Raw genomic sequence first — 97,682 nt, forward strand, 5'->3', positions numbered from 1 at the left:
TGTACACCGACAAAACACCACCGTGCGCCTGCGCCACCCAGCGGACGATCGACAGCCCCAGACCGGACGAGCCGCCCGTGCTGCTGAACCGGTCGAACGCGTCCGCGGCAGTCGACGGGTCGATGCCGGGACCGTGGTCGGCCACGGTGACCGTGCCGCCGTAGACCGTGATGTGCACGATCGCTTCCGCGCCCGGCTGCCTGCCGTAGCGGACGGCGTTGTCCAGCAGGTTGCCGACCGCGCGGCGGATCAGGGTCGGGTCGGCGTTCACCTTCGTCGGGGCCGCGGTCACGGTCACCTGCGCGCCGCCGGTGTGCGCGCTCTCGGCGATGTCGGTGACCAGCTGATCGAGCCACACCGGTTGCAGGTTCAGCTGTTCGACGCCCGCCGCGAGCCGGGCCCGGACCAGCAGGCTGTCGATGATGCTGCCCATGTCGGACGCCAATTGCACGGTCCTCGGCAACAGCGCGGCGCGCTGATCCGGGTTCGCCTGGGCGGTTTCGGCCAGCGCGCGCAACGCGGCGACCGGGCTGCGCAGGTCGTGCGCGGTCTCGGCGAGCAGCACTTCCTGTTCCTGCAACGCCGACGCGGCGGGCCGGATCGACCGGCCGGAGAGCAGGTGCCCGGCGAAGCCGAGCACCGCGATCAGCAGCACGCAGCCGCCGACCACCAGCAGCACGAACCGCGTGTGCGCCGACTGCGTGTCGCTGAGGTCGGCGACCGCGACGACGGCCCCGAGGTACTTCCCGGACGGGTTCAGCAACGGCTGCGCGCGCACCAGCACCGACCGGCCGTCGGTGCTGGTCTGGTAGCCCGCGACGGGGCCGCCGGTGCCGATCGCGTCGGCGGCGAGCCCGTTGAGCACGCCGGTGTCCATCGGCACGCAGGTGCGGCCGGACAGGTGCGGCCGGAAGGCCTGGGCGCCGCCGGGCAGGATCGCGAACTGGGGACAGGCGGAGTTCAGCTCGTCGCTGTTGACGAGCGCGAAGCTGACCACGCCGCCGTCGTAGCCGACCTGCCTGCTGACCGCCGACGTGACGCGGTCGAGGCTCGCGGTGACCTCGGCGGTCCCGCGGTCGGCGTCCTCGTTGACGACGATCCAGGCGAGCACGATCAGCCCGATCGCGTTCACCGTGGTGAACAGCGCGGTCAGGACCCAGCGCAGCCGGCGCAACCGGTCGGCGGCGGAGCCGTTCACCGGGCGCCGAACCGGTAGCCGAGACCGCGCACGGCGTGGACCAGTTCCGGTTCCCGCAGCTTGCGCCGCAGCCGCTTCACCACCGCGTCGACCGGATTGGACTTGTCGCCCATCTCCTCCGGGGCGGCGGCCCAGCAGTGTTCGAGCAGTTCCGCCCGGCTCACCGCCTGTCCGGACCGGACGAGCAGGTACTCGAGCACGGCGAACTCCTTGTTCGACAGGGTGAGCAGCACGTCGGCCCTGCGGACCTCGCGCCGCGCGCAGTCCATCACGAGGTCGTCGTGGCGCAGCACCGAGGGCCGGTCCGACCCGCTGCGCCGGCACAGGTTCAGCACCCGCTGGGTCAGTTCGGCCATCGCGAACGGCTTGACCAGGTAGTCGTCCGCGCCGTGCTCGAACCCGGCCACGCGGTCGGCGGGCGAGTCGCGCGCGGTGAGGAACAGCACGGGCGTGTGCCAGCCCCGGCGGCGGAGCGCGTCGACGTAGCCGAGGGAATCGCCGTCGGGCAGCATCCGGTCGAACACCGCGCAGTCGTAGGAGTGCGAGCCGAGCGCTCTTCCGGCGGCGGCGAGGTCTCCGCAGACGTGCACGCCGAGTCCGGCCGCGCCCAGCTGCGCGGCGACCGCGACCCGCATGTTCTCGTCGTCTTCGACGACCATCACCGTTGTCATCCAAACCTCAGGTGTCCCGATGGAAAGTTAGCGCATGCAGTTTCAACTACTCGGTCCGCTCGAGGCGCGCACGTCGAGCGGCACCCGCATCGAGCTGAGGGCGACGAAGCCGGGCGCGCTGCTGGCCGTGTTGCTCCTGCACGCTAACGCCTGGGTCCGGGTCGATCAGCTGATCGCCGGAATCTGGCATGAACAGGCCGTGCCCGCCTCCGCGCTGCGCAATCTGCGCAGCTACGTGTGGCAGTTGCGCCAGGGCGTGGGGGAGCGGCTGGAAAGCCGGCCGGGCGGCTACCGGATCAAGGTGCTGCCGGGCGAGCTGGACACCGAGCTGGTCGAGACGCTGGCCGAAGCCGGCCGTGCGGCGCTGGCCGAGTCGGCGTACGAGACCGCGGCCGAGCGGCTGTCCGCCGCGCTGGGGCACTGGCGGGGAGAGCCGTTCGAAGGTCTCGAGTTCGACGGCGCGCGGGCGGCCGCGGCGAAATGGGAGGAACGGCGCGCCGAGCTCCGGTGCCTGCTCGCCGAGGCGTACCTCGCGTCGGACCGCGCGACGGACGCGATCACGCTGCTGCGCGAGGTCGCCGACCGCGATCCGCTCCGCGAAAGCGCGTGGGCGCGGCTCGTGCTGGCCCTGCAGCAAGCCGGTCGTCCGGCCGAGGCGCTGGCCGTGTTCGAGCACGCGCGGAAGCTGCTGGCCCGCGAACTCGGCTGGGAGCCGGGACCGGAACTCGTTGCCGCGCAGCGCAAGGTGCTGCGGGAACGGCAGCCGGGCACCGGCGCGAAGCTCAGCTTGGTCGCGGGCGGCGGGTCCGCGCCGCGGCCGGCCGGGATCGACGGGCTGCTGGCAACGGCCGCGAGCGAGGTGCTGATCATGTGCGCCACCGTCGGGCCGGGGCCGGCCGAGGTGGTGCGCCGGCTGGGCCAGGCGACGTTGCGGCCCGGCGTGCGCTATCGCTTGCTGTGCCCCGATTCTGCGAGGCTGTCCGGCGCGCTCGGCGGCCTGGCGCTCGCCGGCGCGGACGTGCGGACCGCGGCCGACGTGCCGATGGACGCGCTGGTCGTCGACCGTTCGGCCGCGGTGCTGCCGGACGACCGGGCCGGGCAGGGAAGCGCGGCCGCGGCGGTGTTCCGGCTGCCCGGTGTCGTCGCGGCGACGGCCGGGCTGTTCGACCGGATCTGGCCCGAGGCCGTGCCGCTGATCCCGGCCGGCCTGGCCGACCGGGACGACGCGGTCGGGCTCACCCGCCGCGAGCGCGATCTGCTGACCCTGCTGTGTTCGGGCAGCACCGACGAATCCGCCGCGGCCCGGCTGGACATCTCCGTGCGCACGGTCCGGCGGATGGTCGCCGACATCATGAACCGGCTCGGCGCGCGCAGCCGGTTCCAGGCCGGGGCGAAGGCGGCCGGCCGGGGCTGGCTGATGGCCGAGGCTGGCTGATGACGACGCCGAACGCACGACGGCTGCTGGTCGCCGACCGGCCCGGCGCGTACCCGACGATCGGCGACGCGCTCTCCGCCGCCCCGGACCACGCCGTGATCACCGTCGCCGAGGGCCGGTACCGCGAAGTGCTCGCCCTGTCCGGCCTGCATGTGACGCTCACCGCGGAGGCCGGGGCGCAGGTGATCGTCGACGGTGCCGGAGCGGATCATCCGGTGCTGCACGCGGTGGGCGGATCCCTGACGCTGCAAGGGATCGAGCTGCACGCCGGCGAGTCGGCCGCGTTGTCCGCGGAGAACGTCGAGCTGGTCGTGCGCCGCTGCCTGATGACCGGCGGGCGCGGGCCCGCGGTGCGGATCGAGGGGACGGCGGCGTTCGAACTGACGGGCTGCTCGCTCAAGGCCGTCGAACAGGGCGTGGTGATCGAAGGCAGCCCGGGACGGCTGGTGGACACCGTCATCGAGGAGGTGACTGGTGACGGCGTCGTGATCGGCATGGGGGCCGCGCCGGTCTTGCGCGGCTGCACCGTGACCGATTGCGGACTGCGCGGGGTGTACGTCTACCAATACAGCCGCCCGGTATTGGAGAACTGCGGGATTTCGCGCACCGGCTCGGACGGGATCGCCGTGGCCCAGCACAGCTCGCCGGTCCTCCGTCAGTGCACCGTCCGGGATTCGCGCGGCTTCGGCATCGCGTTCGCGGCCGGATGCGGCGGCGGCATCGAGGAGTGCCGGGCGGAAAACACCGCGGAACCGGGTATTTCCCTGGCAGCGGGCGCGAACCCGGTCGTGGTCGAGGCCACCGGACCGGCCGGCTCCGGCGGCGGGGCCCCGGACGAACTGCTGATCGAACTCGACACGATGGTCGGCCTTCCCCGCGTCAAGGCCGAAGTGCGCTCGCTGGTGGACGAACTGCAGGTCAACGAATGGCGGCGGAACGCGGGACTGCCGGTCGGCGGCGCGAGCCACCACCTGATCTTCGCCGGCGCGCCCGGCACCGGGAAAACCACCGTGGCCCGGCTGTACGGGCGGCTGCTGCAGGCACTGGGGGTGCTGCCGCACGGACAGTTCCGGGAGGTGTCGCGGCGCGATCTGGTCGGCCAGTACATCGGCCACACCGCGGAGAAGACGGCGCTGATCTTCGAGGAGGCCAAGGGCGGGGTGCTGTTCATCGATGAGGCCTACACGCTGTCGCGGGCGGGCTCGGCGGGCGGCGACTTCGGGCAGGAGGCGATCGACACCCTGGTGAAGATGATGGAGGACCACCGGGACGAGGTGGCCGTGATCGTGGCCGGGTACACGAAGGAGATGGCCGGGTTCCTGTCGGCCAACCCCGGGCTCGCGTCGCGGTTCGGCAAGACGATCGAGTTCGAGAACTACACCCCCGACGAGCTGCTCGGCATCATCGGCCGGATGGTCTCCGGCCAGGACTACGAACTCGACGCGGCCGCGGAACCGGTGCTCGTCGACCACTTCGCGCGGATTTCCGGCGACGAGAACTTCGGCAACGCCCGCGACGCGCGGCGGTTGTTCGAGGGCGTGCGGAAGTCGCAGTCGCAGCGGTTGCGGCTGCTCGGCCGGGTGCCGACGCTGGAGGAGCTGCGGAGCTTGAGCATCGCCGACATCGAGGCGGCGGTGGCCCGCTAACCTGGGCTTCGTGCGGGTGCTGGTGGTCGAAGACGATGACAACGTGCGGTTGGCGCTCGACGTTTCGCTGCGCGCCGCCGGATTCGCCGTGGACGCGGTGGCCGACCTGCCGGTCGCCGACGAAGCGCTCTTCGTCAACGCCTACGACTGCGTGGTCTTCGACCGGATGCTGCCCGCCGGCGACTCCCTCCGCTACGTGCAGCACCGGCGCCGGTCCGGCTGGCTGGTGCCGGTGCTGTTCCTGACCGCGCGCGACAGCACCGCCGACCGGGTCGAAGGCCTGAGCCAAGGCGGCGACTATCTCGTTAAACCGTTCGAGATGGCCGAGCTGGTCGCGCGCGTGCGCAGTCTGTGCCGGCTGAGCCCGGCGCCGCGGGCCCGCCCGGCCGTCCTGCGCCTCGGCGACGTGGAACTCGACGCGGGCACGCGCGAGGTGCGCCGCGCGGGCGTGCTGCTCACCTTGGCCCCGAAGGAATTCCTGGTCCTCGAACGCCTGATGGCCGCGGCCGGGGCTCCGGTGCCGCGCAAGGAGCTGATCGAGCACGCGTGGGACCGGATGGCCGATCCGGACTCGAACGTCCTGGAGGTCGTGGTCCGTCAGCTTCGGCGCAAACTGCGGGAACAGACCCTGATCGAGACGGTCCGCGGCGTCGGCTACCGGTTCGCGGGGTAGCGATACCCGTGCCCCGGGGCGCGGTCATCCGGCCGCGCCTCCGACGGCAGGCGTGACGATTCTGCGACACAACCGGATGGTTCAGTCCTCCGCACAGTCAGCCTGAACCCCGTACGCCCGCCAGCTCCGCCTCGATCAAGTCAGCCGCCCGCCCGGTCCCGCCCTCCGCCCTCAGCCCCCGGCGAACCTCCGCCAGCCGCGCCGCGACCTCCGGCGAGCCGACCAGCTCCAGCAGGCTCTCCCGCAACACGCCCGCGGTCACGCGGTCAGGATCGATCCGGCGGCCGACCCCCAGCCGCACCAGCGCGTCGGAGTTGTCCGGCTGGTCGGTGTGCGGGTCCTGCGGGACCGCGATCATCGGCACGCCATGGAACAACCCCTCCATACACCCGCCCATCCCGCCGTGGGTGACGAACGCGGCGGCCTTCTCCAGCACCGCCAGCTGCGGCACCCAGTCCCGCACCTCGACCGTCCCGGGCACCTCGCCGAGCGCCGCCGGATCGACGTGTTTGCCGATCTGGAGCACCACGTGCCACCCCGGCAGGTCGCCGAACGCCGCGACGCACTCGCGGTAGAAGTCCGGTTTGCCGGTGAACGTCGACCCCAGCGACACGAGCAGCACCCGTTCCGCCCCGGCGGGCGCTTGCCACGCCGGGGCCGCCGTGCGGGAGCCGAAGCAGGGGCCGACGAAGGTGGTCCGCCGGGAGTCCACCCGGTCGGGGTTCGGCTGCAGCAGCCGGGGGATCAGCGCCAGCTCCCGCGCCGGGCGGCCGAGGTATCCGGACGGGATCCCGTTGTCGCGCAGCCATTCTTCCCACCGCCCGTAGTGGACGGAGAAGCGCGGATCACGCCGTCGTCGCTCGAATTCGCGCAGGAGTTCGTCGGCGCCGCGGTCCGGGACGGAGTTCGGCGAGAACATCACGTGCGGCACCCGCCACTGTTCGGCCAGCACTCGCACCGCGCCGACGCCCTGGTCGTACAGGACCAGATCCGGCCGGTCGTGCTCGAACGCCGCCCGCAGCTGCGGGGTCATCGCGATCGCGTCGTCGAGGAACAGGTCCCGGTGCGCTATCTCGTCGGACGGCCATTCCGTCCGGCCGTCCAAATAGGACAGAAGGGTCGACCGGTACGGCACGAAGTCCGCGCCAACGGCCGTGATCACGTCGGCGAATGCGAGATCGTTGGCGTAGCTCACCCGATGCCCGCGGGCGACGAGTTCCCGGATCACCTCCAGGCTCGGGAGAACGTGGCCGTACGACGGCAGATTCACCATGCAGAGATGCGTCATGACCACCCCAGCCGGGACAGCGGCGCGTCGGGCGCGTCGACGGCCGCGGCGAGCAGCGCCCGCAGCTTGTCGAGCAGTCCGGCGGCGGTGGCACGGTCGAACAGGTCGCTGGAGTAGTGCAGATAGGCGTCCAGTTCGTTCGTCCGGGCCTGCTGGAACTCCAGGTACAGGTCGTGGTCGTGGGAATCGGTGCCGATGGCGACCGGACGCTCGTCGCCCCGGTCCGCGCCGGCCGGCAGGTCCTGAAGGGCTAGCTGGATCTGGAACAACGGGTGCCGGTCCGGGGTCCGCGCGCCCAGTTCCGCCACTAGCCGGTCGAACGGAACGTCCTGGTTGGCGTACGCGGTCAGGTCCGCCTCGCGCACCCGCGCCACCAAATCCCGGAACGACGGGTCGCCGGAGGTGTCCGTGCGCAGCACCAGGCAGTCGGCGAAACACCCGACGAGATCGTCCAGTTCAGGGCGCGGACGTCCGGCGACCGGGGTGCCCAGCGGCAGGTCAGTGGCACCGCTGAGGCCGGTGAGGAGCGCGGCCAGACCGGCGTGCAGCACCATGAACAGGCTCGCCCCGCACTCCCGGGCCACCGCGGTCAGGCCCTCGCGCAGCCCGGCGTCGAACCGGCCGAGCACGGTCCCTCCTCGGCCGGTCCGGATCGATGGCCGGGGCCGGTCGGCGGGCAGCGGGATTTCCGAGGGCAGCCCGGCGAGCGTGGATCGCCAATGGGCGAGTTGCTCGTCGGCGCGCAGCTCACGTTGCCACACCGCGTAATCCGCATAACGGACCTGAAGCGGCGACCACGTGGGCGGCGCCCCGGCGCGCCGAGCGGAGTAGGCCTGGCGGAAGTCGCGGGACAGTACGTCCAGCGACCAGCCGTCCGCGGCGACATGCGGCAGGACTAGCAGCAGAAGCGGCTTCGCGCCAGTGACCAGATAAGCGTGCAGCGGCGGCTCGCGCGTGAGGTCGAACGGTTCGGCCGCCGCCTCGGAGAGCACCCGATCCAAGTCACCGGTCGCAGTCAGTCGTCGCACGTGTGGCGGAGCAGCGATCAGGATGCGTTGGTACGGCTGGCCTTCGTGCACGTCGTAGACCGTCCGCAGCGATTCGTGCCGCGCGACGAGATCGGTCAGCGCGGCGGTCAGCGCGGGCTCGTCCAGCTCCGGCAGCCGCAGGGCGAGCGGAAGCACCGTCGTGGCTGTCGGCCCGTGCAGCTGGTCTCGTGCCCAGAACCGGAACTGACTGTGCGACAACGGGATCCGCTCCGGAAGCGGCCGACGCTCCAGCGGTGCCGCCACGACAGGCCGAGCGTGCTCCACCCGGGCGGCGAGCCCGGCCGCGGTCGGGTGATCGAACAGCTCGCGCACGGCCAGTTCGACCCCGAGCAGGTCCCGGATCCGGGAGACCGCCCGCATCGCCAGCAGTGAGTGTCCGCCCAGCGCGAGGAAATCCTCGTCGACGCCGACCGACGGCCGGTCGAGCGTGTCGGCGAAGACCTCGCACAGCATCCGCTCGTGCGGAGTGCGCGGAGGCCGACTCGCCAACACGGGGGTCTGCTGGGGCACCCTCGGTCTAGGCAACGCCGAACGGTCGATTTTCCCATTGGCAGTACGGGGAATCTGCGCCATCGCCAGCAGCGCGGACGGCACGAGGTGGACCGGCAGCCGCGCCTCGAGCCCGGCCCGCACCGCGGCGGGATCGACCGCGGCGCCGGGCGCGGGAACGAGATAGCCGAGCAGCCGCCCGTCGTCCGGCACGACCACGGCCTGCCCGACGTCCGGGTGAGCGGTCAAGGCAGCCTCGACCTCGCCCAGCTCGATGCGGATCCCGTTGACCTTGACCTGGTCGTCGACCCGCCCTTCGTAGTGCAGAAGACCGTCCGCGTCCCAGCGGCCGAGGTCGCCGGTGCGGTACATCCGCGTGCCGGGCGGGCCGAACGGGCAGGCGGTGAACCGCTCCGCGGTCAGTCCCGGCCGCACCAGGTAGCCCCGGGTGAGACCGGGTCCGGCGACGTAGATCTCGCCGACCGTCCCAGAGGCCACCGGAGCGAGCCGCGAGTCCAGCACGAACACGTCGGTGTCCCGGATCGGGCGGCCGATCGGCGCCACGGCGCGGCCGGAACCGGGAGAGCAGGGCCACAACGTCACGGTGTCGGCGGCCTCGGCCGGGCCGTAGGTGTTCACCATCCGGCGGCCGCGTGCCCACGTCTCGATCAGAGTGCCCGGACAGGCTTCGCCTCCGACCACTAGGGTGCGCACCCGGGGCAGGCTCTCCGCCGGAACGGTCGCCAGCACCGCCGGAGCGAGCTGCACGTGCGTGACCTCGTGTTCAGTGATCCACTCGGCCAGCGAGGGCCCTTCCAGAATGACGTCCGGGCCCGGCAGCACCAAGTGCGCGCCGGACAGCAATGCCGTGCACAGTTCGGAAATCGCCGCGTCGAAGCTCGGTGACGACAGCTGGGAGACGGTTGAGCCCGCGTCGACAGCGAACCCGTCGATCTGTGCGGCAGCCATGCTCACGACGGCCGCGTGCGGGACGGACACCGCCTTCGGGGTCCCGGTCGAACCCGAGGTGTAGAGCACGAACGCGGGGTTGAGCGGCCGGACCTCGGTCTGCGGAGCCGTTTCCGGTTGCCCGGCAAGGGCGGTCCGGGGATCGGCGAGGTTGAGGTGCGGCGTGTCCAGCTCCTCGTGGGCCAGGGTCAGCACCGGCCGGGAGTCTGCGAGCATGAACCGGATCCGCTCGGCCGGGTAACCGGTGTCCACCGGCAGCACCGCAGCTCCGGACTTGAGCACCGCGAGGATCGCCAGCGCGTGGTCGGCTCCGCGCGGCACCGCGACGGCGACGATGCGCTCCGGGCCCGCGCCGTGGGCGATCAGCAGGTGCGCGAGCCGGTTCGCGGCCGCGTCGAACTCCGCGTAGGTGTAGGAAATCCGCGCATCGGAGACCGCGGGCCGGTCCGGGTGGCGCGCGGCGATCTGGCTGAACCACTCCGCGAGGGTCGGCGTGGGCCGCAGGATCCGGTCGGGTTCGGCCGCGACTGTCAGCAGGACCTGGCGGAAGCGCGCGGCCAGTTCGGTCGCCGTCGCCGGGTTGATGACGTCCGGCCGGTAAGCCAGCCGGATGCCGAGCTCCGCGCCGGGGCGGACGGTCAGGTCGAGCGGGTAGTGCGTCGACTCCCGCCCGCTGACCCCGGTGAAGAGAGCGTCGCCGCCGAGGAGTTCCTTGGCCCCAGCGTAGTTCTCCACGACGGTCGCGGTGTCGAACAGCTCTCCGTGCCCGGCAAGCCGCTGGATCTCCGCGAGGTCGAGGTACTGGTGCTCGAAGAGCTCCGCCTGTTCCCGCTGGAGCCGCCGCAAGAACTCGGCGAGCGGTTCGTCGGCGGCCAGCCGGACGCGCACTGGGAGCGTGTTGATCAACAGGCCGATCAGCTCGCTCGCCGCGGGCAGGTCCGGCGGACGCCCGGACACGGTGGTGCCGAACACGACGTCCGCGCGACCGGTGTGCTCGCTGAGCAGAATCGCCCAGGCAGCTTGGACGGCCGTGTTGAGCGTGACGCCGAGTTGCCGCAGCTGCGCCGACAACCTGGCGTAGTCCTCAGTGGACAGTGCGGTTGTGATCTCGACCGGATCAGCGGCCGCGCGCCGGGCGGCGATCAGCGTCGGACCGGCGAGGCCGTCCAGGGAAGATCGCCACGCCTGAGCTGCCGCCTCGCGGTCGCGTTCGCCGAGCCAGTCGAAGTAGTCGCGCAGCTCCACCACCGACGCTCGACGGTTCCCGGCGTACTCGCGGCGAATCTCGTCCAGCAGCAGCGGAATCGACCATCCGTCCAGCAGGACGTGGTGATAGGAGAGCACCAGCCGGTTCTGTCCGCCGGGCAGCCGCACCAGCAGCGCCCGCAGCAACGGCGGCTTGGTCAGGTCGAACGGCCGGGCCGCCTCCGCCTCGGCGAGTGCTTCCACCGCGCCATCGCTACGCAGATCGGTCCACTCCGGTTCGGTCAGCGCCGGAATCACGGCGACCGGCTCGCCGGAACTGACCGTCGGGAACGCCGCGCGCAGGTGCGGATGCCGCTCCAGCACCGAGACCAGCGCCGCCCGCAGCCGCGAAGCGTCCGCCTCGCCGGTGAGATCGAGGCTGAGCTGCATGCGATAGAGATCGGTGCCGGCACCGTCCAGGTTGGCGTGGAAGACGAAGCCGCGTTGCAAGGGCGTGAGCGGGAGGACGTCGGCGAAGCGCGGGTATTCCGCCGCGATTCTGTCCACATCGGACTGACGGAGCGGCGTCAGCGGGAAGTCCGACGGAGTGTGCCCGCCAGCTCCGGGAGTCCGGCCGTGGTCGGCCAGCGCGGTCACCGCCCGGGTCCAGCTCTCCGCGAGCTCGCGGACGTCCTCTTCGGACAGCAGAGCCGGGGCGCAGGTCCAGGTGGCGCCGAGGACGGGGCCGTCCGGGCCTTCGGTCACATGGGCGTCGACCAGCAGGGGATGACCCAGCGGCTGCCGGTTGCCGGAACCGCCGGTGACCACCTCCGCGCTCAGCGCGCCGTAGTCGGTCACCGGAGCCCAGTCGGACTCGGCGGCCGGGGTGAACCGGCCCAGGTAGTTGAACGCGATCTGGGCCGCCGGGGCGGCGGCGAGCGTGGCCGCGGTGTCCGGGTTGAGGTACCGCAGCAGTCCGTAGCCGAGGCCCTGACCCGGGGCGGCGCGAACCTGCTCCTTGACTCGTCGCAGGCACGCGCCCGCGTCGGCGCCGCCGGACCAGAGGTCGTCCCACCGGAGCGGGCCGGGGTCGAGGCGCACCGGACGCATGCTGGTGAACCAGCCGACGGTGCGGGTCAGGTCGATCGCCTCGTCGAGGTCCGCGCGGCCGTGTCCCTCGACGTCGACCCGGAATGCGTTGCGCGGTAAGCCGTTGCACTCCCGCCAGTCGGCGACCGCGACCGCGAGCGCGGTGAGCAGGACGTCCTCCGCCGAGGCGTGGAAGGCCGCGCACACCGGACCGAGCACGGCGCGAGTGATGTCCACCGGCAGCGAGACGGTGTGATGAGCCGCCGTGCCGAAGGTGTCTCGTTCGCCGTCCAGGCTACCCGTGGTGATCGCGGGGCCGGTGTTCGTCACGACCGAGTTCCAGTACGGCAGTTCGGTCAGCCGCCGCGCGGACCGGGCTTCCTCGTGCAGCCGGGTGGCCCAAGCGCGGAAGGACGTCGGTACGGGCGGCAACGGCGTGCCGGGGGCTTCGCAGGCGGCGGCGAGATCCGACAGCAGGATCGGCCAGGACACGATGTCGACGGCCAGATGGTGCACGACGAGCAGCAGGCTGCCTCGACGGGCGGGTCCGGCTTCGAACCAGACCGCGCGGACGATCGCACCCTGCTCCGGCGCGAGTGCTGCGCCCGCTGCGGCGGCCTCCGTCCGGACGAGCGCGTCGGTGTCCGGGCCGGTGGCGTCGACCCGGCGAAGGCAACTCCCCGCGCTCGGCCGGATGTCGATCGCCCCTCGCGTCCATCGCATCCGCAGCATGTCGTGCCGGGCGAGCACCTGCTCCAACGCACCCGCCAGCCGATCCTCGGTCAGCCCGGCGGGGGTGTGCACGAACGCGGACTGACTGAACCGGCTGATGTCGCCGCCGGTCTCGGACAGCCAGTGCATCACCGGGGTCAGCGGCACCTTTCCGTCGCCAAGCTCGACGTCGGCCCGGACCCGCGCCACCGCGGCGAGCCCGGCCGGACTGCCGTGCCGGAACACCTCGCGCAGCGTCAATCCGAGACCGGCGGCTTGCGCCCGGGCCACCAGCCGGATCGCGGAAATGCTGTCCCCGCCCAGATCGAGGAACCCGTCGTCCGCGCCGACATCGGTCGTGCCGAGCACCGAGCCGAAGATCCGGCACAGCGTCGCCTCCCGCGCGTTGGCGGGGCGACGAGATTCGCGGCGGGCCGGGCGGGGGAGCGCGGCGCGGTCGATCTTGCCGTTGGCCAGCCGGGGCAGCTCCTCGAGCCCGACGATCGCACCGGGCACCACGGAGCGCGGCAGCACCTGGACGAGGTGCTCCCGAACGTCCGCTGCGCCGAGTTCCGGGACCACGTAAGCGATCAGGCGCTTCTCGACGGTGACCACCACGGCCTGCTCGACGTCGGGATGCGCTAGAAGGGCCGCTTCGATCTCGCCCGGTTCCACCCGTACGCCGTTGATCTTCAGCTGTCCGTCGGTGCGGCCGTCGTAGTGCAGCGTGCCGTCGGAATCCCAGTGCGCGAGGTCGCCGGTCCGGTACATGCGCGCGCCCGGCGGACCGTACGGACAAGCCGTGAAGCGTTCAGCGGTCAGCGCGGGACGGCCGCGGTAACCGCGGGCGAGGCAGTCTCCGGCCAGGTACAGCTCGCCGGTGATCCCCGGCGGGAGCGGGCGCAGCGCCGAGTCCAGCACCAGGACGCGCACTCCCGGCATCGGCCGGCCGATCGCGGCGACGGCCGTGCCCGAGCCGGGCTCGCAGTCCCACAGGGTGGCCCAGATCGTCGCCTCGGTCGGCCCGTAGGCGTTGACCACCGTGCGGCCCTCGCCCCACCGCTGCGCCAGTTCGCCGGGACACGCCTCGCCGCCGACGATCACGGTGGTCAGCCCGCTGGCCGATTCGGCCGGGATCGTGCCGAGCACCGTCGGCACCAGTTGCGCGTGGCTGACTTCGGCCTCGCGCAGCCAATCGCCGAGCCCGGCCCCGGCGCGCGGCACGCTGGGATCCGGGATCACCACGGTCGCGCCCGCGGCCAGCGGCGCGAACAGTTCAGCCACCGAAATGTCGAACGCCGCCGACGTGGTGTGCGCCATCCGGGCGTCCTCGTCGAGCCGGTAGCCGGTCACGAAGGCAGCGACGGCGTTCGCGACCGCGGCACGCGTGGTGACGACTGCCTTCGGCGCGCCGGTCGAACCCGACGTGTAGAAGAGGAACGCCGGATTTTGGGGCATCGCGCGCTCAACCGGTCGCGTGTCGGGCTGGTCGATCGTGCTCGGCAGGACGAGGTGCGGGCCGGGCACGCCGTCGAGGGCCGCCGCGGTTCCGAGAGTCAGCAGCGGGCGGGCGTCTTCCACCATGAACCGGCGGCGCCGCAGGGGATGGTTCAGGTCGAGCGGCAGCACGGCCGCGCCCGCGCGAGTGATCGCGAGCAGCGCGGTCAGATACGAAGCGGACGGCGGGATCGCCACCGCCACTGTCCTTTCCGGACCCGCGCCGTGCTCGATCAGCAAGTGCGCCAACCGGTTCGCCGCCGCGTCGAGTTCGCGATAGGTGAGCTGTCCCCGCGCGTCGCGTACTGCGATCCGGTCCGGATCGGCCATCAAGATCGGATCGAACGGCGGCGCTCCCGCAGCGGCACCGAGTCCGGTGGCGAGCAATGCCCGGGTGCGGTCGTCGGTCAAGAGCCGCAGCGCCCCGGCCGGTCGCGAAGGCTGATCAGCGATCGCCGTCAGCAGGCTGAGGAAGCTCTCGGCGACCTCAGTCGCGGTGTCCGCGCTGAGCACGTCCGGCCGGAAGGCGAGTTCGACGGTCAGCTCGCGGCCGGGAATCACGTAGAGGTAGAGCGAGTAATGCGTCGATTCCCGCCTGCCGAACCCGGTGACCGCGAGCTCGCCAGCACCGCCGAGTCCGCCCATGTCCGGATAGGACTCGACCACGGTCGCGGTGTCGAACAGCACCCCGTGCCCGGCCGCGCGCTGGATGTCGGCGAGGCCGAGGTACTGGTGCTCCAGCAGATCCGCCTGCTGGTCCTGGACCTGTCGCGGCAGCCCGGCCAGCGGCTCGCGCGGCGAACACCGCACCCGGACCGGGATCGTGTTGATCAGCAGCCCGACCATCCGGTCCGCGCGCTCCAGCTCCGCCGGACGCCCGGCGACCGTCGTGCCGAACACCACGTCCGCCTTGCCGGTGAGCCTGCCGAGCAGGACCGCCCACGCGGACTGCACGGCGGCGTTGAGCGTCAGGTCCAGCCCGCGCAGCCGCTCCCGGAGTTCGTCGAAGGCCTCCGCCCCCAGCCGGGCGCTGACCAGTTCGGGCCGGACCGTGCGCGAGCGCAGCCGTTCCGGGGCGAGCAGGGTCGGGCCGTCGAGATCCCGCAACGCCTGGGCCCACGCTTTGGCCGCGACCGCGTGGTCCTGCTCCGCCAGCCAGCGCAGGTAATCGCGGTGGTCGGCGGCGGGCGGCAGCTCCGCGCCTGCGGCCAGCGCGAGCAGTTCGCGGATCACGATGGGCGTCGACCAGCCGTCCAACAGCACGTGGTGCAGGGTCAGCAGCAGCCTCGATCGGCCTTCACCGAGCTTCAACAGCGCGGCCCGCAACAACGGTGGACGGGCAAGGTCGAGCGGAGCCTGCAGCTCTTCCGCGGAGATCCGCGCGGCCTCGTGTTCTGACCAGGAAACGTCGGCCGCGCGCCAATGCGGCGGACGGTGCTCCGGGATCACCTGCACCAGGCGGCCGTCGCGGGTGGCCGGGAACGCCGCGCCGAGGTTCGGGTAGCGGCGGACCAGCGCGTCGACCGCCGCGCGCAGGCGGTCCGGATCGAGGTCGCCGTCCACGTCGAGCGCCAGCTGCACCCGGTAGTTCTCGTCGCTGTCGTAACTGCCGTGGAACACCAGACCTTGTTGCAGGGGCGTCAGCGGCACGACGTCGACCAGGTCCGGGTAATCGCGGAGCAGGTCGTCGACCTCGGCCTGGTTCAGCTGCGCCAGCGGGAAGTCGGCGGGTGTGCGGCGGTCGCCGGCCAGCCGCGCGAGCCGCGCCGGGGTGCGGCGCAGGAACAGCTCGTGCGGCGTGAAGCGGACCCCCTTCGCCTGGGCCCGGCTGACCAGGGTGATCGCCAGCAGGCTGTCCCCGCCGAGCGCGAAGAAGCTGTCGTCGACACCGACCTCGGCGAGACCGAGCACCTCGGCGAACACCTGGCAGAGAAGTTGCTCCGTGGCGGTCGTCGCGCGCGTGGTGGTCGTGGCCGACCGGGCTGGGGCCGGTAGCGCGGCGAGGTCGGTCTTGCCGTTGCGGGTGGCCGGGATCTCGTCCAGGACCACCAGGTCCGCCGGGACGAACGCGCCGGGAAGGGTCGCGGCGAGCCCGGTCAGCACGCCCTCGACGTCCACTGTGGACTCCGCCGCGGGCACGACATAACCGACGAGACGCCGCCTGCCCGGCTCGTCCTCCCGTACGACGACCGCCGCGCGCTCGATCGCCGGATCGGCGCGCAGGGCCGCTTCGACCTCGGCGGGTTCGATCCGCACCCCGTGGATCTTGACCTGCTCGTCGGCGCGCCCGAGGAAGTGCAGGATGCCGTCGGAGTCCTCGCGGACCAGATCCCCGGTCCGGTACATCCGCGCGCCCGGCGGGCCGAACGGGCAGGCCACGAACCGCTCCGCCGACAACCCCGGACGGCCGGCGTAGCCACGCGCGAGCCCCGACCCGGTCAGGTACAGCTCGCCGGGTTCGCCAGGCTCCACCGGGCGCAACCGCGCGTCGAGCACGTGCGCGGCGACACCCGGCAGGGGACGGCCGACCGGAGCAGTCGCCGTCGTCGCGCGACCAGGCCGGTGCCGCCACAGCGTCGCGACCACCGTGGTTTCCGTGGGCCCGTAGGTATTCCAGATCTCCCGGTCCGGCCCGGCGAGCCGGTCGAGCAGATCCGCCGGACACGACTCGCCGCCGAAAATCAGCAGCCGCACCGGCTCGAGGTCCCGCGCCGTCCACGCGGCGGCGAGCGCGGGCACCGTCGAGACCACACTGATCCCGCGCTCCCGCAGCCACCGTCCCTCGACCGTCTCCCGGGTCGCCGGGACCAGGCACGCACCGCTGCGCCACGCCAGCCAGATCTCCTCGCAGGACCCGTCGAAGGCGACCGAGAGCCCGGCCAGGACCCGGTCGCCCGGCCCCAGCGGCTGACCGGCGCAGAACAACCGCGCCTCGCTGTCCACAAAGGACACCGCAGCGGAATGCGGGACCGCGACGCCCTTCGGTCGCCCCGTGGAGCCCGACGTGAAGATCACCCAAGCCTCGCCGTCCGCCCGGCGCCCGGCCGCAATACGCGGTTCGATCAGACCGCCCTGCCGCACGACTGCCTTGACCGCGGCCTCGATGAAGACCCGTTCGACGCGCTCGTCCGGATCATCCGCGTCCACCGGGACATAAGCCGCGCCAGCGATGAGCACACCGAGGATCGCGACGTACAGCTCAGCCGTGCCGGAGGGAACCCGCACTCCGACCCGGTCGCCGGCGCCGACTCCGTGCCCGCGCAGGCGCTCGGCCAGCGCACCAGCCTGTTCGGACAGCGCGGAGTAGCTCAGCACAGTGGTTCCGTCGTCGAGTGCCGCAGCCTCCGGACAACGCCGCACGGTCTCGGCGAAGACGTCCGCCGGCGTCCGTTCCACGGCACGGGAATGGTTGCCGGACAGCACTTCCTGCGGCTTCTCGGGCCCGGCCGCGGCGATCCGGGCCGGGGTCCGCCGCCGGAACACGTCCCGGGGCGAGAACGCCAGCCCCGCCTTGCGGGCACGGTTCACCAGCCGGATCGAGGACATGCTGTCCCCGCCCAGCGCGAAGAAGCTGTCCTCCGGCCCGGCCTCGGCCACCCCGAGCACCTCGGCGAACAACCGGCAGATCAGCCCGACGGTCCCCGACACCTCTCCGCCGCGCGGCGTCGCGGGCGCGACGGGCGCGGGCAACGCGTTCCGGTCGAGTTTGCCGTTGCGAGTGAACGGAATCGACTCCAGCACGACCAGCGCACCGGGCACCATTCCGCTGGGCAGGCGTCGCGCGAGGTCGGCCAGCGCCGCATCGGTGTCCACAGTGGACCCGGTCACGTACCCGACCAGCCGCCCTTCGCGGAGTACGACGACCGCGTGCTCGACGTCCGGCCGCGCCGTCAGGGCGGCCTCGATCTCGCCGGGCTCGACCCGGATCCCGTTCACCTTGACCTGCTCGTCGGCGCGGCCCCGGAACTCCAGAAGCCCGTCGTAGCCCCACCTCGCGAGGTCGCCGCTGCGGTACATCCGCGCACCCGGCGGACCGAACGGACAGGCCACGAACCGCTCCGCCGACCGGCCGGGCTGATTCAGATAACCCCGTGCGACGCCGGGTCCCGCGAGGTACAGCTCCCCGGTGACGCCCGGTGGCACCGGCTTGAGCGCCGCGTCCAGCACGTACCCCTGAGCCCCCCGATGCGGACGGCCGATGGGCGCGGTGGCGGTCTCGGTGCCGGGCGCGAAGTCCCAGAGCGTCGCGCTGACCGTCGCCTCGGTCGGGCCGTAGGCGTTGACCACCCGGCGTCCGTCCCTGTGCCACCGCGCGGCGAGGTCCGTCGGGCATGCCTCGCTGCCGACGAACACCGTCCGGACGCTGCGGAGCGATCCTTCCGGGAGGCTGGCGAGGACCGTCGGGGTGAGCAGCAGTTCGGTGACGGCGTGCTCGTCCAGCCATCTCGCCAGGTCTTCACCGGCGGTCGGAGCCTCGGGGACCACCAGCGTCGCACCGGCGGCGACCGCGGCGCCGATCTCGGCTACGGAGGCGTCGAAGGCCGCGGAGGCGAGCTGCGCGACCCGTGACTCGCCCGACAGCCCCAATCGGTCCGCCCAGGTCGCCGCGAGCCGTGCCCACGACCCGCGTGTGACCACCACGCCCTTCGGCTCGCCGGTCGAGCCGGAGGTGTGCAGCAGGTAGGCGGCGTGGTCCGGAAGCGCCCCGGCAACCGCCGATGTGGGCAGATCGTCCAGCGCGTCCAGCACGACGGCGTCGCTTCCCGGCGGCAGCAGGTCCACTGTGGACGAGGTGGCCAAGACTGCGGTGGTGTTCGCCAGCAGCGTCGCGATCCGCGCTGGCGGCGTGGCTGCGTCGATCGGGGCGAACGCGGCTCCGGCGCGGAGCACCGCCAGCACAGCGGTCAGATAGGCGGCCGAGCGCGGCGCGACGATCGCCACGATGTGCTCCGGGCCGATCCCGCGCGCGGCCAGCACCCCGGCCAGGTGCTCGACCCGTTCGTGCACTTCGGCGTAGGTCAACGTGGCGTCGGCAGCTTCCACCGCCGCGCGCTGCGGTGCGTTCTCGGCGTGGCGGGCGAGCAGATCCGACAGCGACTCCGAAGCCGCGGCGGGTTCTCCGGTGCTCCAGGCCAGTACCTCCGCCAGTTCACCCTCGGTGTGCAGGGGCAGGTCGCGCAGCTGCGTATCCGGCGCGTCCAGAGCCGCGGCGAGCAAGCCGAGATACCGCCGGGTCAACGCCTCGGCGCTGCGCCGCTGGAACAGATCAGTCCGGTACAGCAGCCATCCGTCCACAGCGGACAGTTCAAGCGCGAGATCGGCGCGAGCCCACCCGTTGTGGATCGACTCGTGCCCCGACGACGGCACGTAGTTGAACGCGATCCGGGACAGCCGTCCGAGCCGGTCGGCCGCGCTGGCGCTGAACTCGTCGGCGATCTCCTGGAACGAGATTCCCTTGTGCCGCAACCCGTCGAAGAGCGCGTCCCGCACCCGCGCGACCGCTTCGGCGAAGGTCAGTCCGGCAGGCAGCGCGACCCGCACGATCACCGTGTCGACGAACATCCCGATCACTGACCGGGTTTGCCGGTCACGGCTGGAGGTCGGCACCGCGATGGCCACGTCAGCGGTGCCCGACAACCGCGCCAGCAGCACGTGATGTGCGGCCAGCAGCACCATGAACGCCGTCGCGCGCAGATCGCGCCCGACTGCCGTCACGCGGTCGATGAACCCTTCCGGCAAGAGGAACGGCACCGCCGCGGCCTCGTGGCCGGGTACCACTGGCCGAGGCAGGTCCGTGGGCAGCAGATTCTCGTCCGGCAGTTCGGCGAGCTGATCGCGCCAGTACGCCAGCCGCCGCTCCTGATCGCCGCGAGCGGAGCGCTGGTGCACCGCGTAGTCGGCGTACTGCGTCGCCAGTTCGGGCAACTCCGCCGGTCGACCCGCCGCTGACGCCGTGCACAATTCGTCCAGCTCGGACTGCAGCAGCACACTCGACGCCGCGTCGAAGACGGCGTGGTGCACCACGAACAGCAGCCAGTAGTCCACGTCGGACAGGCGGACGCACACCGCACGCCACAGCGGCGCGCGATTCAAGGGGAGCGGTCGAAGGCTCAGCTCCCGCAGCAGGTCGTGAGCCGTCGCCTCGGCCTCTCGGCACCCGCGCAGGTCGACGTGGTCGACGTCGATGGCGACCTCGTCATGGATCGTCTGGTGCAGTACGCCGTGCTCGTCGGCGGACAGCGACGTGCGCAGGGCTTCGTGCCGGGCGGTTACCGTCGCCAGCAGTTCTTCGATTCTTTCCGGCGGCAATGCGACCGGCGGCAACGTCATTGCCGCCGAGATGTTGTACGCCGGGGAATTCGGCTCGAATTGGCTGGCGAACCAGATCCGTTCCTGTTCGCACGAGGCGGGACAGATCCGTTCGGCCATGAGCAACTCCCGAAGCCAGCGAGCCCGAGCGGGGCCGAGATGTGCCCGCATTCTTTCGGCGACGGCCCGGCCCGGTCAAGTCTTGACCAGGTTCTTCGCCGCCGGCGCGGTTCGCTTCGGCTCTGTCCGAAACGCTGGCCGGTGCGCCGGGAAGTGTGCTGCACTGCGGATAACAGCTCTCCGCCGAGAGTGAAAATGGTGAGGGGTGGAGATGGAGCCGATCGCCGTGGTCGGGATGGCGGTCCGGTTTCCGGGTTCGAATGACCTAGCCGAATTCTGGCGGAATCTCCTCGACGGCCGCGATTGCGTCACCGCGCTTTCCGACGACCAGATCCTGCGCGCCGGGGAGGACCCGAAACGCCTGGCCATGCCCGGCTACGTGCGCCGGCGTCCCCGCATCGACGCGCCGTATGACTTCGACGCCGCGTTCTTCGGCCTCACCCCGCGAGAAGCCGAGATCCGCGACCCCCAGTTCCGGGTGTTCCTCGAGGTCGGCCACGCCGCGCTGGAACACGCCGGACAGGTGCCCGCCGATTTTCCCGGCCGCATCGGCGTTTTCGCGGGCGCGGGCAGCAACCGGTACGCCAGCGAACACGTCGAGCCCGACGCCCGCCTGCTGCGTTCGGTCGGCCAGCTCGCCGTGGACTTCAACAACGACCCCGACTACTTCGCCGCCAGCGTCGCGCAGCGCCTCGGGCTGACCGGGCCGAGCCTGACGGTCCGCACCGCCTGCTCGACGTCGCTGGTCGCCCTGCACCTCGCCCGCCAAGCACTGCTCGCGGGCGACTGCGAACTCGCGCTCGTCGGCGGCTCGATGATCGACCCGCAGAGCGAACGCGGGTTCCTGCACGTGCCCGGCGGGGTCAACTCCGCCGACGGCTCGTGCCGCCCCTTCTCCAGCACGGCCACCGGCACGAACTTCGGCGACGGTGTCGGTGCGATCGTGCTCAAGCGGCTCTCCGGCGCGCTGGCCGACGGCGACACCGTCCACGCGGTCGTGCGAGGGTCGATGGTGAACAACGACGGCGGACGCGGCACCGGCTTCACCGCCCCGAGCGTCGAGGGCCAGGCCGATTGCATCACCGGTGCGTTCACCTCGGCCGGACTCGATCCGAGCACGATCTCCTACTTCGAGGCGCACGGCACCGGGACGGCCATCGGCGACCGCACCGAGGTCGCCGCGATGACCAAGGCGTTCCGGACGTTGGCCGGACAACCCCTGCCGCCGGGCTCTTGCCTGCTCGGCTCGGTGAAGTCCAACGTCGGCCACCTCGGCACCGCCGCCGGAGTGGCGGGCGTGATCAAAACGGTCCTCGCGCTGCATCACGAACGGCTGCCCGCGAGCATCCACGTGGACGCGGTGAACCCCGAACTCGGCCTCGCCGACTCGCCGTTCGAGGTGCTCACCGAGTCTCGCCCGTGGCCCCGCCAGCCGGGCTCGGTCCGCCGCGCCTGCGTGAACTCCTTCGGCATCGGCGGCACCAACGCCCACGTGATCCTGGAAGAGGCCCCGCCGGTCGCGCCCGGCCCGCCTTCGTCCGGGGCGCAGATCATCGTCTGGTCCGCCGCCGATCGGACTGCCGAGACCCAGCTCCGCGACCGTCTCCGCAGCTACTTCACCGGCCTCGACCCGGCCCAGTTCGCCGCCGCGGCGCATACGCTGCAGGTCGGCCGGGCCGCGCGCTCTGTGCGTTCGGCGGTGGTGGCGCGCGACCGTGACGATCTCCTCGCGCAGCTGGCGTCCGGGGTGCTCAGCTCGGACGAGCGTCCCCGCAGTATCGGCCTGCACTTCCCGGACGAATCGGTGTGGCAACCCGGCTTGGCGGGCGGTCTTTACGCCACCGAGCCAGCCTTTCGCGATGCCTGCGACGCCGCTTTCGCGGTCCTCGAACCCGTCGCCGGACCGCTGCGTGCCCCATGGCTCGCGGATGCCGCGTCTGATTTCGCCCGCCCGATTCTGTTCGTCCTCCAGTACGCGATGGCCACCTGCCTGACCCGCTGGGGAGTGCGGCCGGAGAGCGTGTCCGGAGACGGGGTCGGAGCCCTGGCCGCGCAGGCTTTCAGCGAGGGCGAGATCTCGCGCGACCTTGCCGAACGAGTGCTGACCGGCGCAGCGAGTCCACAAAGGACCAATGCGCGCGCGGACCTGACGGTACTGATCGGCCCCGGCACCGCGGCCACTCGCGTCCTGCCCGTCCTTTCCGACGACGGTCTCAACCGCGCCTTGGCCACACTGTGGGTCCATGGCCAGGACATCGACTGGCACCGCCGCGCCCCACGCGCCGCTCGCCGGATTCCGGTGCCCGGCTATCCCTACCAGCGACGGCGGCACTGGGTCGACTACCACGGCCCCGCCACCGCTGACCAGCCGAAACCGGACGGGTGGACGTTGCTCCACGAACGCTGGCAACCCGGCGGCGAGATACCGGCGACCACGGTGCGAGGCTTGCGAGCGTTGGTGCTCCGGCCCGAGAACGCCCAGTGGGTAACGGATTCCGTGGCCGAGGCCGGATATCACGTCACCGACCTGCCCACCGTCGAAGCGCTGCGCGAGACCGCGGTACCCGACCTAATCGTCCACGCCCTCGGGGTCGAGGACAACGCCGAGCCAGAGCTGGAAACCGGCTTCTACAGTGTGCTCGCCTGCGTCCAAACCCTGGCGAAGCGACTCCGCGACCGACCGGTCCCGGTGACCCTCGCGATCCTGCTCCGGAACGCCGTCGACCTGACGGGCGCCGAACCGCTCAACCCCGCCCGCGCGATGCTGAACGCCTTCGCCCGCACCGTCGAACGGGAGATCCCCGGCATCCGCTGCGTGCTGATCGACGTCGGCCCCGTCGCGGTGACTTCCGTGCTGGCAGCCGAACTCGCCAGCCTGACCGCACCCCACGTGGCACTGCGCGGCCGCACCCGCTGGCTGCCCAGCATTGTCCCAGTCGACGACACCACGGTCGAGCCACATCCGTTGCGGGAGAACGGGATCTACCTGATCACCGGCGGCCTCGGGGGAGTAGGCCTCGTGATCGCGCAGGCGCTGGCCGACACCGGTCTCCGCCCACGATTGGCTCTGCTGGGCCGCTCCGCCACCCGCACTCCGGCTGTCTCGCGGCTCGAAGCGGCGGGTGCCACCGTCGCGGTGCTCAAAGCCGACGTGACCGACTCCCTGAGCGGTGCCCTCGCCGAGGTCGAGCGCACGTTCGGCCGAGGCCCGCACGGAGTCGTCCACGCCGCCGGAATCGCGGGCGGCGGCCTGCTCGAACGCCGCTCACGGTCCGATGTGGACAGAGTGCTGCGACCGAAGGTGCACGGCACCCTCGCGCTCGAAAAGGCCCTGTCCGGAGCAGATCTCGACTTCCTCGTCTACTTCTCCAGCCACGCCGGGGTGTCCGGGCTCCGCGGCAGCGCCGACTACGCCGCCGCCAACGCCTTCCTCAACGCCCACGCCGCCCACCACCGGCTCCGCCACCCCCGGACCCTGTCGATCGCCTGGCCCGCCTGGGAACGAACAGGCATGACCGACACTCCCGGCCACCGCGTCGTCATCGCCCCGGGGCAAACCTGGCAGCTCGACGAACACCGCTTCGGCGGCGTCGCGGTCCTGCCCGCCACGGCCATGCTGGAGTTCTCCGTCACCGCCGCGCGAGCCCTCCTGCCGGACACCTCCCCGGTCGGCCTGCGCGATGTGCTGATCCTGCGTTCCCTGCCGGTCACCGAGCCCACCTTCGTCGAGGTCGCCGTCTCCGCCGCGCCCGGCGGCCATCGCTTCCGTCTGCGGTCGAAACCCGTGCAGGGGCAAGGGGAGTGGACCGACCACGCCGAGGGCCTCATCGAAATCCCCGACACCGAACCCGAACTCGCGGACCAGTCGCTCCCCAGCGCGGCCCCGCACGTGCCCACGACGGCGGCAGGTCCCGGTTTCGGCTTCGGGCCGCGCTGGGAAAGCGAAGTCCGCAGGCGGCGCGACGAGCACGAAGCGGTCGCCGAACTCGAACTGCCCGAGCAGTTCCACGCCGACCTGCGCGAGCACCTCCTGCACCCGGCCCTCCTCGACGTCGCGGCCGCCACCCTGATCGACACCACCGCCGACGCGGTGTTCGTCCCGTTCCGCTACCGCCAGGTGGCCGTCTTCGCCCGGCTCACCGGCCGCGTCACCGCCCGCTCCCGGCTGCGCGAGCAGACCAGCACCACCCGCGTGGTCGACGTGGACCTCCACGACACCGCGACCGGCCAGCACCTCGTCGCGATCCGCGCGCTGACCTTCCGAGCCGTGCCCCGCACCGACTTCAGCCGCCCCACCGCACCAGCACCAGCACCGGCACCGGCGTCGCGCGACCCGCAGCTCGACCCAGCGGAAGGCGCCCGGATCTTCCTAGACGCCCTAAGCCGAGACCTGCCCCCGACGGTGATCGTCGACCACCTCGGCACTCCAGCCGCACCGGAACCCGTCGTCGAAAAGACCCCGCCGCCAGACCCGGCCGGGCAGCCGGTCGTCGAGGTCGTCCGTCAACTGTGGACGGACCTGCTCGGCAACCCCGACATCGGCCTCGACGACGATTTCTTCGACGTGGGCGGCAGTTCGCTCGCCGCCGTGCACATCGTGGACCAGATCGAACAGCGCTACGGCATCGCGCTGAGCTCGGGCGCGTTGTTCGAGTCAGCGACCGTGCGCACTATCTCGGCCACCCTGACCGACCGAGGAGCACGATGAGCGACCGGATCGCGATCGTCGGCATGGCCTGCCGTTTCCCCGGCGCGGACGGGGTCGCCCGGTTCTGGGAGAACCTCCGCGACGGTACCGCGTCGATCGCCGACCGCAGCGAAGAAGAACTCCGCGAGGCCGGAGTCCCGCCCACCCGGATCGCCGACCCCGATTACGTCCGGGCCGCCGCGCTCGTGGACGACCTGGCCGGATTCGACGCGGACCTGTTCGGCTACCGGCCGGAGCTGGCCAGTGCCACGGACCCGCAGCACCGGCTGTTCCTCGAATGCGCGCACGCCGCGCTCCAGAACGCCGGCTACGACACCGGCCGTGTCCCCGGGCGAGCCGGAGTGTTCGGCTCCGCCGCCCCGAACCTCTACGGCGCCCTGCACGTCAGCCGCGACCCGGCCGCCCGCGCCGCGCTCGCGTCCCTGGAATGGAGCGTCGGCAACGAAAACGACTACCTGGCCACGAACGTCTCGCACCGCCTAGGCCTCGACGGCCCCAGCCTGGCGGTCGCCACCGCGTGCTCATCGGCCCTCGTCGCAGTGCACCTGGCAGCCCAATCCCTGCGGCAGGGCGACTGCGACCTCGCACTCGCCGGAGCCTCCGACGTCCAATTGCCTTACGGCCACGGCTACCTCTGGCACGAGGGCGCCATCGTGTCCCGCACCGGTCGCTGCCGGCCCTTCGACGCCGCGGCCGACGGAACCGTCTTCGGCTCCGGCGCGGGCGTCGTCGCACTGAAACGCCTCGCCGACGCCGTCGCCGACCGCGACCACATCTACGCCGTGATCGGCGGATCCGCGGTGAACAACGACGGATCCCGCCGGTTCACCTTCACCTCGCCCGGCATCGCCGGCCAGGTCGAACTCGTCCAAACCGCACTCGCTCGCGCCGGGCTCGCCGCGGCCGACCTCGGCTACGTCGAATGCCACGGCACCGGCACCCCGGTCGGCGACCCGATCGAGGTCGAGGCGCTGACCACCGTGCTGGCCGGCCGCGGCGGCGTCCCGATCGGCTCGGTCAAGGGCAACATCGGCCATCTCGGCTCCGCGGCCGGGATCGCGGGCCTGATCAAGACCGCGCTGGCCGTCCACAACGGACAAATCCCGGCGAGTGCTGGTTTCGCCGAACCCAACCCGAACGTCGGCTTCGAGTCCAGTCCCTGCTTCGTCAACACCGAACTCCGCGACTGGACTCAGCCGCACCGGGTGGCGGGCGTCAGCTCCTTCGGCATCGGCGGCACCAACGCGCACGTCGTGCTCACCCAAGCCCCGCCTGTCCCCGCCGAAGCCAGCACGCGTCCCCGCCAGCTGATCACCCTCTCCGGCCGGACCGAAGCCGCCGCCAACGCCGCCGTCCGAGCACTCGCCGAGACCGTGCGCGACAACCCGGACCTCGACGTCGCCGACCTCGCGCACACCCTCCACCGCGGCCGGGCCGCACACGCTCACCGCCGCACCCTGGTAGCCGCACCCGGCGAGAATCTGGCTCAACGACTGGAAGAACTGGCCGCCGACGGCCGTCCACCGGCACCGCGACGTCCGTCAGCCGTCGCGTTCCTGTTCCCCGGACAGGGCGAGCAGTACGCGGGAATGGGCCGCGAACTCGCCTCGCACGAACCGGTGTTCCGCCGCGAACTCGACCGCTGCGCCGACCTCCTCGGCATCGACCTGCACGAGGAAAGCCTGCGCGGAACGGACCTCGCCCAACCCGCGCTGTTCGCCGTGGAGTACGCCCTAGCCCGGCTCTGGACGCACTGGGGCGTGCGGCCCCGAGCTCTCGCCGGACATAGCATCGGCGAATACGCCGCAGCCTGCGTCGCCGGTTGCTTCAGCCTCGAAGACGCCGCCAAGCTGGTCGTCCTGCGCGGCGAGCTCATGGCGGGCACCGCCCCGGGCGCAATGCTCGCCGTCCCGCTTCCCGAGGACGAACTCCGCGCCGAACTCCCGGAGGGCTTGTCGATCGCCGCGGTCAACAGCGCCCGCAACACCGTCGCGTCCGGGCCCGCGCACCTGGTGGAGCAGCTCCGAAACCAGCTGACGGACAAGGGAATCCGCTGCGTCGCGCTCCCGGTCGACCAGGCGTTCCACTCCGCGCTGATGGACCCGATCCTCCCGAAGTTCCGCGACGTGCTCGCGGACATCGAGCTGCACGCGCCGGAAATCCCCGTCGTCTCGAGCGTCACCGGCGACTGGCTGACCGCCGACCAAGCCTGCGACCCGGAATACTGGGTCCGGCAACTTCGTCAGCCAGTACGGTTCGCCGAAGCCTTGAACACGTTGTGGGACAACGGCGAGCACGCCCTGCTCGAAGTCGGCCCCGGCGGCGCACTGTCCACCATCGCGCGCCTGCACTGGCGCGAGACCAGAACCGGGTCCGCCCCGGCGATCGTGTCCTCCATGCGGCACCGCGCCGACAAACGCACCGACGCCGACCTGCTGCTGCGCGCGGTCGGCACCCTCTGGTCCGCGGGTGTCGAACCGGACTGGGACGCGTTCTGGGCAGGGGAGAACCGCCGCCGCCTGCCGCTGCCCGGTTACCCGTACCAACGCGTCCGCGCCTGGGTCGACCCGGATCCCGGCCGTCCGCCGCTGGCGGGCATGTACGGCGTCCCGTTGACCGCCGCCGAACCGCCAGCCGAAACCACCCCGCTCGAACTCCCCACCTGGGCCGAACAACCCCTCGACCAGACCAGCGTCGGCGTGACCCCCGGCGAATCCTGGCTGGTCTTCACCGCGGGCTCGCCGGTCGTCGACCGCGTCCTCGAAGACCTGCGCCGCGCCGGTGCCACCGTGGTCCGAGCCGAACCCGGCACCGAGTTCGCCCGCCGCGCCCCAGGCCGGTACACGCTCCGCACCTCCGACCCCGCCGACTACGACGCACTCCTGACCGACCTCGCCGCCGCCGGACTCGCACCCCGCCGCATCGTGCACGCCTGGCTGCTGGACCAGGACAGCCTCGAACACGGCCTCCACAGCCTGCTCGCGCTCGGCCGGACCTTGGCCCGTCGGCAGATCTCGGTCCCGATCACCCTGACGATCCTCACCACCGGCCTGCACGAGGTCACCGGCACCGACCCGGTCACCCCCGAAAAAGCGACAGTCCTCGGCCCGCACCACATGGTCAATCAGGAGATCCCGAACCTGTCCAGCCGCGTCGTCGACCTCGCGATGCCCGCGGACGCGCGGCAGGTGCTCGCCGAACTCGCCGCCGCGGACGACCAGGTCGCCCTGCGCGGCCGCCGCCGCTGGGTCCGCGAAATCCGCCCTCTCCCCAGCAGCCCGCCGCAGTCCCTCCCGGCGCTGCTGCGCGAACGCGGCACTTACCTGATCACCGGCGGACTGGGCGGCATCGGCCTGGCGCTCGCCGAGGATCTGGCCCGCCTGGTCCGTGCCCGGCTGGTCCTGGTCGGCCGTTCCAGTTTCCCCGACCGGCCGGACTGGGACACCTACCTCTCCGAAGGCCCGTGCCCGATCCGCAAGCAGACCATCAGGCGCTTCAAGGAAATCGAGGCCCTGGGCGGCTCCGTCCTGGTCCAGGTCGCCGACGTCACCGACGAACACGCCATGCGCCAGATCCGCGACACCTGCGGCCGCGTCGACGGCATCTTCCACGCCGCGGGCAGCCCCGGCGGCGGCATGATGGCGGTCCGCCGCCGCGAGGACGTCGAAGCCGTGCTCGCCCCGAAGATCGCCGGAACCCAGGTGCTGGACCGGGTTTTCGGCCAGGACCCGGACTTCCTCGTCCTGTTCTCCTCGGTCACCGCGCTCGTCCCGACCTACTACGGCCAGGCCGACTACCTCGCCGCCAACGCCTACCTGGACGCCTTCGCCCACGCCAGCCCGCCCGGCCCGAGGCACACCGTGTCGGTCAACTGGGACGCCTGGAGCGAGACCGGCATGCTCGCCTCCGGCGATCCGCACAGCAACTACCTGCGCACCGGCGAAGGACTCGACCTGCTCTGGCGAATCCTCTCCGCCCGCCTCGGCCCGCAAGTGATCGCCGCCCCGCGCGGCCTCGCCGAAGTCGGCCGGGAAGCCGCCCAGCGGATGGCACCCCCTCCCGCCCCGGCGCCCGCGCAGCACCTCGCCCCGGTAGTGCGCGAGGACCTGGCCGACGCGACCGACCTGCAACGAACCCTGCTGCAGCTGTGGGAAGAAACCCTTGGCGTCCCCGACCTCGCCCTGGACAGCGACTTCTTCGAACTCGGCGGCAACTCGCTCCAGGCCACCCAGTTGCTCGCCCGCCTCCGCGAACACCTGGACGTCGACCTGCCCGCCGCGACCCTGTTCGACCACTCGACGATCCGCGCCCTCGCCGACGAACTCGACGCACTGCGATGAACCTGGCCGACCCGCGCACCTTCGAAGCCGACCTCACCGAGTTCTGGCGCTCCACCCGCGCGCACAATCCGGTCTACCACCACGAACCGCACGGCTTCTGGGTAGTGTCGCGGCACGCGGACGTCCTCGCTGTCTACCGCGACGCCGCCCACTACACCTCCGAACGCGGCAATGTCCTGGTCACCCTGCTGGCCGGGGGAGACTCCGCGGCCGGCCGCATGCTCGCCGTCACCGACGGCCCGCGACACCGCGAACTCCGCCAGATCCTGCAGCGCGCCTTTACCCCTTCGGCACTCGACCGCCTCACTCGCCAAGTCCGCCGGAACACCCGCACCCTGGTCATCGACGCCGTCTCCCGCGGCGATTGCGACTTCGCCGCCGACATCGCCAGCCGAATCCCCATCACGACCGTCGGGCACCTGCTCGGCGTCCCCGAGAACGACCACGATTTCCTGCTGACCCAGACGAAACGCGCCCTCAGCTCGGACGACCGCGACTCCGACGAGCTGGAATCCTCCCTGGCCCGCAACGAAATCCTGGCCTACTTCACCGACCTGCTGGCCCACCGGCGCGCCACCCCGGCCGACGACGTCCTCACCGCCCTCGCCGCCACTGACCTGTCTGCCGAAGAAATCGTCTTCAACTGCTACAGCCTGCTCATCGGCGGCGACGAGACCAGCCGCCTGTCCATGATCGAGGCAGTTCGCGCCCTCGCCGCCTGTCCGTCGCAATGGCACCTGCTGCGCAACGGCGACGTCACCTTGGCGACCGCCGTCGACGAGGTCCTGCGCTGGTCCACCCCCGCGATGCACTTCGGCCGCACCGCGATCGCTGAGACTGAGATCGCCGGTCACCCCATCGCCCCGGGCGAGATCGTAACGTTGTGGCTCAGCTCGGCGAACCGGGACGAAACCGTCTTCGCGGATCCGGACCGCTTCGACCTCCGTCGCACGCCGAACAAACACCTCGCCTTCGGCTACGGACCGCATTACTGCGTCGGTGCCCAGCTGGCGCGGATCGAGATCGCTGAGCTGCTTTCGGCGCTTCGCAAGTACGCGACCGGGTTCGAAGTCGTCGGTGAGCCGAGGCGCATCCACTCGAACTTCCTGACCGGATATAGCACCTTGCCGGTGAGGTTCGTTCCGGACACCGCGGAGCTTTACTGACGCCGGAAACCCTGTTTCGCGCCCATCGCGACGGTCATCGGCCGAGATTGCTGAGCGATAGGCTGGGTGCTTCGCGCGAGATCGAGCCCGTTGGGGCCCGGCGGAGTTCCCGGGAGACCGCAGCGAGCCAAGCGGTCTCGGCCGCGATGGTCGGGGCGAGTCCGGCGGGCCGGTAATCCTCCGCGGTGCTGAAGCGGAGGCCTGCGCGATGGGCGGCCAGCGCGGCAACGATCGAGGCGGCTTCGATGGCAGCGGGTATCCGCTCTGGGGCGATCCCGGTGCGCCGGGCGAGGTACGCCGCCCGCTCGGCCGCTGCGGGATCGAAGTGCTCCCGCAGCGCCATGTGCCCGTCGCGGATCTCGATGATCCGGCGGTAGAGCGCCAGGTGCACCCCGCCGCCGGCGTTCAGGACGATGCCCGGCACCGCCTCCCGCATCACCGTCCACAGAGGACCGAGCCGGCGGTATCCCAGATAGGCCCGCAGCCACCGCACCGGCGCGCCCAGCCGCGGTCCCCACGCGGAGAGCGTCGCGCCGGCGGCGGCGAGGCTCACGGCCACCGCGCCGAGCAGCACCGACGGCGTGTCCTCGGCGGCACTGACCCGGCCGACGGCCAGCAAGCTCCACATGTCCTGGACGGCCCACGCTGTCCACAGCAGGCCCGCCGAGGCTCCGGCGATGATCAACTGGAGCCCGCGCCGCAGCGAGCCGGGGGCCATGCGCTTGGCATTCCGCCAGATCAGGACGATGAACAGCGACAACGCCGACGCGGCGGCGAAGGTGTAGATCACGTAGTAGATCAGCAGCGGCAGGACACCGGACTCGTTCACCACAGTGTTCCCGTCGACCTCACGGGCGTCGGCTGCGGCGAACAGAACGGCGTTGACCGCGAGCACCTCGCCAGCCACGAGCAGGGAACAGCGGACCTGCCGCCGCGTCGGTTCCCCCGGCGACAGCGATCGGGCGAACAGGACGAGGAACGCGAGCGACGCGAGCTTCAGTTCGTCGCCGAGCAAGCCCGCCACATTGCCGCCCCGGACGGCGAGCAGGGTCATCCCGGCGGTCAAGCAGCCGATGAACATGCACAGGTACCTGATCCCGGGCGGCGGAACCGGGCGGCGCGACTCAACCTTCGCGCTCACGGCGAGCAGCGCGCACAAGCAGCCGGAGCAGCCGATCGCCTCGATCACCCGAACCACCGCTACACCAGCGCCAGCCCGCGCGAGACGAGAGCGTCCCCGGTGGGCGGCGCCGGATCGTGCCCGCGGGCCGCGCGGTGCGCGAGCAGGGTGGCAAGCAATTCCGCCTCCTGCTCCTGCACCTCGGTGTAGACGGAGCGGCCGAGCACCCGCTGGACGAGTTCGGGGGAGAGGGTCGGCAGCAGCGCGCCGACGTCCACCGCGCCGCCCCCGGCGTGCCCGCACACGAGGTGCCCGATTTCGTGCAGCAGGATGTGCTGGCGGTGCAGCGCGGAAGTGTTGGCGGGCAACAGAATGTAGTCGGCGCGGTCGGTGGACATCACCAGCCCGCAGGGACCCCCGACGATCGCCCGGGCCGGCAGCAGCTCGGTCGGCCGGTCCCGGCCCGCGGCGACCCCCCGCACGAACTCGACCGGGTCGAAGGGCTCCGGCAGCTCCAGGTCGTCGGCCAGCTTTCTGCATCTTCGCCACAGCTTGCGATCCACGAACCCGACCCCCCCAGTCCAGCCTTACTCGCCCGCTTCCCTTCGCGCGATCGCGTCGATCATGTCGCTGATGGTGCCCAGCCCGGCCCGGGACAGGGTCACCGCGCGCAGCGCCACGTCCCGCACCCCCGCGTCGCGCAGCGCGCCGAGCAGCTCCAGTTCCTCGGCGATCCGGGCGCTCTGCTCGTCGTCGAAGAAATACGCGGGCGGGACCTGGAAGAACCCGGCCAGCGCCTCGAGGTGCCGTTTGGTGGGATTGTCCCGGCGGCCCGTGCGCAGCTGCCACAGGTAGGTGGCCGAGAAGGTCTCGCCCGTAGCCTCCCGGCAAGCGCTGGCGACCTCCTCGCTGGAGTACTGATCGCGGCCCGGCTTGCGCACGACGTCGAACAACTTCTCGATCTTCTCGGCGAGCGAGGCCATCGTCAGTCGTCCATCAGCTGAGATGAATGACCGGGTAACTCGTCCTCATGTCAGCTAACACCCCGAAACCCAAGGAGAGACATGACGAAGCGAAAGTTCCTCGCCGGCGCAGTCGGCGCCCTCGCACTGGCCGGCGCGATGTTCACCGCGGCCCCGGCATCCGCGGCCCCCCGCCGCCGCGCCCAAGCCGGTGCAGCCAGTCGGCTACTACGCCTTCGGGTCGTACTACTTCAACGGCACGAAGTGCATCGACGAAGACTCGGACGACAGCAGAGGCGACGGCCGCAAGGTCTGGACCTACAACTGCAACGGCAGCTACAACCAGCAATGGGCCATCGCCGCCGACGGTTCCATCCACAGCACCAACGACGGCCGCTGCCTGTCTCCCTCCGCGACCGGCCTGGGCGACCCCGCGCCGCGCCTGGAAGCCTGGGGCTGCAACGGCAGAGCCGAACAGCAGTGGGTCTTCTACGACGACGGCACCATCCGCAACCGCCTCCTGGGCACCTGCGTCCAGTTCGGCTTGGACCAGGTGAACAAGAAGGGTGTCTACACGTTCGTCGCCCAGTGCAACGCCCTCGCACCGCTGCAGGGCTGGGACGCGCATTAGCTGCACGGTTGATCGGGCTGCCCGGGCGGAGCCTGTGGACGGGCTCCGCCCGGGTGCTCCGCATCCATGCCGGCGATGTTCGCCAGGGCTGCAGAACAAGGCTCGGTGTTCGCGCAGCCTCACGAGTCCTTTGTGTACTCCGCCCGCATACCTCGCCGATCCGGAACTCGCGCACATCAAAATCAACGCGGTGACGCTTGGCTACGTGGCGACGGATCCGAACAACTTCAACGGCATCCGCATCACCACGGAAGTGGCGTCGGTGCCAGTGCGCTGGACGATCGTGTGCGAAGACGCCGAAAGGGGCGGATTCTTCAACGGCGAGGGCAGGGTGGCTTGGTACCCAGGCGGCTCGCTGAAGCAGGTTCGGGGTCCCCTCCGCCGTGGCCTGGCACGGTTGCCTCTGATGAGCCCTGACCGGTTGCCGATCGCGCCCACTCAGGAGCGGAGCATGTCGTGTCAGGCCACCGAGGCCGTCGGCACGGAACCAGCTGACCCCAGGACCCGGGCGGCCGGATTCTCCGCAGGCAAAGAAAATCTTCGAGAGCTTCCTTGCCGGAGCCTGCGACCGTGGCCATCAGGTCGGCGGCTCAGTCGACAGGCGGAGGAAAGCCGAACGGCTCGTCCAGGTTGCCGTGCCTTTCGGCCTCCTCCGCAGCGGCGATCAGGGCGGCGACGAGTCCGGAGTCGCCGAGCTGACCGAGCAGATCGCGTTCGTCCGCGTCAAGTATTGCCCGGGCGGTGTCGTAGCCGTCCCGGGAGAGGTCAAGACAGGTCACCCGGTCGAGGCGCATGGGCAAGTGCCGCAGGACAGGCACCAGGCCTGCGGGAACGCCAAGCTCGAGTTGCACGGGCAGGATCTCGGGCAGCGCGCCGAGGTCGGTGCCGCGGTGGACGACCATCGCGATGTCGATCACCGCTTCGATGACGTCGCTCGTCCGCCGTGCGGCCTGCTCGACCGGGCCGGCATTGGTCACTTCGACGTACTGGTGTTCGACCAGTTCACGTTCGATCGTCGGTAGCGCGCCGCCGCGGCTCCAGCGCAAGCAGGCGAGGCTTCGGCGGGCTCGTGCCGCACCGGAGCTCTTCGGTTCGTACTCGCCCATGATCTGGTCGAGCAGCGGTTCGGCGATGTTCTGCTGCCGAAGTTTCTGTTGCAAGGCCTGCCATTCCTTGCGCCAGCGGCCCGCGGGCAGCGTGAAGCGGAGATCGCTGAGTTCCTCGGTGAGCTGTGCGGCGGCGATCAGAGTCATCCTGTTCAATTGAGAAGCATCGACCGCACGGAGCGCCTTGGCGACGCTAATGATCGAGTCGACACTGAGGCCGCTGCGGACGGCGATCTTGCCCAGTGCTGTGAGCGCGTAGCCGTCGGCAGTCGACTTGACCATCCCCGCGCCGATGAGGTCGGCGATGGCACCTGAGACCTGGTCCGGCGAGAAGGCGCGGGCAGAGAGCCCGACATCGTGCAGGTGCGCCGCGAACGTCCAGGTCAGGAAGGCGTCGACGTGGGTGGCAGGCACGGTGCTCCGGTCCGTGGCGGACACCGCGAAAGAGAAGAGGATCAACGAGCGCAGGTCATGTCCGGTCAGCGCAGACCGCACCGGCTCCGGATCCGCTGTAACGTAGTTCCTCCATATCTGGTCCGCGTCGAGGCGCCCGCGAGCAATGACGACTGCTCGGCCCCGAGGAGCGACACCGGTACGTCCTGCGCGCCCGGCCATATTTCGGTACTCCGCCACGGTGTACGGCCGCTCCGGTTCGCCGGGGTGCAGGAGACGGTGGATCACGATGGAGTCCGCGGCGAGGTTCAGCCCCTGCGACAGTGTCGTGGTCGCGACGATGATGCGGATCTCGCTGTCACGGACGCGGAACGTCCGCTCGATCGTCCGCCGTGCGTCTTCTCCGAGATCCGAGATGTGAAAGGCGACACCGCCTTTCAAGCACCGCAGGAGTTCTTCGACGAGTCGGCCGTGGCCTCGTCCGCTCAGCGCGGCGATCGCGGCGGCAGCGGCGGGGCGACCGAGTTCGCCTGCGAGTTCCTTGGCGAACTGGATGGCCTCACGTCGGGTGGGCATGAAAACGATGACCTGGTCGCCCGCATCGACGAGCGAACGCACGACCCTTGCCGACAGGGCGTCGTCCTCGCCTTCGACAGTCAGGGAGGCGACCTGTTCTCGTTGTTCGTCGTCCAGATAGCGGTACTTGCCGTCCTCGGTGACTACGCCTTCCAGAAGCGGGACGTCGCGGTGCGTAGTAGCGATAAGTTCCGCACCGAGCCAGTGCGCGAGTTCCTCGGGCTCCCCGAGCACTGCGGACAATCCGACGATCTGAGGCACCGGCTCGGTGAGACGCCGGAGCCTGATCCAGGACAGCAGAAGTTCCAGGGCGGGACCGCGGTCGGGCAGTGCGAGAGTCTGGATCTCGTCGATGACGAGCACGTTCGCTTTGGCGAGCAGTTCCGGCCTGGCAGCGAGAATGCCGATGTACTTCTCGTAGGTGAGGATCGCGATGTCGAAATCCCCCCGGACGAACGCCCTGGTCTGGTCGCGCAGTTCGCCGGTGACTCGGACGACGCGAATACCGGCTGAGGAGTAGGTCTCTTGGAAACGGTCGAACTGCTCGTTCACCAATGCGCGGGTGGAAAGCAGGAACACCGCGCGGCCGCCGTTCGCGACGGCGCGGATCGCGGCGAGTTCGCCGACCAGCGTCTTGCCCGCCGAGGTCGGCGCGCTGACTAGCACGTTGCCGCCGCGGAGGACTCCGCCGTCGTTGACAGCCTGGAGCTGGAGGTCGTTCAGGCGCGAGTAACGCTCCTTCCATGCGGTGACTACGTGCCCGGGAATGCCCAGGCCGGTCAGGGAAGAGAAGGCCGGGGTGGCGCGCCGGAGAGCGGTTTCCTCCCCGGCAGCGTGGAAATTCTCGCCAGGAATGAGGATCGGCAGGGAGGTGTGTGTCAACCTGCCGGTGACCACGGGGGTCTGCTGCGCGCTGCCCGGTTTGGGCGGGTGCATGCGGAGCTTGCCCGAGACGTAGTCGGCCAGTTTGAGAAGGGAAACGCGGTCGCCGTCGCGGACTGCCGGATGTCCGCGCAAGCCCTCCAGGAGGTAGTGGGTGAGCAGGCCATGCCGGAACTCGCCGCTCTCGCGCGCCTCCTGGTCGGCTTCGGCCGCCGCGATGACCAGAATCCCGTCCCCGGTGACTGACTCGAACGCGGTGCCTGCCCCGCGCGTGGTGTCCCCGTGCTCGGGCTCGCGCAGGACCTTCGCGCCCGCGTGGCCGGAGAAACAGCAGTCCAGTACAAGGACCACCACCTGCGCCTTGATGCTGCGCACCAGGTCGAACAGCTGATCGAGGCCGAGCGCGGTGGCCGCGAGCCGATCTGGCCTGGCATCTCTGGTGGCCAGAAAACCGTCACGCGTGCCGTGCCCGGAGTACGTGATCACCACGGTGTCCTGGTCGGTGCTCGCCGCCTGGACGTGTCCGATTTCTGTCGTCAATTTGTCCTTGGTCGCGTCTCCGTCGAGCATTAGGGTTGCGTTCTCGCTGAAGGTGTCCAGGAAAAGCGCATGCAATGCGATCGCGTCTCTCTTCGCGTACCTCAGCTGTCCGAACACCGACGACTCGTAGTTGTCCACACCGATGAAGAGGCCATGAAATACCGGCTCGTTTTTCACGGGACGGTACGATAGCTCAGCCGGGGTGGTCAGGAATGATGTTGTCCCGCAGCGACAGTTCAAGGGGAACTTCCTGAATGGTTGGATGGAAGGCACCGGCCGGAGCGGCCGGCGACGATCGGTTGTGGCGGGTTCGTCCCTTCGACGTGCGGCAGCGTGCCCAGGCGTGTCCTCAGCGCCGTGCGATGGGGATGCGGCCCGCGATGCGCGTCGAGTCCACGGTGCCGGGGGTCCGGCACGCGAGAGCGACCACTGCGCTGGGAAAGGTGCTGGACCTCGTCGAGCACGACGGTCTCGCGGTGGAGGAGGCGTTGTGGCAGTGGCAGCGGCATGCCGAGCGAGTGCCGCCGCCGATGCTCGTCGGATGGGTCGAGAAGGCGGTGCGGCACTACCTCGCCGCGTCGGCGGAGATCGCGGGAGAACGAGATCTGCCGGACGAGGCGGTGCTGGCTCCGGTGTCGCGAAATTGGGGACGCCGCCGCGATTTCGCCACCGACGACGGTGCGGAAATCGTACACGAGGAGGTCGTGTCCGGACGTCGCTTCGAGGGTGGAGGAGTTCGTGAGTTGCGGCTGCTGCGCATCGGGTCGGTGCGGGGCCGTGAGCGCGACGAGCCGGAGATCGCTCTGGCAGCCGGAGTGGTCGCGAACGCCAGTATCGTGCTGAGCACCACGTGGGTGAGAAGCCCGCTAGTGCTGCGGTCGGTCGCGCGGCCGTCGCGAGTCCGGGTCGTGGAGATCGGATGCTCGGACGGCACCTGGAACGTCCTTTTCGACCACAGGGCACAGGAAGTCAACGACAAGTACAAACAGCACGCGGAACCTGCGGTGTTCGCCGCTGCCGCAGGATCCGGCTACCTGCCCGGCAATGACTGCGGAGAGTGCGACCTGGTCGGACTGTGCCCGGCGGTACCAGTCCGGCCCGGCCTGCTCGGAGTGGACGGCGCCGGGCTGCCTCGGCGTTCCTGGTCGCTGTCGTCGGGACGGTCCTTCGATGAGTGTCCCGCTCGCCTGGTCGCGGAACGGATGTTCCTGCCGCGCGAACGGGCGGCCGAGGACAGCGACTACACACGGCGCGGTCAGGCTGTCCACGCGTGGCTGGAAGACCAGCACCGGCGAACGCCGGTGCGCGGGTGCGGCCCGGAGGAAGTTCCGTCCACATCGGACGACTGGTCGGCCGGAGGCTGGTCGGTCACTGGGCAGCAGGCGAGACTTGGTGCGCAGATGATCGCCGATCATGCGCTCACCTGTGCGCTCGGTGCGTCCGCCGAGGCGTATCCCGAACGGGCGATCGCGGTGTTCGACCCGCATGCGAACGTCGTAGTGGTGGCGAAAACCGATCTGTTCTACCGCGCCGGCGGCTCCTGGGCGGTTCGCGAGACGAAGACGGTCTCGACGTTGGACGAGAGCGACCTGCTGACCCGATTTCCCCAACTGGCCCTCGCTGTCGTCCTCTCTGCGGAAGACGGGCTGCGGCCGGGTGAACGGGTGCGCGTCGAGCTGGAGAGGTTGAGCGGAACCGGTCCTGTCGTGGCGGAGCTGAACGTCGACGATCCTGAACTCGTCGCAGCGGCGAAACGGGTAGTCACGGTGCGCGTCGAGGACTGGCACTCCGCCGTCGCGCTCACCGCGAATCCTGGCAAGGTGTGCAAAACGTGTCCCTTCGCCCAATGGTGCCCTGAGCGCAAGGCATGAGCGAGAACATACTGGGACAGCACTACACGGATGAGCCCTGGCAGCGGCTGGTCGCTGCGGCCTTGCGGGCCGCTTACGCCTGGTCGGTGCGCGACGAGCACCGGAACGCGGCGATGCGCGAGATCGCCCGGATGACCGGCGTCGTGATGGAGGTGCACGGGCCGGGCCGGGGGCCGGCCACGCCCGCGGAACTGGTCGAACGCCTCCGCAGGCCGCTCGGAGGCCTGCTGGCGGAAGCCCGGTGCCGGGCGGATGAACTGGCCGCTGTGACCTTTCTCGACGAAGGAGGCCAGCTCACGGAGAACGCCTATGACCTCGTGTGCGAGCATGTGGTGCCGTTGAAGGACTCCGCCGAGGCGCCATCGTGGCTGCCGACGTGGGTGACAATGCACTCCGACCAGATCCGGCAGCGAGTGTTCACGGCGATGATCGCCACTACGAAGCAAGAGGAGTACGAAGCCTCCCGGAAGTTTCTGGTCCAGCATCCGGCTGGCGGCGAGCAGGAGCTGGTCGAGAAGCGCCCAGGTGGCGTCCGTCTGGCACCAGGCGGCTACCAAGACATCCCGGAAGAGCAGGTCCATCGGGGAACTGACGGTCGCGGCTGGTGGTGGCCGTGTCCGGACTGCAAGTGGCCGATGGCGATCTCCGCGACCGGCACGGTGCGGTGCCGGTATCGGCCGCACAGCGCTGTCTACGGGCTGCTGCCTGGTATCAGGCCAACGCTGCGGCGTCGGGATGAGGGACCGCGCCTGCCCAAGCCGGTCGCTCAGGCAGCTGAGGGTGCGAAGTGCGTCGACCCGGGCGTGTGGCGCTTCGTAGTCGTCCCGGGCGTGAGCGAGCTGCGGATCGAGGCGGCCGCGAAGAGCGCAGGAGCCAAAGTGATGTTGTGGCCGCTTCGCGACCGGTTCGACATGCTCGTCGCGGCTGGCTCTTCCGAGTTCGCGGTCGACGTCAAGGAATGCCTGTCCCTCAGCTCGCTCATCGACCGTTTGCGGGCGAAGCCGCCGAGCGCCCGCGTCCTGCTGCCGAAGTCCTGCGAGTGGCAGCGGGAGCCGTTGACCGACGCGTTGAGAGGACTGGCCATCACCACCGAGACGAGGTTCCTGACGCAGGTCCGCGCCGAGGTAAGGAAAACCCGATGACGGAGAAGGGCAAGGTGCTGCCCCGCATCGTCGCGGCCGCGATCGGCCTGGCTGCCAGGCACTTTCCCGAGGATGCCGACGGCGGTCCGGTGACGACCACGCGGGACCACACGCTGTACGTGCTGGACGGGCACATCACCGACTGGGACCGGTGGCCGCTGCGGCTGTCCGAAACAGATGCGAGGAGGTTCGCGAGGCTGTTGCGCAGGCGTCCCAACCAGCTCGCCAACGCCGACATGGCCCAACGAGTGCTCGACGAACTGCTTCTGCGCGGCGAGATTCCCGGGTGCGTGCCAGCCGACGACTACGCCGACATGAAAAACCCGCGCATCACCGTTGACCCCGGCATGCCGCTGACGTCCTTCGTGGACCAGGCACTGACCGAGCTGGACCAGCTGTACGTGGCGAACCGGAATCCGCTTCCTCCCGCCACCCGAGGCACCTACACGACGACCACGCGGATCCTCGGCGTCGACGGTACCGACCAGACGTACGTCGACTTCCGCTACCGCATCGAAGCTCATCACGAGGAGCCCGCTCGTCCCCTCCCCAAGATCGTTGACGCGCCTCCGCGCGCGACCGTCGTCGTGCCGTTCGCCGAACTTGAGGACATCGCTACCCGCCTCGACAAGCTGGTGGACGGCGTCGACTCCGGTGGTTATCGAGCCATCTCGGTCCGGCGGTTCAAGCAGGAGGTGCGCAACCGCGCGGGCGGCGAGATCGAGCAGCTCGACCTGGGGGCAGGCGAACTGAACGCGTTGCTCGCCTACACCGGCTTCGGCAAATCCGTCGTGCTGATCGAGAGCTTCGCCTGCTGGGCCGCAGCGGAACGAATCCCAGTCGCGTTCGTGGTGCCGACCAACGCAGACGTCGTGAAGGCCACGTATCAGATCGGTGGGGCGCTCAAGGCGCTCGGCAACGAGACTGCTTCGGTGGTTCCCCTGGTCTCACCGCGATCGTTGTTGAAGGTAGCCGAAACGGCGGCGGCACGTGCGTCGGACAGCGGCCCGTCTGCCGACTGGGTCTGGGCACGGTTCGGATACGGCTGTGCGCTCGCAGCGGTCGCTTCGAATGAGAAGTCCGTCGACGCCTGGGTTCCCGGTCGTGAACCGTGTGCGACATTGCGTCAGCCGATGCCGAATCGCCGGGACAAGACGGTGTCGTGTCCGTGGCGGACGACCTGCGGCCGTTACCGCGCAGCGCGGGAGGCCTGTGCTGCCGACGTGATCGTGACCTCGCACGCGAATCTCCAGCTCGGCATGCTTCAGACCCCGGTCGACGACGGTCTGGGCCGCAACGACAGGCTCACCGTAGAGGAGCTGTTGCTGAGACGGTGCCAGGTCGTCGTCATCGACGAGATCGACACGTTCCAGCGGTCGATGATCGAGCAGTCCGGCCGCGGCCTCGTACTCGACCGCGGCGGGCGGACCAACACACCGTTGCGCAGGCTGGACCAGGACTTCGGTGCCGCGTTCGGAATGCTCAGCGACGAGATCGACGCCAGCGTCCGCGACGCGTACTTCGTGCTGCGGTACCTCGCGGAGACTTATGTCAGCCATCTGCGGTACGAACGTCTCGGCGCCGCGGGCAGAAGCAAGAAGCCCAAGCGGCGGCCGCGTGGGCCAGGCAGGCAGTGGATCGTGCCTCAGCGCTGGGACAACTGGCTTGCCAACCAGTTGTTCGGGCAGCCGGAGGACACGGACCCCTCCGACGAGCAGATGCGGTTGTACCGATCCGTGTTCCCGGACCAGCCGGGGCCGGAACCAGGGGATCCGGCGAAATGCCAGGAGATGCGCGACCAGTTGCGAGAGGTCGTGACCAACGGCCTCGGCGGACAGGCCATTGCCGGCGCGTGGGCGAAGCTGGCCGAGTTTTTCGACCAAGTCGCCGAGGACGATCAGGCACTCGTCGCGAACCGAGTGCTGCGCAGGACGATTCTCGAGCGCATCCGCTGGTCGTTGCACAGCCTGATGGCGAATAACGCGCAGCTCGTCGACATCGGGGTCGAGTCGGCCCAGGACATCGCCGATGCACTCGGGACCTACGGCAGGTGGCGGGTCATGCCGACAGGACCGCTGGGCCGCCTCGTGTTCGCGTTCACCGAGTACTACGACGACAGCGGCGGCGAGCCCGCGCAGCTGTCCACTGCCGCGTTCGGCGGCGACCCGCACTTCTACGCGATCAGCCTCGGCGACATAACGGCACTTGCGCACGCAGGAACCAGGCGGATCGTGCTGGGCATGTCCGCCACGTCGTATTTCCCGCACGCTCCCCACAGTCACCTGCACATCGAGCCCAAGTGGTGGGTGGCGGACGGCGGCAACGACGACAAAAAGGTGACCGTCAAAGCGGAACAGGTCACTGAGAAAGACGGCCGCGTGCTGAAGGTGTCCGGATTGGACGGGCAGGACCGCGCGGACGCCCTCAGGAAGATGGCCACGTTGCTGTGGCCGAGGCTGGACGACGAGTTGCGCGACCTGGCCGAAAAGGACTCCGATCGCGCCAGAGTTCTGCTGGCCACCACGTCCTACGACGGAGCCAGGCAGGTCGCGGAGGGGCTTGCCGCCGCGGGCGTGCCGGCCTCCCGCGTCTGCTTGGCGAGGCGGCCGCGCGCGGACGAGGACACGGGTTCCGCCGTCCAGAAAGGACAGTGGTGGGAGCTGCCCGCCGACCGGCTGGAGAACTTCCCGGGCATCGACGGCGCCGACATCTTGATCGCTCCGCTGGCCCGGGTGCAGCGCGGTGTGAACATCATCGGCGCCGGCGACCGTTCCGCGCTCGGCTCCGTGTGGTTGCTGGTCCGGCCCATTCCGCTCATCGACGAGCCGGCCGAACTGCTTGCGCATATCCAGGCCAGAGCGCTCGCCTGCCATCGCGGCCCGGCCGGCGACCCGCTCAGACTGCTGGAGGAGCGGCGCAGAACCGCAGGGACCTATTTCGAGCAGATCGTGCGCAGACCGCCTTACTTCCGGAGCCAGCCGCGGGAGGTCAAGCTCGGCGTGGCTGCCGAGATCATCGTCGGTGCCGTTCAGCTCATCGGGCGGGCACGGCGAGGCGGGACCTCCGCCGTGCTGCACCTCGTGGACGGTGCGTTCACCGACGGTTCCGCCGGCACGAGCTTCGCCTCGTTGATCACCGGTCTGCGCGACGAGTGGCGGTCCAGCGGAGAACTCGGCGCGATGGAGCAGTACTACGGCCAGACACTGCGCGCTTTCCTCGAGTTTGCGGACGCGTCGGCGACGGGAGCAGCGTCATGCTGATCAGCCTTGCTTACCGGGTGCCGGCGGCTTGCCTGAACGAAGTGTTCGGCGCGGTGACCGCGTATCCGCTCACAGAGGAGTATCTCAAGGCATGGGAGAGCCTGCCGCGCGCCGACGGTGCGTGGGGGCCTCCGTACGCGAGCCTGACCCGCGGTCTCAGCTCCGCTACCGGTCGCCCGGTGACCTTGTTCGGGGTCTATGACCTCGATGAAACCGAGCGTGCAAACGGGAAACGCATGCTGCTGCTCACTGACGGCACCGCGATGGACTACCGGCTGCGGATCGCTACCAATGCCTGGGAGCGCCACGTCCGCGGCGGCGCCGACGTGTCGACGCTTGCCCCGCTGCTGCCGGAACCCGAGAGGGCTCGCCCGTTCTCGGAGTTCATCAGGCTCCGTGAAGGCGAGGTTCCGGAGGCGCCCAACTGGGTGTTCCGCACCGGAATGTGGCGGATCATGCGGACTCTTGCAGAGCGCCCCTTGGAGATCGACGGACGTGCGGCTCTCACTCTGCGGATGGACACCAGCGGTTCGCTGATCGCATGGAAGGACGACGATCTCATCGCCAGCAGCAAGGGATCCGCGTTCAGCATGCTGCGGGTGAGCGCCAGCCTGGTCACCAGGGCTGGGGTCGGAGATCCTGTGCTGTGCTTCGACGCGCACTTGTCGCGGATCTCCCCGAAAGGCAGTTGGTCGAACAACGTGTGGATCGAGCCAGCCGGTGCCGGCATGCCGATCCTGCACCTGCCGATGAAGTACTCGCTGGACAAGGAAACGAACATCCGCAAGGTGACGCTGCATCCCGCGACAGCGACGATCTACGAGGCGTGCGGACTCGATCCGCTGGATATCCCGGAGGAACTGCCAGACCGGCCAGGCGCGATCCGGCCGCAGCTCTGGCGGAGCCGCTTCCACACGTTGGGCAGCGGCCCTGGCCCGCGTTTGCTGATGCGGTTGCACGAGCACATCACTGCCGTGCTGCCGCAGCTGGTGCCTTTGCGGTACCCGGTCGACACGACGATCAAGCTGGCGGAGAGGGTCCGGAAGTACCCGAAGGGCGGTCTGCCTGTAGCGGGTATCGGACCGAGCGGGTACAAACGCGTCACGATCGCGTGCGTGTACCGGACGACCGAAGCCAGGCAGCGGATGCTCGCCGAAATCAAGGAACTGACCGGCGTCGCCGCCACCCCGCAGCCGGGGGAGCTGCCTGCTGTGGTGAACGAGCGGCTGGACGTCGCGGCGTGCCACTGCCCGGAGCTGCTGGACCACAGCACATTGAACCGGGCGGCCCTGCTTGACGGCATCCCCCGCAGCGACGGGCCGGATCATCTCGTCGTCGCCTGGCTGGAAACCGAGTACCACCCGGAGGTCGAACTCGACCGCGACGCGAAGCCGCACCTGCGCAGGCTCTTGGGCCATTGCGGGATTCCCAGCCAGTTCCTGGCCACCGAACCGCCGCACCTGCCCGAGCACGCCGAGCCTCGAACGCCCGAGCAACGCAAGCATGCCGCGCGGGCGGCCCTGCGCGACCTGCTCAGGGCGGCTGGAGTGCTCGACGGGAGGCTGCTCGAGGCGATCTCAGACCCGAGCCTGCCCAGCCCCGTCGACCGTCCGGTCCTGCTGGTGGGTGTGCATGTGCGGGCGCAGCAGGCAGAGCGCGGCAGCGGCCCCCTGGTGGTGACGATGACTGCGCTTCATGTCGATCCCGGCGACCTCGAATCCTGGCGCGTTCTGATGTACAGCGACAGGGACGGATCCTGGTGCCGGACGGCAGAGGCGATCGCGCGGTTCCACTCGGCGTCGATCGGCACCGCGTGGTTGGGCCGGTCCAAGGAGAAGGCGGAACGGACGCGCGGGGAAATCGAACGGAGGCTGTGCGATCTCGTCGCCGACGAGCTCGCCGACACCCCGGTGGTGCTGTTCGTGGACGGATCATCCGCCCGCAAGATCTGGCCGGGTCTGCCGAACACGAGACTTGGCAAAGGCCCGTTGCCGGGGGACGTGTTGCGCGAACAGGGAAAGGACGTCGCGGTGGTGCGCGTGGGCACCAGCGTTGCGGAGATCGGCCGGCCGGTGACCAGGGACGAGAAGGCCAACATGCCGCGCGACCCGAAACAACCGGCGGCACCGGATCGGAAGGTGTACCGGCTCGCGGACAGCTGCCTGCCGTCCTGGCTCTTCGCAGGGAGGTCGACTCTGCTGGCCTCGAAGGGCGGGGATGCGGGGGCGAAGTACACGAGGTGGACGTTGCCCGGGGAAGCGCGGGCAGAGCTGCGCAAGCCGTGGCATTCCTACACGGCCAAGGAGATCCTCGTCGTGCGCCGAGGTTCGTGGGCGGCGTCGGGTCTCGCCGCGCTGACCGCCCGGCTGTGCGACCAGCCGATCGGATGGGACGGGCGGACGTTGCTGCCCGGTCCGCTGCACCTCGCGACGCGGGCCGATCGCGATCACCCCGACCACCGGGTATCGGGCGAGGACGGAGACTGATACCCGCCGTCCTCGCCCGACGGTCATTCGACGAGGGCGTGTCCGGTGTTCGCCGTCGGCGACCTGCTGTCGTCCTCGGCTCCGTAGCGGATCGTGGCCAGCAGGCCGGCGACTCCCTCCTCGGTCAGCTCGTCGATCGGGTAGCGGTCCATCGCCTGGGGTTGCAGAAAAACCGGAATGTTGCTTACCAGCTCTCCGGGCAGAACGACGGGCAGCAGCTTTTGCTCCCAGAGCTTGCGGTTCTCTTGCAGCCGGTCGCGGATGATGCCGAACTCGCAGTGCATGCCGGGGTGCTCGTTCCGGTCGATCGTCCCGTCGCCGACCGCTCGGCACTTCGGCGACGCGATGACGATCACAAACTCCGCGTTGTCGATGTTCTCGATTGCCCAGAGGTGCCAGTCCTTGCGCCGAGGTCCTTCGAACTGGTCGAGCCGCGCGTCCAGCCCGCGGTTTATGAGGAGATTCGCGAAGTCTCGGACCAACCGCTTGTGGTCTTCGTTGTCATGCGTGTACGAAATGAACACTCGCGGGCCGACGGGCCGCAACGTCGTCGAGCCCTCCGCGCGCTGCGTCGTCAGCTCGGCCCGAAGCGTAGGCGCGGCAAGGAGTTCGACCCGGAAGTCCGCCGGTTCGTGCGCGGGAAGGACGTTCCAGTCCGATGCGGGCCGCAGGTCGAAGCGCACGATCGCAGTGACGTCCAGGTTCGTGACACCGTGCTCGGTTAGGACGACGAGCCACGCGGCCCGCGACCCGGGTCGCACCCCCGTTCCGGGCGACGACACATGCTGCCACCGGACACCGCTGCTTCCGACCCCGAACGCGTGGATGGTTTCGCCTGCCGCAGGCAGGTGCACCGCGGGTACCGCCCCGTTCGCGACCTGCACGAGGTTGAGGTGTTCGTTCACCACGTACGGCAGGGAAGCCTGTGTCGCCTGGGTGTGATGCGGGACCGCGTCCACGACGAAGCCGGTCCGCAGCTCCACGCCGAACTCGAACCAGTTCATGCCGGGAGTGTCCGGGGTGGTCGCCAGCTCGTAGTTGAGCTTGAGCAGGTAGGCGTCCATGCCGCCGAACTGGCCCGGCGGAACGCGAACCGGGTGGACCTGCCAGCCGTGCACCCGGACGGCTCCGGTCCGGATCGGACTGGGCGCGGTGTCGAATCTTTTGCTGTCCTGGTCCACGACCGCGAGTTCGATCGTGATGTCCGGAGTTGAGTCCACTCGTGAACCTTGTCTGTCGCTGTACTGGCGTGTTGGAGGTTCCCCAACTTATCTCCGCCCCTAGTGACGTTTCGGAGCGACGTGGCCTGTCGCGTAACTGTCGTGTTCTTGTCCTGTTTTCGCCTAGAAATCAGGAAGTGCTCCATGGCTTTGCGGTAAGTCCCCGGTGTTCGCGAGGAAGACGCCGCAGAATGCGACGTTTGTGGTCCTCGGCTTTGGCTGCTGCGGTGCGTCAGCGGCCGCATCGGCCCGAAGGTCTCCGCGGCAGTGAAGCCGGATAGTTCCCCCGATCCGGTGAACCCGGCAGATCTGCCGGAAAGATCGCGCCGTGCCGTTGCACTGGCGGCCCTCATCACGATCTCTTCTGCAAGGAGGGATCGTGCTGAACAGTGAGGAAGAAGTCGCTGAGCCGATCGGGCGGGCAAAGTTGTTCGTCTATCTGACGACCAGCTTGTCCGCCGAGTACCGGGCTGTCATGGACCTGTTCACCGGGCCGCTGCTGGCCGACCTTTCCGCAACGGAGGTGGCGCAGCAGCTCGCCGCACGCGGCATCGTCCTGTCGGTCGACGAGGTCACCGAGCGCTGCGAGAGCCTGCAGGGCTGGGGAAACCTGGTGCGCGGCGTACGGGATGCCCGGGTGCCGACCGTCCGGGACTTCCTGCGCTCGCGAAGTCGTTTCCAGGCCTCGAAACTGGGCGGCCGAGTACATCGGGACGCCGAAGCCGTGCTGGTCGCGGGCGAGGGGGCGCAGGAGGTCGCGCGGGAGCTGCTCGGGGCCACGGCAGGGGTCCTCGGGCGGATTGCCGAGCGAGCGCAAGAGTCCGATCCCGACCCGGAAGCCTTGGCGGGCGACGTCACGACCGTGTTCAACAACCAGCGTCTGTTCAACGAGAGCGTCCGAGACTTCTACGCCTACCTCAACGCGGTCCTGTCCCGCTATGACCTCGCCGGCGACGAATACCGGCGGTTCAAGGAGTTGCTGCTGGAGTACATCGACCTCATCACCGCGGACGTCTCGCGGCATGCCCCGGCGGTCGCCGCGCAGTGCACCAGGATCCTGCCTTTCCTCGACCGGATCCTGGCGATATTGGACAGGCTGCCGACGCTGATCATGCCGGACGGGACACCCGCGGATCGGATGCCAGGGCGCACGAGGGCGGATTGGGAACAGTTCCACGCTTGGTACAGCGGGGGAGACGGACGATCCGGTCCGGAAACTCTGCGGGCGGCGGCCGATCAGGCATTGAGGCAGCTGCTCACCAACGCCAAGCGCATGCTGGCCGCCACCGGAACCGGCGTCAGCAGACGTACTGACTTGCTCAAACTGGCCGCCTGGTTCGACCAGTGCGAAGGCGAAGACGCGCACCGGCTCTTCGCCGCGGTCTTCGGAGCTTTCCCCGCCCGGCACTTGTTGGGCGGGCCCGAGGAACCCAGCCCTGTCGACGGGGTGAACACGTCCTGGTGGGACGCGACTCCGATCGAGGTGCCGATGAGCCTCCGCGACCGCGGCGAACGGCAGATGCGCGGGAGGAGCGCCGCGGTGCCGGACCCGGGCTTGGACGAGGAACTGCTGCTCCGCCAAGCGGAGGGGGACGCGCGCGTGCGCCAGCTGGCCGCCGGCGAGCTCGTGGCAGCGGGTGCCCTCGACGGGGCGCAGCTCAGCCCGGCGGCCCGGGATCTGCTGTTGGGGATGCTCGGATCCTTGCTGGCCAAGAACCAGGGACTGAACGGACCAGTCGTAGAGACGAACACGGACCTCGACCTGGAGCTCACTGCGAGAGCGGTTCCCGGTGCCGTCACTGAGGTCTTGGCGCGCGACGGCACGACGACGGTGCATGGGCTGACCCTGAACGCTGGCCGCTTGACGCACTCGTCTTCAGCCGAGGCCGGGAGAACGGGGTGACTAGGGGGCCGCAGGAACACGAAGCGAACGACCGTCGTGTCGCTGCCAGGAAACTGCTGATGCGCCCTGTCCTTACGGTTGCGGGCGACCCGGAGACGCTGATCCTGGTCCGGAAACACGCTCCGCAGCTGAAGCGGATGTTCGCCACCACCCTCGGCTATCAGCTCGTCGTCGAACCGACGTTCGCGCGGCTGCTCAAGGCGCCATTGAGTCCGGACACAGCGGCGCGGCCGGCGCGCACCCGCGCCGGCAAGCCGTTCACCCCGCGGACTTACCGGCATCTGGCGCTGGTCTGTGCGAGCTTGCTCGCGTCGACCACGGCGGACCAGATCCTGATGAGCGCTCTGGTGGAACAGGTCCGCGCGGACGCGGTGTCCGCGGGGGTGGCAGTCGAAGACACCGCGACGGAACTCCGTGAGCTCGTGCGAGCGATCACCCTGCTCATCGACTGGGGAGTGCTCGCCGAAACCGACGGTTCGGTCTCGGGCTGGGAGTCCAGGCAGGACGAGGCCCTGCTGGATGTCCACCGGCCGCTCCTGCCGCACCTGCTGTCCCGTTCGGTGAATGACCTCGGCGAATCGGCCGAGCCGGAGCAGCCGCGCCGGGGCCTTCGGCGGAAGCTGGTCGAGAATCCGTTGATACGGCGGGAAGATCTCACCGAAGCCGAACGCGACGTGCTCTCTCGTGAGCGTCGCGAACTGACCAGGATGCTCGAAGATTCGTTCGGTCTGACAGTCGAAGCACGGGCCGAAGGCGTGCTCGCGTATGACGTCGACGAGAAGCTCAGCGACGTCGCGTTTCCGGGCACGGGCACGATCGCTCACGTGGCGCTGCTGCTGATCAACGCGCTGGTGGACGACCTCGACGCGACGGCTACGGGCACCGTGGTTCTCGGGGGCCGGACCGTGCCCGGCGTCCTTGCTCCGTGGTCGCTGGTCGACGCCAACATCGAACTGCTTGTGGAGCAATACGGGAGGTCTTTCGGCAGCTGCTACACGGAGGATCTCGCTGCGTTGAGGAGCGAAGCGGCCCGGTTGCTTGAATCCCTGAGCTTGGCCGTTCCCTCCGAGAAGGGTCTCGTACTGCATCCGGCGGCGGCCCGCTATCGGCCGGAGCCGCATCGCGCTCCGGCGCGCACCCGCGCGATGCGCAGACTCGACGACGGCGACACCGACACGTTGTTCCCGGAGAAGAGGGGAAGTCATGACAGACGTAGGCCCTGAGACATTGGAACCAGCGCCGCCGAAGCATCATCCTGGCCGGTGGGGCTTGACCAAAGCGGGCATCGTCAACGTCTGGAACTACTACGACACCCTGTTCCGATTCGCCGGCGGCCGGATGATCCTGCGCGGCACCAACGGCTCCGGCAAGAGCCGCGCGCTGGAGATGCTGCTGCCGTTCTTGCTGGACGCGGACCGCCGCAAGATGGATGCGACTGGGTCCGGGAAGGTCCGGCTCGAGGATCTGATGCGGCACGGCGCGCAAGGCCAGGTGAACCGGTTGGGCTATCTGTGGCTCGAACTCGGCCGCCAAGGCGACGAGTATCTGACGATCGGTGCGCTGGTGCGGTTTTCGGCCAGTACCGGAGAGGCCAAGGCCTGGTACTTCACCACCCCGCTGCGGGTCGGTGTCGACCTGCACCTGATGGATGACGGTCGGCAGCCGCTGGCACGGGAGCAGCTGGGACAGCTGATCGGGGCCGACCGCATTACCGATCGGCCCGAAAATCACCGGGAGACGGTCGCCGCGCTGGTGTTCGGACTCGCCGGCACGAGTGGCAAGGAGCGGTTCGCCGGGCTTCTCCAGCTCTTGCACACTCTCCGAGCTCCCGACGTCGGCAACCGGATCGACGAAGGGAATCTGCCGAAGATCCTCTCCGACGCCTTGCCTCCTCTGTCGGAGGCGACGCTTCGGGAGGCCGGTGAGCGGCTCGACTCGCTGTCCGATGCGCGCGACGAACAGCAAAGGCTGGTCAACGCTGTCGAACAGCTCGACGGCTTCCTGGACGTCTATCGGCGTTACGTCGCCCGGGTGCTGAGCGAGTCGGCGGACGACGCCCGATCCGCAGCGGGGGAGGCCGCGAAGCTCGCCTTGGAGGAAGAACGAGCCAGAGCCGAGTGCGCCGGGCTGCACAACGAACACGAGCGGATCGAACGGGAGCTGCGGGACACGCGAGACCGCGAAAGCACGCTGCGTTCGACCATCGACGGCCTAAAGCAGCTGCCTGCCTATCAAGCGGGGCTGGACATCGAGAACCTTGCGAAACGCGTCGAGGCATTGGGACGCGCTGCCGCCAGCGATCTCAAAGCCGCCGAAGGAAAGCGGGCTGAGGAAACTCGCGTGGTCGCACGGATGGACCGACTCGTCCAGGAGATCCATCGCACGGCGGCCCAGGCGAACCGCGTCCTCCGCGCGGTTCGCGATCACTTCGCGGAGGCAGGCGTGCCGAGTGCGTCCTTGCCGACGGGAATCGCCGCAGAAATCGGCGAGCGCGCCGATGTCCGTGAGCATGTTCAGCTGACGCTCAAGGAAGCCGCGCAATCAGTGCGGCGGCCGAGTCCGTTTCCGGTCGCGTTGACTCCGGCCGCTTTCGCCGCGGCGGCGACGGTCGTGCGCGACGCTGGGCAGACTGCCGGCAGGCGTGCCGGTGAGGCTCTCAACGGGCAGACCCGGGCCGTGGCCCTCGACCACGCAGCCGAGGATCTACGGCGGACCGAGGAACACGCGGAGGCACTCGGCCTTCGCGCGGAGGAGGACGCTGAGCGTGCCGCAGAAGCGGCAGACGAGCGCGACAACGCGACCCGGGAGTTGGCCGCGAAGTGGCGCCGATGGACGTCCGACGCACGCACGCGTGCTGTTCTGGGCGACGTGGACTGGGCCCGGACGGCGGTCGGGGACCTGCTGCTGGACGCTGACACTTTGATCGGTCCGGGCCGCGACGTCAGTACGCTGGACGACGTCGCTTCCGAGGCCGCCGGGCCGGCGCGTTTGGCCATCGCCGACGACCGCGCGGAGGTACGGCAAGCTCAGAGGGCGGATGACCAGGTGCGCCAGCGGCTGCTGGCCGAGCAGAAGGATCTGCGTGCGGAGCGGGATCCTGAGCCGCCCGCGGCGCCATGGGCACAAGCTGGCCCGGCTGGCTCTGAACCGTTCTGGCGCATGGTGGAGTTTGCCGCGGATCTCGGGGCGGCGCAGCGGGCTGGGCTCGAAGCGGCCTTGCTGGCTGCCGGGTTGCTGTCGGCCAGGTTGACCGAGGACGGATCCCTGCTGGCCGACGATGGACAGGTGTTGCTGACTACCGGAGCGCCGCTGGCTTCACACGCGCTGACCGAGGTTCTTCGCTGGGATCCGGACGGGGCGTTTCCGGAAGCCGTCGTGACAGCAGTGCTGGCCAGGGTCGGTTTCGGTCCAGGACACGGTACGTGGGTCGATACGGACGGTCGGTGGGTCAACGGGCCGTTGCAAGGGAAACACCACACCCGCACGGCTCGTTTCATCGGTGCTGCCGCGCGCGCGACGTCCCGTGCGGAGCGGCTCGACACCATCGGGCGAGAACTGGCCGACCTCGATGATCGAGACAGTGACCGAGCCGGTGAACGTGCGCGCCTCAATGCCGCCGATCAAGAGCTGAGCCAGCATGCGGGTTCCGCGCCGAGGACGGCCGTTCTCCTAGTTGCCCGGGCTACTGCCGTTTCCGCGGCGGGCGAGGCCGCAAGATCCGAGCGAGAGGCTGCCAAAGCTTCGGCGAAGGCAGAGGGGCAGCGTGCGGAACTGGTTGCCGATCGGCGTGCGCACGGGGAGCAATGCGCGAGGCTGGGGCTTCCCGCCGAGGTGAACGCACTGGGCTTCGTCGTAATGGCGGCGAACGAAGCCGGACGCGCCTGCGCAGAGCTGGCGAGGCTTCTCGACTCAATGCAGGACAGCCGAAAGAAGCATGAGGCGGAGAACACCGGCCTCGCGACTGCGGTTGACGAGCGCTGTGACGCTGAGTCGACTGCCGGTGACTCGTGGCGCGACTGGTCGGAGGAGAGCAGGAAGTTCGACACTTTGACCGAAGCGCTGGGGGCGGAAGCCGAAGAGGTTCGAGAACGTCTCCGGCTTGCCGAAGAGGAGCATTCCGGGGCCCGGAGAGAAACCACTAGGCTCGATCGCCGTGAGCGCGATCTCGGCAAGGAAATCGGTGTCGCGCAGGCGAAAGCCCGCGAGGCGGGGCAGAAGGCTCGGACAGCGCTGGGGGACATGTCCGGAGCCTGGGACCTGCTGTGCCGCCGGGTGAAACTGCCCGGGGTGGCCGAGGCGGCGGCGTCCGGCGCGGTGCAGGAGCTGACCGGGTTGTGCGACTCGCCGTCCACAACCGCCGAGGAGGTCGACAAAGCAGCGGCGGCGATTCGGCAGCGCGTCGACGTCCGGGGACAGCAGGTCGGCGAGTCCGCATTGATGCGTGCGGTGCAGGCCACCGTGGGGGATCTGTCCAACATGTTCGATCTTGCCTCGGACAGCCAGGACGGTCTGTGGCTGATCAACCTCACTGACGCCACCGGCCGTCAGCCGGTCGCGGTCGCTGCCGTCCGGTTGCGCGAGCAGTCGGGCCGTGCCTCCGAGGCGCTGACAGACCGGGAACACCGGGTCTTCACCGACTTCGTCATCGGCGGTGTCGGTGAGGAGCTGCGTCGACGGCTGGGGCAGGCGGCGGGGCTGGTCAAGGCCATGGACGCAAGCCTGCGCGATATCCGGACGAGTCACGGCATCGGCGTCAAACTCCGGTGGGAACTGGTTGAGCCTCAGGACAGTCCGATCGGGCGGATCCGGGAACTGGTCGCCGAAAGCGCCGCGGTGCGGCCGGAGGAACACACGGGTGAGCTGATCCGGCTGCTCAAGGACCGGGTCGACGAGAGGTTCAAGGACGACGAAGCGGTCGGCTACAGCGAGCATCTCCGCGTCGCGCTGGATTACCGGCAGTGGCACCGCGTGGAGGTGTCCATCCTCGGCCCGGCGGCGGGCCAGGTCCGCAAGATCAGCCGGCGGGCAAAGCTTTCTCAAGGCGAGACTCGCTTCGTTTCCTATCTCGCGCTGTTCGCGGCTGCCGACGCGTACCTGTCCGGGCTGCCCGATACCGGCCGGGCACTGCGGCTCATCCTGCTGGACGACGCGTTTGCCAAGGTCGACGACCGCACCATCGGGGAGCTGATGGGACTGCTGGTCCGGATGGACGTCGATTTCTGTATGACGGGGCACGCGCTGTGGGGAGCCTATCCGCAGGTGCCCAGCGTGGACGTCTACGAGATCCGCCGTGCGGAGGGGACAGCGGCCGTCGCCACGCATGTGCATTGGGACGGCCGCACCCGGCACTACCTCCGTTCGGCGGGCCACCCGTGACCGGGGGTATTCCTGCCGTCGCACACTCCTATCTGTCCCGGCCAGGATTTCGGGAGTTGTGGCGGGCACTGCGCAGACGCTTGGAGAACACCGAGTTGGCGGTGCGTGGCTCGGTGACCCTCGAGCTGGACTATCAGGCGGCAGAGGATCTGTCCGGGCTGCTCGGTCGGCTGGTCGGCGAGGGACGGGCGCGAGTGGCACTGCCCGAGCTCGACGCGGCTTTGCGGTCGTCGGTGGTAGCGCAGGGCTTAGTCACTGTCGTCGCCGAAATGACCGGCGGCCCCCTCGTCGACCGAAGAGCCGTGAGCCGGGCTGCACGCGAGCGGAAACTCGATGTGTGGGCAAACTGGGAAGCAGCGCTGGCGGCGTCCGGCCTGGGTGCCGCGCCGTGGGCGGCGCAGTGGCAGGACGGTGTCCGGCGTGCGGGGCTGCTCAGCCGGGCGGGCGACGAAGCCGGAGCCGTGATCGGCCGGACAGTCGCGGTCTTGCGCGTCCTCGCGGCAGTTCTTCCGTTGGCGGACCGGGATTTCGAGGCGATGGCGTCAGCCGTCCCCGCCTCGCCTTCGTTCGAACTCGCCGAACTGGCGAGCCGGGCATGCTCGGACGCACACGCGCTGGACGACGGACAGCTGGTGGCGGCCCTGGTCCTCCGAGCGCTCGCGGCGGCGAGCGGCGAAGCCGTCCCGCGAACCCCTGCGGCTCGGCGAGAGTTGTGGGCCTTGGCCGGGGTCACGCCGGATACCGTGTCAGGAACCGTGTTGGCATGGTCAGTTCGGCCGCCAGGACCGCACCCGTGGGCCGCCGTGATGCGGGCTCGCGCGGATCTCGGCCTGGTCACTCACGTGACGCTGCAGGAGTGGCATTCCGCAGCGGACCGAGCCTGGGCTGAGCCGTGCGACGAGGTGTTCGTCTGCGAGAACCCCCAGATCCTGCAAGCCGCCGCTCGAGCCGGTACGCCGCGCCCGCTCCTGTGCACCTCCGGGAACCCGGCGACAGTGGCGTTGCGAGTGGTGGATCGGCTTGTCGCGGAAGGAGCCGTCGTGCGCTACCACGGCGACTTCGATCCCCCGGGCGTCCGAATCGCCGCCCGGCTTTTCGGCCGGGGCGCCCGGCCCTGGCGGTTCGGCACCGATGATTACCTGGCGGCGATTTCGGCCGCACGGCTGCCCCTGACCGGTGCGGTCCCGGAAACGCCGTGGAGCCCCGGTCTCGCGGCAGCCATGGAGAAGCACCAGTTGGCCGTGCACGAGGAAGCTCTCATGGACACCCTGCTCACCGACTTGGGCCAGCCGGTCTCGGAGGCTGATGCCGATGGTTGACGTCACGGCGGCTTTGCCCGCGAAAGGCAGAGGCCAACGTGGGCAATGCATCGTGCCGCATCCGCGGTCCGTCCTTTCCGGACAGTTCCGGCGGAACGACCATGAGGCCGTTCGACAGTCGTTCGTGATCCGGAAGGGGAAGATCTTCAACCCGGCGATTTTGTCCTTCCAGGATCTGTTCGCCGGAATTCCAGCACACCGTCGATGAACTGCCGCGGGAGCGCGAGACTGAGTCCGCTGCTTGTTGCGTAAATGGTTGGCATCTCGGCCATCGCAAAGGCCACCGTTCGCACAGCTCTCGGAGCGCGTGACGATCGACAGCGCTGCCTGCTGATGTCGAGGCGTGGCTTCGCAGTAAACGTGTAGGTCCTGCGTCGGTGGCCGTCTTGCCACGGCCGTGCTGCGGCACACGGGGCTGACGTGGATGGCAGATGCCGGCGTTTCGGTGCATCACCTCAGGAAGGTCGCTGGCCACAGCTCGTTAACGATGCGGTCTCCGAAGAGGCGGCGGCTTCGAGCGGTCTGAAAGCGGGAGTCTGTCGCACAGGCGTTCGCTGTCGGCGACCGGTCCACTACTGATAGGGATTCACTCTGCCGCACGGCACTAGATGTTGTGTTGACTGTACAAGGAGGTCGGGACGGCATCAAGGCCGGTCCCAGTCTGAGGTGTTCGAGCTCGCAGCGAACACAGGAGGTTGAGATGGCGCGCAAAGTCGTCCGGCCGGGCACTCCGGCACCTTCGTCCGGTCAGTACAAGGTTCCGGGCAGCAAGACCGAAGTTACCGCCGTCAAGGGGAAGCCGATGCCGCCGACGCCCAAGAAGGGGCAGGGCTACGTCGAGGTTGACCCGACAAAGCACAAGAAGTAGGGGATGAAGCTGTGGGGTGCCGGACGGGTAGTCGCCTGGCACCCCATGGTCCTATTTGGACGGTCAGGCCGTCGGCTGTATCGCCAAGTCGGGACTCTGGTCCCCAAATGGTCCCCAAGCGCTGGAGGCTGTTGATCAAGACCCTTCCAGGCTCGGGAAACAAAAAAGCCGCCCGACCTGGGCTTTCACCCAAGCCAAGCGGCTTGTTCGTCCGGTCGGGCTGACAGGATTCGAACCTGCGACCCCTTGACCCCCAGTCAAGTGCGCTACCAAACTGCGCCACAGCCCGGACTCTCACTCCCCGAAGAACCCCTCGTGGAGTGCGATGCGACTACTCTAGCGGGTCCCCAAACCGGCCCCGCAACGAGGTCTTCATTACTTCCTGACCTGCGCAAACCCGCGCGAACAACGTTCCGGCCCGCGAGAGGCGAGAACGGCACCGCCTTGAGCAACCGCACCACTGGGCACAGGCACAAAAAACCAGCCCTGGTCCCACGCAAGGGCCAGGGCTGGACAGCAGAACCCGCTCAGCGGCCGGTGAACCGAGCCTTCCCCGGACCCTCGGCCAGGAACGACTTCACCGCACCTCGCAGGTCCTCCGTGTTGTAGAGGTCCGCGGCAATAGCCGTCACATGCGAGTTCGCCTCCGGCACCCCGCCGTGCTCGAAATGGGCCAGTACGCGCTTGGTCGCGGCGTGTGCCTGGGTGGGGCCTTCGGCGAGTTGCCGGGCGAATTCCCGGGCTGCCTCGTCGAAACCCTCGTCGGGGAGGACGTGGTTGACGACGTTCCAGCGTTCAAGAGTGACTGCGTCGAAAGGCGAACCGGTGAACACGAACTCCTTCGCCCGGGCCACGCCAGCCCGCGCGGCGAGGCGTTGCGTCCCGCCCATCGTGGGCGTCAGGCCGACGACCTTCTCCACCAGGCCGAATTTCGCGCGGGAGGCAGCCAGCAATAGGTCGCAGGCCATCGCGACCTCGAAAGCCCACGTCAGACAGAGACCATGCGCGGCGAAAACCGTTGGGAACGGCAGTGCGGCAAGGCGATCCGGGACGGTGAGCAGTTCGTCGAAGAGCACCTTCGCCTCGGCGGGAGAAGACTGCGCGTCGAAGAGCGCGACATCGACCCCGCCGCTCACAACGCGGCCTTCGGCGCGGATCAGGAGGGCTCGGGCGGGCGTTTCCTCCAGCGAGCCGATCGCGTCCAGAAGCGCGTCCTGGAGCAGCAGCGTGTAGAGGTTGAGCGGCGGCTCGTCGATGGTGAGCACGGCGAGCCCGCCGTCGCGCTCCAGTTTGGTCATGCTTGCTCCTCGTTCGCGGTGAGTTGGTCCCAGTACGCCTGAGCGGCCGGCCGCCATTCCACGTGCTTGCGGTGGAACAGTTCAGCCGCCTTGGCTCCGCTCCAGCTCGCGGGCAGCAGTTCGGCGGGCAGTTGCGGGTCGAGGAACGGGAAACGCCGCCACTCGTGCACGAGTTCGGTCTGGGCGCGCAGGATCGCCTGCGCGCCGGAGGGCGAGACGCCGGTGAACCGGTCGATGAAGTCCTCGTACCGGTCGGTCAGCTCGGACAGGTCCCAGGACCGCGCGACCATGCTTTCCTGGTCGCCGATCGCGCCGTACTCCGCGGTGAACGACATCGCCTGCGCTTCGAGGCCCAGTTCGGCGACGATCTTCTGCGCTTCGGGCTCGCGGCTCGGGTCCGGGCTCACCCAGACGCCCGCCACCGGCGAACCGAAGCCGGCCCACGTGAGGCGCGTGCGCAGGCGGTGCCGCAGGTCGCGCTTCGCCTCCGGCACCGAGACGATCAGCATGAGCCAGCGGTTCTCCCAGGGATGCGCGTCGCGGCCGAAGGCGTATATGCGCTCGGCGCCCTCGGTGAGCAGGCGCCGTCCGGGCGGGGTCAGGGACCAGCGGACCCGGCGGCCGATGCGTTCGGACACCAGCCAGCCCTCGCCCGCGGACCGGGCCAGCGCCTGGCGCGCGGACTTCTCCTCGATGTCGAGCATGCCGAGGGATTCGACCAGCATCGACGTCCACACCGGACGGTCGCGCGGCAGCACGTACTCGCCCAGCACAGTCATCAGCAGCGACCGCGCACTGGCGTGGCTCACCTCGCGCCGTCTGCTGACGGTCGGCCGGGGAGCCCGCTGCTTCCCCCGGCCGAACGGGACGGGGGCGGGTTCCGCCATCGCTTTTCACCGACCTCACTGCTCTCGTTGGACCCGGCAACCCGCCCAGAGTACCCACTCGGAGTGACGGAGCCGACACGCGGCACGCGGCGCGAGCGGCACCCGTAAACTCGGCTCCGATATGAGCGCCACACTCGTCGCGAAGGACCTGGCCGCGGGCCACGGTGACCGCGTTCTCTTCTCCGGTCTCGATCTCGTCGTCGCCCCGGGCGAGGTGATCGGACTGGTCGGCGTCAACGGCGCCGGCAAGTCCACCTTGCTGCGCACGCTGGCCGGGCTGACCCGCCCGGAATCCGGCGAGGTCCGGCTGAACCCGCCGACGGCGACCGTCGGGCACCTCCCGCAGGAGCCGGAGCGGCGTCCGGGCGAGTCGGTGCGCGCTTTCCTCGCGCGCCGCACCGGTGTCGCCACCGCGCAAACCGCGCTCGACGCGGCGACCGATGCGCTTACCGCGGGCGCGGACGGCGCCGACGACGCGTACGGCACCGCGCTGGACCGCTGGCTCGCGCTGGGCGGCGCCGACCTGGACGACCGCGCCGGCGAAGTCGCCGCGGACCTCGGACTGGCCGTCGACCTCGACCAGCCGATGGTTTCGCTCTCCGGCGGGCAGGCCGCGCGTGCCGGGCTGGCGTCGCTGCTGCTCAGCCGGTACGACATCTTCCTGCTCGACGAGCCGACGAACGACCTCGACCTCGACGGGCTCGCCCGGCTGGAGCGGTTCGTCACCGGGCTGCGCGCGGGCACCGTGCTGGTGAGCCACGACCGCGAGTTCCTGGCCCGCACGGTCGACCGCGTGGTGGAGCTGGACCTGGCGCAGCAGCAGGTGAAGACGTACGGCGGCGGGTACGAGTCCTATTTGGAGGAACGCGCGGTCGCGCGGCGGCACGCGCGCGAGGGCTACGAGGAATATGCCAATACCCGTGCGTCGCTGGAAGCGCGGGCGGGCATGCAGCGCGCGTGGATGGAGAAGGGCGTCAAGAACGCCCGCCGCAAGGCGACCGACAACGACAAGATCGGCCGCAAGTTCCGCAGCGAGGCCACCGAGAAGCAGGCCTCGAAGGCGCGCCAGACGGACCGGATGATCGAGCGGCTCGAGGTCGTCGAGGAACCGCGCAAGGAGTGGGAGCTGCGGATGGAGATCGCGGCCGCTCCGCGCGCGGGCGCGGTGGTCGCGACGCTGCGGGGCGCGGTGGTGCGCCGCGGCGGGTTCACGCTCGGGCCGGTGGATCTGCAGATCGACTGGGCGGACAAGGTCGCCATCACCGGCGCGAACGGCGCGGGCAAGTCCACGCTGCTGGCGGCGTTGCTCGGCCGGGTGCCGCTGGACGAGGGCAATGCCGCGCTCGGCCCGGGCGTGGTGGTCGGCGAGGTCGACCAGGCCCGCCGGCTGTTCCTCGGCGACCTTCCGCTGGCGGACGCGTTCGCGAAGGAGGTCCCGTCGCTCGCCGACGCGGAAGTCCGTACCCTGCTGGCGAAATTCGGGCTCAAGGCGGCGCATGTGCTGCGTCCGGCCGCGACGCTTTCGCCCGGCGAGCGCACCCGTGCGGCGCTGGCGTTGCTGCAGGCGCGCGGGGTGAACCTGCTGGTGCTGGACGAGCCGACCAACCACCTGGACCTGCCCGCGATCGAACAGCTCGAGTCCGCTTTGGACGAGTACCCCGGCACGCTGCTGCTGGTGACGCACGACCGGCGGATGCTGGACGCGGTCTCAGTGACTCGGCGGCTGGACGTGGACGGGGGCAAGGTTTCCGAGCGTTAGCCGGTGCGCCGCTTAGCGCCTCACCGCGGCGGCCGGATGCCAGTGGCCGCCGCTCGCTTGGCGTAGCCATCGGTTCTCGTCCGGTCGCGCGTTACGCCCCGTCGCGGAGGAATCCACCGGCGCCTGCTTGATCTCGCGGCCGGTCGCCTCGCGATCTCAGCTACCGCGTCGGTGAACGTCAAGGGCCTTGGTCCGGATAGTCCGTAGACCTGCTCCTGATGACCGTCTTCGGTGAGCGGAGACGCCACCAGTACGACTAACTGCCCGCCTCGGCGTCGAACAGGGCAGAGCCCGAGGTTCGACGCCGAGGAGAGGCAGACCTAGGGACGGTCGGTGAGATACCCGCCCATAGTCGTGAAGTACTCCGCGGCCGAAAGCTCCCGGTCATCCGCCGTCCGGACGCGTTCGATCCGCAGCCCCGGCGACTGACCCCGCCGAGCCTCCCGGCCCGCGACGATCACCACGCCTTCGCCTTCGCGGATGAAGATGCGGCCAGGAGTCCCGCCGTAGTGACCGTCCGAGACCGACGCGCGCACGATGCGCAGTTGCTCGCCGCGGTGATACGTGAAGGCGTTGGGGTACGGGTCGGATTGGGCGCGCACCAGGCGGTCCAGCTCCTCGGCCGACCACGTCCAGTCGATGAGGCTGTCGCGCGGCGCTCGCTTGTGGAAGAAGCTCGCCTTCGTCCGGTCCTGCGCGAGGGGGACGACCGTGCCGGATCCGATCAGGCCCAGCGCTTCGGTCACGAGCGGTTCGATGAGGTCCACGGTGCGGTGGAACAGATCCGTGGCGGTGTCGCGCGGGCCGACCGCGACGGCGCGCTGGGCCACGATGTCGCCCGCGTCGAGTTCGTCGTTCATCATGTGCGCGGTGACGCCGACCTCCGGTTCGCCGTTGATCAGCGCCCAGATGATGGGGGAGAAGCCGGCGTAGGCGGGCAGCAGCGAATCGTGCACGTTGAGCGTGCCGTTGCGCGGCAGGGCGAAGATCTCCGGCGGCAGCCAGGTGCGCCAGTTGTTCGCGACGATCAGGTCCAGGTCCGCGGCCTTCAGCTCGTCGAGAAGCTCGGCGTCGTCGGGGCGGGTGCGCAGCAGGGTGCGGATTCCGTGCTCCCGCGCCAGCTCGGCGACCGAATCGCTCCAGATCCGTTCGTAGGCGTGGTCGCTCGGCGGGTGGGTGACCACCAGCCGCACGTCCTGGCCCGCGTCGAGGAGGGCCTTCAGGGTGCGGTGTCCCCAGGTCTGGTAGCCGAACATGGCCACGCGCATCGGCGGTGCACCTTTCGTGGTCGGGACGAACATCACCCAGACAGTACTAGTTGAGGCTTACCTAAGTTAGGTTAGGGTTTCTTGAGCATTGGTCAGTCGGGAACGGTGATGCGGCAGTGCCGCGCTAGGGGACTTTCATGTCACGAGCAGGGGCCGAGGACAGCCAGGTGCCGGTGTACGACGTGGTCGGAGTCGGGTTCGGGCCGTCCAACCTCGCGCTCGCGATCGCCCTCGCCGAGCACAACGCGGGCTCGGGGGAGACGGTCACGGCGCACTTCCTGGAGCGCCAGCCCCGGTTCGGCTGGCATCGCGGGATGCTGATCGACACCGCGACCATGCAGGTGTCGTTCCTCAAGGACCTGGTGACGATGCGGAACCCGGCGAGCGCGTTCACCTTCCTGAACTACCTGCACGAGAAGGGGCGGCTGGTCGATTTCATCAACCACAAGACCCTGTTCCCGCTGCGCGTCGAGTTCCACGACTACTTCGAATGGGCCGCGGCGAAGGTCGACGACCTGGTGTCCTACGGCAGCGAGGTCGTCTCGGTCGAACCGGTGCGCGACGGGGGCGAGATCGCGTTCTTCGACGTGCGCGCCGAGTCAGACGGCGAAATCACCGAGCTGCGGGCGCGGAATCTGGTGCTGGGAACCGGATTGCGCGCGAAGCTGCCGGACGGGGTTGTCGCCGGGGAACGGATCTGGCACAACAGCGAACTGCTGCACCGCGTCGAGTCGTTGCGCGGCACGGACGCGCGCCGGTTCGTGGTGATCGGCGCCGGCCAGAGCGCGGCCGAGGTGGCCGCTTTGCTGCACGACGAGTTCCCGCGCGCCGAGGTGTGCGCGGTGTTCGCCCGCTATGGCTACAGCCCCGCCGACGACAGTGCGTTCGCCAACCGGATTTTCGACCCCGAGGCGGTCGATTCCTTCTACGCGGCGAGCGAACCGGTCAAGGAACGTTTGATGGGCTACCACGGCGCGACGAACTACTCCGCGGTCGACCTGGACCTCATCGACGAGCTGTACCGGCGGCGGTACCAGGAAAAGGTGCTCGGCGTGGAACGGTTGCGGCTGTTCAACATCTCGCGCCCGGTCGAGGTCGCCGACCAGGGCACGCACGTGCGCGCGACGGTCGAATCGCTGGCGACCGGCGAACGTTCGGTGCTGGACGCCGACGCCGTCGTCTACGCGACCGGCTATCTGCCCGCCGACCCGACGCCGCTGCTCGGCGGACTGGCCGGCCAATGCCGCCGGGACGACGAGGGCCGGTTGAAGGTCGAACGGGACTACCGGATCACGACCGACCCCGCGGTGCGCGGCGGCCTCTACCTGCAGGGCGGAACTGAACACACGCACGGCATCACGTCGTCGCTGCTGTCTAACACCGCCGCACGGGTGGGCGAGATCCTGCGGTCCATTGTGGACCGGCGAGCGGCCGAATCCGGCCCGGTCGAGTACGCGGTGAGCGGGATTCGCTGAGCGGGCAGGGAAAGGACTGAGCTATGACGAATCCGTTCGAGAACCCCGACGGTGTTTACCGGGTCCTGGTCAACGACGAGGGCCAGCACAGCCTGTGGCCGGATTTCGCACCCGTGCCGGACGGCTGGCGGACCACATCCGGGCCGGATGCGCGGCAGGCCTGCCTGGACCACATCGAGCAGACCTGGACCGATCTGCGCCCGCTCTCGCTGATCAAGTCCCACGAGTCCTGACGTCCGTGAGGGGAACCCTGATTCCCTCAGCGGGTGTTGTGAAATCTGGTGTTTGGTGCGGTGTGCCGGTGGTGGTAGCGGCCGGGTGTGGTGATCATCGGGCCGGGTGTGCGGGTGTAGGTGCAAGCCGGTTTATGGCTCGTCGTTGACGGGTGCGCAGTGGGCGGTGGTCGAGCCGTTGCCATCCGGGCCTGAGCGGGCGGCCGCCGGTCTGTTCGCGTCGGCTGATCATTGACACGATCAGTTTTGTGCTGGTCAGCGGGTGTTCGCGGCCTGGACCGCGGACGGCGCCTGGGCCCGGGTGCGCGACGTGCTGCGCGACGAAGTCCGCGCTGCGGTGCTGGACTCGCAGTCGGTGAAAACCGTCGAAGGCGGCTGCTGCTGCTGACCGGAAGCCGGGCACGGGTCCCGCTGCTCGGTTTGGCGTGGGTGGACGGCGGCTACGTCAACTCGACAGACGCCGCCCTCGTGGACTGGGCCCGCCGCCGGGAGCGGGTGGAGATCGTGGCGGTGCCCCGGAACGCGGATGTGGCAGTCGTTCAGGTGCTGCCCCGCCGGTGGGTACGAACCTTCGGCTGGCTCACGAGGCGGGAGACGCTGGACCCGCGACTACAAACGCAAGACCGCCCACGCCGAAGCCATGATCCGGCTCATGGCTGCCCGCCTCGCCGACGAGCACATCGAACCCCACGGCCCCATCGAAACCGAAGCAGCCCGCCGCCCAGCCCAAGACCACGACGACTAACCACCCAGGTTTCGCAACGACTTCTCAGAGTTCCTCTCACAGAACGGTTTAATCCGTGCTGCGCAGGCCGGACCAGGCAGTCCAGAGCGTGGCGTACCGGCCGCCGGCCGCGACCAGTTCGTCGTGCGTTCCCGATTCGACCACAGCTCCGGCGTCCAGGACGACGATGCGGTCCGAAGCCGCTGCCTGGGTCAGGCGGTGCGCCACGATCAGGCCGGTGCGGCCCTCGAGCGCGGCGGCTGCGACGGCCTCCAGCGTTTTCGCCCCCGCGCTGCCCGCCTCGGCCGTTGCCTCGTCGAGGATCGCCACTGGCGGGTCGGCGAGCACCAGACGGACCAGCGCCAGCTGTTGAGCCTGCGTGACGGTCAGCCGATGACCGCCCTCGCCGACGACCGTCGCGAGTCCCTCCGGCAACCCCTCGACCCATTCTGCCGCGCCGACCTTGGCGAGCGCGGCCCGCAGCTCAGCGTCGCTGGCCTCGGGAGCGGCCAGGCGGAGATCGTCGGCCAACGGCCCGCTGAAAACGTGCACCTCCTGGCTGATCAACGCCACCGCGCGCCGGGTGGCGGCCGGGCTGAGCTGGTCGAGCGGAACGCCGCCGATCGACACCGTGCCAGTGCTCGCCTGGTGGATTCCGGCGATGAGCTTGGCCAGCGTCGTTTTCCCAGCTCCGCTCGCCCCGACCAACGCGACGCGCTCGCCTGGGGCGACTTCGAGATCGACGTCCCGGAGCACCGGATGTCCGTCCACATAGGAGTGCCCGATGTCGACAGCTTTCACCGACGCGTCAACGGGACGGCCGACCCGGCTCGGTTCGGCCGGTGAAGGCAGATCCGTCACCCCGATCAGCCGGGACAGGCTCGCGGTCGCCGCCTGCGCGTCGTCCACCAGTGCGAGGGCGGTGTTGATCGGCCCGAAGAGGCTGTGGAAGTACAACGCGGCGGCCGTCGCGACACCGACCGTCGCGAGATTCGCGCCCACCAAGAGAAACCCAGCCGCCAGTACCGCGGAAAGCCCGACGAACTCGGCGAGATTCAGCCGCCCGTAGAACCGGGTGGCGAGGCGGACCCCGCGCAAAGCCAGCTTCACCGCGCCGTCGGACCGTTCGCGGACCCGGTCGACGTGCGCGTCCGCGAGACGGAACGCGCGGACCGTCTTGGCGCCGCCGATGGTGTCGAGAAGCTGTTGCTGTTGAGCGCCGACGGCGGCGCGCTGGGCGGCATACAGCGGGGTCGCGCGGCGGACGTACCAGCGGACGGTGTGCAGCTGGATCGGGACAGCCAGCAGGGCCGCGGCGAGGAAACGCCAGTCGAGGATCGCCATCGCCACCAGGGTGAGCACGATCGTCAGCACCGAACGGGCCAGCGCGGGCAGCGCTTGCCGGACCGCTTCGGCGACGACCGCGACGTCGTTGGTCACCCGGGTGGTCAGGTCGCCGGACCCGGCCTTTTCGACCTGCTCCAGCGGCAGGCCGAGAGCCCGGTCGATGAACCGTTCGCGCAGGTCGGCGAGCATGGTTTCGCCGAGTCGGGCGAGCATCGAGACGCCGATGGCGGTGGCGATCGCGGACGTCACGGCGACGAGGACCAGTCCGACGACCGGATAGATGAGCGCGGCCGCGGGCTGCCGGGCGGCGACGAGGTCGACGACCCGGCCGAGCAGCGGAGCGGTGAGCAGGCCGATCGCGGTCGCGCCGACCACGAAGGCGAAGGAGCCGGCGGCGCGGCCTTTCGCCTGGCGCAGCAGGTCGACCAGGACGGCCCGGATGCGCGGTCCGGCGGCGACGGGCAGGAGTTCGCGTTCGGTCACGACAGCACCGCCGCTCGGTAGGCGGTCTCGGCGCGGACCAGTTCGGCGTGGCTGCCTTCGGCGACGACCCGGCCGTCTTCGATCAGCACGACCCGGTCGGTCGTCGCGAGCAGGGCCGGGCTGGTGGTGACCACGATCGTCGTCCGGTTCCGGCGAAGCTGCGCGACTCCGGCGGCGATGCGGGCTTCGGTGACGGTGTCGACGGCGGTGGTCGGATCGTGCAGCACCAGGACCGGAGCCTCGGTGGCGAGCGCCCGAGCCAGGGCGACGCGTTGTCGCTGCCCGCCGGACAGCGATCGCCCGCGTTCGGTGACCGTGGTGGCGGTGCCGTACGGGAGAGTCGCGGCGACTTCGTCGGCGGCTGAGGCGGTGAGCACTCCGTCCGGGACGGCGGGCAGCGCGCCGCGGACATTGTCTTCCACGGTGCCCTCGAACAGATCGGTGTCGTGCGCGGCGACGAGGACGACGTCCCGGAGCCGATCAGGGTCTACAGTGGACAGATCCACTGCATCGACGTGCACAGTGCCCGCTCGTGGGTCGGCGAACCGGCCGAGGCAGTCGAGGAGATCGGTGGCCGCGGCGGGGTCGGTGGTGACGACGCCGAGCAGTTCGCCGGCCGGGACGGTGAGGTCGAGTTCGTGGAGTTTTCCGTGCGATACGGCGGAAAACGTCACGCTGCCGCGCGCCGGGACGGGCAGCTCGCCGGTTCCGTCCGGGACGGCAGGGGGCGCGCTGAGCACGGCAGCGACTCGCCCGGCGGAGGCGCGCCCCTGGGCGAGCTGGCCGTTGACCCAGGCGAAGATGGTGAACGGCGTCTGCAGGAACTGGGCCAGTCCGACCGCGGCGACCAGGTCGCCGACCGAAATCTCGCCGTTCGCCGCCAGCGAACCGCCGACGAGCGCGACGATCGCGATGAAGATCCCGGTGAGCGCGAGCAGCGCGCCGTTGTGCCACGCCTGCGCGCGGGCCGCGCGGACGGTCGCCCGCAGGGAATCGCGGCTGGTGCGCCGATACCGCGCCGTCGCCGCCGGTTCCGCGCCGATGCCCTTCAGGACCCGCAGCCCGCTGACGAGGTCGGCGGCGACGCCCGAGGCGTGCGCGGCGCGTTCCTGTTCCAGTTCGCTGCGTTTCTCGAGCGGTTTGCCGATGAGGTGGGCGAGGAAGAGCAGCGGCGGGGTGCCGAGGAGGACGAGCAGCCCGAGCGGCGCCGACATCCGGAGGAGCGCGACCGCGCTCACGACCAGCCCGGCGAGCGCCGCGATGCCGAACGGGAGCACCGCGTTGATCATCCCGACCCGGCGGGCGTCCGAGGTTCCGACGCTCGCCAGTTCCCCGGCGAGCGACCCGGTTTCCGCGCCGCCGCGCGGATGCAGGACCCGGCGGCTGACCGCGAGCCGGATCTCGTGCGCGGCCCGTTCGGAGGCGCGCTCGGCGGCTCGTGCGCCGAAACGGTAGCTGTAGGAGAGCACGAGGAAGACGACGGCGAGCACGGCCAGCCAGCCGAGGAGGGTGAGCGCGGAACTGTCGCCGACGGCCCGGTCCAGCACGACGCCGATCACTACTGGGACGAGTGCTTCGCCGCCTTGGTGGCCTGCGGCGAGGACTGAGGCGGCGAGGACGGATTTCCGTTGGCCGGCAATGGCGCCGCGGAGGACTTCGCGGCTGGTTCTGGGTGGGGTAGTGGTCACCGGTGTCTCCGCGTGGGACGTGTGGAGGTCGGGGCTGATTTCCGTTGTCCGGTCGTGCCGGGCCGCGCGTCTTGTTCGGTGGTGGGCGCGGTTGCCGGGGCGAGTGCTTGGTGGCCTGCGGCGAGGACGGATTTCCGCGGGTCGATGGTGACACCGCACAGGACGTCCCGGCCGACGATGGGTACGGCGGTCACCGGCTCCTCCGCGTCGGGTGGGCGAAGGCCGAGCTGGCAGCGAAGACCGGCATCCGTCGCCCAGTCGCGTCGCGCGTCCTCTCCAGCCGTGCGTGCGGTCGTGGTCAACCGGCCCCTCCGTTCGTGCGGGCGAGGCTGGTCCGTTCGCCGAGTGCTCCCGTTCGTCCCGCCAAGTGCAAAGGCTAGCCTAACCTTTGCCGTCCGGGTCGGCGGGAGTTAGGCCTGCCGGTGGGCGTCGCGCGCGGCGGGCTCTGCTTCCGGTGGCTGCTCGTCAGCTGAGACTGCGGCCGGTTCGGGTTCGCCGAAGCGGGCCAGCGCCAAGGCGGCGGCGACCGCGAGGACGAACCCGATGAGCGCGACGACGGCGAAACCAGGCCGCGTCCGGTCGCCGAGCAGCACGACGCCGATCAGCGACGGCATGACCGTCTCGCCGAGCACCATCATCGCCGTGGCGGTGGTGACGCTCCCGCGTTGCAGTGCGGTGGCGAAGAACAGCATGGCCAGCGCACCCGCGACGGCGACGACGTACAGCGCGGGGTCCCGCAGCAGGTCGAGCGGCGCGAGGCTCGGGATGACCCGTCCGGCCACCGCGACCAGCCCGAAGCACAGCCCGGCGACCAGTCCGAGCCCGGCGGTGCGGACGCGATCGCCGGCGCGGCCGACGAGTATCCCGGCGATCCCGAGCACGACAGCGGAACCGGCCAGGGGCAGGCGGAAGCCCAGGCCGACTTCGCTGGAGCCCTCGCTCTCCGCTGAAGAACCGAGCAGCGCGAGCCCGGCGCACACGACGCCCACGGCGGTCCATTCCCGCGCCCCGAGCCGGACGCCGAACACCCGCACCGAGACAGCCGTCACCGCGAGGCTCGCGGCTTGCGTGGCCTGCACGAGAAAAAGCGGCAGGACGTGCAGGGCAGCGATCTGCGCGACGAACCCGACGCCGTCGAGCAGCAGGCCGACGACGAACTTCCACTGCCGCAGCACTCGCAGCAGCAAGCGCGGGTCGACCCCGGCTCCGCCCTCGTCGGGCGCGGCTTTCGCGGCCACCGCCTGCATGACCGAAGCGACGCCGTAGGCCACCGCGGACAGCAGCGCGCACAGAAATCCCCACACCATGACGCCGAGGGTATTCCTGTCCGGCGACGGTAGGGTCGGGGCCATGGCGGAGGTAGCGCGCGTCTGGCCGGATCCGCTCGACGGCGACGAGCTGACCGTGCAAACGCGGTTCCTGGACTTCCTCCGGGCGACCGCGGTGCGGAAGGTCGCCGGGCTGACCCGGGAGCAGGCGGCCGCGACGCCGTTGCCGAGTTCGCGGCGGACCAGCGCGCTGGGCGTGCTCAAGCACCTGACCGCGGTCGAGCGGTGGTGGCTGGTGATCGAGGCGGGCGGCTCCGGCACGCCGTCGTTGTGGCCGGGGTCGCCGGACCCGAGCTGGGACCTCGCTCCCGAAGACGACGTCGCCGGGGTCGTCGCGGCTTATCGCGCCGAGCGGGAACTGGCCGCGGCGGCGCTGGCCGGGCTGGCGCCGGAGGACCGGACGCGCCGGTCCGGCGAGTTCACCGTCCGCTGGGTGCTGGCGCACGTCGTGCAGGAGACCGCGCGGCACGTCGGGCACCTCGACGCGCTGCGGGAGCTCGCCGACGGCTCCGTGGGGGAGTGAGCGGCGACCGTTAGGCTGCGGGGCATGGCAGACCAGCTCTACTTCCGCCAACTGCTCGCCGGCCGCGATTTCGCCGTCGGGGACCCCGTCGCGACCCAGATGGTGAATTTCGCTTACCTGATCGGGGACCGCGAATCGGGCGAGGCGGTGCTGGTCGACCCGGCGTACGCGGTCGGCGACCTGGTCGAGACGCTGGAAGCCGACGGGATGCGGCTGACCGGCGTGCTCGCGACGCACCACCACCCCGACCACGTCGGCGGCGACATGATGGGCTTCTCGCTGCCGGGCATCGCGGAACTGCTCGCGCTGCGGCCGGTGCCGATCCACGTCAACGCGCGGGAAAGCGAATGGGTGCGCCGGGTGACCGGGGTGTCGGACACCGATCTGCGCGCCCACGAGCACGACGACGTCGTGACCGTCGGTTCGATCGACATCCGGCTGCTCCACACGCCGGGGCACACGCCCGGAAGCCAGTGCTTCCTGGTCGGCGACCGGCTGGTTTCCGGGGACACGCTGTTCCTGGAGGGCTGCGGCCGGACCGACTTCCCGGGCGGCGACGCCGACGCGATTTTCCGCAGCCTGCAATGGCTGGCGACGCTTCCGGGAGATCCGGTGGTGTATCCAGGGCACCAGTATTCGCCGGAGTCGTCGGCGTCGCTGTCGCGGGTGAAGGGGACGAATTTCGTCTTCCGGCCCCGGTCTCTTGAGGAATGGCGGCTGATGTTCGGCGGCTGAGCCGGATTTCTGCCCGGGCCGCTGGCCGTTCGGCTCGGCGCGCACCGCCGGAGCCCGCCGGGGTCGGCCCGTCGCGATCGCCGCAGCGGTGGTGCGGCACGTGGCTCGTGGAGTGGGCTCGGCTTGGCTGCCCTGATGGGGTGCGCGGCGAGGGGTCGGGGCGAAGAACGCTTGCAGCGCCTGGGAAAAGAACATAGTGATCTTGTACCGCACGGCACCGACAATTTTGTGCTGTCCGGGCCGCCGGTGTTCGGCAGCGGCGCGGGAAACCCGTCCCGCATCCCGGGCATCCGCGTACCCGAGCGGTGAACAAACCCTGTACACCGCCGCGCCGGTTCCAGTGTGTGAGAGCCGTCCGGCGCGACATTGACTTCACCCGTCCGGGGATCGAAGCTCGGGGCATGAAGCGCGGCGTCCTCCTCGTGTGCCGCCTGCATGTCGACCTCCGGCAGCAGGCGAGCGCGGTCTGTCTGTCCCGTCGCTGAACTCCTTTCCCTGAAACGAAAACCCCCACCCGGGAGAAATCCGTGTCGATTTCCACCACGGGCGTGCTGCCGCGCGCCGAAACGGCCGCGCCGAAGCGCGCGCAGCGGCGGCGAGTGCCGTCGCTGCGGCGCTGGATCAGCCCGGTCGCGCTGGTCTTGGCGTGGCAGATCGCCAGCTCGACCGGCGCGTTGCCGCCCGACAAACTCAGTTCGCCGTGGACTGTCCTGCAGGCCGGCGTCGACGTCGCCCGCAGCGGCGAGCTCGGCAGCGCCTTCGTTGTTTCGCTGGGCCGCGTCGGCGCGGGATTCGCGCTCGGGGCGGCGGCCGGGCTCCTGCTCGGGGCTGTCGCGGGACTGTCCCGGTGGGGCGAGGCGCTGGTCGATCCGCCGGTGCAGATGCTGCGCACCTTGCCTTTCCTCGGCTTGATCCCGTTGTTCATCCTGTGGTTCGGGATCGGCGAAGAGACCAAAATCGTTCTGGTAGCGCTGGGCGTGGCGTTTCCGCTGTACCTGAATGTCCACTCGGGAATCCGCACCGCCGACCCGCTGCTCGTGGAAGCCGCCCGGGCACTGGGATTCACGCGCGGCGAACGACTGTGGCACGTCGTTTTGCCGGGTGCGCTGCCGCAGGCGCTGGTCGGGCTGCGGCAGTCGCTCGGGGTCGCGTGGCTGGCGCTGATCGTCGGCGAGACGGTGAACGCGGACGCCGGGATCGGTTACCTCATCAACAATGCCCGCGAATTCCTGCGCACCGACGTGGTGGTGGTCGGGCTCGTGGTCTACGCCGTGCTGGGCCTCGTCACCGACGCGCTCGTCCGGCTGCTCGAAAGGAGGGCCTTGCGATGGCGAGTCCGGTAGTCGAGGTCCGTGACCTCACGAAGAAGTTCGGTGACCGCACTGTCCTCAATAGACTCAACCTGGACATCGGCCGAGGCGAGTTCGTCGCGTTGCTCGGGCGAAGCGGGTCCGGGAAGTCGACCCTGCTGAAGGTGCTGGCCGGGCTGGATCAGGAGATCGAGGGCACCGCCAGCGTCGACGGCACGGTTTCCGTCGCGTTCCAGCAGCCGCGGTTGCTGCCGTGGCGCAAGGTCTGGCGCAACATCGTGCTCGGACTGCGTCAGGACAACGACCGCGCCGTCGCGGAGAAAGCTCTGGCAGAGGTGCGGCTGGCGGAGCACGCCGACAAGTGGCCGCTCACGCTCTCCGGCGGTGAGGCGCAACGGGTTTCGCTCGCCCGGGCATTGGTCCGCGAGCCGGATCTGCTGCTCCTGGACGAACCGTTCGGCGCGCTCGACGCGTTGACCCGGCTGGCGATGCACCGTCTCGTCGAGGACCTGTGGCGCACGCACCAGCCCGCAGTGCTGCTGGTGACGCACGACGTCGACGAAGCGCTCGTGCTTGCCGACCGGATCCTCGTCCTGGGCGAAGGCCACATTGTCGCCGAACACGTTCTCGGCCAGCCGCGTCCGCGGAAGGCCGCCGATAACGCCGAGGTACGCAGCCGCGTCCTGGCTGATTTGGGAGTGACCGAAGGTGCACCTGCGTAACGTCCTGGCCGCGGCGCTTCTGCTGACCGGGCTCGCCGCCTGCTCGTCGTCCACTTCGGACGGTCGTGCGCCGGTGCCCGCCGCGGTGTCGCCGGCCGAGCTGAAGAAAGTCACGCTTCGCGTCGGAGACCAGAAGGGCGGGGTGAAATCCCTGCTCACGGCGGCGAATCAGCTGAGCGGGACGCCGTATCGGATCGAATGGTCCACGTTCACGTCCGGGCCGCCGTTGCTGGAGGCGGCGTCCGCGGGCGCGATCGACGTCGGCCGGGTCGGCAATACGCCGCCGATCTTCGCGGCGGCGTCGAAGGCGAAGATCTCCGTGGTGAGCGTGGCGAAGAGCAACGTGGAACGGGAGACCATTCTGGTGCCGCCGGATTCGCCGCTGACCGATGTCGCGTCTTTGCGGGGCAAGACGGTCGGCGTGGCGAAGGGGAGTTCCGCGCACGGTCAGCTGCTGAATACGCTGAAGAAGGCCGGTCTCTCCACAAAGGACATCAAGATCTCGTACCTGCAGCCGTCCGAGGCGTTCGCGGCGTTCACCCAGCACCAGATCGACGCGTGGGCGATCTGGGACCCGTACACCGCACAGGCCCAGATCGACGCCCACGCCAGGGTGCTCGCGGACGGTCGCGGCGCGTCCAACGGGCTCGCCTTCGAGACCGCCAGCACCACCGCGCTGGCCGATCCGGGCAAGAACTCGGCGATCAAGGATTTCGTGCAGCGAGTGGTGAAAGCGCAGCTGTGGGCCAATTCGCATCCAGACGATTGGGCGCGCGCGTGGTCCGCGGAGACCGGGTTGAAGTCGGAGGTCGCGAAGAAGGCCGTCTCCGCCGGCCGGGACCAGCCGATTCCGCTGGACGATTCCGTCGTCGCGTCCGAGCAACAGCTCGCCGACGCGTTCACGAACGAGGGCACGCTGCCCGGGAAGGTCGACTTCGCGGCGTTCGTCGACCGCCGTTACGGGCCTGACATCGAGGCCGCGAGGAGGAACGGATGAGCGTCAAACTGCACTGGTTCCTGCCGACCACCGGGGACGGCCGGACGATCGTGGAACGCTTCCACGCCAACAAATCCCAGGGCCCGAGCGCGCAGCGGCCCGCCGATCTGGACTATCTCGCGCAGGTCGCCCGCGCGGCCGAACGGCTCGGGTTCGAGGGCGTGCTGACCCCGACCGGGACCTGGTGCGAGGACGCCTGGCTGACCACCGCCGCGCTGATCCGCGAGACGAAGCGGCTGAAGTTCCTGGTCGCGTTCCGCCCGGGCGTCATCTCGCCGACGCTCGCCGCGCAGATGGCCGGCACGTTCCAGCGGCTGTCCGGCGGCCGGGTCCTGCTGAACATCGTGACCGGCGGCGACGCGATCGAACAACGCCGCTTCGGCGACTGGCACGACCACGACGCCCGCTACGCCCGGACCGACGAATTCCTCTCCATCGTGCGCGGCGTGTGGTCGGGCGAGCCGTTCGACTTCGCCGGCGAGCACCTGCGCGTCGAAGGAGCCACGACGCTCGCCGCGCCGGCTCCGGTGCCGCCGCTGTACTTCGGCGGTTCCTCGGCGGCGGCGCTCCCGGTCGCCGCGCGGCACGCCGACGTGTACCTGACCTGGGGCGAACCGCCCGCGCAGGTCGCGGAGAAGATCGGCAAGGTGCGGGAGCTGGCGGAGCGGGAGGGGCGCACGGTGCGGTTCGGTGTCCGGCTGCACACGATCGCGCGCGACACCTCGGCCGAGGCTTGGGCGGAGGCGCAGAAGCTGCTCGCCGCGTTGAATCCGGAGCAGATCGCCAAGGCGCAGGCGCAGCTGGCGGCGAGCGAGTCGGTGGGGCAGCGGCGGATGGTCGCGCTGCACGGCGGCAAGGCCGGGGCGACCGCGCGGGACCTGGAGATCCATCCGCATCTGTGGGCCGGGATCGGGCTGGTTCGCGGGGGTGCGGGGACGGCGCTCGTGGGCAGTTACGCGGAGATCGCGGATCTGGTCGAGGAGTATCACGACGCCGGGGTGTCGGAGTTCGTCCTGTCCGGCTACCCGCATCTGGAGGAGGCGTACTGGTTCGGCGAGGGCGTGCGGCCGGAGCTGGCGCGGCGCGGGTTGCTGGACGACGTTCCGGTGCTGCGGGCGGTGCCGGGAGAGCAGGCGGTCGCGGCGCAGTAGGGGAGTCGTGAGTGGCTCAGCACGGTTTTAACCGGCACAGCCACTTACGACACCTAGTCCCCGGGCAGCAGGTGGGGCACCTCGTTCCGGCGGCGCAGCGCGAGGTGCATCATCGCGCGGCCGCCGAGTTCGAGGTCGTCTTCCAGCGCCTTGAGGGCGGTCTGGCCGCCGACGCGGAGCTGGCCGACGAGGTGCCGGTGCGTCGCCGCCAGATGCTCGGCCGACGACTCGGCCCGGATCGTCGCGAGCATGCAGTTGAGTTCGTTCGAGCACGCCTGGTGCGAGGCGACCACGCGAGGATTTCCGCTGGCAGCCACGATTTCCGCGTGCACCGCGCTGTGCGCCTCGATCACGTGCCGCCACGGCGTCTCGGCGGTCAGCGCTTCGAGCCGCCGCACCGCCTCGTCGACCGCGTCGAAATCCGCGTTCTGGAGCAGCGCCAGGCGCAGTGCGCCCAGTTCCAGGACCGACCGGTATGAGCACATCGCGTCGATGCGTTCGGAGGTCACCGCGGGCACGACGATTCCCTTGTTGCGCTGGTGTTCGAGCAGCCCCTCGGACACCAGCGTCTGCAGCCCGGACCGCACCGAATGCCGTCCGGCGCCGAATCGCGCGCTCAGCGATTCTTCGGTGAGCCGCGTCCCGGGTTCGAGGACGCCGTCCAGAAGATCGTCGCGGAGGGCTTGCGCGATGCCGCCCGGCGTACTGCCCGCCTGATCGCGCACTTCGCCACTCGTTTCAGCAGAACTTCCCACAATCGCTGCCGATCTTAGCCGAGCCCGCCGTCAAAGCCGGGCGGGCAGCCGCAGGGACGCGTGTTCCGCGCTGATCTCGTCGGTGCGCACGACGCCGAGAAGCCGCAACGTCCGCGTGTACTCCGCGCTGAGGATCTCGATCGCGCGGTCGACACCCTGCTCTCCCGCCGCCATCAGGCCGTACAGGTAAGCCCGGCCCACCATTGCCGCCGAGGCGCCCCATGCCCGCGCGGCGACCAGGTCGGCCCCGGTCCGGACGCCGGTGTCGAGGATGATCTCGCAGTCGTCGCCGACCGCGTCCACAACGCGCGGCAGCAGTTCCAGCGGGGTCGGCGCGCGGTCGAGCTGGCGGCCGCCGTGGTTCGAGAGCACGAGCGCGTCGACGCCGGAACCGGCCATCTCCTTGGCGTCGGCGACGCTCTGGATCCCCTTGACGATCAGCTTTCCCGGCCACAGCTCGCGCAGCCACCGCAGGTCCTCGACGGTCAGGGACGGGTCGAACATGGTGCCGATCAGCTCTTCGACCGTGCCGTCGAAGTTGCTGAGCGCGGCGAACTGCAGCGGTTCGGTGGTCAGCAGGTTCATCCACCAGGACGGCCGCACCGCGATCCCGGCGAGCGTGCGGACGGTCAGCGTGGGCGGGATGGTCAGTCCGTTGCGGACGTCGCGCATCCGCGCCCCGCCGATCGGGGTGTCGACGGTCAGCACGAGCGCTTCGTACCCGGCTCGCGCCGCGCGTTCAACCAGCGCTTCGCTCGCGGCGCGATCCTTCCAGAGGTAGAGCTGGAACCACTGCCGCGCGGTCGGCGCGCACGCGCGGACGTCTTCGAGATCGGTGGTGCCCATCGTCGAGAGCACGTACGGGATCCCGGCGCGAGCGGCCGCGCGGGCGACGGCGATCTCGCCCTCGTGGTGCATCATGCGCGTGAAACCGGTGGGCGCGAGCACGAGCGGCAGGGCCGACTGTCCACCGAGGACTGACGCCGACGGGTCTACCTCGGTGACGTCCTGCAGCACTCGCGGATGCAGTTCGACGTTCTCGAAGGCCCGCCGCGCCCGGCCGATGCTGATCTCCTGCTCCGCCGCGCCGTCGACGTAGTCGAAAACCGGCCGGGGAGTGCGGCGGCGCGCGATGGTGCGCAGATCGTCGATGGTGTGCGCGGTGGCGAGGCGGCGCTCGCGGACGTCGAACCTCGGCTGCCGGAACTTGAGCAGCGGCCGGATCTCCGACGGCCGGGGCAGCCGCCGCCGGATCGGCCGCCGGGGCAGGTGCTCGGGTTCGAACGTGGTCATCCGCTGCCTCCTGGCCGCCGAGAAATCGGTACACAATGTGCGACCGGTGAACTGCTTGCCGCACCGGCACTTTGGGAACTCATGGGCAGGAGGAGTCAAACATGAGGGCAGAGCCAGTGCAAGGAGTGTGACACAATCTGCTCAGCGGTGAGCGGCCTCCAACGCGGCGAGAGTGTCGAGATCATGTTCGAGCGCGTGCCGGGCCAGCGCGGTCCGGTTCGGGCAGCCGAGCTTCGTCAGCGCCGATTCGACATGGCTGCGCACCGTGCGGATCGCGATCCCCAGCGCCGCCGAGATCCGCTCGTTCGACCACCCGCGCGCTACCAGCCCGACCACGTCCAGTTCCCGGCCGGTCAACGGCCCAGGCTCCGGCATGCGGAAGATCCGCAGCAGCATTCCGTCCGGACGGCGCGCCCGCGCCTGCACTCGCCACCAAGCGCCGTCCGCGTCCCGATGGCGGAATCCGGCCCGCGCGCCGCACCGCGTGGCGAGCAGGAATTCGCGCTCGCTGAGCGGCAGCCGCTCCACGGCGGTCGACCGCACCTCGACCTGGGCGCGCGAAACGCACACCACCGCGTCGGCGGCGGAATCGCCTGGTTCGGCGCCGGGGTCGGCCAGGGCGGCGAGATCGTGCGACAGCATCGTGAGCGCGAGGACGGACCCGTCGTCCAGAGGCCGGTCGTGAGTCGAACTCAGTGCTACGAAACTCCGTTCCGGCCCGGCCCCCGGCGCGAGCGGCAAGGTCAATCCCTCGCGGAAACCGTACGGCTGAATGCCTTCCCGGTACGTCCTGGTCTCGTGGGCCTCCGGGACGTCGACGAAGCGCAGCGGCAGGCCCAGCCGGGCCGCGCGCAGGTGGATCGGGCATTTCCAGCGGTAGGTCGTGGTCAGGTAGCCGAGCATGTCCGCCGGGTAGCCGAGGTTGACCGTCGCGGTGCGCTGTTTGCTGCCGCTCACCAAGGCGGCGCAGGCGAACCCGAGTTTGTCCCGCACCGCGCGGAGCGGAGCTTCGACGGGGAGTTCGCCGCGGCCCGCCGCGCGCACTTCCTGGGCGAGCCGAGCCCACCACTGCAGATCCGCGGTCATCTCCGAACCTCCGCTGCCGAACGGAGCATGAACGTCCGCCGTCGGGGGTGTCAACGGCGCGCACATCCGCGGCGGGAGCGGAACGGCTTTTCGACCGATGCCGCCGCCCGCGCCCGCTCGTAGCGTTCGGGGTCCCCGGCCGAAGGAGACTGGATGAACCTCGACGAATACACCGCCCTCGACGCGACCGCGCTCGCCGCGGTCATCGCCTCCGGCGAGGTCACCGCCGAGGAGGTCGCCGTGCTGGCGGTCCAAGCCATCGGCACCGTGAACCCGGAGCTGAACGCGGTCGCCGACGGGCCGTTCGAGCGCCCGCTCGGCTACTCGCGCGGCGGCCGGTTCGCCGGGGTTCCGTTCGCGATCAAGGACCTCGTCCTGCACGCCGCCGGAGTACCGACCCGGATGGGCACGCGGCTGCTCGGCAAGGGCGCCGTGCCGCCGGAGGACACCCACCTGATGGAGCGCTTCCGCGCGGCGGGCCTGGCGACGCTGGCCGTCACGACCACGCCGGAGCTGGGATTCAACGCCAACTCCGAAGCGCTGGCCTACGGTTCGACTCGCAACCCGTGGAACACCGCGCACAGCGCCGGGGGTTCCAGCGGCGGTTCGGCGGCGCTCGTCGCGGCCGGGGCGCACGCCAACGACGGCGGCGGTTCGATCCGCGTTCCCGCCGCCTGCAACGGCCTGGTCGGGCTGAAGCCGACTCGCGGCCGGGTGCCCGCCGGGCCGGATTTCGCCGATCCGCTGTACGGAATGGGCGTCGAACTCGCGGTGTCGCGGACGGTCCGGGACACCGCGGCCCTGCTCGACGAGGTCGCGGTGAGCTATCCGGGCGACCCGTACGTCCTCGCTCCGCCCGCGCGCCCGTGGCTGGACGAGGTCGGTGCCGACCCGGGCCGGTTGCGCATCGCCGTGCACACCGAATCCTGGGCGGGCAGCTACGTCGACCCGGAGGTGGCGCGCGCGGTCGAGGCGACCGCTGAGGTGCTCGAAGCGGCGGGTCACCACGTCGAACGCGCGACGCCGGTCTTCGAATGGGAGCCGTTCCTGCACGCGAATCACGTGCTGTGGTCGGGGTTCCTCGCCGGTGCGGTCGCCGGGATCGAAGAGATGACCGGGGTCGCGGCGAGCCCGGACAACCTCGAGCGCACCTCGTGGGCGTGCGTCGAGTACGGCCATTCGATCAGCGCGATGGAACTGACCGCGGCGCTGGGTGCGATGAACGTCGTTTCCCGTGCCGCAGGCCGGTTCTTCACCGGATACGACCTGTTGCTTACCCCGACTATCAACACCCCGCCGCTGCCGCTGGGCCGCCTCGACGCGAACGCCGATCTCACCGCGGCCGAGTGGACCAGGCAGCTTTTCGACGCCTGCTCGTTCACGCCGCTGTTCAACCAGACCGGCGCTCCGGCGATCAGCCTTCCGCTCGGCCAGTCCTCGCAGGGCTTGCCGATCGGCGTCCAGCTGGGCGGTCCGGTCTGTTCGGAATCGCTGCTGCTGCGGGTCGCGGCGTTCCTGGAGGAGGCGATGCCGTGGGCGGACCGGCGGCCCGCCGTCCACGTCGCGGCTACTGGGCCCGGCAGGTCCTGAGGTAGCTGAGGAACGAGGCTTGCAACCCAGTCACGTGCGTTTCGCGCAGGACCGCGCTGGTGACGGCTCCCTCGCGAGACGTGAGGCGGTGCAGGAAGGCGGCCGTGTTCTTCGCGAGGCTTTGGTAGACGGCCAGGTCTCCGAGCAGCTCTTGGTCGTTGACGGTCACGTGAAGCTTGGCGGCGGGCAGGCTGTCGCCAAGCTCGTTGAGCTGGGCGAAAATTCGGCTGTCTTCGCCGACAAGGCCGGGGCTGCCCGCTCCGATGCTCTCGAAGTGCGTCCCGCTGTTGAGCCAGGCGTAGAGGCTGAAAAGCCCGCCGTAGGAGTAGCCGAAGAGGCCGTGCCCGCTCGCGGCCGCGTGGTAGGCGCGTTCGATCCGCGGGTGCAGTTCGTCGGTGAGGAAGGCCAGGAACTCGTCGGCACGGCTGTCGCGCAGTTCGGCGAGGTAGGCGTCGGCTTCCTCTTGGGTCATCCTGCCCGTTTCGATTCCCATCTCCACGGCGTCGACGAACTCCTGGGCGATGGGTTCGCCGGGCGGCACGAGGTCCCGGTTGCGCAGCCGCGCCCAGTCCGGTGCTTCCTCGCCCGCGTAGCCGACGCTGACCTGGAGGTAGGGCTGGATCTGCTGCATGGGATCGGCCTGGGTGACGATGAGCGGAGCCGTCATGCCCACGGCCCAGTTGCCGTCGAGCACATACACGACCGGCACCCGGGTCTGGGCGGGGTCGTAGCCCGGCGGCGTGGTGACCCAGATGCCGTAGGCGTGCCCGCTGCGGGAACGCATTTCGAAATAGTCGGTGCCGGCGAGGCAGCCCTGCCACATAGTGCTCATCGGAGATCCTTTGCTACGCGTCCGGCTTGGACGACGACGACCGCGTTCGCGGAGTCGGCGAACAGGGTGGGATTTTCGAGCGGGTTGCCGTTCCAGAGAACGAGATCCGCTTGCCGGCCGGGAGCGATCACTCCCGCCTCGCCGGCGAGGCCGAGGATCTCGGCGTTGGTCTTGGTGGCCGCTACGAGGGCTTCCATCGGCGTCTCCAGGTCTGCGCGCAATGTGAGCTCTTCTCCTCGGCGGTCCTGAGCCGGACCGATCAGATCAGATCCGAGCCCGATCCGCACCCCGGCTGCCTTGGCGGCAGCGAGCGCTTCGGCCATCCGCTCGCGAACGCCCAGCGCCCGATCGCGGATCGACTCGCCGAGGCCGGCTTCGGCGGTGTCGCGCAGAAGGTGCTCGACGACAGCGAAAGTGGGCACCAGGGCAACCTCGCGAGCGGCCATCAGGGCGGCCGTGGACTCGTCGATATCAGTGCCGTGCTCGACACACCGCACCCCGGCCTCGACCGCGTTCCGGATGCCTTCGTTGTTGTGTGCGTGCACCGTCACATAAGTGCCCCGCGCCGCGGCTTCTTGGACCGCGACGGCGATTTCTTCCACGGTGAACTGAGTATCGGTCAGCTTGTCGTGCGCGCTGACCACGCCGCCGGTCACGCAGAGCTTCAGGAAGGAGGCTCCTCGACGGAAGGCCTCGCGTACGTTGCTTCGCAGCTCGTTCGCGTTCCCGGACATCATCGACAGGGCGGCCAGACCGGGAATGTGATGGCTGCTCCACAGCTCGGTGGGCTCCCAGTCGGGTCCGTAGTAGCCGTGCCCGCCGGTCTGGCACTGGACAGGTCCGCACGACAGCACGCGCGGTCCCCGGACCTTGCCCTTGGCGATCGTGGTGACGACGCCGCCGTCGATCCCGCCGGTGTCCCGGACGGTGGTGAACCCGGCGTCGAGCGCCGCGCCTGCCGTGGCGAAGATGTCCGCCGCGATCTCGGCGGCGCTGAGCTGAAACGAGAACTGAGGCTGGATCGGGCTCGACAAGCCCAGGTGAACGTGCGCGTCGATCAGGCCGGGCGTCATCGTCAGCCCGTCGGCGTCGAGGCGCTCGCCGGACGCGCCGGAGGTGCCGAGCTGGGCGATGAGCGCGTCCTCGACGGTGACGGCGACGCGCGCGGGATCGCGCCCCGAGCCGTCGACGACCGTCGCGCCGACTACCTGAAAACTTCCCACGCGCCGTTCCCTCCGTCGTTGCAGCGTTCTTTTCCAATGGATAAACTGTGCGAGTGACCCTGTCAAGCGAGGAAGGCAAAGGCGACGCCCGCGAGCGTCTCCTGGCCCGGCTTCTCGACGCCTTCGACGGGACCCTGCCCGCGCCGGACGTGTCGCTCCGGGAGGTCGCCGCCCGCGCCGACACCAGCCACGCGCTGCTGCGCTACCACTTCGGGTCGCTCCCGGGCGTCTTGGCGGCCATGCTCGGGGCGCAGCGATCCCGCGACAACGAGGCGCTTTTCAAGACCGCCCGCCACGGCACCTTCGCCGATCTCGTCGTGGCGGCCTGGCGGACCTACACGCGCCCGGAGCAGCTGTCGCGGGTTCGCGGGTTCTTTCACGTCACCGGACTGGCCGCGTACCGGCCGGCGGACTTTCGCGAGTTCATCGATTCGCTCGACGACCTGACCAAGATGCTGGCCGAGCTCGCGGAACGCGAAGGGCTCGGCGCCGAGGAAGCGCTGAGCACTGCCACTGTCACGGTCGCCGCGATGCGCGGTCTGCTCTTGCAGGAGGTCCTGACTCCCGGAGCGCATTCGGAGGACGCCCTTGCCTTGATCTTGCGCCTGGGCAAAGGACGGCCCTGATCAGGTTTCGGCGACGGTCCGCGACAAGGCCAACGCCACCGTCCGCACCGCGGGCGCGACCCGTTCGGTACGCATCCGCGTCGCCCATCCGGAGATCGACACCGCCGCGACGGCGAGCCCGTTCGCGTCGACGAGCGGGCTCGCCGCGCACACCACGCCCACGCCGGATTCCTCGCGCTCGAACGCGATCCCGTCCTCCCGGATCCGCGCCAGCTGCCGGCGCAGCAACCCGGGCGCGGTGATCGTCCGCGGGCTGACCCGGGGCAGCCCGGCATCGATCACCCGCGTCACGACGTCGTCGGGGGAGCATGACAGGATCGCCTTCCCGACGCCGGTCGCGTGCGCGGGGAACCGCCCGCCGGTGCGCGAGGGCAGATCCGGTGCGTCCGGCCCGCGCAGCACGTCCAGGTACACCACTTCGGTGCCCTCCAGGACCGCGAGATGCACGGTGTTCCGCGTGGCCTCCCGCAGATCCGCCAGGTACGGCCGCGCCGCCTCCACCAGACCGCGGCGGCGCACCGCCAGCTGGCCGATCTCGAACAGCCGCAGCCCGAGCCGGACCGAGGTGCCGTCGCGTTCCAGCAGGCCGGTGTCGGCCAGATGCCCGGCCAGCCGGTGCACGGTCGTCTTCGCGAGTCCGGTCCGGCGCGCCAGTTCGGAGACGCCCAGCGCGTCGTCGCCGGGGCGGAAGGCTTCCAGCACCGCGGCGACGCGCGCGGTCACGAGCCCGTCGCCGTTCCGTCCAGTGGTACGCATGGGTTGAGTGTGCCCCATCCCGGCGAGCACCGTGGCGGCATGGCGGAACGCAAGGTGACGGCCGCGATCGTCGGCCCGGGCAACATCGGTACGGATCTGCTGGCGAAACTCCAGCGCAGCGAGCACGTCGAAGTGCGCTACATGGTGGGCGTCGACCCGGCGTCGGACGGGCTCGCCCGCGCCGCGAAGCTCGGGCTCGAGACGTCCGCCGGGGGCGTGGACTGGCTCCTGTCGCGCGCGGAACTGCCGCAGCTGGTGTTCGAGTCGACGTCGGCGAAGGCGCACAAGGCGAACGCGCCGCGGTACGCCGAGGCCGGGATCCGCGCGATCGACCTGACGCCCGCCGCGATCGGCCCGCTCACGTGCCCGGCGGTGAATCCGCCGGAGAAGCTGACCGACCGCAACGTCAACATGATCACCTGCGGCGGCCAGGCGACGATCCCGATCGTGCACGCGGTTTCGCGGGTGACGCCGGTGTCGTACGCGGAGATCGTCGCGTCGGTCTCGTCGCGGTCGGCGGGGCCCGGCACGCGCGCGAACATCGACGAGTTCACCGAGACCACCTCGCACGCGATCGAGAAGGTCGGCGGCGCGGACAAGGGCCGGGCGATCATCATCATCAACCCGATGGACCCGCCGATGATCATGCGCGACACGGTGTTCTGCGCGGTCGACCCGGACGCCGACTTCGACGCGATCAGCGAATCCGTGCACCGCATGGTGAAAGACGTCCAGCAGTACGTGCCGGGCTACACGCTCAAGGCCGACCCGCAGTTCGACCCGCCGCGGCCGGACTGGAGCGGCAAGGCCCGCGTGGGCGTCTTCCTGGAAGTCGCGGGCAACGGCGACTACCTGCCCAAGTACGCGGGCAACCTCGACATCATGACCGCCGCCGCCGCGCGCGTCGGCGATCTCTTCGCCGCTCAGGAGGTGGCCGCGTGAACAACACCGACGTCCGGCTGGTCGACACCACTCTGCGCGACGGCAGCCACGCGATGGCGCACCAGTTCACCGAGAAGCAGGTGCGCGACACCGTCCGCGCGCTGGACGACGCGGGCATCTCGCTGATCGAGGTGACCCACGGCGACGGTCTCGGCGGCTCCACCTTCAACTACGGCTTTTCCTTGGTGGACGAGCGAAAGCTCATCGCCGCCGCGGTCGACGAGGCGAAGCAGGCGAAGATCGCCGTGCTCCTGCTGCCCGGTCTCGGCACGGTCACCGACCTGCGCGCGGCGGCCGACCTCGGCGCGGGCGCGGTGCGGATCGCGACCCACTGCACCGAGGCCGACGTGTCCATCCAGCATTTCGGCGCGGCGCGCGATCTCGGCCTCGAAACCGTCGGATTCCTGATGCTGTCGCACATGTCGGCGCCGGAGGACCTGGCGAAACAGGCCCGGATCATGGTCGACGCGGGCTGCCAGTGCGTGTACGTCGTGGATTCCGCGGGCGCGCTGATCCTGGACGACGCGTCCGAACGCGTCGCCGCGCTCGTCGCGGAACTCGGCGACGAAGCCCAGGTCGGCTACCACGGGCACCAGAACCTGAGCTTCGGCGTCGCCAACTCGGTGCTCGCGTACCGCGCGGGGGCCCGGCAGATCGACGGTTCGCTCGCCGCGCTCGGCGCGGGCGCGGGCAACTCGCCGACGGAGGTCCTCGCCGCCACGTTCGAGCGGCTCGGCGTCAAAACCGGCGTGGACAAAGACGTTCTGATGGAAGCCGCGGAGAACGTCGTGAAGAAGTACCTGACCCGGCTGCCGGTGATGGACCGGTCGTCGATCATCCAGGGCTACGCCGGCGTGTACTCCAGCTTCCTGCTGCACGCCGAACGCGCGGCCGAGCGCTACGGAGTCCCGGCGCACGAAATCCTCTACAAGGTCGGCGAAGAACGCTACGTCGGCGGCCAGGAGGACATGATCATCGACATCGCGCTGCGGCTGCGCGACGAGCGGGCAGCCGCTCAGTGAGCCCCCGAGCCGAAAGCGTCCGCGCCGAGCACGAGCTTCACGCAGTGCTCGACGAGACGCTCGCGGCTCACCTTCAGCGTGCCGTCGAGATAGGCGATGAACACGTTGCTGAGCGCGCCGACGAGACCGATCGCCACGAGCTGGCGGCCGGTCTCGTCGCCGCGCGACAGCTGTTCGCCGACGAGCGTGGTGAACGCCGGGAGCAGGTGCAGGCCTCGCTGGGTCAGCGCCGGATCGGTCAGCGGCGCGAGCAGCAGCACCCGGCCTTTGCGCGGGTCGTCCAGCACCAGCTCCACGAACGCGGTGACGGCGCGTTCGGCACGGCGGCTCGGATCGGCCTCGCCGGAAACGGCGTCGGCGAGCGCTTGCCGGGCTTGGTCTCCGACGTCCTCGTAGACGGCGGCGACCAGGCTTTCCCGGTCGGCGAAGCTTTCGTAGAAGTACCGCTCGGTCAGCTTCGCCGACCGGCACACCGCGCGGACGCTCACCGCCGCGCTGCCCTGCGCGCCGAGCAGGTCGAGCCCGGCGGCCAGCAGCTGCGCGCGGCGCCGGGCCCTGCGGTCGTCCAGCGTCGTGCCCGCCCACGTGCGGCCCGGCATACCCGCTCCCGTCCCGAGTTGACCACAGATGTTGTCACATCCTAACCTGACAACAGCTGTAGTCACTTCGCCGACCCGCCGAGGAGCCGCGATGGGCAGGGACGCCCCGGAGCCGCTGGGACCGGCCTCGCTGACCTGGAAGTACTTCGGCGACTGGCGCGGGCTGCTGATCGCGCTGTGGGCCGGGTCGATGCAGAACATGCACCCCGGGCTCGGCGCGGGCGTCGAGGAGCATTCCCGGTTCTTCGAAGAACGCTGGCAGCGGCTTTTCCGTTCGCTGTACCCGATCGGCGGCGTGGTCTACGACGGCCCGCTCGCGCACCGCACGGCGCTGGAGGTGCGCGGCTACCACGACCGGATCAAGGGCGTGGACGCGAAAGGCCGCCGCTACCACGCGCTGGACCCGGACACGTATTACTGGGCCCATTCGACGTTCTTCGTCAGCACCATCCTGATCGCCGACAATTTCATGGGCGGCATCGGCGAAGAGGAAAAGCGCACCCTGTTCGACGAGCACGTGCGCTGGTGGCGGATGTACGACCTGACGATGCGGCCGGTGCCGGAATCGTGGGAGGACTTCCAGCGATACTGGAAGCACATGTGCGCCGAGGTCCTGGAGGACAACAAGGCCACCCGCGACGTGCTCGACCTCCGAGGCATCGCGAAACCGCCGTTCCTGCCGTGGCTGCCGGATCCACTGTGGACGCCGGTCTCGAAGATCATCGCGAAACAGTTCGTGTGGCTGACCGTCGGCCTGTACGACCAGGAAGTGCGCGATCTGCTCGGCTACCGCTGGACCGCGCGGGACGCGAGCCGGCACCGCCGCGTCGGCAAGCTGATCAACGCGGCGTTTTCGCTGCTTCCGCACGATCGCCGCTACCATCCGCGGGCACGGGCGGGCTGGCGGCGCGCCCGCGGCGAACTGGCCCCGGGGACGCCGCCGGTCGAAACCCCGCGCCGCAATCTTCCCCCGCTCGCCGAGCGCGGGAAACCGGAGCACTACTCGCCGGACGTGCCGTGAGGGGAACCCTGGGGGAATCAGAGTCCCTCAGGGTTCCCCTCACGGACTTCGAGATCAGGAGGGCTTGATGAAGCTGGGCTTTCACCTCGGGTACTGGGGGAGCGGGCCGATCCCGGGCGCGCAGGAGACCGTGCTCGAAGCCGAACGGCTCGGGTTCGACTCGGTGTGGTCGGCCGAGGCGTACGGGTCGGACGCGTTCACGCCGCTGGCCTGGGTCGGCGCGGCGACCAGCCGGATCAAGCTCGGCACGAACATCGTGCAGATGTCCGCGCGCACCCCGACCGCGACCGCGATGACCGCGCTGACCATGGACCACCTCTCCGGCGGCCGCTTCGTGCTCGGCCTCGGCGCGTCCGGCCCGCAGGTGGTGGAGGGCTGGTATGGCCAGCCCTATCCGAAGCCGCTGGCGCGCACGCGCGAGTACGTCGAGATCGTGCGCAAGGTGCTGGCCCGCGAGGAACCGGTGACGCTCGACGGGGAGTTCTTCCAGTTGCCGCTGCAAGGCGGGACGGGACTGGGCAAACCGCTCAAGCCGACGGTGCACCCGCTGCGCGCCGACCTGCCGATCTACCTCGCCGCCGAAGGCCCGAAGAACGTCGCGCTCGCCGCCGAGATCTGCGACGGCTGGCTGCCGCTGTTCTTCTCGCCCAAGTCGGACGCGTTCTACCGGACCGCGCTGGAGGAAGGTTTCGCGCGCCCGGGCGCGCGGCGGAGCAGCCTGGACGGTTTCGAGGTGGCCGCTTCGGTGCCGGTGATCGTGCACGACGACGTCGAGGAGGCGGCGAGCTTCATCAAGCCGGCGCTGGCGCTCTACATCGGCGGGATGGGTGCGAAGAGCGTGAACTTCCACCACGACGTCTTCGCCCGGCTCGGGTACGCGGACGTGGCGGACAAGGTGCAGGAGCTTTACCTGGCCGGGCGGAAGGAAGAGGCGGTCAAGGCGATTCCGACGTCGCTGGTCGAGGACACCTCGCTGATCGGACCGGCGGAGAAGATCCGGGAAGAGCTGGCGGCGTGGGAAGAGACGGTGGTGACGACGCTGCTGCTGCGCGGAGACGCGGGGTCGTTGGCGAAGGCGGCGAAAGCGCTGTCCTGACCGCGCGCGGGTGAGGTCGTCGGCGCCGAACGCGCTTGGCGTGCGTCGAAGCGGCCGTGCGGGCGGCGAAATTGAAGGCGGCAGTCGCGGGCGGGACCGCGGTGCCGGAGGATCTCGGCTATTCCTGGTCCGGAACGCTCGACAGCCACCGCGCGGCACCCGTGAAAGCCCTGTCCTGAAAGCGAAGCACGCACCCTCCGTGAGCGGCGATTCCGGTGCCGGCCGCCTCGGCCGCGCACGAGGCCGTAATCGGCCCGGTACAGCCGCTGCATCACGACGGTGGCACGATTCCTCCCGACCACTACCGGGAACCGGCGAAGATCCATTAGGCATGCGTTCGTCGTTCCGCCTTCGAGGAGGACTTTTGGCGTCGCTGTCCCGCCGCACGAGATTCCGCTACTCGCTCGGCTCCTTCGTCACCGGCGGGTTCGGCACGGTGCCGGGGCTGCTCCTGCTGCCCTACCTCACCGACACGATGGCCGTGCCCGCGGCGGCGGCCGGGGTGATCGTGTTCGTGCCCAAGGCGTGGGACGTGGTCTTCAACCCGGTCGCCGGCCGGCTGTCCGACGCCGACCTCGCGCGCACCGGCAGCAGGCGGCGGTTCCTGCTGCGCGGCGGGATCGGCGTCGCGATCCTGTTCGCCTTGTTGTTCGCGCATCCCGGCTTCGGCGCGCCGGTGTGGGACGCGGCGTACGTCGTGGCGATGTTCTTCCTGTGCGCCACCGCGTACGCGTTCTTCCAGGTGCCGTTCAACGCGCTTCCGGCCGAGCTGACCGATTCCGCCGAGGAACGCACGAAACTCACCAGCGTCCGGATCGGCGTGCTGGCGGTCGCGGTGCTGGTGTCCGGCGGCGGCGCCCCGGCGATCACCGACCTGCTGCCCGGCGTGGCGGGCTACCGGGTGATGGGCCTGGTGATGGCGGTGATCATCCTGGCCGCCACGCTCGGCGTCTACTTCGGCCTGAAGGGCGCGCCGGTCGGCTCGCTGCGGCCCAACACGGTGCGGCTGAAGGAACTGGCGCGCACCATCGCGCGGTGGCGGTCGTTCCGGTGGCTGCTGGGCGTCTACTTCATCCAGGCGCTCGGCATCGGCACCGTGCTGGCCGCGATCCCGTACTTCGCGCAGCACGTGCTCGGCGACCCGAGCTACCGCACCTACCTGTTCGTCGGGTTCGTCGGGCCCGCGCTGGTCACCATGCCGGTGTGGCCGCGGCTGGGCGCGCGCTGGGGCAAGCTCGCCGGGTTCCGGATCGCCACCTCGTCGTTCTTCGTCGGGCTGGTGGCGATGTACTTCGCCGACCGGCTCCCGTTCGCCGCGACGCTGGTGTTCGTCGCGCTCGCCGGCGTCGGCTACGCGGGCATTTCGGTGTTCCCGCTGGCGATCCTGCCGGACCTGATCAGCGCCGAGGAGGAGCGGACCGGCGAGACCCGGGCGGGCGTCACGGCCGGGGTGTGGACCGCGTCCGAGACGCTCGGGCTCGCGCTCGGGCCGGGACTGCTCGGCATCGTGCTGCAGGCCGGGAGCTACGTGTCGAGCAGCGGCACGACCGCCGTCCCGCAGCCGCCGTCGGCGATCACCGCGATCGTGATCGGCGCGTCGGTGCTGCCCGCGGTGCTGATCGCGCTCGGCGTCCCGCTGCTGCGCCGTTCGGTCCTGGAGAAGCAGCCGTGAACGACGTCCTGGCGCGGCTGCGCGAACTGCGCTCCGGCGACCTGCCGACGCACGGCGGGCGCACGCTGGCCTACGTGTACGACAGCGGACTGTCCGAAGTGGACGAGATCGCCGCCGCCGCGCACGCGCTGGCCAGTTCGGCCAACGGACTCGACCCGACCGCGTTCCCCAGCCTGCTGCGGATGGAGAACGACCTCGTCGGCCGCGCGGCCGGACTGCTCGGCGGCACGCCGGACACGGTCGGCGCGGTGACGTCCGGCGGCACCGAATCGTGCCTGCTGGCGGTCCTCGCCGCGCGTGACTCCCGGCCGGATCTCGAGGCGCCGTCGATCGTGCTGCCGGAAACCGCGCACGCGGCGTTCCACAAGGCCGCGCACCTGTTCGGCGTGCGGAAGGTCGTGGTGCCGGTCGATCCGGGCACCTTCCGCGCGGACCCGGCGGCGATGACGGCGGCGATCGACGACTCCACCGTGCTCGTCGTGGCGAGTGCTCCCTCGTACGCACACGGCGTCGTCGACCCGATCACGGAGATCGCCGCCGCGGCCTCGGCTCGCGGGGTGCGCATGCACGTCGACGCGTGCATCGGCGGTTGGGTGCTGCCGTACTTCGCAAAGCTCGGCGCGGACCTGCCGCTGTTCGACTTCCGCGTCCCGGGCGTCACCAGCATTTCGGTGGACCTGCACAAATACGCCTACTGCGCCAAGGGCGTTTCGGTGCTGCTGCACGCTTCCGCGGAACTCCGCCGGACGCATTTCTTCGCGAGCGCGGCCTGGCCCGGCTACACGATGCTCAACCCGACGTTGCAGAGCACCCGTTCCGGCGGTCCGCTCGCCGCCGCGTGGGCCGTCGTCCACCATCTCGGCGAGGACGGCTACCTGCAGCTGGCCGCCCGCACCCGGGAAGCGGTGGACCGGATTCGCGCTGGGGTGGCTTCGATTCCGGGCTTGCGGGTGCTGGGCGACCCGGTGTCGACGCTGGTCGCGTTCACCGGCTCGGACGGCTTCGATCTGTTCACCGTCGCCGACGAGATGAAGGAGCGCGGCTGGTACGTCCAGCCGCAGTTCGCGCACGGGACTTCTCCGCTGAACCTGCACCTCACTGTCACCGCCGCGAATCACGGCAGCGAGCCGGAATTCCTCGCCGATCTGGCCGCTTCGGTCGAGGCGGCGCGCGCGGAAGGCCTGGTGCGGGTCGATCCGGAGGTCGCCGCGTTCGTGGCCGCGCTGGACCCGGCGACGCTGACGTCCGAGCAGTTCGGCGGATTGCTCGCCGCGGCGGGCCTGACCGGCGCCGGCGGGCTGCCGGAGCGGATGGCGCCGGTCAACGCGTTGCTGGCGGTCGCGCCGGAACCGTTGCGGGAACGGCTGCTGGTGGAATTCCTGGGCGCGCTGTACACGCCGTCGCGGAAGTAACGCAACCGAACGCCCCGGTCGGCCGTCCAGAAACCATGGGGAGTGCTGAGGAAAACCGAAGACCGGGTCTGGTGCTGGCCGCAGTCGTGTTCCTGCTCGGCTGGCTGCTGGCCGCCGCCGTGAACTACTTCGTCCTGCCCATCAGCGGCGTGATCCCCTTGCCGGTCATCGTGCTGACGGCGGGAGCGTGGCTGACCGCGGCGACGGCCACCGCGATCAGCGCGTGGCTGGTGTGGCGGCGGCTGCGCTGGCCGGGTCTCGCCGGATACGCGGCGATCACCGCGGCGTTCGCGGTGCTGATGGCCAGCACCGACTGGGTGCACTTCTACGCCACCACCCGGTACTCGATGCACCGACCGGACTATGCCGAGGTGCTGCGCCACGTCGGCGATCTCACGAAGGGCGAGAACCCGCCCGACGGGGTTTCGCGGATCAACAACGACCCGGGCCGGCCGGTGTGGTTCGTCCGCGCCTGGTCGGGGATTCCCGGCTGTGCGGCGGGTTTCGCGCACTTCAGCGGTTCCCCGGAGAAGTACCTTCCCGGCCGTCCAGTCGATTCGTACGACTACCTCGACGGCCTGGGCTGCGCCATCCGGCCCACCGTCGAACTGGGCGACGGCTGGTGGTGGGTCGAGTAGCCGTTTCGCAGCAGGTCCCGCTGCGAAACGGCTCGGACCTCAGAGGGCCTGGCCGAGCAGGGGCACCAGCCGTTCCCAATGTCGTTGCAGGCCATCGGCGTCGAAAGAATCGGTGTCGGCCATGGTGAAGCCGTGGACCGTGCCGGGGTAGATCTCCGACGTGTAGCTGACGCCCGCGGCATCGAGGGCCTGGTTGAGTTCGCCGAGAGCGTCCGGCGTCAGATCGGATTCGGCGTGGCCGAAGTGTGCTTCGGCGGTGATCCGGGAGAAGATCTCGGGCCCGGCGGCGCCGACCGGTGCGTGGAATCCGGCGACGGCGGCCACCTGGTCGGGATGGGCCGCGGCGGTGCGGACCGCGAGAAGGCCGCCGATGCAATAGCCGGTCACCCCGACCGGTCCGGCGCTGACTTCGGGCTGGGCGGCGAGGAATTCGAGATACGCGGCGGCGTCGCGAAGGACCAGTTCGGGGGTGTGCGCTTCGATCAACGGCATCACACGAGCGAAAACTCCGGGACGTTCCTCCGCTCCGATGAACTCCGGAAGTTCGAGCACCGGCGCGGGGCCGTGCCGGTAGAAGAAGCGGGGAACGAGCACGTAGTAGCCGTGCGCGGCCAGTTCGCGGGCCAGGTCTCGTACTACGGGCCGGATTCCGAAGCCGTCGGCGTACATCAGCACCCCCGGGTGCCGCGCGCCGTCGGCGGGGAAGGCGGCGAACGCGTCGGCCTGGCCGTCAGGGGTGGGGATCCGCAGAGTCTTGTCGGGCATGAATTCTCCTGTCGTCGGTTGAGGTAGCTGTCAACACGACGAAGGAGGCGGGGCCCGCGCGGCGCTCAGAAGAGCACCGGGTAGCCGATCCGTGAGTGGCGCAATGCCGTCCCGGTAGTCATCGCTGATCAACCTACCCCATCGGGACTGACCTAGTCCCGATGGAAGTACCGCTTCCCCCGGGACGCCGACGCCAGCGCGGCGACCAGCGCCATCGCCGCGGCCGCGACGAACACCGTGACCAGTCCGTCGTGGAACGGCCCGGAAATGAGGGTCGGGAAGAACTCCTTGCCGGTCAGCGCGGCGGAATCGGCGGGGGAGAGCTGCCCGAGCACGCCCGGCCCGACCAGGTGCGCCACCGGGTTGCTGCCCAGGAACGCGGCGAACAGGGTGCTCACCGGCGGCAGCTGGGCGATGTTCGCGGCGACCTCCGCGGGAATGCCGTGCGCCCGCAGCCCGCCGGTGAGCGTCGAGGGCAGCGAGCCGGCCAGCCCGGCGATCATCAGCGAGAAGAAGACGCCGATGGACAGCGACGTCCCGGAATTCTGGAACGTCGAGCGCATGCCGGACGCGACGCCGCGCTGGTGGTCCGGCACGCTGCTCATGATCGCGGAGGTGTTGGGCGCGGAGAACATGCCCTGCCCGATCCCGCTCAGCACGAGCAGCGCCGCGAACGCCGGATAGCTGAAGTCCACCGGCAGCGCGAGCAGCCCGAGGAACGCGCCGGCGACGAGCAGCAGCCCGCCGGTGGAGAACAGCCGCGCGCCGAAGCGGTCGGAGAGGAATCCGGAGACCGGACCGGCGATCAGGAACCCGGCGGTGAGCGGCAGCAGGTAGATCCCGGCCCACAGCGGGGTTCGCTCGTAGTCGTACCCGTGCAACGGAAGCCAGATCCCCTGCAGCCAGATGATGAGCATGAACTGCATCCCGCCGCGCGCGATCGCGGTGAGCAGCGCGGCGAGGTTCCCGGCGGTGAACGCGCGGACGCGGAACAGCGACAGCTGGAACATCGGAGCCGGCACCCTGGTCTCGATCACGCAGAACCCCGCCAGCAGCGCGATTCCGGCGCCGAGCCCGCCGAGCACCCACGGGTTGCCCCACCCGGTCGCCGCACCGCCGTAGGGCTGGATGCCGTAGGTGATCGAGGCGAGGACGACCGCCGTGCCGAGGGCGAAGGTGACGTTGCCGCCCCAGTCGATCCGCGATCGTCGCGGGCGGCTGATCTCGCGGAGGCTGCGGATGGACCAGACGGTGCCGAAAACGCCGAACGGCACGCTCACCCAGAACACCGCGCGCCAGTCGAGTTCGGCCAGCAGGCCGCCCGCGACCAGCCCGAGGAACTGCCCGGCCAGCGCGGTGATCTGGTTGACGCCCAAGGCCATTCCCCGTTGTTCGCGCGGGAAAGCGTCGGTGAGGATCGCCGCGGAGTTCGCGGTGAGCATCGCGCCGCCGACGGCCTGCACCACCCGCCAGCCGATCAGCCACAGCGCCCCGCCGGCCGCGCGGAACGGGTCGAACGACAGCGCCACCGAGGCGACGCTGAAGATCACGAACCCGACGTTGTACATCCGGACGCGGCCGAACATGTCGCCGAGCCGCCCGAGCGTCACCACCAGGACCGCGGACACCAGCAGGTAGCCGAGGATCATCCACAGCAGATAGCCGATGTTGGCCGGGGCCAGCGGGTCCAGGCCGATGCCGCGGAAGATCGCGGGCAGCGAGATGATCACGATCGACCCGTCCAGCGCCGACATCAGCACGCCGAGAGTGGTGTTGGAGAGCGCGACCCACTTGTACCGCCCGCTGTGCCGCGCCTGGCTGTCGATCGTCCGGTCCGCCACGATCGACAGCCTAGACTGATAAATCTAGCCTGTTCAACTGGTGCGAAACGGGTATCCCGGACGAACTGTCCGGGTAGCGGCACGCTCCTGGTTGCCGTCCTTCTTTTCGCCGAGGATGGAGGGGAACGAAGGAGAAATCGGTGAAAGCTGCTGTGCTCAAGGAATTCGGGCTTCCGTTGTCGGTCGAGGAGGTCGCGGATCCGGTGCCGGGCACCGGGGAAGTGGTCGTGGACGTCGTCGCGGCGCCGGTGCTGCACTACACCGCCGAGGTGGTCAGCGGCGCCCGGCGGTATCTGCTGGACCTGCCCGCGATCCTGGGGACCGGTGCGGTCGGCCGGGTGCGTTCGGCCGGCCCGGACGCGACGAAACTCAAGCCGGGCGACTGGGTCCGGTGCGACCCGACGGTCCGCTCCCGCGACGACGCGGTGACCCCCGATGTCGTCTTGCAGGGGTTGACGGCCCGCGGCGACGGAGGATTGGCGTTGCAGCGCCGTTTCCGGCACGGCGGGTTCGCCGAGCGGATCATGGTCCCGACCGAGAACGCGGCTCCGCTGGGCGACATCGACGAGGCGGACGCCGGCCGGTGGGCGGCGCTCGGGATTTGCCTGGTTCCCTACGGCGGCCTGCTCGACGGCGGGCTTCAGCCGGGCGAGACGGTGCTGATCAGCGGCGCGACCGGCACGTACGGCGGCGCGGCGGTCGCGGTGGCGATCGCGATGGGCGCGGGCCGGGTGATCGCGCCGGGCCGGAACCGGGCGGCGCTCGCCGATCTGGAGCGGCGCTTCGGCCACCGCGTCCGGACGGTCGTGTTGGGCGGCAACGAAGACGAAGACCGCGCGGCGATGCAGGCGGCCGCGGCGGGGCCGGTCGATCTGGTGCTGGATCTGCTGCCGCCGTCGGCTTCGGCGACGGCGGTCCGGGCCGCCGCGATGACCGTGCGGGAGTTCGGCCGGGTCGTGCTGATGGGCGGGATCGGGGACGAGGTGACGTTGCCGTACCCGTGGCTGATGCTGAACAGCGTGACAGTGCGCGGGCGGTGGATGTACCCGCGCGACGCGGTTCCGAAGCTGATCGCGCTGGCCCGGTGCGGACTGCTGGACTTGACGCAGTTCGCGGTCGACGAGTTCGCGTTGTCCGCGGCGGGGGAGGCGGTGGAGCACGCGGCCGAGGTGGGCGGGCGGTTCCGGCTCACGGTGCTGCGGCCGTGAGCCGGAACCGTCCTTAGTGGACGTGGACCGGTTCCCACCGGGGGAACGGATCGTCGGCGGCGCGGGCATCGGACAGGCAGCTCTCTAACGCGTCGAGCAGCGCGGCGTGTTCGAGCCCGACGCCGATGAACACCAGCTCCTGCCGCGGCTCGTCGGCGACGCCCTGCGGCTCGAACCGCGCGACGCTGCCCGCCTGCGACCACAGGCCGAGTGTGCCCGGGCGCGTGCTGAGGCTGAAGAACCCCTTCGACCGCAGCACCGTCCCGAACTCGCCGGAGTCGAGCCGCGACGTGACGAACTCCCACAGCGGCACCGGGTCGAACGCGCGTCCGGAGCGGAACACGACGCTGGAGATGCCGTACTCCTCGGTCTCCGGCACGTGGTCCCCGTTCAGCTCCGCCACCCAGCCCGGTGCTTGCTGTGCGCGTTCGGCGTCGTATCGCCCGGTGCCGAAGACCCGCGCCAGCGGCACCCGGCCGAACTCCGCGGACACGACGTCGGCCGCCGGGTTGAGGCGGCGCAACGAGGCGAGCAATCGGTCCTTTTCGGACGGCGTGACCAGGTCGGTTTTGTTCAGCAGCAGCACATCCGCGAACTCGACCTGGTCCATCAGCAGGTCGCTGACTGTCCGTTCGTCGCCGTCGTACTGGTCCAGCCTGCGCTCGACCAGGCTGTCGCCGCGGGCCAGTTCGCGGGCGAAGTTCGCCGCGTCCACGACGGTGACCATCGTGTCCAGCCGCGCCGACGACAGCACCGGGGCGCCGTCGTCGGCGGGGAAGGAGAACGTCGCGGCCACCGGCATCGGCTCGGAGATCCCGCTGGACTCGATGAGCAGATGGTCGAACCGCCCGTCGCCGCAGAGCCGCGCGACCTCCTCGAGCAGGTCCTCCCGCAGGGTGCAGCAAATGCACCCGTTGGTCATCTCGACCAGCCGTTCGCCGGTCCGCGACACGCTGTCCCGCACGAGCGCGGCGTCGATGTTGACCTCGCTCATGTCGTTCACGATCACCGCGACGCGCAGCCCGTCCCGGTTGGCCAGGATCTGGTTGAGCAGCGTGGTTTTCCCGGCGCCGAGGAATCCGGAAAGGACAGTGACCGGGACGCTCACTTTTCGAGCCGCTGGAAGTGCTTGATCAGCTTGCGCGGCACCAGTTTCCGCTCGCCGTCCACGACGATCGGCACCAGGTCCGGCACCGCCGCCTTCCACTGCGAGCGCCGGGACCGGGTGTTGCTGCGCGACATTTTCCGCTTCGGGACGGCCATCAGCGCGCACCCCCGCTCCGGCGCTGCCCGTAGCGGCGGCGGAACTTCTCGACCTGGCCCGCCGAATCGAGGATCCGCTGGGTGCCGGTCCAGAACGGATGCGACCACGCGCTGATGTCCACCGCCACGAGCGGGTAGGTGTTCCCGTCGGACCATTCGATCGTGCGGTCGGACGTGGCGGTGGAGCGGGTCAGGAACGCGTCGCCGGTCGACGAGTCCTTGAAGACCACCGGGTGGTAGTCGGGATGGATGCCGGGTTTCACAGGGTTTCGTCCTTCTGGTTGGCGGCGTTCGCGTGCCGGTCGGTTTCTTCGGTTTCTTCGCAGGGGTCCTCGTGCCAATTCCCGAACGGGTCGGGGTATTCGCGCCAGGCCGCTTCGCCCTCGGCCAGCTCGGCGTCGGTGAGCAGGGCGGCTCGCAAGGCGCTCTCGATCTCCGCCGGCGCGGCCTGATCGGTGACGATCACTAATTCCTGTGCGCGGTCGCCGTGCACCGGGTCCCAGCGCAGCGAGGCGAGCGTGCGGCGTTCGGGGGAGACGTCGGCCCAGTCCGGCCCGTCCGGCGAGGCGAGCCACGGCCCGGCGTGCCCGATGCCGAGCCCGCCGCCCGCCGATTCGATCCAGAACGCGACGTCCGGCTGGCTCGCCACCCAGGCGCGGCCGCGGGTGCGGACCACTCCGTCGAGCAGCAGGTCGATCGCCTCGTGCAGCCGCTGCGGGTGGAACGGGCGCTGCGTGGTGAACTGCAGCAGCTCGATGCCGCAGTCCGGGTGCAGCGGCGGCGCGCCGCGCAGCAACGCGCCGTGCAGGTCGGTGACCTCGCCGCGGCGGGCGTCGGCGGGGATCGCGGCGAACAGCCCGGCGGCGTCGGTGCGGGCCAGTTCGACGCGCGGCACGGACGGCGCGACCCGGTCCAGCACCGCCGAGGATTTGGCCGCGGACCAAGCGTCCGCCGCCGCTCCGGCGAGCACGAGGACGTCCGCGGATTCCGCTTGGGACAGTGCGACCTGCGCGACCGTCCGCTCGTCTTCCGGACTGCCCCGCAGGCCGCGCTCGGCGAGCAGGTCGTCGCCGGTGACGTCGCCGAGCCACGTCGCGCGGTCGAGCACGGTGAAGACCGCTTCGAGTTCGACGTCGTCGCTGACCGGGCGATCGCCGACCAGGACGTTGCGGATCGCCCAGCTCACCGGTTCGGCCTCCATCGCCTCGTCCAGCCGCACCACGATGCGGTCGACCTGAGGCATCCGGGCCAGCCGGCGAAGCAGCGGCAGCAGGTCCTCGCGCAGCGTGCAGTTCACGCAGCCGTGCGCGAGTTCGAGCGGTGTCAGCTCGTCGCGGCCGCGCAGCCGGATCCGGCGGCGGACGACGCCGGATCCGATGGCGCGGAGGTCGTGGTGGACGACGGCGGTGCCGGGGTTCGCGCTGACCAGGAGCGCGGCGAGGGCATCGGCTTGCGTGGCGCGGGCGATCCCGCTGCAGAGCACGAGCGGGACACGCGGACGTGGGGGCACTGGATCTCCAGACGACGGGGCGGGGTACGGTGACGAGCGTAGTTGAACATGAATGTCACTATCAACTTGGGAGGGTCCGTGTCAGCCGTGTGCCAGGTCACCGGCCGCAAGCCGGGCTACGGCAAGCAGGTCTCGCATTCGCACCGCCGCACGTCGCGGCGCTGGGAGCCGAACCTGCAGACGCGCCGCTACTACGTGCCGAGCCTCGGCCGCGCGGTGCGGCTCAAGGTGTCGGCGAAGGGCATGAAGACGATCGACAAACGCGGCATCGACGCCGTCGTCGACGACCTCGTGGCGAAGGGAGTGAAGCTCTAGTGTCCTGCGCCTGAAATTCGTTGGCAATATCGTGCGAGTGAATCGATGATCTCTTCGGCGGTCTTGGTCCACACGAACGGCTTGGGGTTCT

The 97,682-nt window shown here is 70.1% G+C and carries 64 protein-coding genes, 1 tRNA gene and 1 pseudogene (1 of these 66 cut by a window edge); 37 read left to right on the forward strand and 29 right to left on the reverse strand.

Annotated elements, in window-relative coordinates:
* Window positions 1–1,198, reverse strand: the 5' portion of a protein-coding gene (locus ACZ7SW_RS33655) for a sensor histidine kinase (RefSeq protein WP_470234399.1). The gene continues 53 nt to the left of window position 1, outside the view; 1,198 of the gene's 1,251 nt are visible here — the first part of the coding sequence; it begins with the start codon at window positions 1,196–1,198; the stop codon falls past the left edge of the window.
* On the reverse strand, window positions 1,195–1,869 hold the full coding sequence (locus tag ACZ7SW_RS33660) for a response regulator transcription factor (protein WP_470234400.1): 675 nt from the start codon (window positions 1,867–1,869) through the stop codon (window positions 1,195–1,197). The genes ACZ7SW_RS33655 and ACZ7SW_RS33660 overlap by 4 nt, the downstream gene beginning before the upstream one ends.
* A gap of 34 nt (window positions 1,870–1,903) precedes the next feature.
* Here ACZ7SW_RS33660 and ACZ7SW_RS33665 point away from each other — a divergent pair, with 34 nt between their 5' ends.
* Genes ACZ7SW_RS33665 through ACZ7SW_RS33675 form a run of 3 tightly spaced genes read left to right on the forward strand, consistent with a single transcriptional unit; the run spans window position 1,904 to window position 5,623 of the window.
* Entirely contained in the window at window positions 1,904–3,304 is a 1,401-nt protein-coding gene (locus ACZ7SW_RS33665; RefSeq protein WP_470234401.1) for a BTAD domain-containing putative transcriptional regulator, read from the forward strand.
* Window positions 3,304–4,950 (forward strand): right-handed parallel beta-helix repeat-containing protein, encoded by a 1,647-nt coding sequence (locus ACZ7SW_RS33670; protein ID WP_470234402.1) that lies wholly within the window; start codon window positions 3,304–3,306, stop codon window positions 4,948–4,950. The genes ACZ7SW_RS33665 and ACZ7SW_RS33670 overlap by 1 nt, the downstream gene beginning before the upstream one ends.
* Window positions 4,951–4,960: 10 nt before the next feature.
* Window positions 4,961–5,623: a response regulator transcription factor gene (locus tag ACZ7SW_RS33675; RefSeq protein WP_470234403.1), complete on the forward strand. Its 663-nt coding sequence runs from the start codon at window positions 4,961–4,963 to the stop codon at window positions 5,621–5,623.
* A gap of 97 nt (window positions 5,624–5,720) precedes the next feature.
* Here the strand turns inward: ACZ7SW_RS33675 and ACZ7SW_RS33680 are convergent, their stop codons facing one another.
* Together ACZ7SW_RS33680 and ACZ7SW_RS33685 are read right to left on the reverse strand one after the other, a co-directional pair.
* Window positions 5,721–6,911: a macrolide family glycosyltransferase gene (locus ACZ7SW_RS33680; protein WP_470234404.1), complete on the reverse strand. Its 1,191-nt coding sequence runs from the start codon at window positions 6,909–6,911 to the stop codon at window positions 5,721–5,723.
* On the reverse strand, window positions 6,908–20,329 hold the full coding sequence (locus ACZ7SW_RS33685; RefSeq protein ID WP_470234405.1) for an amino acid adenylation domain-containing protein: 13,422 nt from the start codon (window positions 20,327–20,329) through the stop codon (window positions 6,908–6,910). The genes ACZ7SW_RS33680 and ACZ7SW_RS33685 overlap by 4 nt, the downstream gene beginning before the upstream one ends.
* A 211-nt stretch (window positions 20,330–20,540) precedes the next feature.
* Here ACZ7SW_RS33685 and ACZ7SW_RS33690 point away from each other — a divergent pair, with 211 nt between their 5' ends.
* From ACZ7SW_RS33690 to ACZ7SW_RS33700, 3 genes are read left to right on the forward strand one after another with little or no spacing between them, the layout of a single operon-like run.
* A complete protein-coding gene (locus ACZ7SW_RS33690) occupies window positions 20,541–25,037 on the forward strand; it encodes an SDR family NAD(P)-dependent oxidoreductase (RefSeq protein ID WP_470234406.1) in 4,497 nt (1,498 codons plus the stop codon).
* Window positions 25,034–29,377, forward strand: a complete 4,344-nt coding sequence (locus tag ACZ7SW_RS33695; RefSeq protein ID WP_470234407.1) for a type I polyketide synthase — start codon at window positions 25,034–25,036, stop codon at window positions 29,375–29,377. Before ACZ7SW_RS33690 ends, ACZ7SW_RS33695 begins: the two co-directional genes overlap by 4 nt.
* On the forward strand, window positions 29,374–30,543 hold the full coding sequence (locus tag ACZ7SW_RS33700) for a cytochrome P450 (protein WP_470234408.1): 1,170 nt from the start codon (window positions 29,374–29,376) through the stop codon (window positions 30,541–30,543). Before ACZ7SW_RS33695 ends, ACZ7SW_RS33700 begins: the two co-directional genes overlap by 4 nt.
* 34 nt (window positions 30,544–30,577) lie before the next feature.
* Here the strand turns inward: ACZ7SW_RS33700 and ACZ7SW_RS33705 are convergent, their stop codons facing one another.
* From ACZ7SW_RS33705 to ACZ7SW_RS33715, 3 genes are read right to left on the reverse strand one after another with little or no spacing between them, the layout of a single operon-like run.
* Window positions 30,578–31,732, reverse strand: a complete 1,155-nt coding sequence (locus ACZ7SW_RS33705) for an MAB_1171c family putative transporter (protein WP_470234409.1) — start codon at window positions 31,730–31,732, stop codon at window positions 30,578–30,580.
* A gap of 11 nt (window positions 31,733–31,743) precedes the next feature.
* Window positions 31,744–32,226: a hypothetical protein gene (locus ACZ7SW_RS33710; RefSeq protein ID WP_470234410.1), complete on the reverse strand. Its 483-nt coding sequence runs from the start codon at window positions 32,224–32,226 to the stop codon at window positions 31,744–31,746.
* A gap of 24 nt (window positions 32,227–32,250) precedes the next feature.
* Window positions 32,251–32,646, reverse strand: coding sequence for an XRE family transcriptional regulator (locus tag ACZ7SW_RS33715; RefSeq protein ID WP_344276142.1), 396 nt, complete (start codon window positions 32,644–32,646; stop codon window positions 32,251–32,253).
* A gap of 190 nt (window positions 32,647–32,836) precedes the next feature.
* On the opposite strand from ACZ7SW_RS33715, the gene ACZ7SW_RS33720 reads away from it, so the two are divergent.
* Complete coding sequence (locus ACZ7SW_RS33720) at window positions 32,837–33,256, forward strand: ricin-type beta-trefoil lectin domain protein (RefSeq protein WP_470234411.1); 420 nt, start codon at window positions 32,837–32,839, stop codon at window positions 33,254–33,256.
* A gap of 590 nt (window positions 33,257–33,846) precedes the next feature.
* Here ACZ7SW_RS33720 and ACZ7SW_RS33725 read toward each other — a convergent pair.
* On the reverse strand, window positions 33,847–36,930 hold the full coding sequence (locus tag ACZ7SW_RS33725) for a DEAD/DEAH box helicase (RefSeq protein WP_470234412.1): 3,084 nt from the start codon (window positions 36,928–36,930) through the stop codon (window positions 33,847–33,849).
* Window positions 36,931–37,115: 185 nt separating this feature from the next.
* On the opposite strand from ACZ7SW_RS33725, the gene ACZ7SW_RS33730 reads away from it, so the two are divergent.
* From ACZ7SW_RS33730 to ACZ7SW_RS33745, 4 genes are read left to right on the forward strand one after another with little or no spacing between them, the layout of a single operon-like run.
* Window positions 37,116–38,624 (forward strand): PD-(D/E)XK nuclease family protein, encoded by a 1,509-nt coding sequence (locus tag ACZ7SW_RS33730; RefSeq protein WP_470234413.1) that lies wholly within the window; start codon window positions 37,116–37,118, stop codon window positions 38,622–38,624.
* Window positions 38,621–39,766, forward strand: a complete 1,146-nt coding sequence (locus ACZ7SW_RS33735; protein ID WP_470234414.1) for a restriction endonuclease-related protein — start codon at window positions 38,621–38,623, stop codon at window positions 39,764–39,766. Before ACZ7SW_RS33730 ends, ACZ7SW_RS33735 begins: the two co-directional genes overlap by 4 nt.
* A complete protein-coding gene (locus ACZ7SW_RS33740) occupies window positions 39,763–43,026 on the forward strand; it encodes a hypothetical protein (protein WP_470234415.1) in 3,264 nt (1,087 codons plus the stop codon). The genes ACZ7SW_RS33735 and ACZ7SW_RS33740 overlap by 4 nt, the downstream gene beginning before the upstream one ends.
* Window positions 43,020–45,512, forward strand: a complete 2,493-nt coding sequence (locus ACZ7SW_RS33745; protein WP_470234416.1) for an RNaseH domain-containing protein — start codon at window positions 43,020–43,022, stop codon at window positions 45,510–45,512. The genes ACZ7SW_RS33740 and ACZ7SW_RS33745 overlap by 7 nt, the downstream gene beginning before the upstream one ends.
* 23 nt (window positions 45,513–45,535) lie before the next feature.
* Here ACZ7SW_RS33745 and ACZ7SW_RS33750 read toward each other — a convergent pair whose 3' ends face one another.
* On the reverse strand, window positions 45,536–46,732 hold the full coding sequence (locus tag ACZ7SW_RS33750) for a toll/interleukin-1 receptor domain-containing protein (RefSeq protein WP_470234417.1): 1,197 nt from the start codon (window positions 46,730–46,732) through the stop codon (window positions 45,536–45,538).
* Between the two features lie 379 nt (window positions 46,733–47,111).
* On the opposite strand from ACZ7SW_RS33750, the gene ACZ7SW_RS33755 reads away from it, so the two are divergent.
* The 5 genes from ACZ7SW_RS33755 to ACZ7SW_RS33775 all read left to right on the forward strand — a co-directional run bounded on the left by ACZ7SW_RS33755 (window position 47,112) and on the right by ACZ7SW_RS33775 (window position 56,198).
* A complete protein-coding gene (locus ACZ7SW_RS33755) occupies window positions 47,112–48,635 on the forward strand; it encodes a DUF2397 domain-containing protein (RefSeq protein WP_470234418.1) in 1,524 nt (507 codons plus the stop codon).
* Window positions 48,632–49,858 (forward strand): TIGR02678 family protein, encoded by a 1,227-nt coding sequence (locus tag ACZ7SW_RS33760; RefSeq protein WP_470234419.1) that lies wholly within the window; start codon window positions 48,632–48,634, stop codon window positions 49,856–49,858. Before ACZ7SW_RS33755 ends, ACZ7SW_RS33760 begins: the two co-directional genes overlap by 4 nt.
* Window positions 49,839–54,011: a TIGR02680 family protein gene (locus ACZ7SW_RS33765; RefSeq protein ID WP_470234420.1), complete on the forward strand. Its 4,173-nt coding sequence runs from the start codon at window positions 49,839–49,841 to the stop codon at window positions 54,009–54,011. The genes ACZ7SW_RS33760 and ACZ7SW_RS33765 overlap by 20 nt, the downstream gene beginning before the upstream one ends.
* 101 nt (window positions 54,012–54,112) lie before the next feature.
* Window positions 54,113–55,330: a TIGR02679 family protein gene (locus ACZ7SW_RS33770; protein ID WP_470234461.1), complete on the forward strand. Its 1,218-nt coding sequence runs from the start codon at window positions 54,113–54,115 to the stop codon at window positions 55,328–55,330.
* A gap of 700 nt (window positions 55,331–56,030) precedes the next feature.
* The gene (locus tag ACZ7SW_RS33775) at window positions 56,031–56,198 is read left to right on the forward strand and encodes a hypothetical protein (protein ID WP_470234421.1); all 168 of its coding nucleotides are present in this window, start codon (window positions 56,031–56,033) and stop codon (window positions 56,196–56,198) included.
* A 215-nt stretch (window positions 56,199–56,413) separates the two neighbouring features.
* On the opposite strand, the gene ACZ7SW_RS33780 is transcribed toward ACZ7SW_RS33775, so the two are convergent.
* From ACZ7SW_RS33780 to ACZ7SW_RS33790, 3 genes are all read right to left on the reverse strand, one after another.
* Window positions 56,414–56,487: transfer RNA gene (locus ACZ7SW_RS33780), tRNA-Pro, on the reverse strand.
* A gap of 238 nt (window positions 56,488–56,725) precedes the next feature.
* Window positions 56,726–57,496, reverse strand: coding sequence for an enoyl-CoA hydratase/isomerase family protein (locus tag ACZ7SW_RS33785; protein ID WP_470234422.1), 771 nt, complete (start codon window positions 57,494–57,496; stop codon window positions 56,726–56,728).
* Window positions 57,493–58,383, reverse strand: a complete 891-nt coding sequence (locus tag ACZ7SW_RS33790; RefSeq protein WP_470234423.1) for a PaaX family transcriptional regulator — start codon at window positions 58,381–58,383, stop codon at window positions 57,493–57,495. The genes ACZ7SW_RS33785 and ACZ7SW_RS33790 overlap by 4 nt, the downstream gene beginning before the upstream one ends.
* A gap of 121 nt (window positions 58,384–58,504) precedes the next feature.
* Here ACZ7SW_RS33790 and ACZ7SW_RS33795 point away from each other — a divergent pair, with 121 nt between their 5' ends.
* Window positions 58,505–60,142, forward strand: coding sequence for an ABC-F family ATP-binding cassette domain-containing protein (locus ACZ7SW_RS33795; RefSeq protein WP_470234424.1), 1,638 nt, complete (start codon window positions 58,505–58,507; stop codon window positions 60,140–60,142).
* 320 nt (window positions 60,143–60,462) lie between these two features.
* On the opposite strand, the gene ACZ7SW_RS33800 is transcribed toward ACZ7SW_RS33795, so the two are convergent.
* On the reverse strand, window positions 60,463–61,410 hold the full coding sequence (locus ACZ7SW_RS33800) for a methionyl-tRNA formyltransferase (protein ID WP_470234425.1): 948 nt from the start codon (window positions 61,408–61,410) through the stop codon (window positions 60,463–60,465).
* 137 nt (window positions 61,411–61,547) lie between these two features.
* Here ACZ7SW_RS33800 and ACZ7SW_RS33805 point away from each other — a divergent pair, with 137 nt between their 5' ends.
* The 3 genes and pseudogenes from ACZ7SW_RS33805 to ACZ7SW_RS33815 all read left to right on the forward strand — a co-directional run bounded on the left by ACZ7SW_RS33805 (window position 61,548) and on the right by ACZ7SW_RS33815 (window position 63,863).
* Window positions 61,548–62,885: a lysine N(6)-hydroxylase/L-ornithine N(5)-oxygenase family protein gene (locus tag ACZ7SW_RS33805; RefSeq protein ID WP_470234426.1), complete on the forward strand. Its 1,338-nt coding sequence runs from the start codon at window positions 61,548–61,550 to the stop codon at window positions 62,883–62,885.
* A gap of 23 nt (window positions 62,886–62,908) precedes the next feature.
* Window positions 62,909–63,118: an MbtH family protein gene (locus tag ACZ7SW_RS33810; protein WP_470234427.1), complete on the forward strand. Its 210-nt coding sequence runs from the start codon at window positions 62,909–62,911 to the stop codon at window positions 63,116–63,118.
* A gap of 106 nt (window positions 63,119–63,224) precedes the next feature.
* Window positions 63,225–63,863, forward strand: a pseudogene (locus ACZ7SW_RS33815) (transposase family protein).
* A 48-nt stretch (window positions 63,864–63,911) separates the two neighbouring features.
* Here ACZ7SW_RS33815 and ACZ7SW_RS33820 read toward each other — a convergent pair.
* From ACZ7SW_RS33820 to ACZ7SW_RS33830, 3 genes are all read right to left on the reverse strand, one after another.
* The gene (locus ACZ7SW_RS33820; protein ID WP_470234428.1) at window positions 63,912–65,672 is read right to left on the reverse strand and encodes an ABC transporter ATP-binding protein; all 1,761 of its coding nucleotides are present in this window, start codon (window positions 65,670–65,672) and stop codon (window positions 63,912–63,914) included.
* Complete coding sequence (locus tag ACZ7SW_RS33825) at window positions 65,669–67,360, reverse strand: ABC transporter ATP-binding protein (protein WP_470234429.1); 1,692 nt, start codon at window positions 67,358–67,360, stop codon at window positions 65,669–65,671. Before ACZ7SW_RS33825 ends, ACZ7SW_RS33820 begins: the two co-directional genes overlap by 4 nt.
* Before the next feature lie 410 nt (window positions 67,361–67,770).
* Window positions 67,771–68,667 (reverse strand): DMT family transporter, encoded by an 897-nt coding sequence (locus ACZ7SW_RS33830; protein ID WP_470234430.1) that lies wholly within the window; start codon window positions 68,665–68,667, stop codon window positions 67,771–67,773.
* Between the two features lie 43 nt (window positions 68,668–68,710).
* On the opposite strand from ACZ7SW_RS33830, the gene ACZ7SW_RS33835 reads away from it, so the two are divergent.
* The 6 genes from ACZ7SW_RS33835 (at window position 68,711) to ACZ7SW_RS33860 (ending at window position 74,126) form a co-directional block, all read left to right on the forward strand.
* Window positions 68,711–69,211, forward strand: coding sequence for a mycothiol transferase (locus tag ACZ7SW_RS33835; RefSeq protein WP_470234431.1), 501 nt, complete (start codon window positions 68,711–68,713; stop codon window positions 69,209–69,211).
* 24 nt (window positions 69,212–69,235) lie between these two features.
* The gene (locus ACZ7SW_RS33840) at window positions 69,236–69,946 is read left to right on the forward strand and encodes an MBL fold metallo-hydrolase (protein ID WP_470234432.1); all 711 of its coding nucleotides are present in this window, start codon (window positions 69,236–69,238) and stop codon (window positions 69,944–69,946) included.
* 527 nt (window positions 69,947–70,473) lie between these two features.
* Window positions 70,474–71,289, forward strand: a complete 816-nt coding sequence (locus ACZ7SW_RS33845; protein ID WP_470234433.1) for an ABC transporter permease — start codon at window positions 70,474–70,476, stop codon at window positions 71,287–71,289.
* Window positions 71,274–71,978: an ABC transporter ATP-binding protein gene (locus tag ACZ7SW_RS33850; protein WP_470234434.1), complete on the forward strand. Its 705-nt coding sequence runs from the start codon at window positions 71,274–71,276 to the stop codon at window positions 71,976–71,978. The genes ACZ7SW_RS33845 and ACZ7SW_RS33850 overlap by 16 nt, the downstream gene beginning before the upstream one ends.
* Window positions 71,965–72,975: an ABC transporter substrate-binding protein gene (locus ACZ7SW_RS33855; RefSeq protein ID WP_470234435.1), complete on the forward strand. Its 1,011-nt coding sequence runs from the start codon at window positions 71,965–71,967 to the stop codon at window positions 72,973–72,975. The genes ACZ7SW_RS33850 and ACZ7SW_RS33855 overlap by 14 nt, the downstream gene beginning before the upstream one ends.
* Complete coding sequence (locus ACZ7SW_RS33860) at window positions 72,972–74,126, forward strand: LLM class flavin-dependent oxidoreductase (RefSeq protein WP_470234436.1); 1,155 nt, start codon at window positions 72,972–72,974, stop codon at window positions 74,124–74,126. Before ACZ7SW_RS33855 ends, ACZ7SW_RS33860 begins: the two co-directional genes overlap by 4 nt.
* 53 nt (window positions 74,127–74,179) lie before the next feature.
* On the opposite strand, the gene ACZ7SW_RS33865 is transcribed toward ACZ7SW_RS33860, so the two are convergent.
* The 3 genes from ACZ7SW_RS33865 to ACZ7SW_RS33875 all read right to left on the reverse strand — a co-directional run bounded on the left by ACZ7SW_RS33865 (window position 74,180) and on the right by ACZ7SW_RS33875 (window position 77,260).
* Window positions 74,180–74,851 carry a GntR family transcriptional regulator gene (locus ACZ7SW_RS33865; protein ID WP_470234437.1) on the reverse strand — a complete coding sequence of 224 codons (672 nt, stop codon included), beginning with the start codon at window positions 74,849–74,851 and terminating at the stop codon, window positions 74,180–74,182.
* Window positions 74,852–74,911: 60 nt separating this feature from the next.
* Window positions 74,912–76,174 carry an alpha-hydroxy acid oxidase gene (locus tag ACZ7SW_RS33870; RefSeq protein ID WP_470234438.1) on the reverse strand — a complete coding sequence of 421 codons (1,263 nt, stop codon included), beginning with the start codon at window positions 76,172–76,174 and terminating at the stop codon, window positions 74,912–74,914.
* Between the two features lie 141 nt (window positions 76,175–76,315).
* Window positions 76,316–77,260: a response regulator transcription factor gene (locus ACZ7SW_RS33875; protein ID WP_470234439.1), complete on the reverse strand. Its 945-nt coding sequence runs from the start codon at window positions 77,258–77,260 to the stop codon at window positions 76,316–76,318.
* Window positions 77,261–77,413: 153 nt separating this feature from the next.
* Here ACZ7SW_RS33875 and ACZ7SW_RS33880 point away from each other — a divergent pair, with 153 nt between their 5' ends.
* Window positions 77,414–78,850 (forward strand): amidase, encoded by a 1,437-nt coding sequence (locus ACZ7SW_RS33880; RefSeq protein ID WP_470234440.1) that lies wholly within the window; start codon window positions 77,414–77,416, stop codon window positions 78,848–78,850.
* Here ACZ7SW_RS33880 and ACZ7SW_RS33885 read toward each other — a convergent pair.
* Window positions 78,828–79,682 (reverse strand): alpha/beta hydrolase, encoded by an 855-nt coding sequence (locus ACZ7SW_RS33885; protein ID WP_470234441.1) that lies wholly within the window; start codon window positions 79,680–79,682, stop codon window positions 78,828–78,830. The two genes, ACZ7SW_RS33880 and ACZ7SW_RS33885, sit on opposite strands and share 23 nt — an antisense overlap.
* Window positions 79,679–80,905, reverse strand: a complete 1,227-nt coding sequence (locus ACZ7SW_RS33890) for a metal-dependent hydrolase family protein (protein WP_470234442.1) — start codon at window positions 80,903–80,905, stop codon at window positions 79,679–79,681. Before ACZ7SW_RS33890 ends, ACZ7SW_RS33885 begins: the two co-directional genes overlap by 4 nt.
* Before the next feature lie 53 nt (window positions 80,906–80,958).
* On the opposite strand from ACZ7SW_RS33890, the gene ACZ7SW_RS33895 reads away from it, so the two are divergent.
* On the forward strand, window positions 80,959–81,531 hold the full coding sequence (locus ACZ7SW_RS33895; RefSeq protein WP_470234443.1) for a TetR/AcrR family transcriptional regulator: 573 nt from the start codon (window positions 80,959–80,961) through the stop codon (window positions 81,529–81,531).
* Here the strand turns inward: ACZ7SW_RS33895 and ACZ7SW_RS33900 are convergent, their stop codons facing one another.
* Window positions 81,532–82,287 carry an IclR family transcriptional regulator gene (locus tag ACZ7SW_RS33900; protein ID WP_470234444.1) on the reverse strand — a complete coding sequence of 252 codons (756 nt, stop codon included), beginning with the start codon at window positions 82,285–82,287 and terminating at the stop codon, window positions 81,532–81,534. It abuts the gene before it with no gap.
* Between the two features lie 39 nt (window positions 82,288–82,326).
* On the opposite strand from ACZ7SW_RS33900, the gene ACZ7SW_RS33905 reads away from it, so the two are divergent.
* Window positions 82,327–83,229, forward strand: coding sequence for an acetaldehyde dehydrogenase (acetylating) (locus tag ACZ7SW_RS33905; protein WP_470234445.1), 903 nt, complete (start codon window positions 82,327–82,329; stop codon window positions 83,227–83,229).
* Entirely contained in the window at window positions 83,226–84,251 is a 1,026-nt protein-coding gene (gene dmpG, locus ACZ7SW_RS33910; RefSeq protein ID WP_470234446.1) for a 4-hydroxy-2-oxovalerate aldolase, read from the forward strand. Before ACZ7SW_RS33905 ends, dmpG begins: the two co-directional genes overlap by 4 nt.
* Here the strand turns inward: dmpG and ACZ7SW_RS33915 are convergent.
* A complete protein-coding gene (locus ACZ7SW_RS33915; RefSeq protein WP_470234447.1) occupies window positions 84,245–84,850 on the reverse strand; it encodes a TetR/AcrR family transcriptional regulator in 606 nt (201 codons plus the stop codon). The two genes, dmpG and ACZ7SW_RS33915, sit on opposite strands and share 7 nt — an antisense overlap.
* A 91-nt stretch (window positions 84,851–84,941) precedes the next feature.
* On the opposite strand from ACZ7SW_RS33915, the gene ACZ7SW_RS33920 reads away from it, so the two are divergent.
* The 5 genes from ACZ7SW_RS33920 (at window position 84,942) to ACZ7SW_RS33940 (ending at window position 90,689) form a co-directional block, all read left to right on the forward strand.
* Entirely contained in the window at window positions 84,942–85,871 is a 930-nt protein-coding gene (locus tag ACZ7SW_RS33920; protein WP_470234448.1) for an oxygenase MpaB family protein, read from the forward strand.
* Between the two features lie 67 nt (window positions 85,872–85,938).
* On the forward strand, window positions 85,939–86,967 hold the full coding sequence (locus ACZ7SW_RS33925; RefSeq protein WP_470234449.1) for an LLM class F420-dependent oxidoreductase: 1,029 nt from the start codon (window positions 85,939–85,941) through the stop codon (window positions 86,965–86,967).
* Between the two features lie 364 nt (window positions 86,968–87,331).
* Window positions 87,332–88,639 (forward strand): MFS transporter, encoded by a 1,308-nt coding sequence (locus ACZ7SW_RS33930; RefSeq protein WP_470234450.1) that lies wholly within the window; start codon window positions 87,332–87,334, stop codon window positions 88,637–88,639.
* Entirely contained in the window at window positions 88,636–90,051 is a 1,416-nt protein-coding gene (locus tag ACZ7SW_RS33935) for a pyridoxal phosphate-dependent decarboxylase family protein (protein WP_470234451.1), read from the forward strand. The genes ACZ7SW_RS33930 and ACZ7SW_RS33935 overlap by 4 nt, the downstream gene beginning before the upstream one ends.
* Window positions 90,052–90,122: 71 nt before the next feature.
* Window positions 90,123–90,689, forward strand: coding sequence for a hypothetical protein (locus ACZ7SW_RS33940; protein WP_470234452.1), 567 nt, complete (start codon window positions 90,123–90,125; stop codon window positions 90,687–90,689).
* Window positions 90,690–90,728: 39 nt separating this feature from the next.
* Here ACZ7SW_RS33940 and ACZ7SW_RS33945 read toward each other — a convergent pair whose 3' ends face one another.
* Window positions 90,729–91,454, reverse strand: a complete 726-nt coding sequence (locus tag ACZ7SW_RS33945; RefSeq protein WP_470234453.1) for a dienelactone hydrolase family protein — start codon at window positions 91,452–91,454, stop codon at window positions 90,729–90,731.
* A 152-nt stretch (window positions 91,455–91,606) separates the two neighbouring features.
* Window positions 91,607–93,295 (reverse strand): MFS transporter, encoded by a 1,689-nt coding sequence (locus ACZ7SW_RS33950; RefSeq protein ID WP_470234454.1) that lies wholly within the window; start codon window positions 93,293–93,295, stop codon window positions 91,607–91,609.
* 140 nt (window positions 93,296–93,435) lie between these two features.
* On the opposite strand from ACZ7SW_RS33950, the gene ACZ7SW_RS33955 reads away from it, so the two are divergent.
* Complete coding sequence (locus ACZ7SW_RS33955) at window positions 93,436–94,503, forward strand: zinc-binding dehydrogenase (RefSeq protein ID WP_470234455.1); 1,068 nt, start codon at window positions 93,436–93,438, stop codon at window positions 94,501–94,503.
* A 13-nt stretch (window positions 94,504–94,516) separates the two neighbouring features.
* Here the strand turns inward: ACZ7SW_RS33955 and ACZ7SW_RS33960 are convergent, their stop codons facing one another.
* From ACZ7SW_RS33960 to mrf, 4 genes are read right to left on the reverse strand one after another with little or no spacing between them, the layout of a single operon-like run.
* Window positions 94,517–95,611: a GTP-binding protein gene (locus tag ACZ7SW_RS33960; protein WP_470234456.1), complete on the reverse strand. Its 1,095-nt coding sequence runs from the start codon at window positions 95,609–95,611 to the stop codon at window positions 94,517–94,519.
* Window positions 95,608–95,766: a 50S ribosomal protein L32 gene (gene rpmF, locus ACZ7SW_RS33965; RefSeq protein ID WP_470234457.1), complete on the reverse strand. Its 159-nt coding sequence runs from the start codon at window positions 95,764–95,766 to the stop codon at window positions 95,608–95,610. The genes ACZ7SW_RS33960 and rpmF overlap by 4 nt, the downstream gene beginning before the upstream one ends.
* Window positions 95,766–96,029 (reverse strand): type B 50S ribosomal protein L31, encoded by a 264-nt coding sequence (locus ACZ7SW_RS33970; RefSeq protein WP_470234458.1) that lies wholly within the window; start codon window positions 96,027–96,029, stop codon window positions 95,766–95,768. Before ACZ7SW_RS33970 ends, rpmF begins: the two co-directional genes overlap by 1 nt.
* A complete protein-coding gene (gene mrf, locus ACZ7SW_RS33975; RefSeq protein ID WP_470234459.1) occupies window positions 96,026–97,276 on the reverse strand; it encodes a ribosome hibernation factor-recruiting GTPase MRF in 1,251 nt (416 codons plus the stop codon). The genes ACZ7SW_RS33970 and mrf overlap by 4 nt, the downstream gene beginning before the upstream one ends.
* A 78-nt stretch (window positions 97,277–97,354) precedes the next feature.
* Between mrf and rpmB the strand changes: the two genes are divergently transcribed.
* Window positions 97,355–97,591, forward strand: a complete 237-nt coding sequence (gene rpmB, locus ACZ7SW_RS33980) for a 50S ribosomal protein L28 (protein ID WP_470234460.1) — start codon at window positions 97,355–97,357, stop codon at window positions 97,589–97,591.
* The last annotated feature ends 91 nt before the right edge of the window (window positions 97,592–97,682 follow it).

The organism is Amycolatopsis sp. NPDC114484 (genome assembly GCF_055633755.1).

Coding starts and splice junctions, on each gene's coding strand:
- ACZ7SW_RS33690 (WP_470234406.1), top strand. CDS start 20,541: ATGGAGCCGATCGCCGTGGTCGGGATGGCGGTCCGGTTTCCGGGTTCG.
- ACZ7SW_RS33700 (WP_470234408.1), top strand. CDS start 29,374: ATGAACCTGGCCGACCCGCGCACCTTCGAAGCCGACCTCACCGAGTTC.
- ACZ7SW_RS33880 (WP_470234440.1), top strand. CDS start 77,414: ATGAACCTCGACGAATACACCGCCCTCGACGCGACCGCGCTCGCCGCG.
- ACZ7SW_RS33800 (WP_470234425.1), bottom strand. CDS start 61,410: ATGCGCGTGGCCATGTTCGGCTACCAGACCTGGGGACACCGCACCCTG.
- rpmF (WP_470234457.1), bottom strand. CDS start 95,766: ATGGCCGTCCCGAAGCGGAAAATGTCGCGCAGCAACACCCGGTCCCGG.
- ACZ7SW_RS33860 (WP_470234436.1), top strand. CDS start 72,972: ATGAGCGTCAAACTGCACTGGTTCCTGCCGACCACCGGGGACGGCCGG.
- ACZ7SW_RS33835 (WP_470234431.1), top strand. CDS start 68,711: ATGGCGGAGGTAGCGCGCGTCTGGCCGGATCCGCTCGACGGCGACGAG.
- ACZ7SW_RS33665 (WP_470234401.1), top strand. CDS start 1,904: ATGCAGTTTCAACTACTCGGTCCGCTCGAGGCGCGCACGTCGAGCGGC.
- ACZ7SW_RS33875 (WP_470234439.1), bottom strand. CDS start 77,260: ATGACCGCGGATCTGCAGTGGTGGGCTCGGCTCGCCCAGGAAGTGCGC.
- ACZ7SW_RS33920 (WP_470234448.1), top strand. CDS start 84,942: ATGGGCAGGGACGCCCCGGAGCCGCTGGGACCGGCCTCGCTGACCTGG.
- ACZ7SW_RS33850 (WP_470234434.1), top strand. CDS start 71,274: ATGGCGAGTCCGGTAGTCGAGGTCCGTGACCTCACGAAGAAGTTCGGT.
- ACZ7SW_RS33685 (WP_470234405.1), bottom strand. CDS start 20,329: ATGGCCGAACGGATCTGTCCCGCCTCGTGCGAACAGGAACGGATCTGG.
- ACZ7SW_RS33735 (WP_470234414.1), top strand. CDS start 38,621: ATGAGCGAGAACATACTGGGACAGCACTACACGGATGAGCCCTGGCAG.
- ACZ7SW_RS33790 (WP_470234423.1), bottom strand. CDS start 58,383: ATGGCGGAACCCGCCCCCGTCCCGTTCGGCCGGGGGAAGCAGCGGGCT.
- ACZ7SW_RS33660 (WP_470234400.1), bottom strand. CDS start 1,869: ATGACAACGGTGATGGTCGTCGAAGACGACGAGAACATGCGGGTCGCG.
- ACZ7SW_RS33945 (WP_470234453.1), bottom strand. CDS start 91,454: ATGCCCGACAAGACTCTGCGGATCCCCACCCCTGACGGCCAGGCCGAC.
- ACZ7SW_RS33785 (WP_470234422.1), bottom strand. CDS start 57,496: ATGACCAAACTGGAGCGCGACGGCGGGCTCGCCGTGCTCACCATCGAC.
- ACZ7SW_RS33670 (WP_470234402.1), top strand. CDS start 3,304: ATGACGACGCCGAACGCACGACGGCTGCTGGTCGCCGACCGGCCCGGC.
- ACZ7SW_RS33730 (WP_470234413.1), top strand. CDS start 37,116: ATGGGGATGCGGCCCGCGATGCGCGTCGAGTCCACGGTGCCGGGGGTC.
- ACZ7SW_RS33805 (WP_470234426.1), top strand. CDS start 61,548: ATGTCACGAGCAGGGGCCGAGGACAGCCAGGTGCCGGTGTACGACGTG.
- ACZ7SW_RS33765 (WP_470234420.1), top strand. CDS start 49,839: ATGACAGACGTAGGCCCTGAGACATTGGAACCAGCGCCGCCGAAGCAT.
- ACZ7SW_RS33925 (WP_470234449.1), top strand. CDS start 85,939: ATGAAGCTGGGCTTTCACCTCGGGTACTGGGGGAGCGGGCCGATCCCG.
- ACZ7SW_RS33900 (WP_470234444.1), bottom strand. CDS start 82,287: ATGCGTACCACTGGACGGAACGGCGACGGGCTCGTGACCGCGCGCGTC.
- ACZ7SW_RS33915 (WP_470234447.1), bottom strand. CDS start 84,850: ATGCCGGGCCGCACGTGGGCGGGCACGACGCTGGACGACCGCAGGGCC.
- ACZ7SW_RS33905 (WP_470234445.1), top strand. CDS start 82,327: ATGGCGGAACGCAAGGTGACGGCCGCGATCGTCGGCCCGGGCAACATC.
- ACZ7SW_RS33715 (WP_344276142.1), bottom strand. CDS start 32,646: ATGGCCTCGCTCGCCGAGAAGATCGAGAAGTTGTTCGACGTCGTGCGC.
- ACZ7SW_RS33775 (WP_470234421.1), top strand. CDS start 56,031: ATGGCGCGCAAAGTCGTCCGGCCGGGCACTCCGGCACCTTCGTCCGGT.
- ACZ7SW_RS33680 (WP_470234404.1), bottom strand. CDS start 6,911: ATGACGCATCTCTGCATGGTGAATCTGCCGTCGTACGGCCACGTTCTC.
- ACZ7SW_RS33745 (WP_470234416.1), top strand. CDS start 43,020: ATGCTGATCAGCCTTGCTTACCGGGTGCCGGCGGCTTGCCTGAACGAA.
- ACZ7SW_RS33695 (WP_470234407.1), top strand. CDS start 25,034: ATGAGCGACCGGATCGCGATCGTCGGCATGGCCTGCCGTTTCCCCGGC.
- ACZ7SW_RS33870 (WP_470234438.1), bottom strand. CDS start 76,174: ATGACCACGTTCGAACCCGAGCACCTGCCCCGGCGGCCGATCCGGCGG.
- ACZ7SW_RS33830 (WP_470234430.1), bottom strand. CDS start 68,667: ATGGTGTGGGGATTTCTGTGCGCGCTGCTGTCCGCGGTGGCCTACGGC.
- ACZ7SW_RS33810 (WP_470234427.1), top strand. CDS start 62,909: ATGACGAATCCGTTCGAGAACCCCGACGGTGTTTACCGGGTCCTGGTC.
- ACZ7SW_RS33740 (WP_470234415.1), top strand. CDS start 39,763: ATGACGGAGAAGGGCAAGGTGCTGCCCCGCATCGTCGCGGCCGCGATC.
- ACZ7SW_RS33795 (WP_470234424.1), top strand. CDS start 58,505: ATGAGCGCCACACTCGTCGCGAAGGACCTGGCCGCGGGCCACGGTGAC.
- ACZ7SW_RS33840 (WP_470234432.1), top strand. CDS start 69,236: ATGGCAGACCAGCTCTACTTCCGCCAACTGCTCGCCGGCCGCGATTTC.
- ACZ7SW_RS33885 (WP_470234441.1), bottom strand. CDS start 79,682: ATGAGCACTATGTGGCAGGGCTGCCTCGCCGGCACCGACTATTTCGAA.